The 114483-nt window shown below is 73.3% G+C and carries 98 protein-coding genes and 3 tRNA genes (2 of these 101 cut by a window edge); 42 read left to right on the top strand and 59 right to left on the bottom strand.

Translation table 11 applies throughout. The annotated features are described in order from the left end of the window. The 3 genes from ACQZOG_RS05185 to ACQZOG_RS05195 form a co-directional block, all read left to right on the top strand. Nucleotides 1-465 carry the 3' end of an alpha/beta fold hydrolase gene (locus tag ACQZOG_RS05185; RefSeq protein WP_430741320.1) on the top strand. Its footprint begins 2181 nt before the window's first position, so only the last 465 of its 2646 coding nucleotides appear in the window; its start codon lies off the left edge, out of view; its stop codon occupies nt 463-465. Then, entirely contained in the window at nt 462-1361 is a 900-nt protein-coding gene (locus ACQZOG_RS05190) for an ABC transporter permease (protein ID WP_033274651.1), read from the top strand. Before ACQZOG_RS05185 ends, ACQZOG_RS05190 begins: the two co-directional genes overlap by 4 nt. Nucleotides 1362-1540: 179 nt before the next feature. After that, a complete protein-coding gene (locus tag ACQZOG_RS05195) occupies nt 1541-2452 on the top strand; it encodes a chaplin (RefSeq protein ID WP_354794460.1) in 912 nt (303 codons plus the stop codon). Between the two features lie 103 nt (nt 2453-2555). Here the strand turns inward: ACQZOG_RS05195 and ACQZOG_RS05200 are convergent, their stop codons facing one another. Continuing rightward, nucleotides 2556-3821 (bottom strand): NAD(P)-binding domain-containing protein, encoded by a 1266-nt coding sequence (locus tag ACQZOG_RS05200; RefSeq protein WP_033274765.1) that lies wholly within the window; start codon nt 3819-3821, stop codon nt 2556-2558. Nucleotides 3822-3823: 2 nt separating this feature from the next. Next, nucleotides 3824-5080, bottom strand: coding sequence for an ATP-grasp domain-containing protein (locus tag ACQZOG_RS05205; protein WP_382001915.1), 1257 nt, complete (start codon nt 5078-5080; stop codon nt 3824-3826). Nucleotides 5081-5249: 169 nt separating this feature from the next. Here ACQZOG_RS05205 and ACQZOG_RS05210 point away from each other — a divergent pair, with 169 nt between their 5' ends. After that, nucleotides 5250-6572, top strand: coding sequence for a glycoside hydrolase family 26 protein (locus tag ACQZOG_RS05210; protein ID WP_193455267.1), 1323 nt, complete (start codon nt 5250-5252; stop codon nt 6570-6572). Between the two features lie 32 nt (nt 6573-6604). Here ACQZOG_RS05210 and ACQZOG_RS05215 read toward each other — a convergent pair whose 3' ends face one another. From ACQZOG_RS05215 to ACQZOG_RS05250, 8 genes are read right to left on the bottom strand one after another with little or no spacing between them, the layout of a single operon-like run. Further along, nucleotides 6605-7255 carry a hypothetical protein gene (locus ACQZOG_RS05215; RefSeq protein WP_037639609.1) on the bottom strand — a complete coding sequence of 217 codons (651 nt, stop codon included), beginning with the start codon at nt 7253-7255 and terminating at the stop codon, nt 6605-6607. After that, complete coding sequence (locus tag ACQZOG_RS05220) at nt 7252-8406, bottom strand: glycosyltransferase (RefSeq protein ID WP_401455297.1); 1155 nt, start codon at nt 8404-8406, stop codon at nt 7252-7254. Before ACQZOG_RS05220 ends, ACQZOG_RS05215 begins: the two co-directional genes overlap by 4 nt. Nucleotide 8407: 1 nt before the next feature. Next, nucleotides 8408-9175 carry a polysaccharide deacetylase family protein gene (locus ACQZOG_RS05225; RefSeq protein WP_430741321.1) on the bottom strand — a complete coding sequence of 256 codons (768 nt, stop codon included), beginning with the start codon at nt 9173-9175 and terminating at the stop codon, nt 8408-8410. Next, nucleotides 9159-10907, bottom strand: coding sequence for a murein biosynthesis integral membrane protein MurJ (gene murJ, locus ACQZOG_RS05230; protein ID WP_430741322.1), 1749 nt, complete (start codon nt 10905-10907; stop codon nt 9159-9161). Before murJ ends, ACQZOG_RS05225 begins: the two co-directional genes overlap by 17 nt. Beyond that, nucleotides 10904-12250 (bottom strand): O-antigen ligase family protein, encoded by a 1347-nt coding sequence (locus ACQZOG_RS05235; RefSeq protein WP_430741323.1) that lies wholly within the window; start codon nt 12248-12250, stop codon nt 10904-10906. The genes murJ and ACQZOG_RS05235 overlap by 4 nt, the downstream gene beginning before the upstream one ends. A 6-nt stretch (nt 12251-12256) precedes the next feature. Further along, the gene (locus tag ACQZOG_RS05240) at nt 12257-13681 is read right to left on the bottom strand and encodes an exopolysaccharide biosynthesis polyprenyl glycosylphosphotransferase (protein ID WP_359596596.1); all 1425 of its coding nucleotides are present in this window, start codon (nt 13679-13681) and stop codon (nt 12257-12259) included. Next, nucleotides 13678-14928, bottom strand: coding sequence for a glycosyltransferase family 4 protein (locus tag ACQZOG_RS05245; RefSeq protein WP_033274641.1), 1251 nt, complete (start codon nt 14926-14928; stop codon nt 13678-13680). Before ACQZOG_RS05245 ends, ACQZOG_RS05240 begins: the two co-directional genes overlap by 4 nt. A gap of 44 nt (nt 14929-14972) precedes the next feature. Then, entirely contained in the window at nt 14973-16073 is a 1101-nt protein-coding gene (locus tag ACQZOG_RS05250; RefSeq protein WP_033274640.1) for a hypothetical protein, read from the bottom strand. A 324-nt stretch (nt 16074-16397) separates the two neighbouring features. On the opposite strand from ACQZOG_RS05250, the gene ACQZOG_RS05255 reads away from it, so the two are divergent. Together ACQZOG_RS05255 and ACQZOG_RS05260 are read left to right on the top strand one after the other, a co-directional pair. Continuing rightward, nucleotides 16398-17216, top strand: coding sequence for a hypothetical protein (locus ACQZOG_RS05255; RefSeq protein WP_203550802.1), 819 nt, complete (start codon nt 16398-16400; stop codon nt 17214-17216). Nucleotides 17217-17369: 153 nt separating this feature from the next. After that, on the top strand, nt 17370-17636 hold the full coding sequence (locus ACQZOG_RS05260; RefSeq protein WP_037639595.1) for a hypothetical protein: 267 nt from the start codon (nt 17370-17372) through the stop codon (nt 17634-17636). A gap of 185 nt (nt 17637-17821) precedes the next feature. Here the strand turns inward: ACQZOG_RS05260 and ACQZOG_RS05265 are convergent, their stop codons facing one another. Beyond that, nucleotides 17822-18061, bottom strand: coding sequence for a chaplin (locus ACQZOG_RS05265; protein WP_033274638.1), 240 nt, complete (start codon nt 18059-18061; stop codon nt 17822-17824). A gap of 316 nt (nt 18062-18377) precedes the next feature. Between ACQZOG_RS05265 and ACQZOG_RS05270 the strand changes: the two genes are divergently transcribed. The 4 genes from ACQZOG_RS05270 to ACQZOG_RS05285 all read left to right on the top strand — a co-directional run bounded on the left by ACQZOG_RS05270 (nt 18378) and on the right by ACQZOG_RS05285 (nt 19959). Then, nucleotides 18378-18650 carry a hypothetical protein gene (locus ACQZOG_RS05270; protein ID WP_033274637.1) on the top strand — a complete coding sequence of 91 codons (273 nt, stop codon included), beginning with the start codon at nt 18378-18380 and terminating at the stop codon, nt 18648-18650. Between the two features lie 107 nt (nt 18651-18757). Then, a complete protein-coding gene (locus ACQZOG_RS05275) occupies nt 18758-19021 on the top strand; it encodes a hypothetical protein (RefSeq protein WP_193455262.1) in 264 nt (87 codons plus the stop codon). Between the two features lie 212 nt (nt 19022-19233). Beyond that, on the top strand, nt 19234-19503 hold the full coding sequence (locus ACQZOG_RS05280) for a hypothetical protein (RefSeq protein ID WP_033274635.1): 270 nt from the start codon (nt 19234-19236) through the stop codon (nt 19501-19503). A 177-nt stretch (nt 19504-19680) separates the two neighbouring features. Beyond that, the gene (locus ACQZOG_RS05285) at nt 19681-19959 is read left to right on the top strand and encodes a hypothetical protein (protein WP_203550803.1); all 279 of its coding nucleotides are present in this window, start codon (nt 19681-19683) and stop codon (nt 19957-19959) included. 88 nt (nt 19960-20047) lie between these two features. Here ACQZOG_RS05285 and ACQZOG_RS05290 read toward each other — a convergent pair whose 3' ends face one another. The 4 genes from ACQZOG_RS05290 to ACQZOG_RS05305 form a co-directional block, all read right to left on the bottom strand. Next, nucleotides 20048-21016, bottom strand: coding sequence for an alpha/beta fold hydrolase (locus ACQZOG_RS05290; RefSeq protein ID WP_399607313.1), 969 nt, complete (start codon nt 21014-21016; stop codon nt 20048-20050). A 202-nt stretch (nt 21017-21218) separates the two neighbouring features. After that, complete coding sequence (locus tag ACQZOG_RS05295; protein WP_033274632.1) at nt 21219-21986, bottom strand: hypothetical protein; 768 nt, start codon at nt 21984-21986, stop codon at nt 21219-21221. Nucleotides 21987-22138: 152 nt separating this feature from the next. Next, complete coding sequence (locus ACQZOG_RS05300; RefSeq protein WP_193455260.1) at nt 22139-22285, bottom strand: hypothetical protein; 147 nt, start codon at nt 22283-22285, stop codon at nt 22139-22141. Nucleotides 22286-22442: 157 nt separating this feature from the next. Further along, nucleotides 22443-22515 (bottom strand) — tRNA-Arg (locus tag ACQZOG_RS05305). Between the two features lie 324 nt (nt 22516-22839). Here ACQZOG_RS05305 and ACQZOG_RS05310 point away from each other — a divergent pair. The 4 genes from ACQZOG_RS05310 (at nt 22840) to ACQZOG_RS05325 (ending at nt 28818) form a co-directional block, all read left to right on the top strand. Beyond that, nucleotides 22840-24450 carry a dynamin family protein gene (locus ACQZOG_RS05310; protein ID WP_430741324.1) on the top strand — a complete coding sequence of 537 codons (1611 nt, stop codon included), beginning with the start codon at nt 22840-22842 and terminating at the stop codon, nt 24448-24450. 3 nt (nt 24451-24453) lie between these two features. Then, a complete protein-coding gene (locus tag ACQZOG_RS05315; RefSeq protein WP_430741325.1) occupies nt 24454-26337 on the top strand; it encodes a GTP-binding protein in 1884 nt (627 codons plus the stop codon). A 260-nt stretch (nt 26338-26597) separates the two neighbouring features. Next, on the top strand, nt 26598-27116 hold the full coding sequence (locus ACQZOG_RS05320; RefSeq protein ID WP_230228003.1) for a single-stranded DNA-binding protein: 519 nt from the start codon (nt 26598-26600) through the stop codon (nt 27114-27116). Between the two features lie 280 nt (nt 27117-27396). Then, nucleotides 27397-28818, top strand: coding sequence for a Cys-Gln thioester bond-forming surface protein (locus tag ACQZOG_RS05325; protein ID WP_261675051.1), 1422 nt, complete (start codon nt 27397-27399; stop codon nt 28816-28818). A gap of 35 nt (nt 28819-28853) precedes the next feature. On the opposite strand, the gene ACQZOG_RS05330 is transcribed toward ACQZOG_RS05325, so the two are convergent. The 3 genes from ACQZOG_RS05330 to ACQZOG_RS05340 form a co-directional block, all read right to left on the bottom strand. After that, entirely contained in the window at nt 28854-29360 is a 507-nt protein-coding gene (locus ACQZOG_RS05330) for an HAD domain-containing protein (protein WP_261675050.1), read from the bottom strand. 211 nt (nt 29361-29571) lie between these two features. Next, entirely contained in the window at nt 29572-30465 is an 894-nt protein-coding gene (locus ACQZOG_RS05335) for an aminoglycoside phosphotransferase family protein (protein ID WP_193455257.1), read from the bottom strand. A gap of 101 nt (nt 30466-30566) precedes the next feature. Further along, a complete protein-coding gene (locus ACQZOG_RS05340) occupies nt 30567-31325 on the bottom strand; it encodes a DUF6928 family protein (RefSeq protein WP_430741326.1) in 759 nt (252 codons plus the stop codon). A 691-nt stretch (nt 31326-32016) separates the two neighbouring features. Here ACQZOG_RS05340 and ACQZOG_RS05345 point away from each other — a divergent pair. After that, a complete protein-coding gene (locus ACQZOG_RS05345) occupies nt 32017-32163 on the top strand; it encodes a hypothetical protein (RefSeq protein WP_430741327.1) in 147 nt (48 codons plus the stop codon). A gap of 71 nt (nt 32164-32234) precedes the next feature. Here ACQZOG_RS05345 and ACQZOG_RS05350 read toward each other — a convergent pair whose 3' ends face one another. Then, complete coding sequence (locus ACQZOG_RS05350) at nt 32235-32981, bottom strand: phosphotransferase family protein (protein ID WP_430741328.1); 747 nt, start codon at nt 32979-32981, stop codon at nt 32235-32237. A gap of 315 nt (nt 32982-33296) precedes the next feature. On the opposite strand from ACQZOG_RS05350, the gene ettA reads away from it, so the two are divergent. Genes ettA through ACQZOG_RS05365 form a run of 3 tightly spaced genes read left to right on the top strand, consistent with a single transcriptional unit; the run spans nt 33297 to nt 36053 of the window. Further along, entirely contained in the window at nt 33297-34961 is a 1665-nt protein-coding gene (gene ettA, locus ACQZOG_RS05355) for an energy-dependent translational throttle protein EttA (protein WP_033274623.1), read from the top strand. A 4-nt stretch (nt 34962-34965) separates the two neighbouring features. After that, nucleotides 34966-35391: an acyl-CoA thioesterase gene (locus tag ACQZOG_RS05360; protein WP_033274622.1), complete on the top strand. Its 426-nt coding sequence runs from the start codon at nt 34966-34968 to the stop codon at nt 35389-35391. Beyond that, complete coding sequence (locus ACQZOG_RS05365) at nt 35388-36053, top strand: hypothetical protein (protein WP_193455253.1); 666 nt, start codon at nt 35388-35390, stop codon at nt 36051-36053. Before ACQZOG_RS05360 ends, ACQZOG_RS05365 begins: the two co-directional genes overlap by 4 nt. A gap of 580 nt (nt 36054-36633) precedes the next feature. On the opposite strand, the gene ACQZOG_RS05370 is transcribed toward ACQZOG_RS05365, so the two are convergent. From ACQZOG_RS05370 to ACQZOG_RS05440, 15 genes are all read right to left on the bottom strand, one after another. Continuing rightward, a complete protein-coding gene (locus tag ACQZOG_RS05370) occupies nt 36634-37611 on the bottom strand; it encodes an ABC transporter ATP-binding protein (RefSeq protein WP_230227993.1) in 978 nt (325 codons plus the stop codon). A gap of 43 nt (nt 37612-37654) precedes the next feature. Then, nucleotides 37655-40423 carry an ABC transporter permease gene (locus tag ACQZOG_RS05375; RefSeq protein WP_203550833.1) on the bottom strand — a complete coding sequence of 923 codons (2769 nt, stop codon included), beginning with the start codon at nt 40421-40423 and terminating at the stop codon, nt 37655-37657. 1 nt (nt 40424) lies between these two features. Next, on the bottom strand, nt 40425-43670 hold the full coding sequence (locus ACQZOG_RS05380; protein ID WP_079031455.1) for an ABC transporter permease: 3246 nt from the start codon (nt 43668-43670) through the stop codon (nt 40425-40427). Nucleotides 43671-43858: 188 nt separating this feature from the next. Beyond that, complete coding sequence (locus ACQZOG_RS05385) at nt 43859-44272, bottom strand: globin (RefSeq protein WP_033274617.1); 414 nt, start codon at nt 44270-44272, stop codon at nt 43859-43861. Nucleotides 44273-44383: 111 nt separating this feature from the next. Further along, complete coding sequence (locus ACQZOG_RS05390) at nt 44384-45718, bottom strand: FHA domain-containing protein (RefSeq protein WP_359495474.1); 1335 nt, start codon at nt 45716-45718, stop codon at nt 44384-44386. 83 nt (nt 45719-45801) lie between these two features. Then, nucleotides 45802-47148, bottom strand: coding sequence for a vWA domain-containing protein (locus tag ACQZOG_RS05395; RefSeq protein ID WP_037639563.1), 1347 nt, complete (start codon nt 47146-47148; stop codon nt 45802-45804). Nucleotides 47149-47318: 170 nt separating this feature from the next. Continuing rightward, a complete protein-coding gene (locus tag ACQZOG_RS05400) occupies nt 47319-48707 on the bottom strand; it encodes a PP2C family protein-serine/threonine phosphatase (protein ID WP_430741329.1) in 1389 nt (462 codons plus the stop codon). A gap of 357 nt (nt 48708-49064) precedes the next feature. Continuing rightward, nucleotides 49065-51614, bottom strand: a complete 2550-nt coding sequence (locus ACQZOG_RS05405; protein ID WP_430741330.1) for a tetratricopeptide repeat protein — start codon at nt 51612-51614, stop codon at nt 49065-49067. Then, nucleotides 51611-52957: a hypothetical protein gene (locus tag ACQZOG_RS05410; protein ID WP_193455246.1), complete on the bottom strand. Its 1347-nt coding sequence runs from the start codon at nt 52955-52957 to the stop codon at nt 51611-51613. Before ACQZOG_RS05410 ends, ACQZOG_RS05405 begins: the two co-directional genes overlap by 4 nt. Before the next feature lie 120 nt (nt 52958-53077). Continuing rightward, nucleotides 53078-54133 carry a glutamate ABC transporter substrate-binding protein gene (locus ACQZOG_RS05415; protein WP_051724497.1) on the bottom strand — a complete coding sequence of 352 codons (1056 nt, stop codon included), beginning with the start codon at nt 54131-54133 and terminating at the stop codon, nt 53078-53080. Between the two features lie 56 nt (nt 54134-54189). Next, a complete protein-coding gene (locus tag ACQZOG_RS05420) occupies nt 54190-55650 on the bottom strand; it encodes a hypothetical protein (protein ID WP_430741331.1) in 1461 nt (486 codons plus the stop codon). A gap of 420 nt (nt 55651-56070) precedes the next feature. Next, complete coding sequence (locus tag ACQZOG_RS05425) at nt 56071-57039, bottom strand: N-acetylglucosamine kinase (RefSeq protein WP_430741332.1); 969 nt, start codon at nt 57037-57039, stop codon at nt 56071-56073. Beyond that, on the bottom strand, nt 57030-58286 hold the full coding sequence (locus ACQZOG_RS05430; protein WP_058916149.1) for a 6-phospho-beta-glucosidase: 1257 nt from the start codon (nt 58284-58286) through the stop codon (nt 57030-57032). The genes ACQZOG_RS05425 and ACQZOG_RS05430 overlap by 10 nt, the downstream gene beginning before the upstream one ends. Nucleotides 58287-58346: 60 nt before the next feature. Continuing rightward, nucleotides 58347-59567, bottom strand: a complete 1221-nt coding sequence (locus ACQZOG_RS05435) for an ROK family transcriptional regulator (RefSeq protein WP_037643837.1) — start codon at nt 59565-59567, stop codon at nt 58347-58349. 123 nt (nt 59568-59690) lie between these two features. Further along, nucleotides 59691-60776, bottom strand: a complete 1086-nt coding sequence (locus tag ACQZOG_RS05440; RefSeq protein ID WP_163086798.1) for a mechanosensitive ion channel domain-containing protein — start codon at nt 60774-60776, stop codon at nt 59691-59693. 314 nt (nt 60777-61090) lie between these two features. On the opposite strand from ACQZOG_RS05440, the gene ACQZOG_RS05445 reads away from it, so the two are divergent. Continuing rightward, on the top strand, nt 61091-61627 hold the full coding sequence (locus tag ACQZOG_RS05445) for an HNH endonuclease (RefSeq protein WP_033276828.1): 537 nt from the start codon (nt 61091-61093) through the stop codon (nt 61625-61627). A 369-nt stretch (nt 61628-61996) separates the two neighbouring features. Here ACQZOG_RS05445 and ACQZOG_RS05450 read toward each other — a convergent pair whose 3' ends face one another. From ACQZOG_RS05450 to ACQZOG_RS05465, 4 genes are all read right to left on the bottom strand, one after another. After that, complete coding sequence (locus ACQZOG_RS05450; protein ID WP_430741333.1) at nt 61997-63340, bottom strand: FtsX-like permease family protein; 1344 nt, start codon at nt 63338-63340, stop codon at nt 61997-61999. Next, on the bottom strand, nt 63337-64044 hold the full coding sequence (locus tag ACQZOG_RS05455) for an ABC transporter ATP-binding protein (protein WP_037639546.1): 708 nt from the start codon (nt 64042-64044) through the stop codon (nt 63337-63339). The genes ACQZOG_RS05450 and ACQZOG_RS05455 overlap by 4 nt, the downstream gene beginning before the upstream one ends. Continuing rightward, nucleotides 64041-64574, bottom strand: coding sequence for a PadR family transcriptional regulator (locus ACQZOG_RS05460; protein ID WP_033276831.1), 534 nt, complete (start codon nt 64572-64574; stop codon nt 64041-64043). Before ACQZOG_RS05460 ends, ACQZOG_RS05455 begins: the two co-directional genes overlap by 4 nt. A gap of 113 nt (nt 64575-64687) precedes the next feature. After that, nucleotides 64688-67564 carry a beta-N-acetylglucosaminidase domain-containing protein gene (locus ACQZOG_RS05465; protein WP_399607282.1) on the bottom strand — a complete coding sequence of 959 codons (2877 nt, stop codon included), beginning with the start codon at nt 67562-67564 and terminating at the stop codon, nt 64688-64690. Nucleotides 67565-67830: 266 nt separating this feature from the next. Between ACQZOG_RS05465 and ACQZOG_RS05470 the strand changes: the two genes are divergently transcribed. The 3 genes from ACQZOG_RS05470 to ACQZOG_RS05480 all read left to right on the top strand — a co-directional run bounded on the left by ACQZOG_RS05470 (nt 67831) and on the right by ACQZOG_RS05480 (nt 70568). After that, on the top strand, nt 67831-68127 hold the full coding sequence (locus tag ACQZOG_RS05470) for a hypothetical protein (RefSeq protein WP_033276832.1): 297 nt from the start codon (nt 67831-67833) through the stop codon (nt 68125-68127). Nucleotide 68128: 1 nt separating this feature from the next. Next, nucleotides 68129-70225 (top strand): 4-alpha-glucanotransferase, encoded by a 2097-nt coding sequence (malQ, locus tag ACQZOG_RS05475; RefSeq protein WP_037639542.1) that lies wholly within the window; start codon nt 68129-68131, stop codon nt 70223-70225. A gap of 67 nt (nt 70226-70292) precedes the next feature. Beyond that, nucleotides 70293-70568: a hypothetical protein gene (locus tag ACQZOG_RS05480; RefSeq protein ID WP_033276834.1), complete on the top strand. Its 276-nt coding sequence runs from the start codon at nt 70293-70295 to the stop codon at nt 70566-70568. 85 nt (nt 70569-70653) lie between these two features. Here ACQZOG_RS05480 and ACQZOG_RS05485 read toward each other — a convergent pair whose 3' ends face one another. Next, complete coding sequence (locus tag ACQZOG_RS05485) at nt 70654-71166, bottom strand: MarR family winged helix-turn-helix transcriptional regulator (RefSeq protein ID WP_033276835.1); 513 nt, start codon at nt 71164-71166, stop codon at nt 70654-70656. Between the two features lie 105 nt (nt 71167-71271). Here ACQZOG_RS05485 and ACQZOG_RS05490 point away from each other — a divergent pair, with 105 nt between their 5' ends. After that, nucleotides 71272-72225, top strand: coding sequence for an EamA family transporter (locus tag ACQZOG_RS05490; RefSeq protein ID WP_058916143.1), 954 nt, complete (start codon nt 71272-71274; stop codon nt 72223-72225). On the opposite strand, the gene ACQZOG_RS05495 is transcribed toward ACQZOG_RS05490, so the two are convergent. Beyond that, a complete protein-coding gene (locus tag ACQZOG_RS05495; RefSeq protein WP_193455240.1) occupies nt 72162-72548 on the bottom strand; it encodes a hypothetical protein in 387 nt (128 codons plus the stop codon). The genes ACQZOG_RS05490 and ACQZOG_RS05495 overlap by 64 nt on opposite strands. A gap of 345 nt (nt 72549-72893) precedes the next feature. Between ACQZOG_RS05495 and ACQZOG_RS05500 the strand changes: the two genes are divergently transcribed. After that, nucleotides 72894-73133 (top strand): DUF397 domain-containing protein, encoded by a 240-nt coding sequence (locus tag ACQZOG_RS05500; RefSeq protein WP_203550842.1) that lies wholly within the window; start codon nt 72894-72896, stop codon nt 73131-73133. On the opposite strand, the gene ACQZOG_RS05505 is transcribed toward ACQZOG_RS05500, so the two are convergent. Beyond that, on the bottom strand, nt 73052-73945 hold the full coding sequence (locus tag ACQZOG_RS05505) for an NADP-dependent oxidoreductase (protein ID WP_430741334.1): 894 nt from the start codon (nt 73943-73945) through the stop codon (nt 73052-73054). The two genes, ACQZOG_RS05500 and ACQZOG_RS05505, sit on opposite strands and share 82 nt — an antisense overlap. Nucleotides 73946-74016: 71 nt before the next feature. On the opposite strand from ACQZOG_RS05505, the gene ACQZOG_RS05510 reads away from it, so the two are divergent. Then, on the top strand, nt 74017-74622 hold the full coding sequence (locus tag ACQZOG_RS05510) for a TetR/AcrR family transcriptional regulator (RefSeq protein WP_351036692.1): 606 nt from the start codon (nt 74017-74019) through the stop codon (nt 74620-74622). A gap of 55 nt (nt 74623-74677) precedes the next feature. On the opposite strand, the gene pepN (ACQZOG_RS05515) is transcribed toward ACQZOG_RS05510, so the two are convergent. Continuing rightward, the gene (pepN, locus tag ACQZOG_RS05515) at nt 74678-77257 is read right to left on the bottom strand and encodes an aminopeptidase N (RefSeq protein ID WP_365165284.1); all 2580 of its coding nucleotides are present in this window, start codon (nt 77255-77257) and stop codon (nt 74678-74680) included. A gap of 224 nt (nt 77258-77481) precedes the next feature. Continuing rightward, nucleotides 77482-78498 carry an aspartate-semialdehyde dehydrogenase gene (locus tag ACQZOG_RS05520; RefSeq protein WP_033276843.1) on the bottom strand — a complete coding sequence of 339 codons (1017 nt, stop codon included), beginning with the start codon at nt 78496-78498 and terminating at the stop codon, nt 77482-77484. 333 nt (nt 78499-78831) lie between these two features. On the opposite strand from ACQZOG_RS05520, the gene ACQZOG_RS05525 reads away from it, so the two are divergent. Further along, a complete protein-coding gene (locus ACQZOG_RS05525; protein ID WP_037639533.1) occupies nt 78832-79365 on the top strand; it encodes an RNA polymerase sigma factor in 534 nt (177 codons plus the stop codon). Nucleotides 79366-79639: 274 nt separating this feature from the next. Then, nucleotides 79640-80401 (top strand): hypothetical protein, encoded by a 762-nt coding sequence (locus tag ACQZOG_RS05530; RefSeq protein ID WP_430741335.1) that lies wholly within the window; start codon nt 79640-79642, stop codon nt 80399-80401. Nucleotides 80402-80477: 76 nt separating this feature from the next. Here ACQZOG_RS05530 and ACQZOG_RS05535 read toward each other — a convergent pair whose 3' ends face one another. Then, nucleotides 80478-83795 carry a S8 family serine peptidase gene (locus ACQZOG_RS05535; RefSeq protein ID WP_430741336.1) on the bottom strand — a complete coding sequence of 1106 codons (3318 nt, stop codon included), beginning with the start codon at nt 83793-83795 and terminating at the stop codon, nt 80478-80480. A 313-nt stretch (nt 83796-84108) separates the two neighbouring features. Here ACQZOG_RS05535 and ACQZOG_RS05540 point away from each other — a divergent pair, with 313 nt between their 5' ends. Together ACQZOG_RS05540 and ACQZOG_RS05545 are read left to right on the top strand one after the other, a co-directional pair. Continuing rightward, nucleotides 84109-84546: an NUDIX hydrolase gene (locus tag ACQZOG_RS05540; RefSeq protein ID WP_191881478.1), complete on the top strand. Its 438-nt coding sequence runs from the start codon at nt 84109-84111 to the stop codon at nt 84544-84546. A gap of 124 nt (nt 84547-84670) precedes the next feature. Next, nucleotides 84671-85828 (top strand): serine hydrolase domain-containing protein, encoded by a 1158-nt coding sequence (locus ACQZOG_RS05545; protein ID WP_354794514.1) that lies wholly within the window; start codon nt 84671-84673, stop codon nt 85826-85828. Between the two features lie 72 nt (nt 85829-85900). Here the strand turns inward: ACQZOG_RS05545 and ACQZOG_RS05550 are convergent, their stop codons facing one another. Together ACQZOG_RS05550 and pepN (ACQZOG_RS05555) are read right to left on the bottom strand one after the other, a co-directional pair. Then, nucleotides 85901-86953: a hypothetical protein gene (locus ACQZOG_RS05550; RefSeq protein ID WP_230227955.1), complete on the bottom strand. Its 1053-nt coding sequence runs from the start codon at nt 86951-86953 to the stop codon at nt 85901-85903. Nucleotides 86954-87198: 245 nt separating this feature from the next. Further along, a complete protein-coding gene (gene pepN, locus ACQZOG_RS05555; protein WP_037639520.1) occupies nt 87199-89775 on the bottom strand; it encodes an aminopeptidase N in 2577 nt (858 codons plus the stop codon). A 137-nt stretch (nt 89776-89912) separates the two neighbouring features. Between pepN (ACQZOG_RS05555) and ACQZOG_RS05560 the strand changes: the two genes are divergently transcribed. Beyond that, a complete protein-coding gene (locus tag ACQZOG_RS05560) occupies nt 89913-90560 on the top strand; it encodes a DsbA family protein (RefSeq protein WP_033276850.1) in 648 nt (215 codons plus the stop codon). Between the two features lie 332 nt (nt 90561-90892). Here the strand turns inward: ACQZOG_RS05560 and ACQZOG_RS05565 are convergent, their stop codons facing one another. From ACQZOG_RS05565 to ACQZOG_RS05600, 8 genes are all read right to left on the bottom strand, one after another. Beyond that, on the bottom strand, nt 90893-92272 hold the full coding sequence (locus ACQZOG_RS05565; protein ID WP_033276851.1) for an amino acid permease: 1380 nt from the start codon (nt 92270-92272) through the stop codon (nt 90893-90895). Nucleotides 92273-92412: 140 nt separating this feature from the next. Further along, nucleotides 92413-93324 (bottom strand): TauD/TfdA dioxygenase family protein, encoded by a 912-nt coding sequence (locus ACQZOG_RS05570; RefSeq protein ID WP_365165269.1) that lies wholly within the window; start codon nt 93322-93324, stop codon nt 92413-92415. Between the two features lie 26 nt (nt 93325-93350). Beyond that, nucleotides 93351-94712, bottom strand: coding sequence for an LLM class flavin-dependent oxidoreductase (locus tag ACQZOG_RS05575; protein WP_365165267.1), 1362 nt, complete (start codon nt 94710-94712; stop codon nt 93351-93353). 66 nt (nt 94713-94778) lie between these two features. After that, a complete protein-coding gene (locus ACQZOG_RS05580; protein ID WP_430741337.1) occupies nt 94779-95498 on the bottom strand; it encodes an ABC transporter ATP-binding protein in 720 nt (239 codons plus the stop codon). Next, nucleotides 95474-96343: an ABC transporter permease gene (locus tag ACQZOG_RS05585; protein ID WP_359569287.1), complete on the bottom strand. Its 870-nt coding sequence runs from the start codon at nt 96341-96343 to the stop codon at nt 95474-95476. The genes ACQZOG_RS05580 and ACQZOG_RS05585 overlap by 25 nt, the downstream gene beginning before the upstream one ends. Then, nucleotides 96340-97404, bottom strand: coding sequence for an ABC transporter substrate-binding protein (locus ACQZOG_RS05590; protein ID WP_037639507.1), 1065 nt, complete (start codon nt 97402-97404; stop codon nt 96340-96342). The genes ACQZOG_RS05585 and ACQZOG_RS05590 overlap by 4 nt, the downstream gene beginning before the upstream one ends. A gap of 222 nt (nt 97405-97626) precedes the next feature. Next, nucleotides 97627-98826 carry an ROK family transcriptional regulator gene (locus tag ACQZOG_RS05595; protein WP_033276857.1) on the bottom strand — a complete coding sequence of 400 codons (1200 nt, stop codon included), beginning with the start codon at nt 98824-98826 and terminating at the stop codon, nt 97627-97629. A gap of 81 nt (nt 98827-98907) precedes the next feature. Next, nucleotides 98908-98991: a putative leader peptide gene (locus ACQZOG_RS05600; RefSeq protein ID WP_350328531.1), complete on the bottom strand. Its 84-nt coding sequence runs from the start codon at nt 98989-98991 to the stop codon at nt 98908-98910. A 302-nt stretch (nt 98992-99293) separates the two neighbouring features. On the opposite strand from ACQZOG_RS05600, the gene ACQZOG_RS05605 reads away from it, so the two are divergent. After that, a complete protein-coding gene (locus tag ACQZOG_RS05605) occupies nt 99294-99878 on the top strand; it encodes a biotin transporter BioY (RefSeq protein WP_430741338.1) in 585 nt (194 codons plus the stop codon). A gap of 79 nt (nt 99879-99957) precedes the next feature. On the opposite strand, the gene ACQZOG_RS05610 is transcribed toward ACQZOG_RS05605, so the two are convergent. Next, nucleotides 99958-101427: an amino acid permease gene (locus ACQZOG_RS05610; RefSeq protein WP_033276859.1), complete on the bottom strand. Its 1470-nt coding sequence runs from the start codon at nt 101425-101427 to the stop codon at nt 99958-99960. Between the two features lie 205 nt (nt 101428-101632). On the opposite strand from ACQZOG_RS05610, the gene ACQZOG_RS05615 reads away from it, so the two are divergent. Then, nucleotides 101633-102118, top strand: a complete 486-nt coding sequence (locus ACQZOG_RS05615) for a ribose-5-phosphate isomerase (RefSeq protein WP_033276860.1) — start codon at nt 101633-101635, stop codon at nt 102116-102118. Nucleotides 102119-102155: 37 nt separating this feature from the next. Further along, nucleotides 102156-102977, top strand: a complete 822-nt coding sequence (locus ACQZOG_RS05620; RefSeq protein ID WP_033276861.1) for an Fpg/Nei family DNA glycosylase — start codon at nt 102156-102158, stop codon at nt 102975-102977. Between the two features lie 13 nt (nt 102978-102990). Here the strand turns inward: ACQZOG_RS05620 and ACQZOG_RS05625 are convergent, their stop codons facing one another. Next, nucleotides 102991-104241, bottom strand: coding sequence for a GNAT family N-acetyltransferase (locus ACQZOG_RS05625; RefSeq protein ID WP_230227936.1), 1251 nt, complete (start codon nt 104239-104241; stop codon nt 102991-102993). A gap of 165 nt (nt 104242-104406) precedes the next feature. Here ACQZOG_RS05625 and ACQZOG_RS05630 point away from each other — a divergent pair, with 165 nt between their 5' ends. Both ACQZOG_RS05630 and ACQZOG_RS05635 read left to right on the top strand, forming a co-directional pair. Then, the gene (locus ACQZOG_RS05630; RefSeq protein WP_033276863.1) at nt 104407-105585 is read left to right on the top strand and encodes a PP2C family protein-serine/threonine phosphatase; all 1179 of its coding nucleotides are present in this window, start codon (nt 104407-104409) and stop codon (nt 105583-105585) included. Nucleotides 105586-105626: 41 nt separating this feature from the next. Further along, nucleotides 105627-106061: an HD domain-containing protein gene (locus ACQZOG_RS05635; RefSeq protein WP_033276864.1), complete on the top strand. Its 435-nt coding sequence runs from the start codon at nt 105627-105629 to the stop codon at nt 106059-106061. Here ACQZOG_RS05635 and ACQZOG_RS05640 read toward each other — a convergent pair. After that, on the bottom strand, nt 106058-107251 hold the full coding sequence (locus tag ACQZOG_RS05640) for an acyltransferase family protein (protein WP_037639497.1): 1194 nt from the start codon (nt 107249-107251) through the stop codon (nt 106058-106060). The two genes, ACQZOG_RS05635 and ACQZOG_RS05640, sit on opposite strands and share 4 nt — an antisense overlap. A 624-nt stretch (nt 107252-107875) precedes the next feature. Between ACQZOG_RS05640 and ACQZOG_RS05645 the strand changes: the two genes are divergently transcribed. Next, nucleotides 107876-108070, top strand: coding sequence for a hypothetical protein (locus tag ACQZOG_RS05645; protein ID WP_024887528.1), 195 nt, complete (start codon nt 107876-107878; stop codon nt 108068-108070). 138 nt (nt 108071-108208) lie between these two features. Then, nucleotides 108209-108730, top strand: coding sequence for a hypothetical protein (locus tag ACQZOG_RS05650; RefSeq protein ID WP_261675016.1), 522 nt, complete (start codon nt 108209-108211; stop codon nt 108728-108730). Nucleotides 108731-108806: 76 nt separating this feature from the next. On the opposite strand, the gene ACQZOG_RS05655 is transcribed toward ACQZOG_RS05650, so the two are convergent. Further along, nucleotides 108807-108877, bottom strand: a tRNA-Gly gene (locus tag ACQZOG_RS05655). Nucleotides 108878-109041: 164 nt separating this feature from the next. Here ACQZOG_RS05655 and ACQZOG_RS05660 point away from each other — a divergent pair. The 5 genes from ACQZOG_RS05660 to clpX all read left to right on the top strand — a co-directional run bounded on the left by ACQZOG_RS05660 (nt 109042) and on the right by clpX (nt 113965). Beyond that, nucleotides 109042-109118: transfer RNA gene (locus tag ACQZOG_RS05660), tRNA-Pro, on the top strand. A gap of 164 nt (nt 109119-109282) precedes the next feature. Beyond that, a complete protein-coding gene (tig, locus tag ACQZOG_RS05665; RefSeq protein WP_033276866.1) occupies nt 109283-110668 on the top strand; it encodes a trigger factor in 1386 nt (461 codons plus the stop codon). A gap of 405 nt (nt 110669-111073) precedes the next feature. Further along, complete coding sequence (locus ACQZOG_RS05670; protein WP_006133589.1) at nt 111074-111679, top strand: ATP-dependent Clp protease proteolytic subunit; 606 nt, start codon at nt 111074-111076, stop codon at nt 111677-111679. 109 nt (nt 111680-111788) lie between these two features. Further along, nucleotides 111789-112496 (top strand): ATP-dependent Clp protease proteolytic subunit, encoded by a 708-nt coding sequence (locus ACQZOG_RS05675; RefSeq protein WP_033276868.1) that lies wholly within the window; start codon nt 111789-111791, stop codon nt 112494-112496. Between the two features lie 182 nt (nt 112497-112678). Continuing rightward, nucleotides 112679-113965: an ATP-dependent Clp protease ATP-binding subunit ClpX gene (gene clpX, locus ACQZOG_RS05680; protein WP_019527658.1), complete on the top strand. Its 1287-nt coding sequence runs from the start codon at nt 112679-112681 to the stop codon at nt 113963-113965. Between the two features lie 68 nt (nt 113966-114033). On the opposite strand, the gene ACQZOG_RS05685 is transcribed toward clpX, so the two are convergent. Next, a protein-coding gene (locus ACQZOG_RS05685; RefSeq protein ID WP_359519574.1) for a hypothetical protein crosses the window boundary here: on the bottom strand, nt 114034-114483 show its 3' end. Its footprint extends 507 nt past the window's final position; 450 of the gene's 957 nt are visible here — the last part of the coding sequence; the start codon falls outside the window, past its right edge; it ends in the stop codon at nt 114034-114036.

Below are 114483 nucleotides of genomic sequence, written 5' to 3' on the forward strand. Positions count from 1 at the left end.
CTGCCCGACCTGCTGATCCTCGACGAACCGACCAACGGCCTCGACCCGCCGCAGATCCGCGAGATGCGCGAGGTGATGATCCGGTACGCGGCCGCCGGACGCACGGTGATCGTCTCCAGCCACCTGCTGGCGGAGGTCGAGCAGTCCTGCACCCACCTCGTCGTCATGGACCGCGGCCGGCTGGTCCAGGCCGGACCGGTGCACGACATCGTCGGCTCCGGCGACACCCTCCTGGTCGGCACCGTCACGCCCGTCGAGGAGCCCCTCGCCGAGAAGGTCGCCGCGCTGCCCGGCGTGGAGTCCGCCGTCCGCACCGACGAGGGCCTGCTGGTCCGGCTCGGCGCCGACGGCACCGCCCCCCGGCTGATCGCGGAACTGGTCCGGCTGGAGGTGCCCGTGACGTCCGTGGGCCCCCACCGCCGCCTCGAGGACGCCTTCCTCACCCTGATCGGAGGATCCGCATGAGCGCGCTCACCGAGCGGGCCGAGGAGTCCACGGCTCCCGGGCCGGCCGCCCCCGGGGAGACCGCCGCCGGCTACCGCGCCGGCCGCACCCTGCCGCTGCGGGTCGAGCTGGTCCGCCAGCTCAAGCGGCGGCGCACCCTCGTCATGGGCGCGGTCCTCGCGCTGCTGCCGTTCGTGCTGGTGGCCGCCTTCGCGATCGGCGGCGAACCCGAGGGCCGCAACACCCGCGTCAACCTGATGGACACGGCCACCGCGTCCGGCGCCAACTTCGCCGCCGTCAGTCTCTTCGTGTCGGCGGGCTTCCTGCTGGTCATCCCGGTCGCCCTGTTCTGCGGGGACACCGTCGCCTCCGAGGCCGGCTGGTCGTCCCTGCGCTACCTGCTCGCCGCGCCCGTGCCCCGTATGCGGCTGCTGTGGTCCAAGCTGATCGTCGGACTGGGCCTGAGCCTCGCCGCGATGGTGCTGCTGCCGGTGGTGGCGCTCGCCGTCGGCACCGTCGCCTACGGCTGGGGCCCGCTGCACATCCCCACCGGCGGCACGCTCGACCCGGGCACCGCGGCCGGGCGGCTCACGGTGATCGTCGCCTATCTGTTCGTGTCGCAACTGGTCACCGCAGCCCTGGCGTTCTGGCTGTCCACCCGCACCGACGCCCCGCTGGGCGCGGTCGGCGGAGCCGTCGGCCTGACCATCGTCGGCAACGTCCTGGACGCCGTCACCGCCCTCGGCGACTGGCGGCACTTCCTGCCCGCCCACTGGCAGTTCGCCTGGGCGGACGCCGTCCAGCCCACCCCCGAGTGGTCCGGCATGATCCAGGGCGCGTCGGTGTCCGTGACCTACGCGCTGGTGCTGTTCGCCCTGGCGTTCCGCGGGTTCGCGCGCAAGGACGTGGTGTCCTGACCCCCCGGGCCGTGTGACGAGCACGCGGCCGACCGGGTGAACCTGCGCAACCGATCCCGCGCAGCAGGGTTGGAGAGGGAGACAGGCCACAGGGCAGCCGGAGCCGTGACGCGCGGCCTCGGCCGCCTCTCTCCATGCCGGGGCCGGCCTCCCAATCTTCAAGCAGGAAGACAACCACATTGCGACAGACCCTGAGCAGGGGAGTGTTCGCGGCGGCCGCTGCCGCCACGGGCATTCTGTCCCTGTACGGAACCCCCGCCCTCGCCGACTCGTTCGCGGGGGGCGGTGCCGAGGATTCTCCCGGTGTGCTGTCCGGGAACAACGTGCAGGCGCCGGTCCACGTGCCGGTGAACGCGTGCGGCAACACCGCCACCGGCGTGGGCGCCTTCAACAGCGCGTCCGACAACACGTGCGTCAACGAGTCCGGCGGCCACGGTGAGAAGGCCGGCGGCGCCACCGCGGTCGGCGGCGCCGAGGACTCGCCCGGCGTGCTCTCCGGGAACAACGTGCAGGCGCCCGTCCACGTCCCCGTGAACGCGTGCGGCAACGACGTCACCGTCGGCGGCGGCTTCAACAGCGCCTCCGACAACACCTGCGCCAACGTCTCCGGGGGCTCGCACGGCGAGAAGAAGTCCTCGGACCGCTCGGCCCACTCCCACCACGAGGCCTCCTCGGGCGCCTCGCACTCCGAGAGCGGCGGGGCCCACGCGGTCGGCGCCGCCAAGGGCTCGCCCGGCCTGCTGTCCGGCAACCTCATCCAGGCGCCGGTCCACGTGCCGGTGAACGCCTGCGGCAACAGCGTCAACCTCGTGGGGCTGTTCAACGAGGCGAGCGACAACACCTGCGTCAACGAGTCCGGCCACGAGGAGAAGGAGCCGGAGAAGACGCCCGAGAAGGACAAGCCCGAGCCGCCCACGGTCAAGACGCCGCCGACCCCGGTCGAGCCGCCCGCCGTCCACACCCCGGACGGTCCGCCGCACCTCGCCGAGACCGGCACCGACGGCCTGATGGCCGCCTCCGCCGCCGGCGCCGTGCTGCTCACCGGCGGGGCCATGCTGTACCGCCGCGGCCGCGTCGGCGCCCGCCGCTGACGGTCCCGCGGACACCGGGCCCACCTCACCCGGAGCCCGCGCCCCCGGCACGAAGCGTCCCCCGGACCACCCGGTCCGGGGGACGCTTCGTCGTGGGCCGCCGTCAGCCGCGCACCGGAGCCGGCGTGCCGCCGCGGCCCGCGCCCGCCGGCACCGGCACGCTCCCGCGCACCGGGGCCGCGCGCAGCCGCCTGCGCACCCCCTGCACCAGCGTCGACGCCGTGAACGTCGCGCCGTGCACGAACCGCATCGCCGGACCGAACCCGGACGCCGTCACCAGACCCGCCAGGAACAGCCCGGGGTAGGACGACTCGAAGCCCCGGTCCAGCACGGGCGAACCGTCGGGCAGCGCCGTCATCGCACCGCGCAGCTCCGTCGACAGCAGCCCCAGCCGGTCACGGTGCGCCTTGAACCCGGTGGCGGCGATGACGTGCTCCGTCTCCATCGTGCGCCGCGCGCCCGACAGGTCGGCCAGCTCCAGCCGCAGTCCGCCCGGCACCGCGGCCGCCGCCGTCACCTCGTGCCCCGGCAGCAGGTCCACCCCGCGCTCCACCCGCTCCCGCACCCACCAGGCGCCCGCGGGCCCCAGCGCCGTCGCCGCGATCCGCGTCCGGTTCGCCTCCGGCAGCCGCCGGAAAAGCCCCGGCCGCTCCGAGTAGAACCAGTTCCGCCAGCCCGGACCCAGACCGCTGTGCGGCGAGCGCAGCGACTGCCACCACGGGCGCTCCCACGGCGGCGGCACGTCGTTCCAGCGCAGCCGCTCCGCCCGCGCCAGCACCCGCACCCGCGTGCCCTGCTCGGCGAGCAGCGCCGCCGTCTCCAGCGCCGCCTGCCCCCCGCCGATCACGGTGACGTCCTTGCCCTGGAAGGGGCCCAGGTCGCTGTGGTGGCTGCTGTGCGTGACCAGCGTCGGGTGCAGCCCGCGCAGCGCCGACGGCACCTCGATGAACGGCATCACGCCGACCGCGAGCGCCACCGTCCGCGCGTGCAGCACCTCCCCGTCCTCGGCGACCGCGCTGAAGCCCTCGGGACCCGACGACACCCGCGCGATCATCCGCTCGTCCACCTCGGGCACGGCGTTGCGCGCGAACCACAGCCCGTACGAGGCGAAGTCCTCCACCGGGATCGGGTGCGCGTGACGGGCGGTCAGGCCCCGCTCGGTGCAGTACGCGTCGAGCCGCCAGCGTCCCGCCGGGTCGGACAGGTTGGACGCCCACGGCTCCGACTTCAGGAACATCCCGGCCGGCATGTGGTCCCGCCAGGACGCCATCGGCCGGCCGAAGACACGCAGGTTCAGTCCGGCGGCCGCCGCGTGCGACGCGATCGACAGACCGTACGGACCCGCGCCCACCACCAGAAGGTCGTACATCATCAGCTGCTCGCTTTCTCGTTGTCGGTCGTCAGGGAGGGCGTGACCGCCCGGGGCGCCGGGCGCTGCGCCGGCACCTCGGCCGCGGCGCCCAGCCGCCGGCGCAGCCGGCCGGACACATGACGGGCCCACAGGGCCCACATCGCGAGGCCCGGAACGCGGTCGTCGCCCGCCCACCAGGCCAGTTCGCGCCCGCCGGGCGCGGGACGCAGCGCGGCCAGGGGCGCGTAGTTCTCCACCACGAACGCCCTGCCGGTCACCGGATCCCCGTCCGGCAGCGGACGCCCCGTCAGGTCCGCGTGCAGCGCCCGTACGACGTCCAGGCCGGCGCTGTCGGTGAACAGCCGGAACTGGGCGCCGGGGCGCGGGTTGAAGTCGAGGAGGTGGTAGCGGCCGGTGGCGCCGCAGCGGCGGAAGTCCAGGTCGAGGATCCCGCGGTAGCCCAGCTCGCCGGTGACGCGCTCGGCCAGCGCGGTCACCTCCGAGTTGGGCGTCCAGCGGCCCACCGCGGTCAGTCCCGCGCCGCGCGGCCAGGACAGGTGCTTGCGGCCCGGCCCGCCCGCCCGCACGGTGCCCGTGCGGTCGGCGTAACCGTGGAAGAACCAGTCCCGGTCGGCGCCGGGCGGCAGAAACGCCTGGAGCAGCAGCGGACTGCCCGCCTCCGCGGTGCGCGCGTGCAGCTCACGCGCCTCCCGGGCGGTGTTCAGCACCTGGGTGCTGCGCAGCCCGGAGCCCGCCGGGAGCAGCCAGGGGCGGCTCCACTTGGCGACCACCGGCAGCCCGAGCCGCAGCGCGTCCTCGGCGGCCCGCGCCGGGGTGTCCGGGACCTCCGTGCGCGGGTGCGGCAGGCCCGCCGAGGCGCACACGGCGGCCAGTTCGGCCTTGTCCGCGACGCGTTCGGGCAGCGCGGACGGCATCACCGGCAGCAGGTAGGAGCCGGTGAGCTCCTCGCGCAGCCGGGCCGTCGCGATCGCGGTGGCGTCGTCCATCGGCACCAGCACCGCCGGACGCCCCACCTGGGCGGCGACCCGGCGCAGCACGGCGAGGACCTCGTCCGCGGACGCGTCCGGGGACGGCGGGGCGTGCAGCCGGCGCACAAAGCGCGAACGGGCCACGGGACTTCCCGCGCAGTCGGCGACGACATGCACGTCCACCCCCGCCCGGCCGAGCGACCGGACGGCGCCCAGGGTGCCGTGGTGAAAGGGATTCCGGTCGATCCGCAGCACGACCGCGGGAACCCGGGTGTCAAGCAGGGACACGCATTCTCACTTTCTTCTGGCGGCCTCTCACCCACACGGGCGAGAACGGCACTCGAAAGCCGCAGTGACAGTGGCACTGTCGTATTTCGTATGGCTGACTTCATATGACTGTTCGTCAACAGCGAGGCATCAGGCAGCAGGCGGACGCGAGCGAGAAGAGGAGCAGCCAATGGCCCCACAGCACAGGCGGGTCCGGGCCCGCGCCCTGGCCGTGGGCGCGGCGGCGGTCGCCGTGTCGGCCGCCCTGGCGGCGGGCCCCGTGGCCGGCGCGGCGCCCATGGACGACGCGAGGGCCGCGCTGCCGGGCCCCACCGAGCGCCCCACACCCGCCGCGGGAGCCCAGCCCGCGCCGGGCGCCGAACCCGCCGCGTCGGCCTTCCCCACACCCGACATCGACATCCCCGCCGTGTCCGTGCCCGAGCTTCCGTCCGTCCCGGAGCCGCGGCCGCCGTCCGTGCCCACCCCGGTGAAGGGCGTGCCGCCGTTCGGCGCCTTCCTGGCCTCCGACGCGCGCGGCGTGGAGCGGATGGAGCAGCTCAGCCGCTGGCTCGGCGGCGCCGAACTGCGCGTCGGCCACACCTACCTGCCCGGCAACCACTGGAAGGACATCGAGGGCGACGTCGGCTTCCTCGAGGCGTGGGCGCGCTGGCGCAACGCCGACGACAAACGGATGCTCGTCCTCAACGTCCCGCTCCAGGAGCGCAACGAGGCGGGCGTGCCCGACGGGGAGGTCCGCGAGCTGCTGCGGCGCGGCGCGGCCGGCGAGTTCGACCGCCACTTCCGCACCCTCGCCGAGCGGCTCGTCGAGCTGAAGATCCCCGACACCGTCCTGGTCCTCGGCTGGGAGATGAACGGCATCACCTACACCCACCGCTGCGGACCCGACCCGGAGAACTGGAAGAAGTACTGGAACCGCATCGTCACCACGATGCGATCCGTCCCCGGCCAGCAATTCCGGTTCGAGTTCACGCCCAACCGGGGCCGCGACGCCGTGCCGTGGACCGAGTGCTATCCCGGCGACGACACCGTCGACATCATCGGAATGGACTCCTACGACCAGCCGCGCGGAATGTCCTTCGACGAACAGGTGAAGGAACCGTACGGACTTCAGGCGCACGTCGATTTCGCCAAGGCGCACGGAAAGCCCATCGCCTATCCGGAGTGGGGGCTTTTCCGCAACGGCGACAACCCCGAGTACATGCGCCGCATGCTCGCCTGGATGCAGCAGCACCGGCCGCTCTACCACACGCTGACCGACTACTGCCCGCACGGCGTCTGGCAGTGCGACGACAACCCGGACGCCTCCCGCGTCTTCCGCAACGCCCTCTGGGGCCGCACCCCCGAGGACCCGCAGACACCGACGCCCACCGAGCCGCCCGCGGGACCGGAGCTGCCGGACCACTGCGCGCCGCTGGACCTCGGACGCTGGGTGGAGCACTGGCTCGGCGGCAAGCTGTGCCTGCGCCTCGACTGGTGGTCGCGTTCCGGGTGACGCCGGGGCCGACCCGGCCCGGCCCACCGCCGTCACCGCGGCACGTCGGCGGCGGAGGCCGGACCGGGCACGGAGGCGCTGGGCGCCGGCTCCCCGTCGCGGCCGCCGCGGCGGGGCCGGGCCAGCAGCGCCAGACCGCCCAGCAGCCCGCCCGCGCTCGCACCGACCAGGGCGGTCACCGCGGGCGACGCGCCCGCGGGCGCGGACGGCTTCACCGCGCGGGAGAACTGCACCAGCCGCACCCGGGTGCTGTCCTTGGTGTCCTCCGCGTGCCGGGTCAGCGCCCGCGCCACCGCGTTCGCCATGTCGACCGCCGTACCGGGACGCTCGGAGACGGCCGTGACGGACACCATCGGCGCGTCCGGCGAGGTCGCCGTGCGCACGCTGTCCCGCAGGGTGCGCACCGGCACGCCGGCCCACACCTGCGCGTCCCCGAGCACCGCGAGCTGGGTGGCCACCCGCCCGTACGCCTGCGCGAAACCGCGCGCGGACTCCGGGCCCGCCTGGTCGGTGGGGACGGCGACGACGTAACTCGTCGCCGTGTACTCGGCCGGGGTGAGCAGGCCGTACGCGCCGCCGGACAGACCGCCGAGCAGCGTGCCCGCCACCAGCGCGGACCAGGCGGGCAGTCTTCTGACACGGTCCAGGGACGGAAGACGCAGACGGGTCGGGGTGTCGGTCATGAGGACGGTGCTTCCTTGACGTGGAGGGACGGGGACGGGCCGGCCACGGCGGCCGCGTACACGTCCATGAGGCGGGCCGAGCTGCGGGTGATGCTGTAGTGGCGGGCGGCCTCGGCGGCGGTGCGCGGCGCCGGGCCCGCCGCGCGGACCTCGGCGATCGCGCGGGCGTACTCCTCCGGGCCGCCGCGCACCCGCCGCGCGCCGGCCGAGGCGTCCGGCGGCAGGTCCTCGATCGCCGGGCACGACCCGTGCAGCACGGGCAGCCCGGCGGCCAGGGCCTCCACCGCCGCCAGACCGAACGCCTCCTCCGTGGACGGGGAGGCGAACACGTCCATCGCCGAGGTGAGCGAGGGCAGGTCGGGGCCGGGGGAGCCGTCGGGTACGGCCGGCCGCTCCCCGGTGAGCAGCACCCGCCCGGACACCCCGGCCTCGTGGGCGGTGCGGCGCAGCAGGTGCTCCTCGGGGCCGCCGCCCACCAGCAGCAGCCAGCAGTCCTCCGGGAGCCGCGCCAGCGCCCGCACCAGCACCTCGAACCGCTTGCCGGGGGCGAGCCGGCCCACCCCGCCGACGACGAACGCGCCCTCGGGCAGCCCGAGCCGCCTGCGGGTGCGCTCCCGCCGCTCCGGGTCGAAGCGGAAGCGGTCCAGTTCGATGCCGTTCGGCACGACCTCGATCCGGGGCGCGGGCACCCCCCACCGCTTCAGCCGGTCCGCCACCGTCGGGGAGACGGCGACCGTCGCCGAGCCGAGCCGTTCGCTCGCCAGGTACAGCGCCCGCACGCCCTGCGTGAGCGCGCGGCCCTCCATCTGGGAGTCGCCCAGCGAGTGCTCGGTCGCCACGACCGCCCGCACCCCCGCCACGCGCGCGGCGAGGCGGCCGTACACGCAGGCCCGGTAGAGGTGGGTGTGGACCAGGTCGTAGCCGCCGGAGCGGATCACCCGGACCAGGCGCGGCAGCACGCCCACGTCACGGTTGCCCGCCATGCCCAGGTGCAGGACCCGCACCCCGTCGGCGCGCAGGCCCTCGGCGACCGGGCCCGGGTTGGTGAGCGTCACCACGTCGCAGTCGACGGGCAGATGACGCAGCAGCAGCCGCAGCTGCTGTTCGGCACCGCCCACGCCGAGCCCGGTGATGATGTGCAGCGCCCTCATCTCACACGCCCTCCACCGGACGGCGGCGCCAGCGGTGCAGCCGCAGCTTCAGGTGCAGCCGCCACGCCGTGTCGTTCTGCCCGACGTGCGCCCGCGGCAGGGCGTACGGGCCGGTCAGCGGGCCCGGGTCGATGGCGCAGGCGTACCGGTAACCGGCCTTCCGCACGGCCTCCACGGCCCGCGCGTCGACCGTCCCGTACGGGTAGCAGAAGCCGTCCGCCTCGGCGCCGGTGAGCGCGGCGATCCGGGCGCGGCTCTCCGTCACCTCGGCGGCGAGCACCGTGTCGTCGGCGCGGGTCAGGTCGACGTGCGTCAGCCCGTGCGAGCCGATCTCCACGCCCTCCCCGGCGGCGCGCCGGATGCCCTCCGCGTCCAGCAGCGGCTTGCGCGGCCCCAGCGGGTCCCAGGCGTTGTCGCCGCCGAGCCGCCCCGGCAGCACGAACAGCGTCGCGTTGCACCGGAACCGCCGCAGCAGCGGCAGGGCGCCGGTGAGGAAGTCGGTGTAACCGTCGTCGAAGGTCAGGCCGACCAGGTCCCCGCCCTCACCGCGGGCGCGCGCGTCCAGCAGCTCCGCCACGGACACGCCCCGCAGCCCGCGCCGGCGCAGCCAGGTCAGCTGGTGCTCCAGCCGGTCGGGCGTGACGGTGACGCGGTACGGGTCGTCGGAGCAGTCGCCCACCGAGTGGTACATCGCCACCCAGGGGACGGGCGCCGGGCGGCGCCCCGCCGGGTGCCGGTCGATGAGCGGGGATTCAACGGGTGCGGCCATGTGTGAGCCTTCGTGTGACGGTACGGACGCAGCGCCGCACGGTGGCGGCGCCCACGCCCAGGGCGGACAGGGCGATCGGGACGAAGACGGCGGTGACGGCGAGGCAGCCGGCCGCGAGCGCCGTCACGGGCGCGTCGAAGCGGCCGGCGGCGAACACCCCGGCGGCGACGGCCAGGACGGAGGCGAGGACGGGCCGGCCCAGGTCGGCGAGGACCCGGCGGACGCCGACGGTGACCCCGGCCGGGGTGCCCGGCGCGTCGTCGGAGGGGGCGGCGCGCAGGCCGGTCAGCAGCAGGACGGCGGTGACGGTGATGCCGGCGGCGTTGGCCGCGGCGATCCCCGCGACCCCCCAGCGGCCCACGGCGAGCGCGCCGGTCAGGGACGTGGCGACGATGCCCACGCCCATCACGCCCAGCGGGTACCAGCGGGCGCGGCCCGCCGAGAAGTAGCAGCGGACCAGCGCGCCCACCAGGGTCTGGCCGAGCAGCCCGAGCGCGTACACCCGCATCACGTCCGCCGTCGCGGCGGTGTCGGACGCGGTGAACGCGCCACGCTGGAAGAGCAGTCCGATCATCTGCGGGGCGCAGGCGACCACCGCGCACATCCCCAGCAGCACCACGCAGGAGGCCAGCAGCAGGTCCCGCTGCACCCGGGCCCGTGCCCGCGCGGTGTCCCCGTCGGCGAGCGCCCGCGCCACCACCGGGAAGGTCACCGTGCACACCATCAGCGACAGCGTCATCGGGATCTGCGCGACCTTCTGCGCGTAGTTGAGGTGCGAGATCGCTCCCGCGGGCAGCGACGACGCCAGGAACCGCTCGACCAGCACCTGCGACTGCCGGCACAGCGCGAACAGCAGCACGGCGGCGATCAGCGCCAGTCGCACCGGCCGCTCCTGGTCCGCCGGACCGTCGACGACGGCGGCCGGCGCGGGCGCACGGGAGGTGAGCTGCCGCCACAGCGACGGCAGTTGCACCGCCACCATCAGACAGCCGCCCACCGCGACCCCGGCCGCCGCCGCCCGCACCCCCCACTCGCCGCCGAAGGCGAACATCGTCGCGATGATCCCGGTGTTGTACGCGACGTAGATCGCGGCCGGTGCGAGGAAGCGGCGGTGCGCCCGCAGCGCGGCGCTGCAGTACCCGGCGAGCCCGAAAGCCAGCAGGCTGAGCGCGGTGAGCCGGGTGCAGTCCACGGCGAGCCGCGGGTCCGGCAGCCCTGGCGCCAGCACGGCCACCAGGTACGGCGCCCCGGCCGCGGCCAGCGCGGCCACCGCGGCGAACGCCAGGCACAGCCGGGGCAGCGTGGCCCGCACCAGCTCGCGTACCGGGTCGCCGGGGACGCCCCGCGCGCGCCGGGCGAGCGCCATGCTGAACGCCGGGATCAGCGCGATCGCCAGCCCGTCCTCGATCAGGAGGGTCGCCGCCATCTCCGGCACGGTCCACGCCACGAGGAACGCGTCGGTGTCACTTCCGGCGCCGAACAGCCGCGCCAGCGACTGGTCCCGGACCAGCCCGAGCAGCGACCCGGCGATGGACAGCGCGGCGGTGACCAGCGCGGCACGGGCGAGGAATCGCCGGGAGGGGTTCGGCTCGCCCTGGCCCTGCGCACCGGGGGAGGGGAGGTCGCCCCGAGGGCGGGGCGCGTCGGCCGTGCGGGCCTTCGCCCGTGACGGGACGCTCTCCGCGCGCGGGCCGGGCGCGGTGCCCGTGGCCTGGGAGGGGGAGGACGTCATCGGGCCACCGCCTCTTCCACCCGGCCGGGAAGCGTGTCCCGGCGGGTCGTGTCCGCGGCGGCCCGTTCCGTCAGCCCCCACCACGCCGTCAGGCCGAGGGCGACGCCGGTCAGGACGGTCGACGGACCGCCGATGTCGCCGTACACGTAGTCGACGAGCTGCCACAGCAGTAGGCCGCAGGCGATCAGCGCGCAGTCGAGGCCGGCCCCGTCCCGCCGGGCCCGTCCGAGCGCGCGCACCGCGCACACCAGCAGCGCCAGCCAGCTCCCCACGAGCGTGCAGAAGCCGAGCAGCCCCTGCTCGCTGAGCACCAGCAGGTACATGCTGTGCGGGGAGAGCAGCGCCTGCTTGTGGTAGGTCTCGCCGGCGCCCTCGATGTCGCTGCCGGAGGACAGCGCGAGCGTGGCGTGCCCGTCGCGGTACTCGGGGAAGTTCTTCAGACCCACCCCGGTCAGCGGCTGTTCGCGCCACATCCCGACGGCGGACGCCCACAGCGTGTACCGGTCGACCACGGACTGGTCGGGCGCGTCGGCGACCTGTGTGATGCTGTCGATCCGCTCCTGCAGCATCGCCGTACCCACCCCGAAGCCGCCCACGAGGATCACTCCCGCCGCCACCACGGCCGCCCCCGCCTTCAGTGCCCGCCGCAGTCCCGCCAGCGTGAGCTGCACCGCGCAGGTCAGGACGGTCGCGATCCAGGCGCCCCGGCTGAAGGACACCGCCAGCGGCACCAGCAGCACCACCGCGCACCCGGCCGCCGCCGCCCGCTGCCACGACGGGGTGCGGCCCAGCGCGAGACCGGTCGCGCAGACCACGCCGAGCGCGACCGCCGTGGCCATGCCCATCACGTCCTGCGCCCCGAAGGTGCCCACCGCGCGGACCGTCTCGCCCTGGTAGGAGGCGCCGGTCCCGGTGACGTACTGGTGCACGCCGACGGCCCCCTGCCACAGCGCGAGACCCACGAACGACCAGGCCAGCACACGGAAGTCGGCCCGCCCGCGCAGCAGCACCAGCACGGCCGCCGGGACCAGTACGAACACCTGCAGATAGCGGGCCATCCCGCCGAGCCCCGCCGCCGGCGAGGCCGCCCCCATGGCGGCGACCGCGAGCCCCGCCACGGGCAGCCCCAGCAGCACCGCCGCGCGCGGCGACAGCGGACGCCGCCGCTCCCGCAGCAGCACGATCACGCAGTACCCCACCACCAGCGCGGACACCGCGTCGGCGGGCTGCGCGCCGTCACCCGCCGCCGGCAGGCCCAGCAGCGCGACCACCGCCACCAGGGGCAGCACCGGCGCGAACCGGGCCGCCCGGCGGGGCAGAGGCAGCGGGGGGACGTGGCTCACCTGACGTCAGCTCCCCGTCGGACGGACCAGCGTGGCCGCCGTGCGCAGCAGGATGCAGACGTCCTGCCACAGCGACCAGTCGTCGATGTAGGCGTTGTCGAAACGGGCGCGGTCCTCGATCGAGGTGTCCCCGCGCAGCCCGTGGATCTGCGCGAGCCCGGTGATGCCGGTCCGCATCCGGTGCCGGGCCGCGTAGCCCGGGTACGTCTCGCTGAACTGGGCGACGAAGAAGGGCCGTTCGGGACGAGGGCCGACCAGGCTCATGTCGCCGCGCAGCACGTTCCACAGCTGGAGCAGCTCGTCCAGCGAGGTGCGGCGCAGCATCCGGCAGAAGCGGCGCATCTCGTGCTCGTTGGCCACGCTCCACCGGGTCGCCGACTCGTGCTCGTCCACCGGCCGGTGCGTGCGGAACTTCAGCAGCGTGAACGGCCTGCCGTCCCGCCCGATGCGCTCCTGACGGAACACCACCCCGGGCCCGTCGGCGAGCCGCAGCGTCACCGCGCACACCAGCAGCAGCGGGCTGACCACCAGCAGCAGCGCCCCCGACACCAGGATGTCGAGCAGCCGCTTGCCCGCGCCGCCGGCCCGCACCGGTGCGAGGTCCAGCCGCCGGCAGGCGAACCCGGCCACCCGCTCCCGCGCCGGGTACGGCGCCACGTCGGCGTCGACCTCCCACACCACGCACCCCGACGCGGCCAACGACCTCAGGAGCGCCGCCTGTTCGGTCCGCACCGACGGTCCGACGGCGAGCACCGCCCGCACCCCGTTCTGGATGACCGCCCGCTCGACCTCCTGGTCGGTCCGCAGCACGGGAACGCCCCCCTCCGCCCCGTCCCCCTGCGTGGCGACGACCCCCACCGGCCGCACCCCGCCCCGCGGATGGCGCAGCACGGCGGCGGCCACGCGCTGCGCGGTCGCCGCCGGACCGACGACGAGGGCCGCCCGCGGGTGGCGCAGCAGCGCGGCGCGCCGCCGCCCGTGCACCAGCGCGCGCAGCCCGCCGGCCGCCGTCACCTGCACGGCGAACCCGGTCAGCACGGCGGCCACGGACAGCACGTCCCGCGGATGCAGCGCCGCCCACAGCGCGGCGGCGGCCAGCCAGGCCACCGCCACCAGCCCGCACACGGCGGGCAGTTCCTCCAGCACCGCGGGCACCGGCGCCCGCCCGCCGCGCGGACGCAGCAGCAGCGACGCCCCGGCCAGCAGGGCGAGGAACGACGAGGAGTGCCCGGCGGCCGCCCACCAGGCGAGCAGGGCCGCCGCACCGTCGGCGAGGAGCAGCGGGACGGGGGAGGCGGGACGGTCGGGCGGCCGGGCGGCGGGCAGCCGGGAAGCGGTGCCGGAGCCGCGCGGGGGCATGACGGACACGGGGGAGGATCCGTGCTCCCGCGGTGCGACACCGGGGGAGGTCACGGTACGTTCGGCGGTCACGAGTGGATGGACTCCCTGTGCTCTGAGTGCTCGACGCGCTGTGTCGTCCGGTCGGCCTCGGCGCCGCCGGCGGCCGGCCGGAGCGCGTGCGCCCCGGAACCGGCCGGCCGGGTGCCGAGCAGATCGCGGTAGACGCCGGCGACCGCCCTCGCGGTGTGCCGCACGTCGTGGAGGGACAGCACATGGCGGCGGGCCCGGTCGCCGAGGGAGGCGCGCAGCGGCGGGTCGAGCAGCAGCGCGGTCACGGTCCGGGCCAGCGCCCGCGGGTCCTCCGGCGGCACCAGGCACGGGCCGGCCAGCGACGGCGGCAGGCTCTCGCGGGCCCCGTCGACGTCCGTGACCACCACGGGCCGCTCACAGGCCATCGCCTCCAGCGGGGCCAGCGCCATCCCCTCCCAGCGGGACGGCAGCACGACGAGATCGGCGGCCTGGTACCAGGGCGCCGCGTCCGCCACGGCCCCCGCGAACACCACGGAGCGCGGCGCGCCGGCCCGCAGCCGTCCCTCGTCGGGACCGTCGCCGACCAGCACGAGCCGCGCCCCGGGCACCCGTTGCCGTACGGCGTCCCAGGCGCGCAGCAGGACGTCCTGCCCCTTCTGCCGGCACAGCCGCCCCACGCACACGACGAGCGGCGCGTCCGCGTCCATGCCGTGCCGGGCGGCCAGTCGCGCCCTGACCCGGCCCGTGTCGTCGGCGGGCCGGAAGCGCTCGGGGTCGATGCCGTTGGGCACGACGGTCCACCGGCCGCGGATCCCGGCGTCCACCCCGGTGTCCCGCTCCGCCTCGCTCACGCAGATCACCCGGGAGGCCCAGCGCGCCGCCCACCGCTCCCAGCGCAGGGCGAGCGCGGCCGTGCTCCCGCCGACCGCCTCGAAGGACCAGGCGTGCGGCTGGAACACGGTCGGGATGCGGCCGCGCACGGCGAGCCGCCCGGCCAGCCCCGCCTTCGCGCTGTGCGCGTGCACCAGGTCGGGCCGCAGATGCCCGAGGGTGTCGGCGAGTTGCCGTACCTCCCGCACCAGCGAGGGTCCCGGCGAGCGGGTCGCCTCCCAGGTGCGGACGTGCGCGCCGAGGGAGCGCAGCCCGGCGGCGAGTGGGCTGTCCGGGCAGACGGCGGCGACGTCCATGCCGTCCGCCAGCTGCGCCCGCACGAGGTCGGTCACGACCCGGGCGACGCCTCCGTCCACGGGCTGGGTGAGGTGCACGACCCGCGGCCGGCGGCCGGGCGGTGTCAGATCCGTGGACACGGCTTCCTCGCTGACGCAGGTGGTCGGAAGGTGGGGCGGCGGGGTCACGGCCGGGCGTCGACGGCGGCGAAGAGCACGCCGGCCCAGGCGGCGTCCCGCTGGGCGGTGAGGCGGAAGGACGCCTGGTCGCCGGCGCGCGTGAGGAGACCGCCGAGGTCGAACACGTCGGAGTCGTAGCCGAGGGTGTTGGCGTACGCGGGCACGCGCGAGGAGGGCGCGCTCGCCGGGTTGGAGATGGTGGAGTTCAGCACGTCGTCGGCCGGGTTGGCGCCGTTGCCGAGCGCGGTGGCGGTGTCGCCCGCGGCCAGGACGAGGGAGTCGCCGGTGGTGCCGCGGTCGCCGTTGTAGGCCACCATGCCCACCCGGCCCCCGGCGGCGGCCGGGTACGGCAGGTTCCGCAGCGCGAAGGTCGCGCCGGAGTCGCCGCTCAGCGGGGCGAAGCCGTCCCACACGGACAGGTGCCGCAGCGGCTCGGCGGCGTTCTCGTACGCCACCACCAGCGTCCAGCCGCCCCAGGCGCCGGCCGTCGAGCGTCCGCCGGCCACGTTGATCTGTGCGACCGTGTAGAGCCCCGACCCGCTGTCCCGCACCAGCCGCGTCACGTCGGCGGAGGCCTGGAAGGCGTCCGTGCCGCCCGCCACGCGGTGCCCGACGACGGTGTCGGCGAGCAGCTCCTTGTAGTTGCCGCCGGGTTCGGCGATCAGCACGCGCTCGTTGTCCTCGGCCGGCTTCTGCTCGCCCACGAGCAGGTTGCCGCCCCAGTACAGCCGCGCGTAGGTCACCCGCGACCCCTTGGGCAGCCGCACCTCTCCCTGCGAGGAGTTGTACGTGTTGGGGTCGTCGTCGACGTCGATGTAATGCATGTCGAAGTCGCCGTTCACCCCCGGCCGCGTGCCGTTCTGCACCGAGCGGCAGGAGGACGCCGAGGCCCGGCAGGTGGCGGAGGAGTTGGCCGCGCGCACGATGTTGCCGTGCTGAAGGGCCCGGTAGCGCTCGCCGAAGGGAAGTACCTCCGCCTCCGGGGCCGGCGCGGAGGGCGCGGCGGTCGCGGCGACGGCGGTGGGGCCGCAGGGCGCCCAGAGCGCGGTCAGGGCGAGGACGCCCACCGTGGCACGGCGAAGCAGCTGACCCAGGGTTTGGCGCATGACCGTTCGGAGCCTTTCGCAAAAGGATGGCGGCGGCAGGGCAGCGGGGACGAGTGCGATGCGGCCGCCCGAGGAAGGTGCGTCGGAGCACCGCAACTCTAGTCACGAAACGGACAAACACGGTGAAATTCGCCTAAGGGTGGCAAGTGTGTTGGAATCGTGAAGCCGGGTTTGCCGCGCCCGTGCCCCCGCACCCCGGCTCACCTGCCGGAACGCGCAGCAGGGTGACGGCGGCCCGGACCGAAAGGCGTACGCCCGGTTGCGGGGCGTCGCGGGCGCTTCGACGGTGGGTCCAAGATCCGAAGCCCCGCGAAAGGACTCTCCATGCGCGCTCTGCCGGCCCGGCGCATCGCACTCGGCGCCCTGTGCGCCGCCCTCCTGGTCACCACCACAGGCCCGGCCGCCCTCGCGGCCGGCTCCCACCCCGGACAGGACCCGGCGGCATCGCTCGTCGCACGGCTGCCGCAGACCGGAACGACCCGGACCGACCTGACCCCGGTCACCGACCTGGTCCACGCGGTCCTGACCGCTCCCGCCGCCCAACTCCCCCTGGCGGAGGTCCAGCGGCTCGCGGAGGCGGCACGGGAGGCGGTCACCGGGGCGGCGGCCGACGACCCGTCGTCCGCCGACACCTCCGTGGCTCCCGCCGCGCCGGCCCTCCCCGGCGCCACGACCCCGGCCACGGGCGTCCTGCTGCCCACGGCCGAGGAGGCCGACGGCACCACGGCGGAGGACCTGAGCGAGGTACGGGAGGCCCTGGACGCACTCCTGGACCTGCTGCTGCCGCAGTCGGACACGGCCGACGCGGGCAGCGCGTCGACCGGGACCGCCGAGTCCACCGGTACGGCGACGACGGAGACGGGCGACGCGAGCGCTGCCACGAGCACCACGGACACCACGGAGTCGGCGGACGGCGTCACGGCCGACGAGTCGGTCGACGCGGCGCTGACGTCGGCCGACGCGCTGCTGGCGCGGGTGGACGAGCTCCTCGCCGCGCTGGCCGGCACCGACGAGCCGACCGTCACGACACTGCCCGCTCCCGCGGCCCCGGCGGCCTCCACGGGGACGGCGACCCCCGCCGAACCCGCCGCGGCACCGGGCCTGCTGCCCGCGCTCACCTCACTCCTGACACCGAATTCCTGACATACGACCGGAGCGTCGGACACTCCATCAGTTCATAGAATTCGTATGAGGACTCGGCAATCTTCGATTTCCCGGTTTCCGCTCCGGCCGGGAATCGTTGTGCACGGCGACAGAACCACTCCGGCGACTCGCGTTGCCGAAGAAAGGAACACGATGAAGTCCCTGAAGGCTGCCGCCGTCCTTGCCGGGTCCCTGATCGCCGCCGGTGTCGCCGCGCCCGCGTACGCCGACTCCACCGACCTGGCGTCCACCGGCCTCGACACGGGCCTGCGCACCGCGGTTCCCTTCGAGCTGATGCCGCTGCAGGACTCGAAGACGCTCGAGACCGACCAGGAATCGGTGATGGGCACGGCGAAGGAGGCGGCCGGCCTCGTGGACGAGATCAAGCCGGTCCGCGGCGACGTGGGACTGCGCGCCTGACGCCACGCAGGAGAAAGCGGCCCCCGGTGCTGAGCACCGGGGGCCGCTTTCTTTCCCGCGCATCCGTGGCCGACGTTCCGCACGCGTACGCCGGAACGGGAACGCGCAGGAGCCCCGGGGCTCGCGGCCTCCGGGGCTCCTGGGTGCTACGGCGGGCGTCCGTGGAATCGTGGACCGCCGCGACGTTACTTGTTGACGCAGTAGTTGCCGAAGGCGGGGTTCAGGGCGCCGATCACGTTCACGGTGTTCCCGCAGACGTTCACGGGGATGTGGATCGGAGCCTGAATCACGTTGCCCGACACGACACCGGGCGAGTGGACCGCCGCACCCTCGGCGCCCGAGTGGGCCGAGGCCAGACCGGCACTGCCCAGAACAACGGCACCGGTGCCGAGAGCGATTGCGCCGACCTTCGCGATGTGAGACATCACGTTCTCCTTACTGACTGGTTAAGCGCGGCAGCACGACTAGCGCCGCACGTCCCGCTCAACGCGGGACGGCGACCTGGGTCACGGGGAATGTCCAGAGATCACTCTTTGATGAGTGTTTGTTCCTGATAGCGAGTCGGACGCACCGAGCCGTTCGCCCGTCTGATGTCATCGAGCACCTCTCTGACCTGCATGTTTGCGGAAAAAGTGCGCATCTGGGCGTTTCGGCTATCAAAAGTCGCAAACGTCGCTTACGTTAACAGCGTTCGGTGACCAGTCCGCTACGGACTGTGTCCGCTCGAGAAACGGAGAGGTAATGCGCAAGTTCCAGAAGGCCGCGGTCGTCGTGGCCATGCTCGGCACCGTCGGGTTCGCCGGTTCCGGCGTCAGCTACGCCGGTGAGGGCCCGGAGTTCGAGTTCAACAACGAGCAGACGACGGCCTGCCCCCAGGACAACTCGCAGCTGGGTCTGGTCGCTGTCGACGACGTCAACGCCGGCGTCGGCGCCCTCCTCGGCCTCGGCATCGCGAAGAACAACGAGACCAACTCGATCGCGTGTGCCTCCAGCGTGGCTCTGGGCGGTCGCTGACCACCGTCGGGTGGCTGAGGGCAGGTCCCGAGTCCCGCTCCGTCATGGATCGAGACCCGGGCCTGCCCGGCCCGGCCGTTGTTTCGGGACCGTCGAAGAAAAGGTACATGGTGAAGTCGAAGAAGATCGCGACGGCGGTGACGGGTGTTCTGGGCGGCCTCGCTCTGCTCGCATTCGGCGCGGTGCAGGCCGTGGGTGCTGAGAACCCGGGGAAGTGCGCGGAGGACGAGAACGGAAAAGTTCGTTGCGTCCAGGTGGATGAATACCGCGTCACGGAGACGGAGAGCGGCGTCCGTGTCGACAACAGGACGGCACAGACCTGCTCCGGCACGGGTGAGCTCACCTGCGCCAGCAACCTCGTCGTGGGCTGAACGCCCGACCGGAACGCCGTGCCGGTGAAGCCGCGGTCGGTTCACGGATTCGGCGGTCGGATTTTCTGAGCGGGCGACAGTGCCATAAAGCGAGTTTTTCTTTACAAGACGCCATTCGGTGTTTCGCTATCAATTTCCGCAAGGGTCGTTCTAGTTTGGCGGCCGTCACTGGCCGGTCCATCCGGGCCGCGCCATCGAAGAATGGAGAGGTAATGCGCAAGTTCCAGAAGGCTGCGGTCGTTGTGGCCATGCTCGGCAGCGTCGGCTTCCTCGGTGCGGGCGTCAGCTACGCCGGCGACCACCCGGACGTGGAGCTGAACAACAAGCAGGCGACCGCTTGCCCCCAGGACAACTCGGCCAAGGGCCTCATCGTGATCGATGACATCAACCTGGCCGTCGGCATCCTGGGTCTGGGCGTCGCCGAGAACAGCGAGACGAACTCCATCGAGTGCGCCAGCAGCTTCGCCGTCGGCGGCGAGTGATCACTGCAAGGTGATCCGGGCAGGCTCCGGGGTCCTGTCGCCCACCGGGCGACACGGACTCCGGAGCCTGCCCGATTCGTTGCTTGGACCGGATATTCAAGGTCGAGCCAGGAATTCGAGTTGTCGACAAGCGGTGTCGCCGTCGGTCGGGGCGGCGCCGAGTTGAGGAACAGGCAGATGTTCAGTTCGAAGAAGATGTCAGTGGTGGCCGCGGCTCTCGGAGGGGTCGTCCTCCTCGGCCTCGGAGGCGGCCAGGCCGTCGCCGCCGAAAGCCCGGCCACATGCTCCGACGACGGCCAGGGCACCGTCCTGTGCAGGGACACCGGTGAGCGCGAGTTCACCAGCAAGACCTACGGGAAGGTCCGGATGGTCAACGACGTGCGGCAGAGCTGCTCCGGTGAGCGCGCCGACGTCTCCTGCGGGACCAGCCTCACCGTCGACGGGCAGAAGCTCTGACGTTCGTCGCCAGGTGCCAGGAAGGGCCGGGACCCTACGGGGGGTCCCGGCCCTTCCTGGTGCGTTGAGCGCTCGGAGCGTCCGGCGGTCACATCTGCGCGAGACTGTGCTCGGGGCAGGGCGCCTCGACGTCGGTGCAGTACGGCAGTCCCTCGACGGAACGGTCCGTGCAGAAGCGGGCGATCAGGTCCGCCGACTCCTCCCTGCGCTCCACCGTGACCAAGTGGTCTGCCTCCTTCACGGTGGTGAAGAGCGCCCCCGGCATCGTCGCCGCGAACTCCCGCCCCATGTCCGGGGTGCACAGGGTGTCGTACTCCCCGGTGAACACCAGCGTCGGCACCCGCGGTACCGGCAGCGGCTCGTAGCACCCGTGCGTCACCAGCCGGATGTTGTGCTCCACGGCCTTCCTGATCTCGTCCTGCGTCTGGTTCACGAACTGCCGCTGGAGCAGCCGCGCCACAGCCGCGTGCCGGCGGACCTTCCCGGCCTCGGGGTTCGACATGAACAGCCGCACCAGCCCTTCCGCGGCCCCCTCGATGTCACCCCGCTCCAGCGTCTGCGTCAGCCGCGGCACGGCCTCGCTGTAGAGCTCGGGCAGCCGGTTCGCCGCGGCACCGAAAACGATGCGCCGGACCGACTCCGGATTGCGCTGCGCGAACCGTAGCCCCACGACCTCCCCGAAGCAGCCGCCGAAGAGATTCACCGAGGGCACGCCGATCTCCGTCAGCATGTGCTGCACGGCGTCCCCGAGGAAGTCGATGTCGTAGGAGGCCGGCAGGAAGTCCGAATCGCCGTAGCCGGGAAGGTCCACCGTGATCAGCGTGCACAGCGGCGCCAGCCACCTTTCGTGACTCTGCCAGGAGTACCGGTCCTGCGACGAGCCGCCCAGCAGCAGCAACGGCTCCGTCTGCGGCGCGCCCTGCCGGACGATCCGGCAGGTGTACCGGAACCCCCCGAACACCAGCTCGCGCTCCTCCGCCTGCTCGGGCACTGAGGGGGCGGGCCGGGAACTCTCCGCACGGGGTGGGGCCTGGGCGGCGATGACGGCAGTGCGCATGAGCGGCTCCGGGGAAGGCGGCGCGGGACGGTGGTGAACCGCTCCATCCTTACCAGTGAACTCACCATTCAGGCGTAACCACCCAATTGTGGGCGATCCTGGCTAAAAGGTCAGCTGGGTGCGCGTGTTCGCCCGCCGGAGCAGGGTGACGGGTGCCCGCGTGGGGGAGCGCATCCGCGCGCGAGCGCCCCCCCGGCGGCGCCTAACGGACGACCACGTAGTCCCCGGCCGACGCCTTCGCGCCGGAGGTGGTGTTGCCGTAGTACACCCAGCGCCAGGTGCCGGACCTGGTGGCCTTCACCGTGGTCCTGAGCACGCCGGTCTTGTTGGACTTCACCTTCCTGACCGTGGTGTAGGCCTTGGCGCCCGCCGCCTTGAACTGGAGGCTCACGGTGCGGCCCGCGTATGCCTGGTACGTGTGCGTGTCCCAGTTGGCCCGGGTGACCTTCCCGGTCACGGTGAGCGTCCTGCCCTTGCGGACCGGTTCCGGCGAGGCGTTGACGGTGACACGGGTGGCCCGCTTGACCTGGAGCGGGACCTTCACGTCGTCGATGTCGTGCTTGTCGCCGGCGAGCCAGACGCGCCCGGCGGTCTTCCACGCGCCGGCGTCCTCGTTGCCGAAGTCGTAGTGGCGCGGGTCGATGTACAGCCACTCCTCGTAGTCGCAGATCCCCTTGGCCCGGTTCACCACCTTGCAGTCGGAGTTCTCGATCGTGTTCCACAGCTGGTCGCCGGACTCCAGGCTGCCGCGGTAGGGGAACACGACCACCCCCGGGTCGTGCTTGAGCTTGGTCGTCATCCGGTAGGTCGCGTGCACCACGACCTCCTCCTTGACCCCGATCACGATCGGCTTCCCGCCGTTCACCTTGACGTTGCTGAAGGAGACCCCTCCCTCGGCCGCGCCCGCCGGCACCGCGGAGACCGCCGTGAACGCGATCGCGGCCCCGCCGGCCACCAACGCGCTCCCCATGGCCCTTCTCGTCCTCAAGTGCCCCTCCCTTTCCCCTGTGGGCCGCTGATGTTCAGCGGCTGACCAGGGGACACGTGAGCGCGGTGGGAGGTTGCGGGCGCTGCGGCAACGATTCGATCACCGGGCACGCTTTCGACAGGGCCGCAGGCGGACTACTCGCTCAGGCCCACGAGGCACCAGCCGCGCCGGGCCGCCTCGGTCAGGACGTGTCCCCACTGCGTCAGCAGGTCCACGAACGCGTCGACGTCAGGGACCCATCCGTCGGGGGCGGCGGCATTCTCGGCGAACGGCTCCCGCATCCGGTCGAGGTGCGGGTGTGCGCGGTCGGTGTTTCTGGCGGCTCAGCTCGACCAGTGACCGCGCCCTCCGGCCGCCCGTCGGGGCCGTGGCCGTCGCCACCACGAAACGCCCTGGAGGGGAGATCCCCTCTGGGGCGTTCTGGCTGGTGGCGGGTTGCGCCCCCGGCAGGACTCGAACCTGCGGCCAAGCGCTTAGAAGGCGCCTGCTCTATCCACTGAGCTACGGGGGCCGGGTGTGGTGGCCTGTCGTCGGGGTGCCCTGGTGGGGGCCTGTCCGTGACGTTTGCCGGAGACAAGGATAGGGCTCCCGCATCCTTGTCCCTGTCGCCTCGCCTCCGTGGCTCGATGTGGAGGTTCGGTGAAGCGGTCCTGATAATCGCAGGCAGGTACGAATCGTGCACTCGTTTTGGCCTCTGGCGCATCGGGTGTTGTGCACTCGTTATGCCTCGGCTGTGCACGCGTCGCAGACGCCCCTTCCATCCGCTTGTGTCCTGTCGGCGCGCAGACGTGCTCATATGCTTCAGAATTACCCTGAAATTGGGCATTCTTCGCATGTGGTGACCTTGGACGTACGGCCTCAGCTGCTCGACGCACTCTCCGCCCTGCGCGACCGTGTCGCCGCCGCACGCTTCCCGCTGCCCCTCGCCGGGGCCGCCCGCGCGCGTGCCAACCGCGACGAACTGCTCGCCCAGCTGGACGACTACCTGGTGCCGCGGCTGAGAGACCCCGGCGCGCCGCTGCTGGCCGTCGTCGGGGGATCCACCGGAGCGGGGAAGTCCACGCTGGTGAACTCGCTCGTAGGCCGGCGCGTCAGCGAGGCGGGGGTGCTGCGGCCGACGACACGGACGCCGGTGCTCGTCTGCCATTCGGAGGACCACCACTGGTTCAGCGGCATGCGCGTACTGCCCGACCTCACCCGCGTCTGGGTGCCCCACCACCAGGATCCCGCCGACGACCTCCTGCTGCCCGGCGAGGACCCCGCGCGCGTCCTGCGCGTCGAGACCGCCGACACCCTGCCGCCCGGCCTCGCCCTCCTCGACGCGCCCGACATCGACTCCCTGGTCTCCGACAACCGGGTCCTCGCCGCCGAGCTGATCAACGCCGCCGACATCTGGATCATGGTCACCACCGCCGCCCGCTACGCCGACGCCGTCCCCTGGCACATGCTGCGCACCGCCAAGGAGTACGACGTCAGCCTGGTCACGGTGCTCGACCGGGTGCCGCACCAGGTGGTCTCCGAGGTGTCACGCCAGTACGGCGCCCTCCTCACCAAGGCCGGGCTCGGCGACGTGCCCCGGTTCACCGTGCCCGAGCTGCCCGAGTCCGCCTGGGGCGGCGGGCTGCTGCCCGGCACCGCCGTCGCCGCGCTGCGCACCTGGCTCGTCCACCAGACGCTCGACCCGGCCGCCCGCCAGCACGTCATGGCCCGCACCGCGTACGGCATCCTCGACTCGCTCAACTCCCGGCTCCCCGAGCTGGCCGGCGCCGCCGCCGCCCAGTACGCCGCCGCGCTGCGCCTCACCTCCGCCGTGGAGACCGCGTACGACAGCGAGCACTCGCGGGTGCGGGGGCGGCTGCAGGCCGGGGCCGTGCTCGCCGGGGACGCCCTCAAGCGGTGGCGCGCCTTCCCCCTCGACTGCACCCCCGGCGAGCTGCTCGACACGCTCGTGGAGAGCCTCAGCGCGCTCCTGCTGTGCGCCGTCGCCGCCGCCGACGAACGCGTCGACGAGACCTGGCGGCGCGAGCCCGCCGCCGAGGCGCCCGAGCTCACCGCCCGCGACAGCGCCTCCGAGAGCGTCGAGCACCGCATCGGCCTCGCCGTACGGCGCTGGCGGCGCGAGCTGGAGGAACTCGCCGAGGAGGAGGTGCGCGAACTGGAACGCGGCGTCGCGCCCGAGCCCGAGACGGTCACCGCCCTCGTCGCCACGGTCCTGCTCGGCGGCCGCCGCGCCCGGACCGCCGGGGAGACCCTCGCCGAGCGGATCGGCGCCCACGGCGCGCTGCGCCTGCGCGACCGCGGCGGACGGCTCCTCGTCGCCCACGTGGACCGGATCATGCACGCCGAACGCGAACGCCGGCTCGCCCCGATCGACACGCTCGAGGTGCACGCGGAACCCCAGCCGGAACTCATCGCCGCGTTGTCCGTACTGCAGAAGGAGAGGTGACCGGTGACCGCCGTCACTGACCAGGACCACACCGAGCACCCCGAGCACCCCGAGCACCCCGAGCACCCCGAGCACCCCGAGCACCCCGAGCACTCCGAGCCCGGCGAACCTGCCGAGCGCCCCGAGCGCCCCGCCCGCGCGGACGGTGCCCGCGCGGACGGGGCCGGCGCCTGGGACGACGGGCTGATCGCCCGCCGGGTGAACGGCACCGCCGCCGGGAGTTCGTCGGAGGAACAGCCCGCCGTCGTGGAACCCCGCGCCTCCACACCGCAGAAGGTGGTCCCCCTGTCGTACGACCCGCAGCTCGCCTCCCGTCTCGACGCGCTGCGCGAGCTGGTGGGGCTGAGCCGCGCACGCCTCGACAACCGCACCCTCTCCCAGGCGGGACGCGTGCTCGACGAGGCCGCCGCGCGACGCCGGCTCTCCGGGCAGCACACCGTCGTCGCCATCGCGGGCGCCACCGGCAGCGGCAAGTCGCAGCTGTTCAACACGCTGGCCGGGGTGCCGATCTCGGAGACCGGCGTACGGCGCCCCACCACCGCCGCCCCCATCGCGTGCAGCTGGAGCGACGGCGCGGCGAGCCTCATCGAACGCCTCGGCATCCCGCCCCGGCTGCGCCGCCGCCCCCTCCAGGCCATGACCGACGCCGACGAACGGCTGCGCGGGCTCGTCCTCGTCGACCTGCCCGACCACGACTCGGCGGCCGTGGAGCACCGCGAGCAGGTCGACCGGGTGCTGGGGCTGGTCGACGCGGTGATCTGGGTCGTCGACCCGGAGAAGTACGCCGACGCCATGCTGCACGAGCGCTACCTGCGGCCCATGGCGGCACACGCCGAGGTCATGTTCGTCGTCCTCAACCAGGTCGACCGGCTGCCCGGCGACGCAGCCGAACAGGTCCTCGACGACCTGCGGCGGCTCCTGGACGAGGACGGCATCGTCCTGGGGGAGTACGGCGAGCCCGGCACGACCGTGCTCGCCCTGTCGGCACTCACCGGGGACGGCGTGGGCGACCTGCGCGAGGCGCTCGCCCGGTTCGTGGCCGAGCGCGGGGCGCCCGCCCGCCGGATCTCCGCCGACGTCGACATCACCGCCGCCCGCCTGTGGCCCGCGTACGCGACGCGCCGGCGCACCGGGCTGAGCGAGGAGGCACGGGAGGAGTTCTCCGACCGGCTCGCGGACGCCGTGGGCGCCACCGCGGCGGGCGAGGCGGCCGAACGCGCCTGGCTGCGCAACGCCAACCGCGCCTGCGGGACCCCCTGGCTGCGGCTGTGGCGCTGGTGCCAGGCGCGGCGCGAGCCGACCACCGGCAGGGTTCCCCTGGGCGGCCGGCCCGACGAGGAGGTCACCGCGCGGCAGCGCGTGGAACAGGCGGTCCGCACGGTCGCCGACCGTGCCTCCACCGGACTGCCCACGCCCTGGGCGCAGGCGGTGCGCGAGGCGGCGGTGCGCGGGTCGCAGGGACTGCCCGAGGCACTCGACGAACTGGCCGTGCGGGCCGGGCTGCCGCCGGGGCGGCCGCCGCGGCCCGGATGGTGGCCGGTCGCCGTGCTCGCGCAGGCGTCCATGACGATCCTGCAGTTCGTGGGCGGGCTGTGGCTGCTCGGGCAGATCATCGGCGTCATGGCGCCGAACCTGGGCGTGCCGGTGCTGCTGATGGTCATCGGGATCGTGGGCGGGCCGCTCGTCGAGTGGAGCTGCCGGATGGCCGCGCGGGGGCCGGCCCGGCGGTACGGGCTGGAGGCGGAGAGACGGCTGCGTGAGGCGGCGGCCGGGTGCGGGCGCGCCCGCGTGCTCGATCCGGTGGCGGCGGAGCTGCTGCGGTACCGGGAAGTGCGTGAGCAGTACGGGCGTGTGGCCGGGGTGGGGGCGGGGAGCGGGGGGCGTTGAGGCGGTCGCGTTTTCGCGGTGTGGCCGTCGCGCCGTAACGCCACTCGTCCGGATGGCGGGGTTTTCCACAGGGTGGGGGCGGTCCACAGGGCTCGGCGGGGTCCGGCCCGGCGGAGGCAGTCTGACTGCGCGGTGACCACGGAGCGCGAGGTGCTCCGGAATCACCGCGCCAGACGGCAGCCGTACGGGACGGACCCGTACGCGTATCCGCCCGGCGCCGGTGAGGGAGCCGGCGGGTCCGGGCCAGGGAGGGAAACGCGATGAACGAGACGATGGTGTGCGTGGTGGGCAACGTGGCGACGCGGCCCGTGTACCGGGAGACGGTCTCCGGGCCCTCGGCGCGGTTCCGTATCGCGGTCACCGCGCGCTACTGGGACCGGGAGAAGAACAGCTGGGCCGACGGACACACCAACTTCTTCACGGTGTGGGCCAACCGGCAGCTCGCCACCAACACGGCGGCGTCCCTGTCGGTGGGTGAACCGGTGATCGTGCAGGGCCGCTTGAAAGTGCGTACGGAGACGCGGGAGGGTCAGCCGGACTGGATGTCGGCGGACATCGACGCGGTGACCGTCGGGCACGACCTCGCCCGCGGCACGACCGCCTTCCGCCGCACCCCGCGCCCGGAGTTGACGCCGCCGTCGGACCGCGCGGAACCCGCCTGGGAGACGGACCCGGCACCGTCACCGCCGGCCGACGGGACGGCGGCGGACGGGGCCCCGGATGCCGGCAGCGGTGAGGCGGCGGGTGAACTCCGGCCGGAAGCAGCCATGGTGACGTGAAATCAGCGGTGACGTGCTTCGTCACGGCAGCTGTCCGAACCGAGGCTTATCGACGGATCGATGCTGAACCGTCCTGCGGGGATTTGTCGATAAGCCCTGTTCAGCGGCGTCCCGGCGATAACGATTCCGATTCGGATCATCGCTCCGACGCGATCACCGGCAAGCGCTGTCCGACGGCTCCTTAGGATGCCGGGCATGGCTCCGGGGGGTCCTTGGGGCCGGAGATTCTGCTGGTGGGACCGTCCCCCCACGTCACGGGTCCTGCTCGGAAGGGAATTCGGTGTCTGTTTCGTTCTCCGCGCGGCGCCTGCGCGGACGTGGGTCGGCCCGCCTCACGGCGGGGACGCTGGTGACGGGGATCGTCGCCGCCACCGTGCTCGCCGGTGCCGGACCGGCCTCCGCGGGCGACCCCGGGACGATGCCGCGGCACAACGGAGCAGCCGCGACGATCGACGGGCTCAAGACGTACGGCACGGCCGTCATCCACGGGGCCGCCGGTGACACGCAGGTGTCGGCGGGGCTGTTCGAGATGTCCGTCGAGGGCGGCGGCATGCTGCACACCTACTGCGTCGACATCCACACCCCCACCCAGCAGGACGCCAAGTACCACGAGACCGCCTGGAGCGGCACCTCGCTCGGCACCAACAAGGACGCCGGCCGGATCCTGTGGATCCTCGAGCACTCCTACCCGCAGGTGAACGACCTGGCGGCGCTCGCGAAGAAGGCGGGCGTCCGGGGCCAGCTCACCGAGCAGGACGCCGCGGCCGGCACCCAGGTGGCGATATGGCGCTACTCCGACGGCGTGGACGTCGACGCCCTCGACCCGCAGGCCGAGCAGCTCGCCGACTACCTGGAGAAGAAGGCGCGGAAGGCGGCGGAGCCGCCGGCGTCGCTGACCCTGGACCCGCCGGTCGTCGCCGGCCGTCCGGGCGAGCGGCTCGGCCCGGTCACCGTCCGCACCGATGCGCGGAGCGTCACGGTCTCCCCGCCCGCGGACGCGGCCACCTCCGGCATACGCGTCGTGGACGCCGAGGGCGAGCCCGTGACCACCGCCGGCAACGGCAGCAAGCTGTACGTCGAGGTCCCGGAGGACGCGGAGACGGGCACCGCCCAGCTGACCGTGCAGGCGGCGACGAGCGTGCCGGTCGGCCGTGCCCTCGTCTCCGAGAGCCGCAGCCAGACGCAGATCCTGGCCGGGTCCAGCGAGTCGACCGTCTCCGCGACGGCGAGCGCCGGCTGGTCCGCGGAGGGCGCGATACCCGCCGTGTCGGCCCGCGAGAACTGCGCCGCGGGCGCGGTGGACGTCACGGTCGCCAACCACGGTGACGCCGCGTTCGCCTTCGAGCTGGCGGGCGCCGAGTACACCGTGGAGGCCGGCAGCTCCCACACGGTGACGGTCCCGCTGAACGAGGACCAGCCGTACGACTTCACCGTCGAGGGGCCGGACGGCTTCCAGCAGCGCTTCACCGGGATGCTCGACTGCCGTACGCGGGCCGCCGAGGTGGGGACGACGACCCAGACCCTCTCGGGTCCGACGCCGACCCCGGTCGCCGCCCCGGACACGGACACCAACCTCGCCGAGACCGGCGCGTCCAGCATCACTCCGTGGATCACCGGCACCGCCATCGCACTGGTCGTCCTCGGCGGTGCGGGCCTGGTCCTCACCCGCCAGCGGCAGGGCGCCTCCGGCGACAACGGCTGACGGAGGACGGACGCGGGGCCGTGCCCCGCGGTGCCTCACGACGGGTGGTCGAGGGCGGCGAGCCAGTCGCCGAGGGCACGGAAATCGGCGTCCTGGAGGCCGCGGGCCGGGTCGACGCGGTGGAGGAGCGCCGGCCCGGGATGGGCGGCGGCGACCCACTGACGGTCGACGGCGCCGATCTCGTCGTCGACCCAGACGAACGGCCGGCCGCCGGCCCACTCGACGAGCGGGCGGGTCTTCCAGTGCAGGCCGCGAAGGCCCGGCCCGTCGGCCTCGGGCAGGTCCAGCACGGGCAGCCTCGGCAGCCCGAGAGGCGGCGCGACGACCTCGTTCGCCTCCTCCATCCACGTGGTGGCCCACACGAGCGAGCAGCCCAGGGCCAGCAGGCGGGCGCCGAGGGTGGGGTCGAGGCGGGCGAGCAGGGGGTTGCCGTGGTCGGCGGGGGCCGTCGGGGGAGGTGGGTGCGGCGACCCGAAGGGGATCAGCGGGCCGTCGACGTCGAGGAAGAGGAGGGGGCGCTCCGCTGCGGCACTCCCGCACATGACCATGGGGTGATCCTGGCACGCATCCGGCCGCCCCTGTGCGCCGACCGGTCGTGGCCGTGATGTGCGTGCGGCTTTCCGTCCATGCGGCACACCGTGGTACACCGTGGCAGAAGGAGCGCGTTGCGGCTACAGCCGTCGTACACCGTCCTACCAGGCGCGACGTGCTCGCAACAGGCCCAGGCGCGCAGCTGCCGTCAGCCCGCCCGCCTCAACCCTTCAGCACGCGATCGAGCGCCGCCCGGCCTGCCGGTCCCCACGCCGGCTTGCCGCCGGGAAGGCCCAGGTCCCCGTTCCTGCCCATCAGCATGAGGAACAGGCTCTTCAACGCGGCCAGCCCACGGGCGCGCCGGATCGTCCCCGCGTCCGCTCGCTCGTACGCGTCGAAGAAGCGGGAGACCGCGCCCGCGGGAAGGATGACCCAGGCGGCCGCGAGATCCCACGCCGGGTCGCCGGCGCAGATGTCGCCGAAGTCGATCACGCCCGAGAGCGTCCCGTCCGAGACGACCACGTTGGCCGGATGGAGGTCGCCGTGCAGCCAGAGCGGCGGTCCCTCCCACTCGGGCGCCGCGACGGCGTCGTCCCAGACGGCGCGGACGTCGTCGGCGAGGTCGTCGGGGACGACGGCGTCGAAGAACCGGTCGAAGCCGTCCGCGCACTCCTTGGGACGGCCACCGCGGTCCCCGCTGACCGGGGCGCCGGCGGGTGCCTCCACATGCAGCGCTCTGAGGAAACCCGCCAGGGCGTCGGCCGCGTGGTCGCCGCGACTGATCGAGGAGCAGTCCAGCGGATCGCCGGGCACCCACGTCATCACGGTCCAGTGCTTGGGGAAGCGCGGGGACGGCTCGCCGGACCGTACCGGGGTGGGCACCGGAAGCGGCAGGCGCGGGGCCAGCACGGGCAGCCACCGCCGCTCGTTGAGCTGGAGCTCCGGAGTGGGGTCCATGCGCTGCATGCGCACGGCCAGCTCGTCCCCGAGACGCCACATCTGGTTGCCCCATCCGCCCGCCACCTCACGGATGTCGAGTCCCGCCAGGTCCGGATGCTGCTCCCGCAACAGGTCGCGGACCAGGTCCGCGGTGATCTCGATCTCGGTGTCGGTCATGCGCACGCACAGTACGGGAGTGACGGGGGAGTTGACCGCCGTGATGGGACGCCCCGCCCGGCTGTGTTCCTCGACCTACTTCGGGAGGGAGAGGTCGTGAGTTACAGGCCGTTTCGCTCGATCAGGGAGCCGTCGGGTCCGAGCGTGTACGCGCGTGGCGGTCCCATGGCTTCCACCGCCCTGCGCAACTGCGCCTCCCGCTCCGCGAGGTCAGGATCGTGCGGGTCCCGCACCTTGAAGCCGTGCAGGCGGATGGTGTCCGCGTCGACGTCGTCCGGCTCGGGGCGGCCCTCCTGGACGAAGCCGCAGAGCGCACGCAGGGCGTCTTCTCCCAGGTCCAAGGGGTGGAACGGCAGGGGGTATGTCTTTTCGTCCTCGTCCGGCCAGGGGATGACGTCGGCCGGGCGGTTTCCGGCCCAGTAGGGCCGTTCGAAGGGGAGCGGTTCGCCGAAGTCCTCGATGATGCCGCTGTCCGGAGACAGGCTCAGGGAACGGATGAGACGTCCGTCCTCCCACACGGCGAAGGCCAGCCAGTCGACGACGCTGTGCATGGCGTGGAGGACGAGCCGTCGGCCGGCACTCGCGGCCACGAGGTGTCCGGGAAGCTGGGACGGGGCATCGATCATCACCCTCTGGTCACCGATGACGTCCACGCCGGGCCAGCTGGCCGCGTACGTCGTCCCCTCCGGGGGGTACACGCCGTCCCAGAGAGTCGACCCCTCGCACTCCTCGAACTGTCGGCCCGGGTGGAGCCGCCGCAGCATGCCGAGGGTCCGGTCAAGATCCGCTGCCCCCACCCGTCGCAGCGCCCCAGGCGCGTCGCCGTCGGCGTACACCAGCAGTCCCGTCTTGGCTCCCACGCCAGCCCCCCATTTGTTGCTCTTGATGGCGGACGCACCGTAGCGCCACGCACTGACAACGAAGGCGACACGTTCCGCCCTGGGCCCACTGGGCCCACTGGGCCCACTGGGCGCCGGAGTCGCTATCCGTGAGCTGAGAGGTCCACGCTTCCCAGCGCATGGCCTTTCCGTTCGTGGTGGCGTAACGGCACCACGAGTGGGCAGCCCACCAGCGGCTTGTCACCGATGGGGGAGGTGTCAGGCAGCCTGGCCGTCGTGGGCCTGACCGGCGCCCCGGTACGCGGAGACGGCCTCCCTCGGACGTTCAATGGGACATCCGAACTGGAAGCAGTACGGCGGCACCACCGCACAGCAACCCCTGCGACACCTCCGGCCGCTGGCTCCGTCCAAGCCCCGTAGCGGCCGGAATGGCCGTTGCCGGCTCCAGTTGCGCTGGAACGGTCGCAAGCCGCTGGTGCCGAGGCGGCTGCCCGTCGGCGACGGCCGGAGCGGGTTCGGATCGAATGCCTTGAAGCTGGTGTCTCAGGTTCTGATCTTGCCGGGGCAGCATGGCGGAGGAAGCCGCGAAAAGTGGCCGCCGGCACCCTGGACCTCAAGTGCGCTGGCATGGCTGGGCTGTTCCCCGAGGAACTGCTCACGGCGACCGATACGGTCCTCGACACCTTCGAGGACCAGCTTGCCGAACAGGGGCGTGGAAGGAGTGACCGCGCTGCTGCACCGGTTCCGCCGCCTGCGTATCCGCTTGGAGATCCGCGACGGCATCCACCACGCGTTCGTCACCCTCGGCGGCGCTGTCATCTGCTGGCAACGACTGCGCACCGCACTCTGTCGAGAGTAAGGGCGGGCGATCGCCCCGGGGGCCCACGCGATGCGTCACAACGCATACGTGGCAGTCGGGCCCGCGCAGCCTCACATCCGGGATCTCAGAACGTCGACCTCACAACCCGGCGCGAAGGGGTCGAATCCGTGCTCGATCAGCCAGCGAACTGCCAGAAGGCTCCGCAACGACCACCACGCGTGGATCACGTCGAGGTCGACGTCGGTGCCGTAGCCGGCGACGACGTCGTTGAGGTGCTCCTCGTTTCCGAGCGTGAAGGTGGCAAGGTCGTACAGGGCATCACCCCGGCCCGCCTCCGACCAATCGATGATGCCGGTGACCTCGTCGCCCTCGACGAAGACGTGCGCGACCTGCAGGTCGCCGTGCGTGAACGCCGGAGTCCACGGCCGGAGCGCGGCCTCGGCGACCTGGCGGTTGCGGATGACCAGGTCGGCGGGCAGGACGTCGTTCGTCACGAGCGACTCGCACTCGGCGTCGAGTTCCGCCGCCAGCGCGACGCTGCTCCGGCCGGCCTGGCCCGGCCGGGGCGGCAGGGGTGCTTCGTGCAGTTCTCGGATGGCGGCGCCCGCTGCGGCCCACGCCGCCGGCGACCCGGTCGACGGCCTGCCGAGGCGCCCAAGCGTCGTCCCCGGGAGTGCGGCGATCGCGAGCACGGGCGGCTTGCGCCACAAGACCTCCGGGGTCGGGACCGGCGCGAGGGACATCATCTCGACTTCGACGTCGATGCGCGCCTGATCGGCGTCCACCTTCAAGAACACATCGCCGACGCGCAGAGTCGCGCGCTCGGAATGGGCGACGACGACTTCGACCTCGTTCATGGGCGACCACTATCCAGGGGGTGATCGCCGTGCACCAGCGGTCCCGTTTTGGATCCCCCAGCAGCAGCCCTCCCCGTGCCGTGTCGCCCTCGTGGCGGGCGGACCATAGCGCCACGCACCGACAGCGCAGGCGGCCGTCCGAGGCTCCCCGAGCCGACCGGCGGTGACCGACAGTGACAGGTGAGCCGCGCGCCGCAACCGTGAACCCGCAGGTCAGGGCGGTCCGGCGGAACGGGTTTCCCCCGAGGGGTGGCGGTCGGGCAAGATGGGGTGTATCTGCCCACTGCCTGATTTCAAGTTGCCGGACGGTTTCTCTTGGCTGAGTACATCTACACCATGCGCAAGGCGCGCAAAGCGCACGGCGACAAGGTGATCCTCGACGACGTCACCCTGAGCTTCCTGCCGGGGGCGAAGATCGGTGTCGTCGGGCCGAACGGCGCCGGTAAGTCGACGGTTCTGAAGATCATGGCGGGTCTGGAGCAGCCGTCGAACGGTGACGCCTTCCTCACTCCCGGTTACACCGTGGGCATCCTGCTCCAGGAGCCCCCGCTGAACGAGGACAAGACCGTCCTGGAGAACGTCCAGGAGGGTGTCGCCGAGGTCAAGGGCAAGCTCGACCGGTTCAACGAGATCGCCGAGCAGATGGCGACCGACTACTCCGACGCGCTGCTCGAAGAGATGGGCAAGCTGCAGGAGGAGCTGGACCACGCCAACGCCTGGGACCTCGACGCCCAGCTCGAGCAGGCCATGGACGCCCTGGGCTGCCCGCCCGGCGACTGGCCGGTCGCCAACCTCTCCGGTGGCGAGAAGCGCCGCGTGGCGCTGTGCAAGCTGCTGCTCGAGGCGCCCGACCTGCTGCTCCTCGACGAGCCCACCAACCACCTCGACGCCGAGTCGGTGAACTGGCTGGAGCAGCACCTCGCCAAGTACGAGGGCACCGTCGTGGCCGTCACCCACGACCGGTACTTCCTGGACAACGTCGCCGGGTGGATCTGCGAGGTCGACCGCGGCCGGCTGCACGGCTACGAGGGCAACTACTCCAAGTACCTCGAGACCAAGGCCGCCCGCCTCAAGGTCGAGGGCCAGAAGGACGCCAAGCGGCAGAAGCGCCTCAAGGACGAGCTCGAGTGGGTGCGCTCCAACGCCAAGGGGCGCCAGGCCAAGTCCAAGGCGCGTCTGGCCCGCTACGAGGAGATGGCCGCCGAGGCCGACAAGATGCGGAAGCTGGACTTCGAGGAGATCCAGATCCCGCCGGGCCCGCGTCTGGGCAACGTCGTGGTCGAGGTCAACAACCTCACCAAGGGCTTCGGCGAGAAGCTCCTCATCGACGACCTCAGCTTCACCCTCCCGCGCAACGGCATCGTCGGCATCATCGGTCCGAACGGCGCCGGCAAGACCACGCTGTTCAAGATGATCCAGGGGATCGAGCAGCCCGACTCCGGCTCCATCAAGGTCGGCGACACCGTCAAGATCTCCTACGTCGACCAGAGCCGCGAGAACATCGACCCGAAGAAGACGCTGTGGGCGGTCGTCTCCGACGAGCTCGACTACATCAACGTCGGACAGGTCGAGATGCCGTCGCGGGCGTACGTCTCCGCGTTCGGCTTCAAGGGCCCGGACCAGCAGAAGCCGGCCGGTGTGCTCTCCGGCGGTGAGCGCAACCGCCTGAACCTCGCGCTCACCCTCAAGCAGGGCGGCAACCTGCTGCTCCTCGACGAGCCGACCAACGACCTCGACGTCGAGACGCTCTCCTCCCTGGAGAACGCGCTGCTGGAGTTCCCCGGCTGCGCCGTGGTCGTCTCCCACGACCGGTGGTTCCTCGACCGCGTGGCCACGCACATCCTGGCCTACGAGGGCGACTCCAAGTGGTTCTGGTTCGAGGGCAACTTCGAGTCGTACGAGAAGAACAAGGTCGAGCGGCTCGGCCCGGACGCGGCCCGTCCGCACCGTGCCACCTACAAGAAGCTGACGCGGGGCTGATCTCTTGCGGCACATCTACCGCTGCCCGCTGCGCTGGGCGGACATGGACGCGTACGGCCACGTCAACAACGTGGTGTTCCTCCGTTACCTGGAGGAGGCCCGTATCGACTTCCTGTTCCGCCCGGAGAAGGACTTCAAGCAGGGGTCCGTGGTGGCGCGCCACGAGATCGACTACAAGCGGCAGCTCGTGCACCGGCACCACCCGGTCGACATCGAGCTGTGGGTCACGGAGATCAGGGCGGCGTCCTTCACCCTCACCTACGAGGTGAAGGACGACGACCTGGTCTACGTCCGCGCGTCGACGGTGATCGTGCCGTTCGACTTCGAGGCGCAGCGTCCCCGGCGGCTCACCGCGGAGGAGCGCGAGTTCCTCCAGGAGTACACGGACGACGCCGTCGCCGGTGACAAGGAGGAGGCCGTCGCCGCATGACGGTCCTCCACCTCGCCGACGAGGGGGAGGCCGCGGATCTCGCGGCCTTCCTGTCCCGGCTGCTGCACTACGACCGCGGCGCCGCCGTCCGCCTCCAGGCGGCCGGCACGGCGCTCGCGGTCTTCGGCCGTCCCCCCTCGTTCGAGGTGCTGGCGATCCGCGCGGTGCGGCTGGCCAAGCCGTACGAGAACGGGCTCGACGTCACCCTGGACGTGACGGTGTCCGCCGGTGAGCTGCTGGAGACGGTGGACGAGTCCGCCGCCACCGCGGCCGTGCCGGCGGCGGTCACCGGGCCGCCGTGGGCCGGGGTGCTCCCGCCGCGCGGCGGCTGGAAGCCCGAGCCCGGCCTTCCCGAGCCCGAGCGGCTGCGCCGGCTCGTCGCCGCCTCGGTCGCGGAGTTCCGCTCCCGCACCGAGCAGTTGGCGCCGGAGCAGCGCACGCGCGCCGAACTCGACCGCGTCGGGCGGGAGATATGGTCCCGCACGGTCGCGGACACCGGCCTGCCGGTGCGCGCCGTGCACGCCGCCCAGTCGCTCCGCTTCCTGCGCGGCGACGACCAGGCCCTGTTCTCGTCCGGGTCGTGGCTGCGGCTGCGGACGCCCTACGGTTCCGTCGCGGTGCGGCGGTCGGGCGTGGGCACCCTGGGACTGAGCGTCCGCTGACCCTCACCGCGCCTGTCCCCGCGTCCCTCGCGGCTGCTGTCGGCCGGGTGGACGGTGATGTAGTCCCGGTTCCGGCATGCGGGCCCAGCGGTGGCGCGGCCGGCTCAGCGTTCGCTGACGGTCGGTGCGCGTGGCTGGGCGTGGCTCGCGGCCGCTGTGGTGCGGGCGGACGGTGACGTGGTCCGGTTCCGGTGCGTGGCCTCGCGTGCCGGCTCGGCGTCCGCTGACCCTCACCGCGCCTGTCCCCGCGTCCCTCGCGGCTGCTGTCGGCCGGGTGGACGGTGATGTAGTCCCGGTTCCGGCATGCGGGCCCAGCGGTGGCGCGGCCGGCTCAGCGTTCGCTGACGGTCGGTGCGCGTGGCTGGGCGTGGCTCGCGGCCGCTGTGGTGCGGGCGGACGGTGACGTGGTCCGGTTCCGGTGCGTGGCCTCGCGTGCCGGCTCAGCGTCCGCTGACGCCCGCCGCGTCTGTCCCCGCGTCCCTGGCTGCCGGTTGTCGTCCGTTTTCGGTTCCGTGTTCGGCGGGACTGCGTGGGTGCCCGCGGGGCCGGGATCGGTGGGCGTCGGCGGTCGGCGTCCGGCTCACCGGTCTTCGCGGCCGCTGTCGTCCGGGCGGACCGCGATGTGGTCCGGTTCCAGTTCCAGGGCCACGCGGTCGCGCATGCCGAGTGCGGTGGTGTACTCGGCCGGGAGCTGGAGACGGCCCGCCCGGTCCAGCATCGCGTACTCGCGGGCGACCACCTTCTCGTCGCCGGTGGCCGCGTCCACCTCGCTGCGGCGCAGCACCTCCGTCGAGGTGCGGCCGTCGCGGATGGCGACCGTGCGGCTGACCTCGTTCGCCACCGCCTGGTCGTGGGTGACGATCACGACGGTCGTGCCGAGCCGCTCGTTGGCCGTGCGGAACGCGGCGAAGATCTGCTCGCCGGTGTGCGAGTCGAGCTCGCCGGTCGGTTCGTCCGCGAGCAGCACCGCCGGGTCGCCCGCGAGGGCCACCGCGATGGCGACCCGCTGCTGCTGGCCGCCGGACATCTCGTCCGGGCGACGGTCACGGCAGTCCGCCACCTCCAGCAGCTCCAGCAGCTCCAGGGCGCGTTCGGCGCGGGCCCGGCGCGCGGAACGGGAGCGTCCGCCGGGGCGGCCGGAGAGCTGCATCGGCAGCGCCACGTTCTGCGCCGACGTCAGATACGGCAGCAGATTGCGGGACGTCTGCTGCCACACGAAGCCGACGACCTCGCGGCGGTAGGCGAGCCGGTCCCGCGCGGACATCGTCAGCAGGTCGCGGCCCGCCACCCGGGCCGCGCCGGCCGTGGGGGTGTCCAGGCCGGCCAGGATGTTCATCAGGGTCGACTTGCCGCTGCCGGACGCCCCCACCAGCGCCATCAGCTCGCCTCCCCGCACCAGCAGGTCGAGCCCCTGGAGCGCCTGGACCTCCACACCGTCCGCGGTGAACACGCGGACCAGACGGTCGCAGGTGATGAGCGCGTCATGGCCGTACGCGGGCCGGTCGCGGCGGGCCGCGACGCGCTCGGTGAGGTCGGCGAGGGTCGGGTCCGAGGTCATCGGGAGCCTCCTGCGGGGAGAGACACGGAGTCGGGCGGGGACGTCATCGCGCGTCACCCGCCCGGAGTTCGCGGACCGCGCCCCTGCGCCCCGACCACCAGGCCTGGGCCGCCGCGACGCCGACGGTCAGGGCGACCACCGCCAGCGCCGGCACCAGCAGGGCCAGCTGGTCGGCGCGCAGCAGGGCGCGGCCCGCGGCGGGGGCGCCGGTGGAGACGGCGACGGTCGTCAGGTCGATGCCCGGCGCCAGCAGCCGGATCGCCGCCCACGCGGTGAGGGCGCCGCCCACCGCGGCGAGCACCGCCTGCGGCAGCGACTCCAGGATCAGCAGCCGCCTGCCCTGGGCGCGGGTGAGGCCCATGGTGCGCAGCCGGGCCAGCAGGGCGGCCCGTTCCGGTGCGGCGCGCAGCAGGGTCAGCAGCAGGGCGAGCGCGGCGTAGGCCGCTCCCGCCGCCACCGCGGCCGCGTAGACGCGCTCGGCGCCGGTCTGCAGGGGCGACTCGACGGTGGCGGCGACCACGTCCGACCGGAGCTGGACCTGCGCGTCGTCGCCGGCGGCCTTCCGCAGCGCCGCCGCGTCCGGGGGGTCGCCGATGACCAGCAGGCCGGTGGGCGGTTCGAGGCCGGCGCGCAGGGCGGAGCCGTCCACGACGAGGAAGTCGTCCGCGCCGAGCGCCGGCGTCCAGGTGCGGACCGCCACCACCCGCGCGGTGAACGAGTCGCCGTCTTCCAGGATCACCGGGAACGGGTCGTCGCCGAACCGCTCCGCCAGGGCGGGGGAGCCCAGCGCGGGCACCGTGTCCTCACCGTCCGCCTTCAGCGTGTCCGCGTCGAAGGCGCCGTCGTCCAGGCGGCTGCTCAGCGCCGCGTACGCGTCCGGTTCGACCCCGGCCAGCGACACCCGCTGGTTCCCGGCGAGCGCGCTGTAGGAGACCTTCACGGGGGTGACGTCGTCGACGCCCGGGGCGCGCCGTACCCGTTCCTCGACACCCTTCGCCGCCTCGGTGAGGTCGAAGACGCGGGCGTCGGCGCCGACGGCGAACACGGCGGCGCGCTCCCGGGCGTCGGTCACCCCGGTCAGGACGGAGCCGCCGAACGCGGCGGTGGTCAGCGCGGTCAGCAGCGCGAGCAGCGGCAGCACGGTGGAACCGCCCGCGCGTCCCGCGCGCGCCAGCGACAGCGGGCCGACGACCCCCCGCATCCGCCGCGCCGGGCGGGCCAGACCGCGCAGCGGCAGCGGGTACAGGCGCACCAGCACCAGGGCGGCGATCACCGCCACCAGCACGGGGGCCAACGACACCAGTTCGTCGCCGGTGGGGTCGCCGTCGGCGGACGTGCCGCGCGTCCGCAGCGTCAGGACCGCGCCCGCCGCCACGGCCAGCAGCGTCACCTCGGCGACCAGGCGCCGCTTCGACGGGCGGGCCCGGACCACGTCCTCGCGGCCGGTGTGCACCCCCACCGCGCGGTGGGCGGCCACGGCGCGCAGCGGCAGCGCGAGGGCGGCGACCAGGGCGACGGCGCCCGCCGCGACCGCGGACTGAGCGGGCCGGCCGGTGCCGACGGCGAGCCGGGCGGCCAGCAGACCGAGAGCGGCGGCGGGCACGGCGACCACGACGGTCTCCGCGAGCAGCCGGCCCGCCAGACCGCGGAGCGAGGCGCCGCGGGCGCGCAGCAGGGTGAGTTCGGCGCGACGTCGCGCGGCGGCGAGTCCGCCCGCCATGCACAGGACCACGGCCGCGACCGTGCCGGTGCCGAAGGCGGCGACCGCGACGAGGGGACCGATGGCCGACCACAGCCCCTTGTAGCCGCCGAGCACGTCGTCGAGGTCGGTGGACACGTCCAGGTTCGGCGAGACGGTCGCGGTGATCCGCTCCAGCAGCGGACCGCCCTCCAAGGAGGCGACGGCCGACGTCAGAGCTTCCAGGTCGCGGCCGTGGAGGGCCGAGAGGTCCGGGGCCAGCGTCCAGTACCGCGCGGGCGCTCCGGGCGTCGCCAGCAGCGCCGGGCCCGCGTCGGGCGCCAGCAGCAGGGCGCCGGCCCAGTACTGGCTGGGCACGGGGCCCTGGGTGATCATGCGGTGCGGCCGGCCCAGCTCGGGCAGCGCCGACCAGTAGGCCCCGTCCGGTTCACGGGGAGCGACGAGGCCGGTGACGCGCACGGCGAGCGGATCGCCCTCCGCCCGGGGGAAGTGGACGACCGACCCCACCCGGATGTTCAGCTTCTTCGCCGTCTCGGTGGTGACGGCGGCTTCCAGGGAGTCGGCTTCCAGGGAGCCGGCGCCGGGACCGGGGTCCTCCGGGGCCTTCGGCAGCCGGCCCTGCGTGAGCCGGGAGTGCTCGGCGACGCCGCCCTGGGCGACGAGGTGGAACACCGGGGCGACGCCGTCCGGCTGGGACAGGTACGGGTCCGGGGCTTTCATGGCCCGGGTGGTGCGCACCCCGGCCGACGACTGGTCCTCGTCCAGCGGCAGCGCGCGTCCCGGCAGCGCGAGCAGCTTCGCGAACGGGCCCTCCACCTGCTCCCGGCGAAACAGGTCCTCCCAGGGCCCGTCGCTGAGATACATGTCGGCGTCCGAGACCTGGATCTGGACGCTGGTACGGGTGGGCCCCGCGGCCTCCAGCGCGCGGCGCATGCCCTCCTCGTCGTACCGGTCCAGCGCGGGCGGCAGCGCGGCGGCGAGGAACGCGGTCACCGCGACCAGCAGCGCGAGCGCCGCCGCGGCGCCCGGCGCGGTCCGCAGCCGGGTGCGCACCCAGGGCACGGTCACCCGTGAGGCGGCCGTCCGCGGCCGTCCCGAGGGCCGTTCGGTCACCTCACTCACCTCCCCGGTCGCGCAGCGAGGACACCGCGTCGACCCTGCGCAGGGCCAGGACGGCCGTGATCACGAGCGGGACGGCCGCCACGGCGGCCAGCAGCGCCGTCACCCGCAGCGGCGGCAGCACGACCAGCACCCCGGGCAGCGGGCGGGTGGCCTCGGCGGTCAGCATGACCAGCGGGATCACCGCGCGGGCCAGCACCGCCCCGAGCAGCACACCCACCGCGAGCGCCGTCCCCACCAGCACCGCGTGCTCGACGAGCACCACCCGGGCCAGCCGGCGCCGGGAGGCGCCGAGGGCGCGGAGCACCCCGAACTCGGCGGACCGCTCCCGCAGCGAGCCGGCCGCGCTCACCGCGAACCCGACCGCCGTCAGGGCCGCCGCGGCGAAGGCAGCCGCCGCGAAGGCGTTGCCGGGGCCGGCGCCGAACGGGTCGTCGCGCAGCCGCTCCGCGATCTCGTCGCGCACCACCACCCTGGACGGGTCGATGTCGGGCCGCTGCCGCAGTGCCGCCGCCGCGACCTGTGAGGACGCGTCCGGTTCGGTGGCGAGCCACCACTCGTTCGGCAGCACGGCCCCGCCCTTGGCGGCCTGGAGCGCGCGGTTGACGGAGGCCAGGTCGAGCAGCAGGGCGCCGCCGTCGTCGTCCGCCCCGTCCGACGGGGTGGTGGGCAGCGCCCGCACCGCGCGGGCGATCCGCACCGGGACGCTGCCGCCGCCGAGCTGCACGCTCAGCCGCTGCCCGATCCGGGCGCCGGTCGACTCCAGGTACCGGTCGGTGGCCACGCCCTCGACCACGGGCACCGGCGGCTGCGGGACGCGCAGGTCGAGCGTGAGGGCCGCCGTGGGCAGCCAGGCCATGTCGGGCGGGAGGGGGGTCGCGGTGAAGTCGACGGTGGCGGGGGCGCCGGCGGCCATCCGCGGCCGGGCGGCCGCGGCGCCGTCGGCGGTGTCCGGGCCGTCACCGACGAGCGACGGCCGCCAGCGGGCCGACAGCGGCAGCGCGCGGTCGCGGCCCGCGGTGTCCGTGGCGGTCAGCGCGGTGAGGGCGAGCCGGCACCGCTCGGGCGGCCCCACCGGCTGCGGCAGATCCAGGCGGAACCCGGTCAGGGTCAGCGGTCCCGCGGGGCCCCCGGCGACGGCATCCAGGTCGACCACGAGGTCGTGCGGCCGTCCGTCCTGGAGCAGCTCGCCGAACGTGAGCGAATACGGGGTGCCGTGGGCGTCCTCCACGGTGGCGGTCACGGTGGCGGCGTCCGTGCCGCGCAGGGACGCGCTCAGCGCCAGCCGCGCTGTGCCCGCCGGTATGCGCACGCCCGCCGTGGCGCCCTTCGGCGCGAGCCCGGACAGCGCCGTGCGCACCGGCACGTCCGCCAGGTCGGGGCGCATCAGCAGGGTGCCCGCAGCGCCCTCGGTGTCCAGCGCCAGCACCGTGGCCTGCCGTCCGGCGGACAGCGACACGGTCGTACGGGACGCGGGGGAGGCCGAGCGGACGCCGGGGACGGCCGCGTAGGCGGCGCCGCGTCCCGGGCCCTCGGTGCCGTTGGACAGCACACGCAGCTGCGCGCCGGCCCGGAAGTCCGCCTGGTCGTCCTGCGAGCGCTCCCACGAGGAGCCCTGGCCGACCGCGAGCATGCCCAGCGCCACGGCGAGCACCAGCAGCAGCACCGGGCCGGCCCCGCGCATCGGGCGGCGGGCGAGCTGCCACCCGGCGAGCGCCCCCGACAGCCCCCGGCTGCGGGAGGCCCGCAGTTCGGCGAGCCGGGCCGGCAGGGGCAGCAGCCGCAGCGTCAGCACCGTGCCGGCGAGCAGCGCCAGCGCCGGCGCGGCCACCAGCAGCGGATCGACGCCGAGGTCCTCGCCGACGGCCCCGGCCGGGCGGCGGCTCAGCTGCCAGTACGCCACCCCGGCCACCGCCAGCAGCCCCAGGTCCCCGCCCGCGCGCACCGCTCCCGGCAGTGGCTTGGCGCGTCCGGGGGCGTACGGGGTGGCGAGCGCGGGGAGGGTGACGGCCAGCGCGCAGCCCAGCGCCACGCCCACCGACACCAGCCACACCGTGCCCTGCGAGGCGACCGACGTGACGGAGGCGTCCAGGTGGAGCCCGATGCGGGCCAGCGCGCCCCGTCCGGCGAGCAGCCGGGTGAGCGGGCCCGCCAGCAGCGGCGCGCACAGTGCCGCGGGCACGGCCAGCAGCAGCGCCTCCAGGGCGGCGAGCCGTGCCACCCGGGGGCGGGAGGCGCCGCGGGCCCGCAGCAGCCGGGTCTCCGCCGCGCGGTCCGCGGTCAGCAGCCGGGCCACCAGCAGCAGGGCGCACCCGGCGAGCAGGGCGAGCTGGAGGACGACGACCAGCAGCGTGGAGCGGGAGACGAACAGGGCCCGCTCGACGCGGTCGAGGGTGGCGGGCAGGTCTCCGGCGACGGTCGCCGAACCGTGCAGGGCGGGCGCGGAGGGCAGCGTGGCCACGCCTTCCTTCATGGCGGTGCGCAGCGCGTCGATCCGGCCGGTGGTCATCCCGGAGAAGTCGGCCGACGCCAGCCAGCCCACAGGCCCCGTGCTCACCCGGCCCCCGGTGAGCACGGCGGGGTCGGTGAGCAGCGGGCCGTAGGTGGTGAAGTGGACGGTGACGATGCCGCGGCCGGCGAGCTCGTCGAGCTGCCAGTAGGGCGCGGAGGTGTCGGCGGGGCGGTAGAGGCCGGTGACGAGCACCCGTGCCGCGGGGCCCTTCAACCGGTTGTCCAGGGTGAACCGGGCGCCCGGCCGCAGGCCCAGCTCACGTGCGGCGACGACGGGGAGGGCGACCTCGATCTCCGGCCCCGCGGGGCGCGCGGAGGGCATCCGGCCCTCGGTGAGACGCACCTGCGTCCGGTCGAGCGCCGCGAAGTGCGTGAGGTCCGGCTCCTCGCTTCCCGCGCGCCGGTCGGCCGGGCGCAGGGAGGGCGGCAGGCCGTACGGGCCGGACCGGGCCAGGGTGCGCAGTGTCACCGGCAGGCCGTTGTAGGCCTGTTCGGCCCCGCGGCGCACGGCGGTGTCGGCGGCGGTCCTGCCGCCCTCGGGCAGCGACTCGGCCTTGACGAGCAGCGTGGTCCCGGCGGCGTCGCGGGGGTTCGCCAGCGCGTGCCGCAGGGACGCGTCGCCGATGGTCGTGGAGTAGGCGGTCAGGGTGGCCAGGACGGCCGTCGTCAGCAGGACGGTGAGCAGCGCGGCGGCGAGCAGCGGACGGTGCGCCCGAGCGCGCGCGAGCACGAATCTCGCCGATCCCCCAGCGGCATCCACCGCGACCCCCCGTGTTGTCCAGACCTGTCCGGGATGGTGTCAGAGGGGCAGAGCGGGAGGCATCCGTTCGAGACAGCTTTTGACCTGATCGTGACCGGAATGCGGAGTCGCATGTTCGGTATGTGACGGCCGCGTAACCACGGCTGGTCAGGGGTTTTTCAGTCCGGGGAATTGATCATGGAGGCGGCCGCGTAGGTCAGGTACTTCCACAGGGTCTGCTCGTGCTCCTCGGACAGGCCCAGCTCGTCCACGGCGTCGCGCATGTGCTTCAGCCACGCGTCGTGCGCCGCACGGTCGACCTTGAACGGTACGTGCCGCATCCGCAGCCGCGGATGGCCGCGGTTCTGGCTGTAGGTGGTCGGACCGCCCCAGTACTGCATGAGGAACAGCGCGAGGCGCTCCTCCGCCGGGCCCAGGTCCTCCTCCGGGTACATGGGCCGCAGCAGCGGGTCCTCGGCCACCCCCTGGTAGAAACGGTGGACGAGCCGGCGGAAGGTCTCCTCCCCGCCGACCTGCTCGTAGAAGGTCTGCTCCTGAAGCGTGCCGCGCCGAATCTCTGTCACGCCGTCCATGGTCTCAGACACCGCGGCATAGGACTCAAGGCCTAGGACCGCCCCCCGTGCGGGGGCGGCCGGGCCCGGCCGGACGGCCTCGCGGGGAGGTACGTCCGGCCGCCGCGGGGCTCAGCCCCGGCGGATGGTGATCGTCGTCCAGGCGCCCACGTGGACCCGGTCGCCGTCCTGCAGCGGGACCGGGACGAACGGCTGGATGGGCTCCTCGGAGCCGTTGACCGTCGTGCCGTTCGTCGAGTTCTGGTCGACGACCGCCCAGCTGCCGTCCGGCTGCTGCACCAGCACCGCGTGCTGGTGCGAGACGCCCGGGTCCTCCGGCGGGGTGGACAGATCGATGTCGGGGGTGTCGCCGGTGGAGTGCCGGCGGCGGCCGATCGTGATCTGGTTGCCGGTGAGCGTGCGCTGCTGCTCGGGCGAGTACGCGGGCAGGTTCAGACCCGCGGCCTCGGGGCCCGAGCGCTGCATCATCGCCATGAAGTAGTCACGGTCGGGACCGATGGTCGCCGTCCAGGTGACCGGGCCCTGCTGCTGCCGCGGCTGCTGCGGGAAGCCGCCCGGGCCGGGAGGCGCCTGGGTGCCGCCCTGCTGCGGATAGCCGTAACCGCCGTGCCCGCCGGGACCGTTCGGACCGCCGGGACCGCCGGGACCGTGCGGGCCGCCGTGCCCACCGGGGCCGCCCGGGCCGCCGTGCCCGCCACCGGGGCCGCCGGTCGGCGGGGAGATCACCCAGTCGTCGTCACCGCCGCCGTACGACGGGCCGCCGCCCTGCGGCGGACGGCCGGTCTCCTGCGGGAAGCCGGGAGGGGCCGGGGGACCGGAGTGGAACGCCTGCGGGGCGCCGGGGCCGTTCGGGCCCCCAGGGCCGCCGGGGCCGCCGTGCCCACCGGGACCGCCCGGGTTGCCGCGGCCGGGGCCGGGCGGGGGCGGGACCGGGCGCGAGGGGTCGCCGCCGGAGCCGGGCGGGCCCGGCGGGATCGGCTCGGCGGGCCGGTTCACCTGCGAGGGGCGCGAGGTCTGGTAGTCGAACCCGTCACCGCCCCCGTACGAGGGAGGGGGCGGCTGCTGCCCGAAGGGGCCGCCGGGACCGCCCTGGCCGCCGGGGCCCCCCGGACCGGGGGCCGGCGGGCGCGGGGCGGCGGGGGTGTAGGAGGTCGCCGTGTTGGTGAGGAAGTTCCACCGGCACTCCTCGCAGAACGGCGCGCCGCCCTCACGGGGCGTGCGGCACTGCGGGCACAGCTCCGGCTGCGCGCCGGGGCCGCCGTAGCCGCCCGGGCCGCCGGGGCCACCCGGAGCACCGCCGGGGCCGCCGGGCGGCGGGAAGCCGTAGCCGCCACCGGGCGCCGGCGGCGGAGGAGGGGGTGGGGGCACGGCACCCGCCATGCGGTGACCGCACACCTCGCACCAGTCGTCGGAACCCGACTGGTGTCCGTTCGGGCAGGTCGGCATGTCGGCGCTTCCCCCTCTCCTTTTCCGGTCGTTTCCGACCGGGTTTCTCCAACCCCGAGGGGTCAGGCTCGCTTACTTGCAGATCATTTCTTTACACGAACAGTCTTGGTCGACCGTGTTTCGAGTGTCATCTCGTCGGCCTCCTCGACCTTCGTCTTCAGTCGCACAGTACCGGTCGCGGCGTCGACGACGTCCACCACCTTCGCAAGCAGTTTCGCAGTATCGGCGTTGCCGGAGGCGCTCGCGAGCTGAACGGCACGGCCCAGCTTGGCCGTTGCTCCGTCCATATCGCCCACTTTGCGTAGATCCAGCCCCTCCTGGATGACTTCGGCCAGTTCGGCCTGACCCGTGTAGTGGGCGACTTGAGGGTTGATCGACGTCGACGCGGCCAGGTCGTCCGTCCACACGGCCCGCACCAGCCCCTGCGCGCCCAGGCTCTGCACGCTGCCCCCGGGCTGCGGGATGACCAGCGAGACGCGCGCCGCGAGCATCTCCCGGCCCACGGCGCCGGGCGGAACCGCCACGCAGAGGTGGTAGTCACGGGACTCGTCGCCCCAGGAACCGAGCGGGTAATCGCCCGTGCGGGGGCCCGCCTCGGTGCGCCGGCCGGTCAGCTCCTCCACCGTCGGCGCGACCTGCTTGACGAACGTGACGGTGGCGCCGGCCGGGGTCCACAGACGCAGCGAGACGTCCGCGACCTCCTTGCCCATCGCCGTCTCCATCATCCGCGTGAAGTCCGCGGCGAGGCCGGCCGGGTCGGCGACGATGTCGGCGGTGCCGAGCAGGGCCGAGGCGATGCCTGTGACTTCTTTCACTTCCCAGTCGGTGCCCACGCCACGGGCGTCACAGGTGAACCGGCCGGCGCAGGCGTCCAGCGCCGCCCTCAGGTCCTCCGGCGACTCGTGCTCGTTGCGGCCGTCGGTGAGCAGGATGCCGTGCCGGATCGCCACGTCCGCCGACGCCAGCAGCCGGTCGGCGCGGCGCAGCCACGTCCCGATCGCCGTGCCGCCGCCCGCGCTCAGCTTCCGCAGCGCCTGCTTGGCCTGCTCGCGGGTGTCCGGTCCGGCCACCGCGAGCCGGCCGTCGCCCGGGTACACCTCCCGCGCGAGGTGGGTGCCGGCGACCACCGCGAAGTGCACGCCGTCGCGCAGGGTGTCGATCGCGGCGCCCGTGGCGTCCCGCGCGTTGCGCATCTTCGTGGGCGGGTGGTCCATCGAGCCCGAGCAGTCGACCATCAGCACCACCGCCGCCGACGGGCCCTCGCCGGGCGCGTACAGGTGCGGCGCCGCCACCGCGCTGCCGATGGTGCCGCCGCCGGTCGCCGTGACCGTCACCACCGCGTTGACCTCGCGGCCGCCCTCCGGCAGGTACTCGTTCTGGTACACGTCCACCGAGAACTGCGGCACGTTCGATTTCGCGAAAATGGCCATGCCTGGTTCGCTCCCCCTCCGGTGCCCCGACGGCGCGGGGCGACGACGTCCTCACGGACCGGTCCCCTCCGGTCCGTTGAAGCTTCCCCGTGCGAGGCCGGCCGTACGCGGCACGCGGGTGCGGCACACGCGTGCGTGCGTGTGCCGCGTACGGCGCGCGGTGCGCGGCCTCAGGCCGATCCTGCCCCCTGCGGGACGGCCGGGAACGGCACCAGGGCCACTGTTACGTTGTCGTGGCCGCCGCCGTCGAGGGCGTGACCGACCAGCACGCGGGCGGCGTGCAGGGGGCGCGCGGCGGCGTCGGCGGGCACCGCCTCGGCCATGTCGTCCGCGGACTCGGCGTAGTTCCACAGGCCGTCCGTGCAGACCACGACCACACCCGGGCGGTCCGGCTTGAACGCCGCGGTGTGCGGCTCCAGTTCGTACGCGTCCGCGCCCAGCCAGCCCGTGATCGCGTGCGCGCGGTGGTCGGCGTACGCCTCGGCCTCGCCCATCAGCCCGGCGGCGACCATCTGCGCGGCCCACGAGTCGTCCTCGGTCAGCCGCGCCGCCGGTGCGGAACGGTCCACCGGGATCCAGTACACCCGGCTGTCGCCGACCCAGCCCACGACCAGCAGACCCGCGGTCACCACCGCGCCGACGATCGTGCACGCGGGCGCGTTCTGCTGCGGGGCGTGCTCGCGTGCCTCCGTGGGCTGTTCGCCCGCCAGCGCGTTGACCGCCTCGGAGGCGGCGAGGATCGCCTCGTGCATCGCCTGCTGCGGGTGCGTGCCGCGCGGCAGGGCGTCGAGCAGGGACGCGTTCGCCGCGCGTGAGGCGGCGAGTGACGCCTCGTCGGGGCGGGTGGCCGAGGAGACGCCGTCGCAGACGACCGCCACGGACACGGGGGCGCCGTCGGGCAGCGTGGTCGTGCCGACGGCGAAGGCGTCCTCGTTGCGGTGGTGCCGCAGGCCGCGGTCGCTGACCGCGGCGACGGGGCCGCATTCCTGTTCCATGTGGTCCCGTTCGCGCGGCTGGGCGTGGCCGCAGTTCTCGCAGTATCCGTCGTCGTCGACCCGGCCCGCCCGGCACGCCACACACACGGCGGCGTGCGGCTCGGGCGCGACGCGGGGGTCGGGCGCCTGAAGGGTGTAGTCGTCGCCACCGGCGACACCCTCGTCGGACGCCCGCCGGTCGAGCCTCACCCCGGTGCCGGACGCGGGGGGCCGTCCTTGGACGGGAGGTCCCTGAACGGGCGCGGCCGGGGCGCCGTTCGGCGCGGTGTCGCTCGCGGACGCGGGCTGGGCGGCGGGCGCCGCGGGGTGCGGGCCGGGCGCCGCCGGGACGCCGGTCCCGTACGAGCTCGGGACCGCGGCCTGCGGGTCGGCTCCCGCCGGGTTCCGGCCGGGTGCTGCCTGGTGGGCGGAAGAGGCCGGCGCCGGTGCGCCGGACGCCGAGGCGCGCGGGGTTCCGGCGTGCGGGACGGGGCCGGCAGGGCTCGCGCCGGGCTGCGCGGGTGCGCCCGGGGACGGGGCGGCCGGGGCGGCCGGCGTCGGGTGGCGGCGGGCGTCGGCGGACACGGCGTCACCTGCCGCATCGGCGCGGGCGTTGGTTGCCGCAATACCCTGGACCGGTGACGCCGGGTGTGCGGACGCGGCGTGCGGCGGGGCGTCCGCCGCGGGGCCGCCCGCGGCCGGGACGTGCGCGCCGGGCGGGGTCGCCGGGCGCGGGGGGATCTCGCCCGGCGTGGGGGCGGGCCAGGGCGACTGGGGCGGCACCGCGCCGTTCAGTGCGATCGTCGGGTCGTCCGACGGCCGGGCCGGCACGGCCGACAAGTCGTATCCGCATGCGCCGCAGAAACGATCACCCGACTCGAGGGGTTCCTCGCAGCTCGGGCATTTCGACAGCGCGGCCTGCTGGGGCATCTGCGACATCAACTACACCCACGTCCGGGGGCGGTAACGATTGGCACGTTCCACCAGGTCGATCCTTTCCTCGCCGCTGCGCGCCAGCCGGGCCAGCGTGCGGTACGAGCGCTCCAGGCCGAAGCGCAGGCCACGCTCGTCCAGGCCGCTGCCGAGCAGCGTCCGCCCCCCGGCGGCGGGAGGAGCGGAACCCTGGCCCCCGGAGAGTACCCAGTCCAGTCCGCAACCGAGGACCTCCGCCGCCAACAGCTCGCGGCGCGCCGGATCCAGACCGTACGACTCCAGGGCCTTCACCTGCCCCGCGGCGGCGGTCAGGTCGTCCAGGAACGGCGCGTCGGCCGCGGTGGCCGTGCGCCCCCGCAGCCGCGCCCGGACCGCCGCGACCCGGGCGGCGGTGTAGTGGATGGAGGACTCCGGCACCGACTCCAGCGTCCGCACGGCGCCGTGCCGGTCGCCGGCCGCCAGCCGCACCCGGGCCAGCCCGAACGCGGCGCTCACGTAACTCGGGTCGGTGGACCACACCAGCCGGTAGTACTCGGCCGCGTTGTCCAGCTGCCCCAGCACCTCCGCGCACAGCCCCAGCGCCAGCTTCGGCGCGATCTCGCCCGGGAAGGCGTCGTAGATCGCGTCGAAGGCGAGCGCCGCGCCCTCGTGGTCGCCGGTGACCAGCGCGGCCACGCCCCGGTACCAGACCACCCTCCAGTCGTCGGGGTCCTCCGCCTCCAGCGCGCCCAGCGCCTCCAGGGCGGTCGCCCACTCGCCCGTCTCCAACCGGGCCCGCACCACGCGCAGCCGGGTCTCGGCCGACGGATCGGGCGCGGCGGACAGCGCGTGGATCAGCTCACCGGGCGCGGACGCCAGCAGACCGGCGAGGAAACCGGCGTTGGGGTCGGCGGGCTGGACGTGCGGCACGGGCAACGCGAGGGCGGCCGCGGGACAGTCCACGGGCCGCACCAGGGAGGCGGGGGACGGCGGCAGCGCGGGCGCCGGGACGGGCGGGCCCTTACGGGGCCGGGCGCGGCGGGCGCCCAGCCGCGACACGTCCCCGTCCGGCGGCGGGAACAACTCCGTGTCCGTGACCCGCAGTTCAGGGCCGAACAGCGTCGACAGCGCCGGGCGCGCCTCCCCCGACTGGAGCGAGACGACCTCCCGCAGCACGCCCGTCAACTGCTCCGCCATCTCCTGCGCGGAGGCGAACCGGCGCGCCGGGTCCGGGTCCGTGGCCCGCACGAGCAGCCGGTAGAAGGACTCGTACTGACGGAACACCTCGATGGTGTCCGGGTCCGGCAGGGAGTCCGCGTAGACGTTGGTGTAGCCCTGGAAGTCGAAGGTGAGAACGGCCAGCGTGCGGGCGACCGTGTACAGGTCGGACGCCACCGACGGGCCCACCTCGGCGACCTCCGGCGCCTGGTAGCCGACGGTGCCGTAGATGGCCGACTCGTCGTCGTCCGTCCGCCGTACCGCGCCCATGTCGATCAGCTTCAGCTGGTCCTCGGTCTGGATCGCGTTGTCGACCTTGAAGTCGCAGTACAGCAGGTTGCGGCTGTGCAGATGCCCGAGCGCCTCCAGCGCCTCGATGCCGTACGCGCACGCCTGTTCCACCGGCAGCGGGTCGCGTCTGCCCTCCGGGGTGCGGCGGGCGTTGGCGATCTCCTTCAGCGACTTGCCGCCGACGTACTCCATGACGATGTAGCCGTCGAGGGAGCCGGTGCGCTGGTCGAGGTGCTCGACGAAGTTGTAGATCCGGACGATGTTGGCGTGCTCGATCTCCGCGAGGAAGCGGCGCTCGGAGATGGCCGCCGCCATCGCGTCCTGGTCGCCCGTGTCCAGCAGGCCCTTCAGCACCACCCAGCGGTCGGCCACGGCACGGTCCACGGCCAGATAGATCCAGCCGAGCCCGCCGTGCGCCAGACAGCCGACGACCTCGTACTGGCCGTGCACCACGTCGCCGGGACGCAGCTTCGGCACGAACGAGTACGGGTGGCCGCACTTGGTGCAGAAGCCCTCCGTACGGCCCGGCCGGCCGTTCCGGGCGCGGCCGACCGGCGCCCCGCAGTCCGACCGCGAGCAGAACCGCTTCCGCTCCGGCACCTCCGGGTCGTCCAGCACCATCCGCCGCGGATCGGGCCGCGGGATCGGCGGCACCTGCACCAGCCCCGCGCCCAGCCGGCCCCGGCCCGAACTGCCCCCGCCCGAGCCGGAACTGCGCACCGACACCGAGCGGCCCGCCGCCGTCCGGCCGGACAGCGAACGGGACAGCCGCCCGGAGACGGACCGGCGGGACTTCGACGACTGCGAGGACGTGCGCGAGCTGCGGCCGCTGACCGCGCGCCCGCTCCCGCTCCCCGAGCGCGCCCCCTGCGAGTCGCGCCCGCCCGCCGTGATGCCGGTCGGGGGTGAGGCCACCAGACCCGTCGGCGACACCACGGGTGCCAGCCCGCACGTGTCGCAGTACAGCTCGCCCCCGCCGACGTCGTCGTACGTGCCGTCGCACTCGGGGCGCCCGCAGGCGGACCGCTCCTCGGCGGGCGCCGCGGGTCCCTGCGCTCCCGGTTCGCTCATGTGCCCGGCCCCCTCCGCCCGTCCGGTCCTGCCCCCTGCCCCGGCACCCCGGGCGCGGCGCCCAGCAGCTCCGCCACCGCCTGCTGGTAGCGCAGCACCGCCTGCTCCGCCGCGCGCAGGTCGCACGGCGCGCTCCACAGCATGCGGCGCGCCTTCTCGTACCGCTCCACCAGCAGCGGGTCCTCGGCCAGACCGTGCCGGGACACCTTCGCCCTGTACGCGTCCAGCCGTCCGCGCAGTTCCGCGCGCACCGCGAGCGGCGCCGTGACGGCCGTCAACGACTCGCGGGCGCGCAGCAGTTCGTCCTCCGCCTTCTGCTCCAGCGCCTCCAGCAGCGGGGACAGCCGGTGCCACTGGGCGTGCCGGCGGTACTCGGCGGCCGTCGACAGCTGCTCCTGGAGCGCCGTCGGCGGGCCGCTCACCACCGGCACCTCCGTCGCCGCGATCTTCGCCAGCACCTCGCCGCGCGCGGTCCGCGCCTCGGCGAGGGTGCGGTCGGCGCGGGAGAGGACGTCGCGGAGGCGGACGATGCGCTTCTCGGCGTCCTGGCGGACCGCCAGCACCGCGTCGATCTCGCGGCGCACGTCCTCCAGGGCGCGGGCCTCACGGTCGTAGACGGTGGTGTCGGGCTTTCCGCCGCCCGGGGCGGAACTGCCCTCGGCCGGCTTCCAGAACGCCAGCGGGTCCGACACCACCTGCTCGCGCAGTTTCTTCAGCGTGCGGGTGATCCGCTCCAGGTCGTCGCCCGCCGGGTGCTCACCCGGGCGCACGCCCACCGAGTGCGCGAGTCTGCTCGTGCGGTGCAGCTCCGCCGACAGTAGATCGATCCGGGCGGGCAGGGCCGACCAGACCGCGTCCGCGGCGACCACCATGTCCAGCGAGGACGCGTACAGCTCGTTCATGCGGTCGACGAGGGCGGACAGGGAATACCGCTCGCTGAGCACGCCCGGACCGGCCTGACCGCCGTGCGGCGTCGGCGCGCCGGCCGTCGCGGCGGCGCTCCCCGCCACCGTCACGGGCTCGCCGCGCAGCAGCTCCGTCAGCTCCACCAGGTCCTCGCGGCTGGACCAGCGGCGCCGGGCGCGGATGTCCCGGGCCGTGCGCAACACGTCCGTGTACGCGTCGAAGTACGTCCACAGCAGCGTGATCGCCGCCTCCGTGGACGTCCACCGCTCGGCGGTGACGCCCGTCAGGCGGGCGCCCTCCAGCAGTCGTCGGCCCGCGTGGTCCTGCAGGGCGAGGAGCGAGGTCTCGATCGCCTCGTGCTCCTGGCCGAGCCGCGCCAGCGCACGGTCCACCTCGTCCCGGTCCATCACCGGCCCGGCGGGATCCGTGTCGGCCATCGATCACCTCTCGCTGCGGGGGAATTCGGGGAATCGGTTCGGAGTCGGGTCGGTGTCGGTGTCGGTGTCGGTGTCGGTGTCGAGTTCGGGTCCGGACCGCTCACGGGCCGGCGCGGATGGTCAGCTGCGGCGCAGGTACTCCGGGGCCGGGGGCCTCGACGCGGACGGGTCGTCGTCCATCGTGGCGGACAGCCACTTCGTGTACGACGCCTGCCAGCCGGTCGCGGTGTCCTGCCGGAAGTCCACCAGGATCTGGTTGACCCGGCGCACCAGGTCGTCCGCGTCCTTCTTCATCGCCACGCCGTAGTACTCGGTCGTGAACGCCTCGCCCTTGAGCTCCACGGTCGGATCCTGCGCGGCCTGACTCGCCGCGAGCGCGCCGTCGTTGACGACCGCGTCCACCTCGCCGAGCTGGAGCCGCACCAGGCAGTCGAGCTGGTTCGGCACGGTCGTGGAGATGTCCGTCGACGCCGGCAGGTCGCCGCTCTCGCGGTCCTCCTCCAGCTTCGCGTACGCCGTCGAGCCCTTCGCCGTGCATATCCTGCGGTTCGCGAGGGTCTCGTCGTAGCCCTCGACCGGGGAGGACTTCGGCGCCAGCACCTGCTGTCCCGTCCGGAAGTACGGCGCGGAGAACGCCACGTCCTTCAGGCGCGAGCAGTTGATCGTCATCGTGCGGACCACCAGGTCCACCCGGCCGTCCTGGATCGCCGGTATGCGCTGGTCGGTCGGGATCGCCTTGAACTGCACCGCGTCCGGGTCGCCGAGGATGTCCTCCGCGATGCGGTGCACCAGGTCGATGTCGAAGCCCTCGAGGCGGCCGTACTCGCCGCTGTTCGGGTCGCGGTAGCCCCAGCGGTAGCTGTTCTGGTCCACGCCGACGACCAGCTTCCGCTTCTCGCCCGGGCGGTTCTTGATCGCCGTGATGGCCGGGCCGTCGGCGCGGGACGGGGGCAGGGTCTGCTTCTCGGGGGCCTCGCAGTCGTCGGCCGCGCGGGCGGCGTCGACGGTGAGGGCCTTCGTCGTGCGGTGACCCGTCGGCTGTGTCCCCGCCTGGGAGGCGACCGAGCCCGTGCAGGTCACGGCGAGGGCGAACACGACGGCGAGGGCGCAGGCCGCCGCCATCGCACCCACCCCGCCCCAGCCTTTCAGGCGGGCCCGCAGGTGTCGTACGCGCATCGTCATCGCCCCCTTCGGCTCCGTCCTCCGCCGCGTCCGTGCTGTCCGCCGGCCCGTCATCGGTACTCCGAGAGCCTGCGTCCGATGCCCAGCACCGCGCCGGTCGCGCCCAGCACGGCGAGGACCGCCGCGCCCGTCGGCAGGCCCGTCAGCGCGTCCCGGCCGTCGCCGGCCGCCGTCGCGAACTCGGCCTCCTCGTGCTTCAGTGCCGTCGCCAGGTTCTTGTCGACGGCGTCGAAGCACTCGCCCGTCGCGCCCTTCGCGCCGATCACCATGTCCAGCGCCTGCTGGTAGTTGCCGTTCTCGTCCTGCTCGCGGGCGGCCGCGTGGCGCTTCTTCCACTCCGTCATGTTGCCCATGGCCGCGGTCACCGGCCGCGCGCCCGTGTCGTCGTCCGCGAGGCGCCGGGCGTGGGCCAGGCCCTCGGCGAGGGTGTCGATGTCACGGGTGAAGTCGTGGTCGTACGCGTCGAGGGTGGTGTCGCCGACCTTCACCGTCTCCGCGCCGCGGGCGACGAGGGTCAGGTTCTCGTTGCCGCGGGCCTTGAGGGAGGCGATGCGGGCGTCGTGGAGGACGGCGAGGGACCGGACGCCGTGGTCGTAGGAGTCGTCGAGATGACTGCGGGCCAGGGCGTGGCCGGCGGTGAGCCAGAGGAGCACGACCGTGGACGCCGCCGTCGCCGCCACGAGGCCGTGGTTGAGGACGCGGTTCGTGCGGAGGTACGTGCGGCGCTGCACCCAGGCGAGGGCGGCGAGGGCGGCCAGGCCCAGGGCGATCGCCGGCCAGGGGTACGGGGTCGCGTCCGCGTAGTCCGCGCGGAGGCGTTCGTTCTCCATGGTGTAGAGGTCCTGGGCGGCCGGGAGCATCTCCTGCTGCATCTTCTCGTTCGCGTAGCGCAGGTAGGCGCCGCCCACGGGATAGCCCTGGCGGTTGTACGTGCGGGCGCGTTCGACCAGGCCCTTGTACTCGGGGAGCAGGCGGTTGAGCTTGGTGATGGTGGCCGTGGAGGGGGAGCCCGGGGCCGCGTTGGCCGCCGCGTTCACCAGTTTCGAGGCGGCCGTCGCGATGTCGCGTTCGTAGCGGTCGCGGGTGGCCGCGGACTCCTGGCCGCCCGCGAGGAAGCCGCTGCTCGCCGCGGTGTTCGCGTCCGCGAGGGAGCGGTAGATGTCGGCGGCGTCGGAGGTGAGGGGCTGGCTGCTGGTGAGGACGGCGTCGGCGGCCGCCGCCCGGTCGGTCATCTGCCAGGCCGTGACCGCGCCGAACGCGACGACCAGGGCGGCCAGGACCGCGCCGATGATGCGGAGGCGGCCGGGTTCCGTGGTGGCGGCGTGGCGGAGCTGGTCGACGCCCTCGGCGAAGGCCGTGCGGCGGCGGGCGGGGGGTGCGGGGGGAGAGGCGGGCGCGGGGGGTGGGGCGGCGGTGCTGGTGCCGGGGGGCGTGGGGGGCGTGGGGGACGACGGCTGGGGCGGGATCGCGGGCAGCGTCGGTGGTGCGCCCGCGTTCGGTGTGTGTGTCATCTGACCTCCCCCATGGTCATCCTCCGCGGCAAGTATCGCCGTCGGGCGCGACATCCGCACCGGCCTTGGCCCGATCTTGATCCAAATGCAGCGTGATGGCCGGAAGTTCCGGCCGCCGCACCCCACCCTGCCCAGGAACACGCCCGGGAAATCCGTTCGGTTCCGGGACGTTGTGCCCGGGGGGTGGGGTTGTGTCGGGCCTGTGGGAGGGGGCTGGGGTTCGAGGCCTGCGGCGCATCGTTCCGTGCGGTGGGGGTGCTGTCGCGCCTGCGGTGGGTGGGGGGTCGGGGCCGCGGTGGGGGTGCCCGTCCTCGGTCCGGCGCGACTGCGCTTCTCGGACAGCTCAGGGCGCGGACGCGCCGGCCGCTGCGGGCGGGCACCCCCACCCCGTCCCCTTCCCGCCGTACGCGGCCGACGCGTTCACGTGTACTGCGCGCGCAGGCGGTCGTGTGCCTCCCGGGGGGCTCCCACGTCGTCCAGGCCGAGGAGCGCTGCCCCCAGGACCGGGCGCGCCGTCACCACGTGCGGTACGGCTTTGGGGGCTGCGACGGAGAGGCGGGTGCGGATGCCCTCCGTGAGGAGGGGGTGGTTCGCCGCCAGGACGCTGCCTCCCAGGAGGACCGGGGTCGCTTCGGTGAGGAGGTCGAGGCGGGTCAAGGCCACCGTCGCCATCGTGACTATCTCGGCGGCCTGGTGGTCGATGATGCCGCGGGCCGTCGGGTCGCCGTGCGATGCGGTGGCGAAGAGGACCGGAGTTGCCTCGTGACGGCGGTGGTGCGGGATGCGGTTGAGGTGCAGGGCCTCGATCAGGGTGGGCATGTCGGGGACGCCGTAGTGGGCGGGGAGGGTGGTGGAGAGGGCCGTTGGCTCGCCTCGGCCGTCCGCCGCGCGGGCCGCGTGGTACAACGCCTCCTCGGCCAGGGCCCAGCCGCCGCCCCAGTCGCCCGAGAAGCGGCCCAGGGCGGGGAAGCGGGCCGTGCGGCCGTCGGGGCGCATGCCGACGCAGTTGATGCCCGCTCCGCAGACGACGGCGACGCCGCGGGGTTCCGGGACGCCCGCGCGGAGGATGGCGAACGTGTCGTTGCGGACGGTGGTGGTGGCGGACCAGTCGCGGGATGCGATGGCCTCGGTGAGTTCCTCCTCCTCGATCGGGAGGTCCGCGTTCGCCAGGCAGGCCGATATGTGGGCGACCTTGGGGTTGCCTGCCGTGTGCAGGGCCTCTGTGACGGCTGCGGTGAGGGTTTCCATCGCCTTGTCCAGGCCGTCCGCCGGGGGGCGGAAGCCGCCTCCCCTGGCCGTGGACAGCACCGTGCCGTCGGGAGCGACCACCGCCACGTCCGTCTTGCTGTTGCCCGCGTCGACGGCGAGGACGGCTGCGGTCAGGCCCACGTGAGGTGCTCCCGGTTGTGCGCGATCAGGTCGTCGGTCAGGCGGTCGGCGTGCGCGTACTGGCCGATCAGGGGGTGGGCGAGCAGGGCGCGGAAGACGCGGTCCCGGCCGCCGTGCAGGGCAGCCTCCAGGGCCAGGTCCTCGTACGCCGTCACGTTCGCCATCAGGCCCGTGAGGAGGGGGTCGAGGGGTCCCACGGGGAGGGGGGCCGCGCCCTTCGTGGTGACCGCTGCCGGGACTTCGATCACCGCGTCGTCGGGCAGGAAGGGGAGCGTGCCGTTGTTGAGGGTGTTGACCACCTGGTGCCGCGAGCCCGCGTCGCGGAGGAGCGCCGCCGCCAGGTCCACCGCCGCCTCCGAGTAGTACGCGCCGCCCCGCTCGGCGAGGAGGGCCGGCTTCTCGTCGAGGGCCGGGTCCGCGTAGAGGGTGAGCAACTCCTTCTCCATGCGGGCCACTTCGGCCGCGCGGGAGGGCTTGGTGCGCATGTCCCGCACCACTTGGTCGTGCGCGTAGAAGTAGCGGAGGTAGTAGGAGGGGATCACGCCCAGCGTGGTGAGGAGGGGGAGGGGGAGGCGGAGGTCGGCGGCGATCTTCTCGCCGTGGTCAGAGAGGAGGCGCGGGAGGACGTTCTCACCGGCCACGTGGACCGCTGTTTCCCACGTGAGGTGGTTGAGGCCCACGTGGTCCAGGTGGACCTCGGAGGGGGCCACGTCCAGGAGTGCCGCGAACTTGCGCTGGAGGCCGATCGCCACGTTGCACAGGCCCAGCGCCTTGTGGCCCTCCCGGAGCAGGGCGCGGGTCACGATGCCCACCGGGTTGGTGAAGTCGATGATCCACGCGTCCGGGTTGGCGCGGCGGACCCGGTCGGCGATGTCCAGCACGACCGGGACCGTGCGCAGGGCCTTGGCCAGGCCGCCCGCGCCGGTCGTCTCCTGGCCCACGCAGCCGCATTCGAGGGGCCACGTCTCGTCCTGGAGTCGTGCCGCCTGGCCGCCCACGCGCAGTTGGAGGAGGACCGCGTCGGCGCCCTCGACCGCCGCGTCCAGGTCGGTGGTCGTGGTGATGCGGCCCGGGTGGCCCAGGCGGGCGAAGATGCGGCGGGAGAGCGGGCCGATCAGGTCCAGGCGGTCCGTCGCCGGGTCGGTGAGGACCAGCTCCGTGACGGGAAGGACGTCCCTCAGCCGTGCGAAACCGTCGATGAGTTCGGGGGTGTAGGTCGAGCCTCCGCCGACCACGGTGAGTTTCATGCGGTGTCCCTTGTCTCCGGTGAGGGCGGCGCCCTCGGCGAACGCCTGCTGGATGCGTGGTCAGGGGCGGCGCGAGGTGTCGAAGACCTCGTCGCGGGTGGCCGCGAGGGCGCTCTCCAGCGCGCCGCGCAGCACGGGGTGTTCACGGACGCCGGCGAGGACGAGCCGTGGGCGGGAGGCGGCCAGTTCCGCCAGCTCGGCCCGGACCAGGTCGCGCAGCGGCTCGCCGCCCGCGGTCAGGGCGGTGCCGCTCAGCACGACGAGCGCGGGGTCGAGGACGGAGACCAGGGAGGCCAGGCCGGTCGCCAGACGGGTGGCATAGGTGTGGAGGAGCGCACGGTGCGGTTCCTCGTCGGGGCGGGCCGCGGCGCGCTCCAGCAGCGTCGCCGCCACCTCGGCGTACGGGCCGCCGGGGATGTTCTCGACGCCCAGCTCGCGGGCGAGGCGGGGCACGGCCTGGGCGCCGGCCAGCTCCTGGAAGCCGCCGCTGTTGGCCTCGGCGACCTGGCGGACCAGCGGTGTGCCGGGCACCGGCAGGAAGCCGACCTCGCCGGCGCCACCGGTGAAGCCGCGGTGCAGCCGGCCGCCCAGGACCAGGGCGGCGCCCAGGCCCTCCTGGTTCCACAGCAGGACGAAGTCGCCGTGGTCGCGGGCGGCGCCCAGCCGCTGTTCGGCCAGGGCGACCAGGTTGACGTCGTTCTCGTAGTCGCACGGCGTCGGCAGGGCGGCCGCCAGCTCGTCCAGCAGCGTGGGGGAGTGCCAGCCCGGCAGATGGGAGGCGTAGCGGAGGCGGCCGGTGTTCGGGTCGAACGCGCCCGGGGTGGCTATCACCGTCCGGTGGAGGTCCCCGCGGGTCAGTCCCGCCGCCTTCACCGCCCCGTCCAGGGCGTCGGTGACCTGCTGGACGACGGGCACGGCGGGGCGGCGGGCCGGGGTGGGCAGTTCGTGACGGCCGACGGTGCGGCCGGTGACGTCGGCGACGGCCGCGCGGATCCGGTGCGGGTTCACGTCCAGCGCGGCGGCGTACGCGGCGGCCGGGTTCACGGCGTAGAGCTGGGCGCCCGGGCCCGGGCGGCCCTCCGTGGTGCCGGTGGCGAGGACCAGCCCGGCCGCCTCCAGACGGGCCAGGAGCTGGGAGGCGGTCGGCTTGGACAGGCCGGTGAGCTCGCCGATCCGGGTACGCGACAGCGGGCCGTGCTCCAGCAGGAGGTCCAGGGCGGCACGGTCGTTCATGGCGCGCAGGACGCGCGGGGTGCCCGGCGTGCCGGCTGTTCCCGTCATGCGGTGCGCCACCTGCCCTCCGCCAGAAACTGTTAGGAAGGTTTCCTGTTGCGGGAGGACGGTAGGCCGGTGTGGAGCGGGCGTCAAGGGCCCCACCGCGGTGGGGCCCTTGACGCCCGTCGGCTACTTCGTGGTGTTCGGGCCCGGCAGCGGGGACGCGGCCATCGACTGCGGGGAGATGGAGCTGGCGTACGCGGACGGCGCGGCCATCCCGGCCGTCGGGTCGGCGGCCGGGGCGTCCTCCGTGGCCGTGGCGCCGCCGACGATGCGGATGTCGTTGGCGTCGAAGGCGCGCTTGATGCGCCAGCGCAGCTCCCGCTCCACGGTGAGCGACTTGCCGGGCATGGTCTTCGCGGAGACCCGGACCACCATCGAGTCCAGCAGCACCGAGTCCAGGCCGAGGACCTCGACCGGGCTCCACAGGAGCTCGTTCCAGGGCTCCTCCTTGCTGGTCCGCTCGGCGACGTCGCTCAGCACGGCCTTCACCCGGTCCAGGTCCTCGTCGGCGCGGACCGTGACGTCCACGTTGGCGGTCGCCCAGCCCTGCGAGAGGTTCCCTATCCGCTTGACCTCACCGTTGCGCACGTACCAGATCTCGCCGTCGGCGCCGCGCAGCTTCGTCACGCGCAGGCCGACCTCGATCACCTCGCCGGTGGCCACGCCCGCGTCGACGGTGTCGCCGACGCCGTACTGGTCCTCCAGGATCATGAAGACGCCGGAGAGGAAGTCCGTGACCAGGTTGCGGGCGCCGAAACCGATCGCCACACCGGCCACACCGGCCGACGCCAGCAGCGGCGCGAGGTTGATCTGGAAGGTGCCCAGCACCATCAGCGCGGCCGTGCCCATGATCAGGAACGACGCCACGGAACGCAGCACCGAGCCGATCGCCATGGAGCGCTGGCGGCGCCGCTCGGCGTTGACCAGGAGGCCCCCGAGGCCGCCGCCCTCCAGCGTCTGGCCGGAGCGGGACATGCGGTCGACCAGCTTGGTGATGGCCCGCCGTACGAGCACGCGCAGCACCGCCGCGATCACCACGATGAGCAGCACCCGCAGCCCGATGGCGAGCCACGTCGACCAATTCTCCTCGACCCAGCCGGCCGCGCTCGTGGCGCTCTCCTGGGCGTCCTGCAGCGAGGGGACCCGTGGGGTCTCCGTCTCCGCGGGGGTCGGTGAGGGGTCGGCTGCCGACAGGGCGGCTGACAAGGACACGGCGGGTACCTCCTGGTGCACGACCGTCCCCGGTGCGGGCGTCAAGACCGGCCGGATCACGAACAGGTCACCGGTGGGGACAGAACCACCACACTAACGGGGCATTGTGAGCGGATCGGCGGGATGTGTGAAGAAGAGACCGCGCTCACCTGCGCTTGAACAGGCCATGATCCTGGGGATGTATCCGGGTGTGGTCGAAAACACTCCCAGCCCGTTACCGGGACATGGTGGCGCGTTCACCAGGCATGAGGGGAAACTGACTACGGATCGTCCCGGCGCGAGCCACGCGCCGCCGGCGTACAAGGAGGCCGTCCGTGCCGCATGTCCTGGTCCTCAACGCGTCGTACGAGCCGCTCGGCGTCGTACCGCTCCGCCGCGCGCTCGTGCTCGTCCTCGAGAACAAGGCAGTCTGCCTCGAGGAGACCGGCGCCTATCTGCACAGCGCGACCGTCACCGTCCCCGCACCCAGCGTGGTCCGGCTCAAGCGTTTCGTGCGGGTTCCCTACCGGGGGCCCGTCCCACTCACCCGCAGGGCGCTGTTCGCCCGTGACGGGGGCCGGTGCATGTACTGCGGTGGCGTCGCCACCAGCGTCGACCATGTCGTCCCGCGCAGCCGCGGGGGCAAGCACGTCTGGGACAACGTGGTGGCGTCCTGCCGCCGCTGCAACCACGTGAAGGCCGACCGCCACCTCTTCGAACTGGGCTGGCGCCTGCGCCACAAGCCCGCCCCGCCGACCGGCCTGGCCTGGCGCATCATCGGCACGGGCCACCGCGACCCGCGCTGGCTGCCGTACCTCCAGCCGTACGGCGCGGACGACGCGCTGGCACGGATCGACGGGATCTCGGCCTGAGGACGCGCCCGCGGGTGAGGGGTGCCGTCGGGGGCGTCCCCGGTTTCCGCCCCGGCTGGTAGCAGCCCGCGCCGTGCGGCGCGCCCCGCGTTCCCGGCGGACGGCCGGCCGATCAGGCTCGGCGCCGGCGTGGTGGCCTCCGGCGGCAGGATTCCCCGCCGACGACGGTCGGCGTCATCGGAGTGCCCGCACCTCGGGCGGGACGGGCGGAAGAACAGCACGGTCCGGCGGCGGCCCGGTCGGGCCTCACCGAGGGCGCTACGCCCCGCCCCGGTCGCGGCCCCGGGGCAGTACATCGCCCCCTGCCGCAACGCCCCGCCCCGGTCCGGAAAGCCCCCCGCGCCTCCCGGACCGGGTGATCGTCGCCGGTCAGGCGTACCGCAGCTCCGACGGCCGGAGCGTGCGGTGGAGCAGGGGGAGGGCGGTGGCCGCCGCCAGGAGGGACGCCGTGTAGACGGCGGCCGGTACCAGCAGGGGCGTCCAGGACGTCGACCAGCCGCCGCCCTCGGCGAGCGCGGCGTACCAGAGGCCGATCGCGCCTCCGCCGACGCCCGCGAGCAGCATGCCCGGCGCCAGTGGCAGAGCCGTCTCCAGCAGCAGCGCCCGGCCGAGGACCGCGCGCGGCACGCCCGCCGCGGCCTGTGCCGCGAGGGTGCGGCGGCGGGTGGCGACGGACTCGGCGGTGCCGACGGCCAGTCCGGCCAAGGTGATCACGAGGCCGACGCCGATGGCCGCTGCCGTCAGGTCGATCCCGGTCGTGTAGAAGTCCAGGTCCTCCGCCACGTCCTTGCCGGAGCCCAGCACCTCCAGCAGGGTCCCCCGGACTCCGGTGTAGGCCGTGCCCACCACCGTCACCAGCAGCACCACCGTGTGCGTGCGGGCCGCCGCCCACGGGTCGTCGCGAAGGCGTTCCGCCGCGATGAGGACTGCCGGGCTCCCCGTGCGGGCGGCCAGCAGCCGGCCGGTGAACCGGGCCGACGCGCCCACCAGCCACACCGCGCCCGCCCCGGTCAGGGCGAGGACGCAGACGATGAGCGCCGGCGCGGCGGAGAAGCCGCCACGCCCCGCGTCCACGCCCACGTACGACAGGAACAGGACGACCAGGAACAGCGCCACCAGCCCGAACGCCGCCGATTCGGGACGCGGGGCCGCCCGCACCCGCCGGACCGTGCCGAGCGGCGAGGCCACCACCCGGCGCAGGACGAGCACGGCGGTCAGCGCGCCCAACGCGGGCATCCCCAGCACGACGGCCGCGACCCCCGCCCAGGTCCACGCCGAGGTGTGCCCGTCCATGCGGGCCACCACCACGGCGGCGAGCAGGCCGGCCGCCACCGATCCGGCCAGACAGGCCAGGCCGGTCTCCGCCGCCGCGATCCGCCGCACCTGCCACGGCGTGGCGCCCGCCAGCCGCAGCCCCGCCAGCCGCCGGTCCCGGTGGACCGCGCCGAGCCGGGCGCTCTGCCCGACGAACCCGAGCACGGGGATCAACAGGAGCAGCAGCGCGGCGATCACCCCCGACCGCTCCCCGGGGGCGTCCAGCAGCCCGTGCGCGACGGGGAAGTCGTGGTGGCCGCGCACCGACGCCAGTACCGCCGCGCCCTGAGCGAGCGCCGCGGCGAGCAGCGCGCCGACGCCGGTCAGCGCGATCCGCCACCACTCGTGCCGGTCGGAGCCGCGCACCAGGTGCCAGGCCAGTCGCAGGTCCGCGGTCACGGGGCCACCTCCAGTGCGGGGTCCTCCGCCACGACCACGCCGTCGAGCAGGGACACCTCCCGGTCCGCGTACGCGGCGGTCCGGGCGTCGTGCGTGACCAGCAGGACCGCGGTGCCCGCCTCGCGGGCCGTGCGCGCCAGCGCCGTCATCACCTGCTCGGCCGCCAGCGAGTCCAGCGCCCCGGTCGGCTCGTCGGCGAACACCACCTTCGGACCGGTGATCAGCGCCCGCGCGAGCGCGGTCCGCTGGGCCTGACCGCCGCTCATCTGTCCGGGCCGCAGGGCTGCCAGGTCGTGCGCCCCGAACCGCTCCAGCCAGTCACGGGCCTGCTCGTGGGCCCGCGGCCGGGAGGTGCCCGCCAGCAACAGCGGCAGCGCCACGTTGTCCAGCGCCGTGAGCTCCGGGACGAGCTGCCCGAACTGGAAGACCACGCCGAAGCCGGTGCGGCGCAACTCGCTCAGCCGCTTCTCCGGCAGCCGGTCGAGCCGCCGCCCGTCGTACGTCACCGAGCCCTCGTCCGGGCGGACGATGCCGGCCATGCAGTGCAGCAGGGTCGATTTGCCGCTGCCGCTCGCGCCGGTGACCGCGAGGATCTCGCCGGGTCCCAGGCTCAGGGACGCGCCGCGCAGGGCGGGTGTCGCGCCGTGCGTCTTCACCAGGGCGTGGGCCGAAAGGAGCGGCCCGGGCGTGCCCGTGTTCTTCATGCTGCGTCGACCTCCGCGGTCAGGGTGGTGAGCCGGGCCGCCGTGGTGGTCATCCAGCGGAGGTCGGCGTCCAGGTGGTTGAGGGCGAAGTCCGCCGAGAGCACGGTGGCCAGATCGGAGCCCGGGTCCGACGTCACGGCGGTCAGTTCGCGCATGCGCCGCATGTGGGCGGCGCGCTGGGCCCGCAGGTACGCGGCAGGGTCGCCGCCGGACAGGATGGCCACGACGACCTTCGCGAAGATCTCGTTCGTCACGAACGGCGCGGGCGGCGCGATCTCCGCCGCCCAGCGGGACAGTTCGCGCGCCCCCGCCTCCGTGACGTGGTACAGGGTGCGCTCCGGCCCGCCGTCCGAGTCGGTGCCCTCGACCTCGGCGAGACCGTCCCGGACCAGACGCTGGAGCGTCGTGTAGACCTGCCCGTAGGCCAGCGGGCGGGCCTGCGGGAAGCGTTCGTCGTGGCGCCGCTTCAGGTCGTAGCCGTGGCTCGGTCCCGTGGCCAGCAGGCCCAGCAGGATGTGACGGGTGCTCATGTCCTCAGTATGTACTGAGTACATGTACTGAGTGAATAGTGGAGCGTGGAGAAAAGACGGACGGACGGAAGTGAAAAACGAGCCGGGGCGCCCCCGCCCCGGCTCCCGCGCGCTCAGTCCGCGACGGCGTACGCCTCCACCGACCACAGCGAGTACCCGTACCGCGTGGCCCGCTCCTCGCCCTGGACGCGGATGTGGCGGACGTCCGGCTCGTCCATGCGGACCGTCTCGTGGCCGCCACGGCTGTCGCGGACCTCCGCGGCCGTGCGCCAGGCGCGGCCGTCCCGGGAGACCTCCACGCGGTACGCCGAGGCGTGGGCGTCCTGCCAGTGCAGGTCGACCTTGCCCAGCCGGACCGGGCGGTCCAGCTCCACCTGCCACCACGCGTCGTCCTCGGCCGGCGACGACCACCGGGTGCCGGAGTCCCCGTCGTTGGCCGCCGACGCCGGGAAGTCGGGCGTCTCGTCGGCCGAGGACTCCGCGCGGCCGGTACGGGCCACGTCGGGGCCGTCGACCGGCGGCACCGCGTCCACGGTCAGCGTGCGGGCCGCGCCGCCGAAGCCGAGGCGGACGTCGTAGGACCGGGTCGGCGTGCCCGGCTTCACGGTCACCTCGACCGGCACCCGCACCTCCGTCCCGCGCGGCACGGACAGCGGCGCCTTCGGGACCCGCACCTCGACACCCTCCGGCGCGTCCGCGGTCAGCCGGTCCCGTACGTCCTCGGGGCGGGCGGAGCCGAGGGTGACCGTCACCGTGCGGGTGCGGCCGATGTCGGCGTCGGCGCGGTCGCCGGGCAGGCCCACCACGGCGTCCGGCACGTCGGCGAACCACGGCACCACGTGCCGCACCCGCTCCGGGTCCGCGTCCACCACGCGCACGGCGTCCACCGGCCGCCCGCCGGCGGGTAGTTCGGTCGCGCCCCGCGCCGCCAGCGCGCCGATCCGCCGCCAGGTCCCGTCCTGCGTACGCACCTCGACGGAGCCGGTGGTGCCCGGTTCGGCCAGCACCGTCACGGTGTCCAGCACCCGGGCGCGCTCCAGCCGCAGCGTGCCGCCGTCGCTCCCGCCGGGCGCCCGGGTGACGCCCGCCCAGCTCTCGTACGCGGTGCGCGCCCGGTTCAGGAACGGGGCCAGCACGCCCTCGGCGACCGTGACCCGCGCCGACTCCAGTTCCGTGCGCAGCGCCTCCAGCCGCCGGTACGCGGCCCAGGCGTCCCCCGCGTCGCCCGCCTGCTGGGCACGCAGCATGTCCAGCGCGGCCGTGCCCGCCTCGCCGTAGCGGGCGAGGTGCCCGGTCCAGGGGGTGATCTCGTCGGAGAGGGAGGTGCCCGACAGCCGGCCGGGCAGCTCGCGCAGCTCGGTGAAGGCGGCGCGCAGCCGTCCGGCCGCCGTGTCGCCCTGGTCGCGCGCGGCGGGCCGGGTGCGCCAGAACTCCTCGATGAGCGGCCGCAGATACGCCGCGTCCGTCCCGCCCAGCACCGAGGAGGCGGTGTTGCGGGCGAGCGCGGTCAGCGCCTTCCCGCGCCGGGCGTCGCCGCCGGCCAGGTCGGCGATCGCGGCCCGCCAGGACTCCTGCGGGCGGTACTCGCGCGGGTTCCAGGCGAAGTCGGCGGCCGTGAAGAGGGGGATGCGCGACGCCTCGGGCTGTTCCATCGCGTTGGGGAGCAGCGCGGCCGACCCGGCGGCCACGGCGGGCTCCCGGCCCTGGTAGGGGCCGAGGAAGAGCCGCCCGGGGGCGTAGTCGTTGACCGGGTAGTTGTCCATCGTCACCAGCGGGTGCGCGAACACCTCGCGGGCCTCGGAGAGCTGACGGCCCGTGATGGTGCGGGGCACCACGCCGACGCCGGTCCACGCCACCTCGACACCGTCGTCCAGCTCCCGCGCGAGCGCCCGCCGGTACGCGGTCGAGCCGTCCTCGTAGTACTCGGTGGGCATCAGGGACAGCGCGGGCGCGTCCGGGTGGCGCCGCTCCAGGTGCCGGGCGACCGCGTTGGCGACGTGCGCGTGGGCGCGGGCGGCCGCCTCGGGCCCGGAGCCGAACCGTTCGGCGTCCGCCCCGCAGTGCCACTCGCTGTAGCTGACGTCCTGGAACTGCACCTGGAAGGCGCGGAAGCCCAGCGCCCACATCGCGTCCAGCTTGCGGGTCAGCGCCCGCAGGTCGTCGTCGGAGGAGAGGCACATCGCCTGCCCGGGCGCGACGGCCCAGCCGAGGGTGACGTGGTTGCGGGCGGCCCGCCCGGCCAGCTCACGGAACTCCGCGCGCCGCTCGGCCGGGTAGGGCTCGCGCCAGCGGGCCTGCCGGTACGGGTCGTCGCCGGGCGCGTACAGGTACCGGTTCAGCTTGGCGCGGCCCATGAAGTCGAGCTGGCCGAGCCGCTGCCGGTGCGTCCAGGGGGTGCCGTAGAAGCCCTCGGTGACGCCGCGCACGGCGGTGGCGGGCCAGTCCCGTACGACGGCGGCGGCGAGCGTGCCGTCCGGGCGGACCAGGCGGCGCAGCGTCTGCACGGCGTGGAAGAGGCCCTCGCCGTCCGCGCCGGTCAGCGTCACGGAGCCGTCACCGGAGGTGAGGGTGTAGCCGCCCGCCGGAAGGGCGTGACGGGGGTCGGCGGAGGCGCGTTCGCTGCCCGCGCGCACCACGAGCGCCCCCTCGGGCACCGATGCGCCGGGGTCGGTGAACCGGCGGGCGCCGGCCTCCCGCAGCACGTCCTTCAGCGCCTCCACGGCGTACGGGTCCGCTCCCCGCTCGGCGGCCAGGGTGACCTCCTCGGTCACCCGGACCGGGGCGCCGTTCGCGCGCAGGGAGTGCGGGCGAGGCCACACCGAGGGGACGTCCGCGGCGGCCTTCCCGGCCGGGTCGGCGGCGGGCGACCGGGCGGGGTCCGGCGCGGGCGCGGCCGTCGCGGCGGGGGCGACGCCCAGGGATCCGGCGAGCACGGCGAGTGCGAGTGCGGTCCTCCGCGCGGACGCCGTTCTGCCACGCCACAGCTGCACGAGGCCCCTCCTGATCCCCCGGGACCGGCCGGCCTACGACCGGCGGCCGTGTCCATTCCGTTACCGAGACGCCCCGAGCCCACCACTCCTGGAGTGAACGTGTCAATCAGAGGGGGTGTTGTGGCGCATTTGTCCCCCTGTGGAGTGAGAGTGAAGGGAGAGAATGTGACCAGGTTCACGTTCAACGACTTTGTGCGTCTGCGCTCGCGTCCACTGGGTAGGGCTGCGAGATGACCCGCACGTCCGGCTCGACGAGGAGGCCCTTGGTGGCTACAGCGGCATACGTCTTTCCCCCGGTCCTGTCCAAACCCGTGGCGGAGCCCTCCGCTTCCGAGGCGGAGCACTCCGCCTGCGACCCGCACGACTGCTTCCTCGGCGGCGAGGGCGCCGGCGCCGAAGCGCCCCTGACCAGCGAACCCCCGCTGCCCGACGCGGAACCCCTCACCAGCGAACCGCCGCTCGCCGACGCCACCCCGCTGACCAGCGAGTCCGACGTCTTCTCCGACCCCTCGGACTCCGCGGGACTCGACTCCTTCCCGGCCCAGTACCGCCCGGAGCCCTAGCGTGACCGCGCCACGGCCGGACGGGACCCCCTCCGAGGCGCTGTCCCGGCTCGCCGCACTGCACGGTGTCGCCACCTCCTACCGCCCCTCCCCGGACACGACGGTCCCGGCCTCGGCCGCCGCCGTCACGCACGCCCTGGCCGCCCTCGGCGTCGACGCGTCCACCGAGGAGGCCGTCCGCGCCGCCCTGGCCGTGCGCGAACAGGAGATCGCCGAGCGGCTGCTGCCGCCCACCGTCGTCGGCCGGGGCGCCCGCCCGCCCGAGGCGCTCGCCGCGCTGCCGGAGGGCACCCGGCTGGAGATCCGCACCGAGGACGGCGGCCTGCGCGCGTCCGCCGAGGACCTCCCGCCCGGCGTGCACCTGCTGACCGCCACCGCCCCCGACGGCCGCACCGCCCGCTCCCACCTGATCGTCGCGCCGCCGCGGCTGCCCGCGGTCGAGGGCCGCTCGTACGGGCTGCTGGTGCAGCTGTACTCGCTGCTCTCCCGCCGCTCCTGGGGCATGGGCGACCTCGCCGACCTCGGTGAGCTGGCCGGGTGGGCGGGCCGCGCGCTGGGCGCCGGGTTCGTGCAGGTGAACCCGTTGCACGCGGCCGTGCCCGGCCCCCCGACCGACCCCTCCCCGTACCGCCCCTCCTCGCGCCGCTTCCCCGACCCCGTGCACCTGCGGGTCGAGGCCGTGCCCGAGTTCGCGCACGTCGAGGACCGCGAGCGGCTGGGCGCCCTGCTGGAGCGGGCGGCGCGGCTGCGCGAGGCGGTGCTCGGCAAGGGGGAGCTGATCGACCGGGACGCCGTCTGGGAGGCCAAGCGGGAAGCCCTCGAACTGGTGCGGACGGTTCCGCTCGGCCCCGGCCGTGCCGCCGCCCTGCGCGCCTTCCGCGCCGAGCAGGGCCAGGCCCTGGAGGACCACGCCACCTGGTACGCGCTCGCCGAGACGCACGGCCCCGACTGGCGCCGCTGGCCCGCCGCCCTGCGCGACCCCCGCTCGGCGGAGACCGCCCGCGCCCGCGAGGAACTGCGGGACCGCGTCGACTTCCACTCCTGGCTCGTCTGGCTCACCGACGACCAGCTCACGGCCGCCCAGCGGGCCGCGCGGGAGGCCGGGATGGGCGTGGGGATCGTGCACGACCTGGCCGTCGGCGTGCATCCCACCGGCGCGGACGCCTGGGCGCAGCAGGACCACTTCGCGCCCGGCATGTCCGTCGGCGCGCCCCCGGACGCCTTCAACGCGCGCGGCCAGGACTGGGGACTGCCGCCCTGGCGGCCCGACCGCCTCGCCGAGAGCGGGTACGCGCCGTTCCGTGACCTGCTGCGGGGCCTCTTCCGGTACGCGGGCGCCTTGCGCATCGACCATGTGATGGGCCTGTTCCGGCTCTGGTGGGTGCCGGAGGGCCGCCCGCCCACCGAGGGGACGTACGTCCGCTACGACGCCGAGGCCATGCTCGCCGTGCTGGTCCTGGAGGCGTCCCGCGCCGGGTCCCTGGTGATCGGCGAGGACCTCGGGACGGTCGAGCCCGGGGTGCGCGAGGCGCTGCGCGACCGGGGCGTGTACGGGACGTCGGTGCTGTGGTTCGAGCGGGACTGGGAGGGCGACCGCCGCCCGCTGCCGCCGGAACGCTGGCGCGCCGACTGCCTGGCCACGGCCACCACCCATGACCTGCCGTCCACCGCCGCCCGCCTCACCGGGGAGCACGTGGAGCTGCGCGACCGGCTGGGCCTGCTCACCCGGCCGCTCGCCGAGGAGCGGGCGGAGGCGGAGGCGGACGTGGGCGAGTGGCTGGAACGGCTGGAGGAGCTGGGGCTGCTGCCCGCGACGGCGGAAGGCGGCTCCTACGCCTCCCGGGAGGAGGCCGGGATCCAGGCGGTGTACCGCTACCTGCTGCGCACCCCCGCGCGCATGGTCGGCGTGTGGCTGCCGGACGGCGTCGGGGACCGGCGGCCGCAGAACCTGCCCGGCACCTGGGACCAGTACCCGAACTGGCGGCTGCCCGTCGCCGACGCGGAGGGGCGCCCGGTGACCCTGGAGGACCTGGCCGCGTCCCCCCGGCTGCGGGCCCTGGTCGACGTGCTGCGCGCCGACGCCCCGCCCGGCGGCTGACCCGCCCGCGCGCCCGTACGGCACCCCGGGCGCGCGGCCCCCGACCGCGTTCGATACTTTGGGGACCGTGGACAAGAAGAACGCCCTGCGCGCCGGCGCCCTGGCAGCCGGTACGACGCTGATGATGCTGCTCATGTCGTCCCCCGCGCTCGCCCTGACCCGCGACGACGGCGACGACCCCGGCACGGGCCTGAGCGTCATCGAGACGCTGGGTCTCTACGTCCTGCTCCCGATCGGGCTCTTCGCGGTCATCGCCGGTCTGGTGATGGCACTCGACAAGTCCCACCAGAAGAAGGACCCGACGAGCTCCAACGTCCGGACCAAGGCGGACGCCAAGGCCTGACCCGGCCCGCTCGCCCGAGCGGTCCGCACGCGCTTTCCCGAAGGGCGCCGGCACCTCGCCGGCGCCCTTCGGCGTATGTGGAGGTCTATCGCTCGGTGGCGAGCAGCAGGTCCCGCAGCAGGTCCGAGAGGAGCGCCGACCGCTCCGGGCCCAGCGCGGCCAGCGCCCGCGACTGCTCGGCGGCGCCCACGGTCACCGCCTCGTCGATCAGCCGCAGCCCCTCCTCGGTCAGCGTCACCTGGAGCCCGCGCCGGTCGTGCGGGTCGGGGGAGCGGCGCAGCAGGCCCGCGCGCTCCAGCTTGTCCAGACGGCCCGTCATCCCGCCGGTGGTGAGCATCAGCGTGGCCGAGAGCTGCCGGGGCGAGAGGGTGTACGGCTCCCCGGCGCGGCGCAGGGTGGCGAGGACGTCGAACTCGCCCCGGGAGATCCCGAACGGCGCGTACACCTGCTCGTGCCGGTCGCCCATGGCGCGCGCGATGCGGTAGACGCGGCCGAAGACCTCCATCCCGGCGGTGTCCAGGTCGGGCCGTACCCGGGCCCACTGCTCGATGATCGCGTCGACGGGGTCCGCGTGGCGCGGCTCGGGGCGTGCACTCATAGCCGGGAGTATCCGCGCGGCGGGGGTTGCCCGCAAGAAAGTAGCTTGCGGATAAGTAGCTCAGAGCTAAGCTACTTGTCGCCAACCCGTCGGAAGGGGTGCCCCATGACCGCGCACCAACGCGCCGCCGTCGCCGCGCTCACCGCCCTCGCCCCCGTCTCCTGGGGCACCACCTACGTCGTCACCACCGAGTTCCTGCCGCCGGAGCGCCCCCTGTTCACGGCCCTGGTCCGCGCCCTGCCCGCCGGGCTGCTGCTGCTCGCGGTCGCCCGGGTGCTGCCGCGCGGCGCCTGGTGGTGGAAGGCGGCGGTGCTCGGCGCGCTGAACATCGGCGCCTTCTTCCCGCTGCTGTTCCTCTCCGCGTACCGGCTGCCGGGCGGGCTGGCGGCGGTCGTCGGCTCGGCGGGCCCGCTGCTGGTGCTGGGGCTGTCGGCGCTGCTGCTGGGGCGGCGGCCCGCGCTCCGTGACGTCCTGGCCGGCGCGGTCGCCGCGTTCGGCGTGAGCATGGTGGTGCTGAAGGCGGCGGGGGCGCTGGACGCGCTGGGTGTGACGGCGGCGTTCACCGCCACGGCATCGATGTCCGCGGGCACGGTGCTGACGCAGAAGTGGGGCCGGCCCGAGGGCGTCGGCCCTCTCGCCCTCACCGGCTGGCAACTGACCGCGGGCGGCCTGACGATCGCCCCGCTCGCCTTCCTGCTGGAGGGCGCCCCGCCCACCCTGGACGCCGGTGCGGCCGGAGGGTACGCCTACCTGGCCCTGGTCAACACGGCGATCGCGTACTGCCTGTGGTTCCGGGGCATCGGCCGCCTCACCGCGACCCAGGCCACCCTCCTCGGCCCGCTGTCGCCCCTGACGGCGGCGGTGCTCGGCTGGGCGGTCCTGGGGGAGAGTCTGACGGCTCTCCAACTCCTAGGCATGGCTCTGGCCTTCGGGGCGACGGTGGCGGGCCAGCTGCCTCGGCGCACCGAGCCGACGGCGCGGCTCCGGGCCGGGAGTCAGCCCTCGGGGTCGACCTCGGGGTGCGTGAACCGCACGGGCCTGCCCAGGGAGCGGGCGTAGGCGATCTCGGCACGCGTGCTGTCCCCGACGTAGTCGCCGACCACGAGCACCTCGTCGGCGAGCCGGATCTTCGCCCGGTGCAGTGCGTCGAGCCGGACCTTCAGCGCCTCGGCCTCGCCGGGGTCCGCCCACAGTCCGTGCGGCGACTTCATGTCGCACCCCGGCTTGACGACGATCCGCCCGGCCGCGGTCTCCCGCAGGTCGGCCTCGGCCATCTCGGCCATGAATCGGGTGGATCCGCAGATGGCGACGATGCGGGGGAGGTCCAACCCCGCCTTGGCGGCGGTGAGCTGGTCCTCGGGGGTGAGGGGCTGGTGCGACACGGTTCCTCCTGGCAGGCGACAGGACGTCTGTATCAGATCGCGCCGACACCTCCCTGGCCCGAACCCAGCTCGCGCCGGACGGCCTTGCCCCGGTCACCCTCCCCGGTGAGCGGCTGCCGGCCCCCTCACGTCGGCGCAGGCCCGCACCAGCGCCGGCCCTCTTCGGTCCTCGCGGTCGGGGTCCGGCGTGGAGGGCCGGGGCGGCTCGGGAGGCGAGGGGCTCGGGAGGCGAGAGGGCGGCGTCCCAGGCCCCGATCCGCAGCACACCCGTCCGCGACCGACGTACGCGCAGCGCTGCGGGGCGGTCGTCCTGCTCCGGGGGCGGAAGGCAACGCCTGCGGGGAAGTGGCGGCCGGCCCTGCGTGCACAGCCGTACGCGACTCCACGGCGCCGTCCCACGGCACCCTCACCGTGCCCGCCCCGGCGTTCGCCGCGTTCGTGAACGCCCTGACGCGGCCGGGCGGGCCGGTGCGGCGCCGCCCGGCCCACCGCGCCGCGTGCGGTCAGATCACGATCACCCGCCGCCCCCTCGTGTGCCCCGCCCGGCTGTCGGCGTGGGCGGCGGCCGCCTCCGCGAGGGAGTAGGCCTTCTCCACCGGGATGTGGAGCGCGCCCTGTTCGAGGAGACGGACCGTCTCCTTCAGGGCGTCCGGGACGCTGCCCGCGACGCCGGAGAAGCGGACGCCCAGCTCGGGGGCGGCGCGGTCCGCGATGGAGACCACCGTGGCCGGGTCCCCGGTCAGCTCCACGAGCTCGCGCAGGACGCCCGCGCCGGCCAGGTCGAGGGCCGCGTCGACCGAGGTGAACGCCCGCACCCGCTCCGGCCAGCCCTCGACGTACGTCGTGGCGTGCGCGCCCAGGCTGCGCAGGTACTCCAGGTTGGCGGCCCCGGCCGTGCCGACCACCGTGATGCCGCGGTCCCGGGCGGTCTGCAGCACCGCCGAGCCGACCCCGCCCGACGCGCCGCTGACCAGCAGCGTCTGTCCGGGGCGGACACCGCACTCGCCCAGGATGCGCAGGGCCGTCTCCATGACGGACGGATAGCCGGCCGCCTCCTCGAAGGAGAGGCCTTCGGGCGTCCGGGCCCAGGCGTGCAGCACCGCGAACTCCGCGTAGGTGTCGGACCCTTCGCCGAAGACCCGGTCACCGACCGCCACATCCGTGACGCCCTCGCCGACCTCGTCCACCACCCCCGCCGCGTCCAGCCCGACGCCCGCGGGCAGTGACGCCGGGAGGGCCGGACGCATCTGGCCCTCCCGGATCCTCCAGTCGACGGGGTTCACCCCGGCCGCGCGCACGGCGATGCGTATCTCTCCCGGGCCCGCGTGGGGCTCGTCCGCGTCGACGAGGTGAAGGACGTCGGGGCCGCCGAACTCGGCGTAGCTCACTTTCTTCATGCCGCCGACCGTAACACTAACCGTTAGTTCATTGAAGTCGTTAGGGTTTCGTATCTGCTAGCGTTCGGGTCATGCCCGAGCAGCCGCCGTCCGGACGTCGAGAGCGCAAGAAGGCCGCCACACGTCAGAAGATCGCCGACACCGCCCTGCGGCTCTTCCTGGAGCGCGGGTACGACGCGGTGGGCATCCGGGACGTGGCCGCCGAGGCCGACGTGGCCGTCACCACCGTCTTCTCCCACTTCGCCTCCAAGGAGGCTCTGGTGTTCGAGCGGGACGCGGACTTCGAGCGGCGTCTCGCCCGCGCGGTGACCGACCGCGCTCCCGGCGCGCCGCTCGTGCCCGCCCTGCGCGAGGAGACGCTCGCGCTGGTGCGCCACTGCCTGGCCGACGAGGCCGCCCCCGTGTGGCGGATGATCGACGCCTCGCCCGCGCTGCGGGAGTACGAGAGCTCCATGCGGCTGCGGCACGCGGAGACCCTGGCGGCCGCCCTCGCGGCGGAACCGGGCGCGCCGGGCGGCGCCACCGCGTGCCGGGCCGTCGCCCGGTTCGTCGTGGACGCCTTCGCGCTGGCCCGGGAGGCGGACGACCCGGAGACCGCGGTGGACGAGATCTTCCGGATGGTGGACGCGGCCTGGGAGGCCGCCGGGGCGGGCGTGCCGTCCGGGCCCGCCACATGACGGAAGGGGCGCCCGGCCGGGAAGCCGGGCGCCCCTTCTCGGTGTCAGGGCCGGGTTACGCCGACGTCGCCGCCGCGTCCGCCGCCTGGGCACGCAGGGCGCGTTCCACGCCCGCGCGGGACTCCGAGACCAGGCGGCGCAGGGCCGCGTTGGGCTCGGCGGAGGCCAGCCAGGCGTCCGTCCTGTCGAGGGTCTCGCCGGTGACCTGGATGCCCGGGTAGAGGCCGACCGCGATCTGCTGGGCCATCTCGTGCGAGCGGGACGCCCACACGTCGGCCAGCGCCTCGAAGTACTTGTCCGTGTACGGGGCCAGCAGCTCGCGCTGGTCGGTCTGCACGAAGCCGGCGATGACGGCCTCCTGGACCGCGTTCGGCAGCTTGTCGGACTCGACGACCGAGGCCCATGCCTCCGCCTTGGCCTCCTCCGTCGGGCGGGCCGCCCGCGCGGTGGCCGCGTGCCGCTCGCCCGCGGCCGTCCTGTCCCGCTCGTACTCGGCGGCGATCTCCGCCTCGTCGAACCGGCCCACCGCCGCCAGCCGCTGCACGAACGTCCAGCGCAGCTCGGTGTCGACGGCCAGGCCCTCCACGGTCTGCGTGCCGGCGAGCAGCGCCTCCAGCAGGTCCAGCTGCTCCGGGGTGCGGGCGGTCGCCGCGAACGCGCGCGCCCACGCCAGCTGGTGGTCGCTGCCCGGCTCGGCGGACCGCAGGTGGGCCAGCGTGGCGTCGGTCCAGCGGGTCAGCAGCGCCTCGCGGGCGGCCGGGTCGGCGTACAGGTCGAGGGCCAGCTTCACCTGCCGGTGCAGCGACTGCACGACACCGATGTCGGACTCCTTGCCGACGCCCGACAGCACCAGCGACAGGTAGTCCCGCACGGGCAGCTCCGCGTCGCGGGTCATGTCCCAGGCGGAGGCCCAGCACAGCGCCCGCGGCAGCGACGACTCGAAGTCGCCCAGGTGCCCGGTGACGACGGCGAGGGACTGCTCGTCCAGGCGGACCTTGGCGTACGACAGGTCGTCGTCGTTGAGCAGGATCACCGCCGGGCGGGGCTTGCCCGCGAGCTGCGGCACGGCGGTCAGCTCGCCGTCGACGTCCAGCTCGACCCTGTCCCCGCGGACCAGCTTGCCGGTCGCCTCGTCCAGGTCGTACAGGCCGATCGCGATGCGGTGCGGGCGCAGGGTCGGCTCGCCCTTCGCGCCGGCGGGGAGCGCCGGGGCCTCCTGGCGGACGGCGAAGGAGGTGATGACGCCGGCGTCGTCCGTCTCGATCTCGGGACGCAGGACGTTGATGCCGGCCGTCTCCAGCCACTTCTTCGACCAGGTCTTCAGATCGCGGCCGGAGGTCTCCTCCAGGGCGCCCAGCAGGTCGGACAGGCGCGTGTTGCCGTACGCGTGGCGCTTGAAGTACGCCTGCACGCCCCGGAAGAACTCGTCCTCGCCGACGTAGGCGACGAGCTGCTTCAGCACCGAGGCGCCCTTGGCGTACGTGATGCCGTCGAAGTTGACGAGGACGTCGTCCAGGTCGCGGATGTCCGCCATGATCGGGTGCGTGGACGGCAGCTGGTCCTGGCGGTAGGCCCAGGTCTTCATCTGGTTCGCGAACGTCGTCCACGAGTGCGGCCACTTGGAGCCGGGCGCGTCGGCCTGGCAGGCGGCCTCCGCGAAGGTGGCGAACGACTCGTTCAGCCACAGGTCGTTCCACCACTCCATGGTGACCAGGTCGCCGAACCACATGTGCGCCAGCTCGTGCAGGATCGTGGCCGCGCGCACCTCGTACGCCGCGTCCGTCACCTTCGAGCGGAAGACGTACTGGTCGCGGATGGTGACCGCGCCCGCGTTCTCCATCGCGCCCGCGTTGAACTCGGGCACGAACAGCTGGTCGTACTTCTCGAACGGGTAGGCGTAGTCGAACTTCTCCTGGAACCAGTCGAAGCCCTGCCGGGTCACCTCGAAGATGGCGTCCGCGTCGAGGTACTCGGCGAGCGAGGGCCGGCAGTAGATGCCGAGCGGCACCGACCGGCCGTCCTTCTCGTACACGCTGTGCACCGAGTGGTACGGGCCGGCGATCAGCGCCGTGACGTACGTCGACAGACGCGGGGTGGGCGCGAAGACCCACACGTTGTCCTTGGGTTCCGGCGTGGGCGAGTTGGAGATGACCGTCCAGCCCTCCGGCGCCTTCACCGTGAACTGGAACGTCGCCTTGAGGTCCGGCTGCTCGAAGCTCGCGAACACCCGGCGGGCGTCCGGCACCTCGAACTGCGTGTACAGGTACGCCTGGTCGTCCACCGGGTCGACGAAGCGGTGCAGGCCCTCACCCGTGTTGGTGTACGCGCAGTCGGCGCTCACCCGCAGCACGTTGCGGCCCTTGAGCAGGCCGGGCAGGGCGATGCGGGAGTCGGCGAAGGACTCGGCGGGGTCCAGCGCGTCACCGTTCAGGGTGATCTCGTGGACGGACGGGGCCACCAGGTCGATGAAGGACTCCGCGCCGTCCTCGGCGACGTCGAAGCGCACCGTGGTCACGGACCGGTACGTGCCCCCCTCCTGCGCGCCGGAGAGATCGAGATCGATCTCGTACGAGTCAACGGTCAGCAGCTTCGCCCGCTGCTGCGCCTCTTCGCGGGTCAGGTTTGTGCCAGGCACGCGGTCATCTCCTCGATATGTGTGGGTTGCGTCATCCTTCCACGCGAGATCGCCCTCACGCGATGACGAAACCGCAGGCATGGGGATACCCCTGTGTCGGAGCCGCCCGGACGGCTCCGGCCGGCGGTTCCACCACGTCGAGAAAGCGGTAGGCAAGGTGTTCCTGAACGCGTCGAGGGGGCGGACCCGCCTGCGGGCCCGCCCCCTCGGTCATGCCTGAGGCGTCAGGCGCTCAGTTCCTGCGCCACCAGCTCCGCGATCTGGACCGCGTTCAGGGCCGCGCCCTTGCGGAGGTTGTCGTTGGAGACGAACAGCGCCAGGCCGTTCTCCACGGTCTCGTCGCTCCGGATGCGGCCGACGTACGACGGGTCCTGGCCGGCGGCCTGCAGCGGGGTCGGGATGTCCGTGAGGACCACGCCGGGCGCCTCGGCCAGCAGCTCCGTCGCGCGCTCCGGGCTGATCGGGCGGGCGAACCGGGCGTTGATCTGGAGCGAGTGGCCGGAGAAGACCGGGACGCGCACGCAGGTGCCCGAGACCTTCAGCTCCGGGATGTCCAGGATCTTGCGGGACTCGTTGCGCAGCTTCTGCTCCTCGTCGGTCTCGTTCAGACCGTCGTCGACGAGGTTGCCCGCGAAGGGCAGCACGTTGAAGGCGATGGGGCGCTTGTAGACGCCGGGCTCGGGGAAGTCGGCCGCCGCGCCGTCGTGCGTCAGCTTGTCGGCCTCGTCGATCACCTTCTGCGTCTGGCCGTGCAGCTCCGCGACGCCCGCGAGACCGGAACCGGACACCGCCTGGTACGTGGCGACGACCAGCGCCTCCAGGCCCGCCTCCGCGTGCAGCGGACGCAGCACCGGCATCGCGGCCATCGTCGTGCAGTTCGGGTTCGCGATGATGCCCTTGGGGCGGTTCGCGATCGCGTGCGGGTTGACCTCGGAGACGACGAGGGGGACCTCGGGGTCCTTGCGCCAGGCGGACGAGTTGTCGATCACCACGGCGCCCTGCGAGGCGACCTTCTCGGCCAGCGCCTTGGAGGTCGCGCCGCCCGCGGAGAACAGGACGATGTCCAGGCCGCTGTAGTCGGCGGCGGAGGCGTCCTCCACCGTCACGCCGTCCAGCTCCGTACCCGCGGAACGGGCCGAGGCGAACAGGCGCAGCTCCGTGACCGGGAAGTTCCGCTCCTTGAGGATCCTGCGCATGACCGTGCCCACCTGACCGGTGGCTCCGACGATTCCGACCCTCACGGCGACTCCCTACTGCGTCTCTCGCGTACCTGATGTGCCTGGACGGGGCGCTTCCATCATGCGGCCGACCACGCCCCGGCTGTCCAATTCTTTGCCACGACCGCCCGCACAGTGGGACGAACCGGCTGGGGGCGCCGGTTGCGGACCTTCGGCTCCAACCCCCCTGAGCTGCAGAAATTCCCCCCACGGGGGCCGTCGGCCGCAAGGACCCCTGCCCAGGCCGACCCTGTCCACACGAAGGTGTGACGTACGCCTCTACGCGCCCTCCGGATCCGTCCGAACGTTCCGGGCGCCCGTCGCGTCGTAGGAGAAACAGCGTGAGGGGGGTGAGCGGTGCTGCGCGGAAGAACCCGGCGCGGCCGCGGGCCGTACGTCGCCGACGACGACCCGCTGGACGCGGCGCAGGAGCGCCGGGTGCGGGCGGTGCTCGCACTGGGCGGAGTACCGCAGGCGGACCTGCCGGACGGGGTGCAGCAGGTCCGCCTGCGGCTGCTGGAACGCGCCGCGAGCGGCAGGGAGGCGCCCCGGGACGTCTCGGCGTGGGCGGCGGTCGTCGCCTCCAACCTCGCCATGGACTGGCACCGGGCGAAGCGGCGGCAGGAACGGCTGGGGGAGCGGCTGGCCGCGCTGCGGCCCGCCGAGGCGCCCTCGGGGGAGGAGAGCAGCGTGCTGTCGCTGGCCGTCGCCCGGGGCCTGGACCGGCTGCCCGACGCGCAGCGCCAGGTCGTCGTGCTGCGTTTCTACGCCGATCTGCCGGTGCGCTCCATAGCCGAGCAGCTCGGCGTGCCGGAGGGCACGGTCAAGAGCAGGCTGCACAGCGCCGTACGGACCCTGCGGGCCCGCCTGCACGAGGACGAGGTGGTGTGACGTGACCGCCCACGACAACAACGGCGACCGCGACCCGGCCCGTGCGGACGACGGGCACGAGAATCTCCGGCCCGACGCACCGGAGCCCTCAGGAACCGCCCAGGCCGATCGGGGGTGCCCGGCGCCGGGGCCCGGCGGACGTGGGGACGACGGCGAGCGCGGAGGCCGGGGGCGCGGTACGCCGGGGTCCGGCGGACGCCGGGGCAGTGGCGTGCTGCCTGGTGGCTCGGTGAACGGAGGGGCGGGGAACGGATCGTCCGAGCGGGACGCGTCCGTGCCGGACGGGAGCGAGCGGTACCCGGCGGACGCCCTCGCGGTGGCCCTGTTCGGGGAGGAGCTCCCCGAGGGCGTGCGGGAGGACGCCGCGTTCCGCGCGGAACGGGACGCCGCCCTCGCGGACCTCGCGGTGCTGGGCGAACAGCTCACGCTGATCGGGGACGTGCTGGCGGGGCGAGAAGAGGCCGCTCCGGCCGGGGAGCGGCCGGCCGAGGACGCCGGGGCGGCCTGGCCGCTCCCCGCACCGGCCACGCCCGCCACGCCGCTCCGGCGACGGCCCCGGTACCGGCCGCTGAGGCTCGCGCTCGGCGGGCTCGCCGCCGCGGCCGCGGCGAGTCTCGTCCTCGGCCTGGGCTGGCTCGTGGCCCAGGGCGGCTCGGCGGTCGACTCGGCGGTCCCCGGGGCCGCCTCGGACGCCAAGGAGGACACCGGCTCCACCCCCTTCGGCCCCCGCTACCTGGCGTGCGCCCGCCTCGTCGCCGAGGGCAGGGTCACGGCACTGGAGGAGGTGCCGGGCACCGGCGGCGTCCAGCGGGTCACCCTGGCGGCGAGCCGGTACTACAAGGGGGACGGCCCGGTGACCTTCCTCCGGGACGACGCCGCGGAGGTTCCCCTGCGCCTGGGCGACCAGGTGCTGGTCGGTCTGTCCCCCGGCCTCGCCCATCCGGACCGGACGGTCGTCGGCGAGGCGGAGATCGCCCCCGTCCGGGCCGGGATCGTCGCCGCTCTCCCCGCCTCGCGCACCGCGGGCTGCGACTGAGCGGGGCGGACACGGCGGAGGGGCGGGCGCCCGTACGGACGCCCGCCCCTCCTGTTCGATCCGGTGCGCAGCCCGACTACTCGACGACCTTCTCGATCGCCACGTTGCCGATGCCCGCGACCGTGCCGCGCGCGTTCACCAGCTGCACGCGGCCGAAGAACGCGCGTCCCTCGGGAGCCGCGGCGGCGACGGTGACCTCGCCGGAGACGGCGGCCTCGGCGCCCGTGCCCAGCTTCACCGGCGCGGACTCGTCGACGGTGACGGTGCCGAGCGTGGCGGAGAAGAACACGTCCAGGTAGTCGTACTCCGTCGTGCCGGCCGGGACCGAGTAGCCGTCCACCTCGATGGTGTACGTGCCGGCCTTCGGGGAGGCGATGGAGACGGACTCCTCCGAGTCGCCGTCCGCGGACTGGGCGACCCGGTTGCCGGCCTCGTCGTACACGGCCAGGTCCAGGTCGGCGGCGGTGTCGGAGACGTTGCCGATGGAGACGTCCAGCGACGCGGCGCCCTCGGGCACCTCGACCGTGGTGGTGTGGACGTCACCCGTGGAGATCGACGGGCGGGCCGTCTTCGACGAGCCGAGCGGACCGCCGACCAGCTTGCCGTCGATCGCGGCGGCCTCGTTGGTCACCGTCCAGTCGACGGCGGCCGGGGTGCCGACCTTCGCCTCGGGCACCGTGACGGTCTCCGGGTCGAAGGCCGCGCCGAGCACCGCGACATCCAGCTTGTACGGGTTGTCGAGCAGCGGCGAGGTACGGCGCGCCTCGACTTCGATCTCCCACACGCCCGGCTGCGGGGCCGCGTACGACCGCACGTCGGGGCGGCAGGTGTTCGCCGGGTTGCTGTAGTTCGGGTAGCAGTTGACCGTCGAGGTCGGGTCGGACGGCACACCGTACGGGTGGATGGAGATGAACCGGGTCTGGCTCGTCGCCTTCAGCCCGCTCATCGCGACCTCCAGCGTCTTCGCGCCCTCCGGCACGGTGACGAAGTAGGAGGTGGTGCTGTTGCGCTGGACCGTGCCCTTCGCCGAGTAGGTGTACTTCACCGGCGCGGAGACGACCACGGTGGTGAGGATCTGCCGGTCCACGCCCTCGGTGCGCGGGTCGTCGACCTCGAGGATCGCGCTCTTGATGCCGGCCGTGCGGGACTTGGCCTCGACCTTGACGGTCACCGGCTTGTTCAGCGGCAGCGAGACCTTCTTGCCGCCGACGACGCGGAAGGTGTTGTCCGCGTTGTTCGCCAGGTCCAGCTTGTGGCTCACGGCGCGGTCCGGGCCGGACGTACGGGTGATCGTGACGTCGTACGTCTTCTTCTGGCCGGCCTTCAGGCCGCCCTCACGGTCGTACAGACCCGTGCCGAAGCCGGGGGTCTTCAGGAACTGGTCGATCGCGGTGTCGACCGGCGCCTTCACCGTGTACTCGTGCGCGGTGGCGCCCTTGCGGATCGCCTTCCAGGCGTCCACGACGTCGATCAGGCCCGCGCCCTCCTCGTAGGCCTGCACACCCTTGATGTGCTTGGCGGTGGAGGTGAGGGCGGTGCGCAGCGTCGCCGGGGTGAGGCCGATGCGCTGCTGCTTCGCGGCGGACAGCAGCAGGGCGGAGGCGCCGGCGGCCTGCGGGGAAGCCATCGAGGTGCCCTGGAGCATGCCGTAGCCGGCCGGCAGGGAGTAGCCCGCCTCGGCGACCGGGGCGCCCGGCAGCCAGGTCTGGATGGTGTTGATGGCCGCGCCGGGCGCGGTCAGGGTCGGCGTGAAGCCGCCGTCCTCACGCGGACCGCGCGAGGAGAACGGCATCATCGCGTACTTGGTCTTCACCTCGGAGCCGTAGTTGGCGGCCCAGGTCTCCTTGGAGACGGACGCGCCGACCGAGATGACCTTGTCGGCCAGGGCGGGGTCGCCGATGGTGTTGGCGCCGGGGCCGGAGTTGCCCGCGGAGATCACCAGCTGGACGCCGTAGGTGTCGATCAGTCGGTTGTACAGCTCGGCGCGGGCGTTGTTGCCGTCGTTCAGCGCCGGCAGACCGCCGATCGACATGTTGACGATGTCGACGCCGCGCTTGGTGACGAGGTCGATCATGCCCTCGGTGAGCGCGACGCTGGTGCAGCCGCCGGACCAGGTGCAGGCGCGCGAGGACACCAGCTTGGCGCCGGGCGCCGCGCCGTTCATCTTGCCGCCGAACAGGCCGTTGGCAGCGGTGATGCCGGCCACGTGGGTGCCGTGCTCGGACTCGATGACGCCGATGTTGACGAAGTCGGCCTTCTGGCCGATCCAGTCGCCGCCGTAGGGGTCCATCGGGACGTCCTTGCGGATCTCCACGACGAACGGCTGCCGCTCGGCGACGTCGGTCTTCGGGTCGTCGGTGCCGAACCACCCGATCTGGAAACCGTCCTTGTACGGCTTCATCGGGGTGTCGTCCGAGAAGTCCTGGTTGTTGTTCAGGTCGACGCGGACGGTGCCCTTGGCCGGGTCGTAGAGCACGCCCCAGACGTCGGTGGTGTCGCCGTCGCGGTTGGCGTCGCCGGCCGCGTCACCGCCCGCGGTGTAGGACTCGCGGAAGAGGCTGACCTGGTAGGAGCCCTGCGGGGCCTTCCAGGTGGCGCCGCCGTAGGTGAAGGTCGGGCCGGAGACCGCGTTGACCATGGGGCGCCACGTCTGGTCGCCGTCCACGATCGGGTCGGTCGCCGTCACCCAGTCGACGATCTTGCGCTCGCCGGTCGTGGTCTTCTGCAGCGCGGGGTGGGAGAGGTCGACGCCGGAGTCGAGGATGCCGATGGTGACGCCGCGGCCGTCCGCCTTGGGGTTCTTCTTCACGAAGTCCACGGCGCCGGTCTCGAAGGACGGGTTGTACGGGTTCTTCGCGGGGGTCTTCTTGTCCGGGGCCGCGTAGCCCTTGGCGCTCTTGCCCTTGCCCTTGGCGGCCTTCGTGGTGTCGGCGGCCGGGGTCGGGTCGTCGAGCAGGATCTCCTCGCGCAGGTCGACGCCGTGCACGGTGGAGAGCTTGGTGGCGGCCGCGATGGCCGCGTCGGCCTTGCCCGTGGGCACGGTGGCGCGGACGTACCCGAGCTTGTTGTCCGAGCGGCCGACGGAGGCGCCCTTGACGGACTCGATCTCCTCGGTGACCTGAGCGGTCTTGCCGGGAGTCGTGGCGATCATCATCGTGACGTGCTTGGCGCCCTCGGCCTTGGCCTCGGCGAGCAGTTCCGCGTCGTGCGAGCCGAGTTTGTCGTGGGCGGACTTGACGCCCGCGTCGGCCGGGGCGGCGGCCGGGCTGTCGGCGGCGAGCGCCAGCGGGACCGGCCCGGCCGCGGAGAGCGCGGCGACGAGACCGGCGGCGACGGCTATGCGGGCCGCACGTCTGGTGCCCGATATGGGGGCGCGCTGCGGGGAGTTGGTCATCGGCATCCCTTGCAAGGAGCGAACGATCGGGAGCGGCCAGGAGTGATCGGTCCTGGTCGCGGGGGTCCGGAAGTGCACTACCGGACGATCGATGAGCTTCGCGTAAAGGGCGGATGTTTGGCGAGGGTTGGCCGGAAGGCCGATGGAGGTGTGGGGAAAACCCCCGGTACGCGTAAGGGGAGTTCGCGTCGGAAGCGGACAAGTCCGTCATGGTCGTGCAGGGTGGGTGTCCACAGTGCGGACCTGCCCGAATACGCCCCTGCGCGCCCCGGGCGGCGCGGGGTACCGTCCGGCGGTGCGAAGGACATCGAGGGTGGCGGCCTACGCCGTGGTGGTGCGCGACGGACAGATCCTGCTCGCCCGCTCACGGGGTGAGAGCGGCGTCCTGGAGTGGGTGCTGCCGGGCGGTGGCACGGAACACGGCGAGGACCCCTACGACACCGTGCGGCGCGAGGTCGAGGAGGAGACCGGCTACCTCGTGGAGGTCACCGCACTGCTGGGTGTGGTGTCCCGCAGCCGAGCGCTGCAAGGACGCTTCCGCCGCCCGGTCGACCACCACAGCCTGCGGTTCGTCTACGAGGGCCGGATCACCGGCGGAGAGCTGCGCGACGAGATCGGCGGCTCCACCGAGCACGCCGCCTGGCAGCCCCTCGAAGCGCTCCCCGGCCTGGTCCGCATCGACCTGCTCGACATCGCCCTGCGTCTGTGGCGCGAACGTCCCGCGGGCGGACACCTGGAGCCCGAAGGGTAGACCGCGCGACGCGCTCGCGCGGAACGTCCGAAACATGGTCAACCACCGCGGGCCCCGGCAACCTCGCCGCCCCGGACGCGGTTTCCCCCTGCGACCACATGAGACGAAGCGGGGAGGAACAGGCATGCGGAAGCGGATGCGGACGACGGCGGTGGCAGCGGTGGCGGTGGCCCTCTCGGCGGCCCTCGCGGCCCCGGCGGTCGCGGCGGGACCCGGCGGCGGCCGTGCAGGGGACACCGGCGACCACAGGGCGACCGCCCGGGCCGTGCGGGCCGCGGTCCAGGACGGGGTGCCCGGCGTGACACTGCGCGCGCAGGACCGGCGCGGCGTGTGGACCACCACCGCCGGGGTGGGCGACCTGCGCACGGAGCGCCCGCGCTCCCCGCGCGACCGCTACCGGGTCGGCAGCATCACCAAGACCTTCGTGGCGACGGTGCTGCTCCAGCTGGAGGCCGAGGGCAGGCTGTCGCTGGACGACACCGTCGACTCCTGGCTGCCCGGCCTCGTCACCGGCAACGGCCACGACGGCACCCGGATCACCCTGCGGCAGCTGCTCAACCACACCAGCGGGATCTTCAACTACACGGCCGACGAGGACTTCGCCCGCACCTACTTCCTCAAGGACGGCTTCTTCGAGCACCGCTACGACACCGTCGAGCCCGAGGAACTGGTGCGCGTCGCGACGTCCCACGAGCCGGACTTCGCGCCCGGCGCCGGATGGAACTACTCCAACACCAACTACGTGCTGGCGGGCCTCGTGATCGAGAAGGCCACCGGCCGCCCCTACGGCGAGGAGATCCGCCGCCGCGTCCTCGCGCCGCTGCACCTCACCGGCACCTCGGTCCCGGGCACCCGCACCGGTGTACCCGGACCCAGCAGCCGCGCCTACGGCAAGCTCACCCTGGACGGCGGCGGACCCGTCCACGACGTCACCCGGCTCAACCCGTCCATGGCCTTCTCGGCGGGCGAGATGATCTCCGACTCGAAGGACCTGGGCCGCTTCTACCGCGCCTTGCTCACCGGACGGCTGCTGCCGAAGAAGCAGCTGAACGAGATGACCGACACGGTGACCGTGGACGACACCCACGGCTACGGACTGGGCCTGATGAGCACCGAGCTGAGCTGCGGGGTGACCGTCTGGGGCCACGGCGGCGGCATCCACGGCTCCACCTCCGACGCCGTCACCACCCGCGACGGGCGCCACTCGCTGGCGTTCAACTTCAACGGCGACTGGAGCGGGGACACCGAGGCGGTGATCGAGGGGGAGTACTGCGGCGACTGATCCGCGGGCGGCCGCCGGGGCACACCTCGGTCCGGCGGCCGCCGTCCCCTCCGACGCGAGTGGGCGGCCGCACTAGCGGGGCAGCACCACGACGTACGCGGCCGGTTCGCGGTCCGCCGACGCCATCAGGGCAGTGCGGACCACCGCCGCCTGCTGCTCCGCCGCGTCCCGCAGCTTGCGCGGGGTGATGTGCACGACCGTGATGCCCAGACGCTCCAGGTGCTCGCGCTTGCGGGCCTGCTCCGCCCACTCGGCGTCGTCCTCCGGCCGCCCGCCCGGCCGGGGCGCGCGGGTGTCCAGCTCCACCGCCACCGCCTGCTCCGGCCAGTAGGCGTCCAGGCCGCCCAGGTGCGGGCCGCCGGGCAGCCGCAGATCCACGTTCCAGCACGGGTCCGGCAGGCCGTACTCGCGGACCATCCGGTACAGCCGTGACTCCGCGAGCGCCCGCCCCTCTGCCAGCAGCGAGTCCACCGCGTCCACCACGTGCGGGCGGTGCAGCAGCTTCGCCGCCGTCAGCTCCCGTACCACCACGGCCGGTTCGCAGTGCCCGCCGCGCACGGCCTCCGTCAGCAGCCGGCGCACCACGACCGCGTCCTTCAGACCCGCCACCGCGTCGGCCAGCGCGCGCGGCACCGGGGCCACCGGCAGGCCCGTGACCTGCTCCGGGACCGGCAGCGCGGCGGCCCGCACGATGCGGGCGCAGCCCGTCGACCGCAGCCTGCGCAGGCGCGGCACCAGCACGTCGAACGTCTCCTGGGACGGCAGCGGGGGAGCGGACGTGAAGCCGTGCAGGGTCAGCGCGGCCAGACCGGTGATCATCGCCTCGCCGTAGGGGGAGGCCGGCGGCTCGTCCCGACCCGGCTGCACGGGCACGCTCACGGTCCGCTCCCGGGCCGCGTACAGCAGCACCGCGTGCAGCCGCTCCTCGCTGGTCGGCGGCCCCGGGTGCAGCAGGACGACGCCGGGCAGCAGCTGCTGCCAGGGCCCGCCGGGACGGCACTGCTCTCCGGCCTCCGCGGCGGAGACGCCGTGTGCCCGCAGTTGCGTGTGGGTCAGCACACGGCGTCCGGTGCCGGTGGCGAGGTGGTGCAAGGGGCGCGGGGAGAGGGGGGTGTTGTGGTTCATGACCGGCAATTTCCCGCCTCCGGCCGCCCCTCGAACCCCTGTTACACGCCCGTCGACGAACCCGGACAAGCCCGCACTAAAGGACGCCTGTTCGGATACCGAAAGCCGCTGGTCCGTTCGGGTGAGGAGGCGGGGTTACGGGGGCGAATGCCCCCGTTCGGTAACGGGGGTCGCACACGCCGGAGGGGCTGTCGGCAGCCCCTCCGGCGTATGAGGAGCGGGGTCCGTGGCGGAGCCCCGGGGGATCAGCCCGCAGCCGCGTCACACGCCTGCCCCCGCAGCGCCCGCGCCAGATCGTCCCGCGCCTCCAGCACGAGCCGCCGCAGCGCCGGCGCCGCGTCCTCGTGGGAGGCGAGCCACGCGTCGGTCGCGTCCAGCGTGCCCCGCGAGTCCTCGTAGGACGGGAACAGACCCCGGACCACGTCCATGCCGATCTGGATCGACCGCTCCGTCCACACCCGCTCGATCACCGCGAAGTACTTCTCCGCGTACGGCGCGAGCAGCTCGCGCTGGGACGGCTGCGCGAAGCCCGCGATCGTCGCCTCCACCAGCGCGTTGGACAGCGCGTCCGACTCCACGACCTGCGCCCAGCACTGCGCCTTGACCGCCTCCGACGGGCGGGCCGCGAGACAGCGGACGTGGTGACGGCGGCCGGACGCGGTGTCGTCCCGCGCGAGCTCCTCGTCCAGCCGCTTCTCGTCGGCCGCCCCGTGCGCGGCCAGCGGCTCCAGGAACGCCCAGCGCAGCTCCTGGTCCACCTCCAGACCCGGCAGGGTCACCGTGCCGTCCAGCAGCGACGCCAGCAGCTCGAAGTCGGCCTCGGTGCACGCCACGCGGGCGGTGAACCGCGCCCACGCCAGCTGCTGCTCGCTGCCCTCGCCGGCCGCCCGCAGCTGCTCCGCCGCACCCTCGGCGAGCCGCCGCCCCGTCTCCTCGCGGCGCTCGGGCGCGGTGTAGTGCACGGCCGCCGACTCCGCCCAGGCGTGCAGCATCTGCAGCACGCCGATGTCGGTCTCGCGGCCCGCGAACCGCAGCACCAGGGCGATGAAGTCCCGGGCCGGCAGCAGCGCGTCGCGCGTCATGTTCCACAGGGCGGACCAGCACAGCGCGCGGGCCAGCGGGTCGGTGAGGTCGCCGAGCGCCTCCCGGAGCGTGGCCAGCGAGGTGTCGTCGAAACGCGTCTTGCAGTACGTCAGGTCCTCGTCGTTGACCAGCACCAGCTCCGGCGCGTCCGCGCCCGCCAGCTCCGCCACGACCGTGCGCGGGCCCTCGACGTCCGTCTCGGCCTGGGCGTACCGCTCCAGGGTGCCCGAGTCCGTGCGCCGGTACAGGCCCACCGCGACCCGGTGGGGACGCAGTTCGGGGTGCGACTCCGCGGCCTCCTGCACGACGGCCAGTTCGTCCACGGTGCCGTCCTCACGCAGCAGCACCTGCGGGGTGAGGGAGTTGACCCCGGCCGTCTCCAGCCACGCCCGGGACCAGGCGGCCATGTCCCGGCCGCTGGTCTCCTCCAGCACGGACAGCAGGTCGCCGAGGCGCGTGTTGCCGTAGGCGTGCCGCTTGAAGTAGCGGCGGGCGCCCTCCAGGAACGCGTCCTGCCCGACGTACGCCACGAGCTGCTTGAGCACGGAGGCGCCCTTGGCGTAGGTGATGCCGTCGAAGTTGAGCTTGGCGTCCTGGAGGTCGCGGATGTCGGCGGTGATGGGGTGGGTGGAGGGCAGCTGGTCCGCGCGGTAGGCCCACGCCTTGCGGCGGTTGGCGAAGGTGATCCAGCCGTCGGTGAAGCGGGTCGCGCCGACCAGGGAGAACGCGCCCATGAAGTCCGCGAAGGACTCCTTCAGCCACAGGTCGTCCCACCACTCCATGGTGACCAGGTCGCCGAACCACATGTGGGCCATCTCGTGCAGGATCACGTTGGCCCGGCCCTCGTAGGAGGCCCGCGTCACCTTGCCGCGGAAGATGAACTCCTCGCGGAAGGTCACCATCCCCGGGTTCTCCATCGCGCCCAGGTTGTACTCCGGCACGAACGCCTGGTCGTACTTCCCGAACGGGTACGGGTGGTCGAAGTGGTCGTGGAAGAAGTCCAGGCCCTGCTTGGTGACCAGGAAGACGTCGTCGGCGTCGAAGTGCGGGGCGAGGCCCTTGCGGCACATCGCGCCGAGCGGGATCTCCAGCCGGGTGCCGTCCTCGAAGACCCGCTCGTAGCGGTCGGTCACATAGTGGTACGGACCCGCGACGACACACGTGATGTACGTCGAGATCGGCTTGGTCTCCGCGAACCGCCAGACCCCGTCCGTCAGTTCGCCCGCGCCGTTGCTCCACACCGTCCAGCCCTCGGGGGCCCGCACCTCGAAGCGGTACGGGGCCTTCAGGTCCGGCTGCTCGAAGTTCGCGTAGACCCGGCGGGCGTCGGCCGGCTCGTACTGGGTGTACAGGTACACCTCGCCGTCCTCGGGGTCGACGAAGCGGTGCATGCCCTCGCCGGTGCGGGAGTAGGCGCACTGTGCGTCCACCACGAGCTCGTTCTCGGCGGCCAGGTCCTCCAGGAGGATGCGGCTGCCGTCGAAGACCTGGCCGGGGTCCAGGTCGCGGCCGTTCAGGGACACCGCCGTCACGCTCGGGGCGATCAGGTCGGCGAAGCTGCTCGCGCCCGGCTCGGCGCAGCGGAACCGCACGGTGGTGACCGACCGGAAGGTGCGCGGTCCTTCGCCCTCGTGCCCGCCCACCGCGGACCTCAGGTCCAGGGACACCTCGTACCCGTCGACGGACAGCAGCGCTGCCCGCTCCCGGGCCTCGTCACGGGTCAGGTTCTCACCGGGCACGGGCGGACTCCTCATGCGTCGTCGACAGGGATGGACAGGACCGATCCTGCCATGCGCCCCTGACGCGGGTCAGCCGGGAATGGCCAGGGCGAGCCACGGCGTTGCCACGGGGAAACACTGCCTTCACGAGGAGCGACATGTCGGACAAGTCTCCCGCCACGCCCGTCGACTTCTGGTTCGACCCGCTGTGCCCCTGGGCCTGGATGACCTCCCGGTGGGTGCTGGAGGTGCAGAAGCAGCGGGACCTGGACGTCCGCTGGCACCTGATGAGCCTGGCCGTCCTCAACGAGGACAAGCTGGACGAGCTGCCCGCGGAGTACCGCGAGATGCTCGAGGTGAAGGCCTGGGGGCCGGTGCGCGTGGTGATCGCGGCGCAGGAGGAGCACGGCCCGCAGGTGCTCGGCGACCTCTACACCGCGCTCGGCACCCGCATCCACAACCAGGACGAGGGTCCCGGCAAGGAGACGGTCGCGGCGGCGCTGAAGGACGTCGGGCTGCCCGAGTCGCTCATGGACCACTGGGACTCCACCCCGTACGAGCCGCAGCTGCGCGCCTCCCACAAGGAGGGCATCGACAAGGTCGGCCAGGAGGTCGGCACCCCGGTGATCGCGGTCCCCGGACCCGACGGCGAGGAGATCGCCTTCTTCGGCCCGGTCGTCACCCCCGCTCCCCAGGGCGAGGAAGCCGTCCGCCTCTGGGACGGCACCCTCGCGGTCGCCTCGGTCCCCGGCTTCTACGAGATCAAGCGCACGCGTACGAAGGGGCCGGACTTCAGCAACCTGTGACGGGGCTCAGTCCGGAGGCAGCAGCTTGACCGGCTTGGGGAACGGTCTGGTCGCGGCCCATCGGCGCAGTGTGCGGCACTGCGCACCGGTGTCCGTGTCCACCACGTTCTCGCAGATCCAGAAGTCGTAAGTGGCCCGGAGCCCCAGCTGTCGCTTGGCCGCAGCCTCCTCCTCCCGGTTCAGCAGACGGTGAGGATGCGGGCCGCCGCACGTCGAGCATTCCAGCGTCAGTCTCCTGGGTGTCGCCATTGCGCAACGATGACCCGGAATGCCGCATACCGGAAGCCCCCGCGAGTGGGACCTCGCGGGGGCTTCCGGGTGGGGCAAGGGCGTCAGCGGCGCTCGCGTGCCCGCTGCCAGGCGTAGCCGACCGCCGCCAGCGCCAGCGTCATCGCGCCCGTCGAGTACAGCTGCACCCGGGTGTCCGGTTCGCGGGCCATGAGGACGAAGACCGTCGCCATGCCGGCCAGGGCCACCCAGGTCAGCCATGGGAACGCCCACATGCGTACGGCGAGCCGCTCCGGCGTCTCGCGCTCCAGGCGGCGGCGCAGCCTGAGCTGGGAGACGGCGATGAAGATCCAGACGACCAGGATCACCGCGCCGATCATGTTCAGCAGCCAGGCGAAGACGTCGTCGGGACGCCAGTAGCTCAGCAGCACGCACAGGAAGCCGAACACGGACGACGCCAGCACGGCGACGCGCGGCACCCCGCCCGACACCCGGCCCAGCCACGTCGGGCCCTGGCCGCGTTCCACCAGCGAGTAGCCGATGCGGGAGGCGCCGTAGATGTTGGCGTTCATCGCGGACAGCAGCGCCACCAGCACGACCACGTTCATCAGCTGGCCGGCGCCGGGGATGCCGAGCCGGTCGAGGGCGGCGACGTAGGGGCCGTTCTCCACCACCTCGGGGGAGTCCCAGGGGACGAGCGCGACGATGACGGCCATCGAGCCGACGTAGAAGACCGCGATCCGCCACATCGCGGTGCGCACCGCGCGCGCCACACCACGGACCGGGTCCTGCGACTCCGCGGCCGCGATGGTCACCGTCTCCAGGCCGCCGTAGGCGAAGACGGACGCGAGCAGGCCGATGACCAGGCCCTCGCCGCCGTTGGGCATCAGCTCGCTGAGGTTCGATCCGCCCGGTGAGTCGGTGCCCGGCAGCACACCGGCCAGCGCCAGCGCGCCCAGCACCAGGAACAGGGTGATCGCGCCGACCTTCAGCGCGGCGAACCAGAACTCGAACTCGCCGAAGTTCTTCACCGCCGCGAGGTTGGTCCCGCAGAAGACCACCATGAACAGCGCGACCCACGCCCACTCGGGTGTGCCCGGCAGCCAGCCGTGGACGATCTGCGCGGCGCCGATGCCCTCCAGGCCGACCGCGGTGCACAGCAGCACCCAGAACGCCCATCCTGCGGTGAACCCGGCCCAGGGGCCGATGGCCCGCTCGGCGTGCGAGGAGAAGGACCCGGAGGAGGGATACGCGGCCGACATCTCGCCCAGCATCCGCATCACCAGCATGACCAGCAGGCCGGAGAGGGCGTAGGCGATCACGATGGAGGGGCCCGCGGCGGCGATGCCGGCGCCGGAGCCGACGAACAGGCCGGCGCCGATGACCCCGCCGAGGGCGATCATCGACAGGTGGCGCTGCTTGAGTCCGTGCGAGAGGGCGACGCCGTCGGTCTCGGCGGGCGTCTCGACCTTGGTGAGGGGCATGGGCGCGGCTCGTCCAATGTGGGGGGAGACGACAAAAACGCCCCCAGTCTGGGCGGCCGCCCGGCGGTCCCGGGGCAGCCGCCCAGCATGTGGACGCCGGTCAAGCGGAGGGTTACAGTCCGCTCACTGCGGGGTGGCCGTCACGCGGCGGCCGGCACCTTCGCCACGCTCGTGTAGTGCGACGCGTCCCCCTCGATCGCGTAGGACTCCTTGCCGTCGATGCCGACCGGCACGTCACCGGCGACCGTCACCCGGTGCAGGCGGCGGGGCAGGCCGTCGTAGTTGTCGATCGCGTAGTGCTGGGTGATGCGGTTGTCGAACAGCACCAACTGGTTCGGCTCCCAGCGCCAGCGCACCACGTTCTCCGGACGGGTGACGTACGCCTGGAGCAGGTCCAGCACCTTGCGCGACTCGCCCTTCGACAGGCCCACGATCCGCTGCGCGAACCCGCCGATGAACAGCCCGCGCTCACCGGTGAGGGGGTGCACCCGCACCACCGGGTGGACGCTGCGGTACTTCACGGAGGTGAACTGGGCGCGCCGGGCCGCCTCGTCCTCGTCGACCGCCTCCTCCGGCACGGCGTAGTCGTAGTCGTTGGTGTGCTCGGCCCAGAGCGTGTCGGCCAGCCGGCGCAGCGGTTCGGGCAGGTCGCGGTAGGCGGCGGCCGAGCTGGCGATCAGCGTCTCGCCCCCGTACGGCGGGATCGTGACGCTGCGCAGGGAGGTCGCCTGCGGCGGGTTGAGGACGAAGGTGACGTCCGTGTGCCAGTTGTTCGCGGCCCGCCCGCGCCCGCTGTCGACGGGCAGAACGCCGGGCGCGCCCTCGACGGCGGGCACGGTCGGGTGGGCGCCGGTGATCTCGCCGAAGTGCCGCACGAACGCCTGCTGCCCGGCGTCGTCCAGGTGCACGTCGTCGAAGAGCAGCGTCTTGTGCTCGTTCAGGGCGTCCCGCAGCGCGGTGACGGTGGCGTCGTCCAGCGGGCGGGAGAGGTCGACGCCGGCGACCCGGGCGCCGATGTTCGCGGTGACCTTGGTGATCCGGAGGTCGGACATGAGGGGTGTTCCTCTCTGCGGGGCGGTCAGACGAGCGCGGCCGCGGGGGCCGGCTCCTGGGCGTGCGGGGTGACGTGCTGGTTGGCGGGCCGCGGCAGGCCGTAGCGCTCGCGCAGGGTGCGCCGGGGGCCGTACTCGGTGCGGAACAGGCCGCGGGCGCGCAGGATCGGGACGACCTGGTCGACGAACGTCTCCAGACCGGACGGCAGCACCGCGGGCATGATGTTGAAACCGTCGGCGGCGCCCTCGGCGAACCACCGGCCGATGGTGTCGGCGACCTGCTCGGGCGTGCCGGCGAAGGTCAGGTGCCCGCGCCCGCCGCCCAGCCGCCCGATGAGCTGCCGCACGGTGAGCCGCTCGCGCCGGGCCAGCTCCACGATCAGCGTGTAGCGGCTCTTGGCGCCCTCGATCTCGTCCTCCGGGGGAAGGCCGTCGGGCAGCGGGCCGTCCAGGTCGAGCGTCCCGGGGGCGAGCCGCAGCAGCTCCTCCAGGCGGCGCACCCCGTGCTCGTGCACGATGTGCTCCTCCAGCACCCGCTCCAGGCGCCGTGCCTCGGCCTCGGTGGAGCCGACCACGGGCACGATGCCGGGCAGCACCTTGACGTGGTCCGGGTCGCGCCCGGCCGCGGCCGTACGGGCCTTGAGGTCGGCGTAGAAGGACTGAGCGTCGGCCAGGGTCTGCTGGGCCGTGAACACGGCCTCCGCGTGCCGCGCCGCGAACCGCTTGCCGTCCTCCGACGACCCGGCCTGCACCAGCAGCGGATACCCCTGCGGGGTGCGCGGCACGTTGAGCGCGCCCTCCACCCGGAAGTACGTCCCCTGGTGGCGCGGCGGGTGGATCCTGGCGTCGTCGCCCCACACCCCGGCCGCCTTGTCGGCGACGACCGTGTCGTCCTCCCAGCTGTCCCACAGCAGCCGGGCGACGTCCAGGAACTCGGCGGCGCGCGCGTACCGCTCGGCGTGCGCGGGCTCGGCGTCGAGACCGAAGTTGCGGGCCGCCTCGGCGCCGGCGGTGGTGACGATGTTCCAGCCGGCCCGCCCCTTGCTGACGATGTCGAGCGAGGCGAACTTGCGCGCCAGGTTGTAGGGCGAGTTGTACGACGTGGACGCCGTCGCGATCAGCCCGATGTGCTCGGTCGCGGTCGCCAGGGCGGTGAGCAGGGTGAGCGGCTCCAGCGCCCCGGCGGGACGCTGCGCCACGGAGCTCCACAGCTGGGGACCGTCGGCGAGGAACAACGAGTCGAACGTGCCCCGTTCGGCGGTCCGGGCCAGGCGCACGTAGTGGTCCAGGTCGACGTGGGCGTGCGGATCGCTCTCGGGCAGCCGCCAGGACGCCTCGTGGTGCCCGGTATTCATGAGGAAGGCGTTCAGATGGAGCTGTCTGGGCATGGGTGATCCCTTCGCGGTGCGGGGGTGGTGCGGACCGGGTGGTTCAGGTGCGGCGCGGGCGGGCGGTCACGGGGCGTCCTCGGAGACGCCGAGCGCCTTCAGCAGCCGGCCGCGGTACGCGCGGTGGGCGTCCGGGCCGTCACGGTCGACCGTCAGGTCGAGCCCGATCCGGCCGTCCTCCAGCACCAGCACCCGGTCCGCGAGGACGATCGCCTCGTCCACGTCGTGCGTGACCAGCAGCACCGACGGCCGGTGCCGCTCCCACAGCTGCCGCAGCAGCGCGTGCATCTTGATCCGGGTCAGCGCGTCCAGCGCCCCGAACGGCTCGTCCGCCAGCAGCAGTTCCGGCTCGCGCACCAGGGACCGGGCCAGGGCGGCCCGCTGCTGCTCACCGCCCGACAGCTCGCTCGCCCAGGCGCGTTCCCGGCCGCCGAGACCGACCTCGGCGAGCGCGGCCCGGCCGCGTTCCCCGGCGTCCTTGCCGTCCAGCCCGAGGAGCACGTTGGGCAGGATCCGGCGCCAGGGCAGCAGCCGGGAGTCCTGGAAGACCACCGACACCCGCTCGGGCGCGGTCAGCGTGCCGCTGCCCGCCACCCCGTGGTCGATGCCCGCGATCGCCCGCAGCAGCGTGCTCTTGCCGGAGCCGCTGTGCCCGAGCAGCGCGGTGAACTGCCCGGCGGGCAGGTCCAGGTCGACGCCGTCGAGGACCGTGCGTCCCTCGAAGGACCGGGTCAGGCCGCGCAGGCGCACGGCCGGCCGGGTCAGCTGCTCAGTGTGCGGCGCCATGACAGCACCCTCCGTTCGATCGCGCGGACGGCGGTGTCGGAGACCAGGCCGAAGAGGCCGTAGACGACGAGACCGACGAGGATGACGTCCGTCTGGCCGTAGTTCTGCGCCTGGAACATCAGGTAGCCGAGTCCGCTGGTGGCGTTGATCTGCTCGAGGACGACCAGGCCCAGCCAGGACCCGGTGACGCCGAGCCGCAGCCCGACGAAGAAGCCGGGCAGCGCGCCCGGCACGACGACCTGCCGGACGAAGGCGAACCGGGACAGGCCCTGCACCTCCGCCAGTTCCACGAAGCGGTGGTCGATGCCCGACAACGCGGCGTGGGTGTTCAGGTAGATCGGGATGTAGACGACGATGGCGATGATCGCGATCTTGAAGGTCTCGCCGATGCCCAGCCAGAGGATGAACAGCGGGATCAGGCCCAGCGTGGGCACCGCGCGGTTGAGCTGCACGCTGCCGTCGATCAACGCCTCGCCGATCCGGCTCAGCCCGGAGGCCAGGGCGAGCACGACGCCGGCGGTCAGGCCGATCGCGAACCCGGCCCCCGCGCGCCGCAAAGAGGTGAGGACGTCGTCGGTCAGCGTGCCCTCGGTCCACAGCCGGATTCCCGTCTCCACCACCGTCCAGGGCGCGGGGATCGCGCCGGGGTCCAGCTGTCCGGCGGCGGAGGCGGCGGCCCACAGCGTCAGCACGAGCAGGGGGCCGGTGATCCGGGTGGCGGGGAGCCGTTTGCCGGGCGACAGCCGTCGTCGTCGCCGTACCTGGTGCTCCTCCTCGACGGTGGCGGGCGGTGCGGGAGCGGTCGTGGTCGTTGTCGTGGTCGTTGTCGTGGTCACGGCGGTCACCTCCGGTACTCCGCGGGAACGGCCCGCGCGGCGAGCGACTCGAACCGCCGGTCGAAGAGGGCGTCGACCGAGAACTTCTTCACGTAGCCGCCCTCCGCGAGCAGATCGGCGGTCTCCTGCTCCCACGCGATCGCCTCGTCCCAACGCGGCGGGAAGTAGGGCTTGTTGGCGAGGGCCGTGATGGACTCGGCCTGGGAGAGCGTGAGGTTCTGCGTCTTGACGTAGTACTCCCTGTTCCACACGTCCGGGTGCTCGTACTGCCACACCGCGCCCTTGGCCCAGTACGGGATGTACGCGGCGACCGCGGCGGCCTTGTCCCGGTCCGCGAGCACCTCGGCCGGCGCCCACAGCAGGTTGAGCAGGTCCACCACGTCGGTGGGGATGGTGCGGGCGCCCTTCGGCCCGTACTGCTTCAGATAGGACGGGGCCTGGCTGATGCCCAGCGGGGCGATGTCCACCTGCCCGGACTGCAGGGCGGTGAGGAACTGGTTGCTGGTCAGCGGGACCAGTTCGGCGTCGTCGTACCGCAGGCCGGCCTCCTTGAGAGCCCGCAGCAGCACCACGCCCTGCGCCTGGCCCTGCGAGAACGCCAGCCGTTCGCCCCGGAAATCGGCGACCGTCCGGATGTCGCTGCCGGGCCTGGTGGCGAAGAGGTAGTTGGGCTTGCGGGTGACGTTGATGGCGACGATCCGCGCGTCGAAGCCCTGGTAGAAGGCCTGGATGGGCGGGATCCCCGCGTTGTTGGCGAGGTCCAGGGACTTGGCGCGGAAGGCGTTGATGACGTCGGGACCGGCCCCGATGTTCAGCCACTCCGCCACCTCGAACGGCAGGTCGTCGAGGCCGGCGAGCTTCAGCTGGATCTGCTGGAAGTTCTCGAACGAGGAGATCTTCAGACGCGTGCCGGGCGGAACCTTGTCGGCCAGCGGTGCCTTCAGGGCGGCCTCGTCGGCCGCGGCCCCGGCCTCCGCGCAGCCGCTCAGTCCGGCAGCGGCGGCGGTGACGCCGAGCAGGGAGGTGAGGAAGAGACGCCGGTCGAGGCCGGCCGCCGGTGGTGCGGGCATGAGGAAACTCCCGGGGATGGGGAAATACGCACAGGGATGTGCGCGGAACGGAAAGGCAGGCGGAATCAACGGGCGGAAAACGCCCGTGGGGAAAAGCGCGCGAAAAAGGGAGGACGCCGCGGGAGATCGCGCGTCAACGTGTCAGCAACAGAGGGTGCGACAGCTCATGACCAGCATGTTCCTTGTTCCTGAAGGGGGCTGTCAATATTCGGAGTTTCTGAATTAAATACGCTCTGGTGACGCGCTCAGCGGATCCCGGTAGAGCACGTCGAGAGCGACCGCCCCACCCGCGACGGCCAGCACGGATTCCGGGAAACTCGTCGGCGTCACCGTGGCCGCGCGCGCCGGATCCAGCTCGCCACGCAGCGCCGCGAGACAGTCCGGCCGGTGGATGACGCCGATCTCCGTGACGATGACGCTCTCCGGATTGAGGACGTCCGTCAGCAGTCCGACCGCGCGCCCCACCATGCGGGCACGCTCCCGCAGCAGCCGCGCCGCCACCGGATGCCCGGCCGCCGCCGCGTCGACCACGTGCAGCGGGTCGCGCCCGTCGCACACGCCCGCCTCCCGGGCCCGCCGGCACAGGGTGCGCTCGCTCAACTCGGCCTGGAGACACCCGGTCCGGCCGCACGGGCAGCGCTCGGTGCCGCCCACCAGCGGGAGATGGGCGATCGCGCCCGCCTGGGACCGCGGCCCGTGGTGCACCTCGTCACGGGTGGCGAAGGCCGCGTCGACGATGTTCCCGGCGAACAGGTGCAGCGCACTCCCGCCGGCCCGGCCGAACAGCCGCTCCGCGTCCGCCAACGCCCGTGCGTGCCCGTCCACATGGACCGGCAGCCCGGTACGGGCGCGCAGCACCTCCCGCGCCGGGACCTCCCGCCAGCCCAGCAGCGGATGGTCGACGACGGTGCCGGCCGCGCGGTCCACCCAGCCGCCGGAGGCGAAGCCGACCCCGAGCGGCCGCCGCTCCGGCACCCGCTCCAGCAGGTCCGCCAGACCGCCGGCGGCCCGCTCCAGCACCCGCACCGGGTCGGTGTCCGGGTGCGGCAGCCTCCGCTCGGCCACCACCCGGCCGCGCAGGTCCAGCAGCGCCACCGTGGTGTACGGCACCGCCACATGGACCCCGCCGACCACCAGGCCCGACCCGTCCAGGTCGAGGGGCAGGTGCGGGCGCCCCACCCCGCCCGAGCGACGCGGGGCCGTCGCCTCACGGACCAGGCCGAGCTCCGTCAGACGGGCGCAGTGGTCGGTCACGGAGGCCGGCGACAGGCCGGTGAGCCGCGCGATGGTGGAGCGTGCCACCGGACCGTGCTCCAGCACGCACCGCAGCACGGTGCGGGCACTGGTGCGCCGCCGGTCGGGGTCGGCGGCACGCGCCGGACGGGCGGGGGAGCGGGGCGGGGGTGCCACGGTACGAAGCATGGGGAACTTCCTCGGGAACGGGTCCGAATCTGCGCCGTCGTGGATGAGCCGAGGCGCGTCGGATCCGCTCCGCCCGCCTCGTCAGAGGAGGCGACAGGCGGCCGCGCCCACGCGTCGCAGATCGACGTGGCGACGCGAGGTGAAGTTCCGGGACTGGGCGACCATGGCCCGAAGCTAGCAAACGGCCCGACCCGCTGCCCAGACCGTGACCGACGGGCGAGACGGCCCGCCCGCCCGCACCGGTCCGCGTTGGTGGATCCCTACAGCCGCCGCCGCGCGGGCCCGTGTCGGCGACACCACGTCACCTCAGTGACCCGTGTCACCTCTCACGGGGTGTGGGCCCTGTCCTTTGTCCGGAGCCCACCAAGTCCCTGATCGAGCCTTTGTCGAGCGCTGCTGGTGATCGGCGCGGGGGCGCCGGTATAGCGTCGCCGTGTTCCCACTTGCCCTCACCCCGGGGAGTCCCCATGAGCACCGCCACCGTCACCTCCGCCCGGCCCGGACAGGTCCTCGCCGACCTCGTCCCCGCCTCCCGCGTCCGGGACGCGGCCCTCGTGCTCGGCGGCGCCGCGCTCACCGGTCTCGCCGCCCAGATCGCGGTGCCCGTGCCCGGCTCCCCGGTGCCGGTGACCGGCCAGACCTTCGCGGCGCTCCTCGTCGGCACCACCCTCGGCGCCCGCCGCGGCTTCGCCTCGCTCGCGGTGTACGCGCTGGTGGGCACGGCGGGCGTGCCGTGGTTCGCGGAGGGCAAGTCCGGGATGGGCATGCCGTCGTTCGGCTACATCCTAGGCATGCTGCTGGCGTCCGTCGTCGTGGGCGCGCTCGCCCGCCGCGGCGCCGACCGCTCCGCCTGGCGCACGGCCGGCACGATGCTGCTCGGCTCGGCGGTCATCTACGCCGTCGGCGTGCCGTACCTGGCCCTGGCCACCGGGATGTCCGCCTCCGCCGCGATCGCGGCCGGCCTGACCCCGTTCCTCATCGGTGACGCGCTGAAGGCGGCGCTCGCCATGGGTCTGCTGCCGACCGCCTGGAAGCTCGTCGACAAGCGCTGACGCCTCCCCTCCACGCCGAAGGGCCCGGCGGACGCTGTGCGAGCGTCCGCCGGGCCCTTCGGCGTGCGTGGGGTACGGGTCAGCCCGCCCGCGCCTCGTCCCGTTCCGGGGCGGTGGCGGCCTTCCGTCCGGCCGGCCGCTGCCTGACCAGCGAGATCGCCAGCACCACGGCCGCGACCAGCATCGTCAGCAGCATCGTGGACCGGCCGTCGTGCTCGGTGTCGGTGAGCATGTAGATCAGCACGAACACGATGAACGCGATGCTCAGCCAGGTCAGGTACGGGTACAGCCACATCCGCACGACCAGCTTCTCCGGCGCCTCCGCCTGGATGATCTTCCGCATCCGCAGCTGCGAGAAGCAGATCACCAGCCACACGAACAGCGCGACCGCGCCGGAGGAGTTGACCAGGAAGAGGAACACGGAGTCGGGGAACTTGTAGTTGAAGAAGACCGCGACGAAGCCGAACACGACCGACACGAGGATCGCGGCGCGCGGCACGCCCCGGTGGCTGGTCCGGGCGAACGCCTTCGGCGCGTCCCCGCGCTCGCCGAGCGAGAAGGCCATCCGGGAGGCCGTGTAGAGCCCGGAGTTGAGGCAGGAGAGCACGGACGTCAGCACGATGAAGTTCATGATCTGACCCGCGTGCGCGATGCCGAGGGAGTCCAGCGCGGCGACGTACGAGCCGTCCTCGGCGATGGCCTCGCTGTCCCAGGGGAGCAGGCAGACCACGACGAGGATCGAGCCGAGGTAGAAGACGCCGATCCGCCAGATGATGCTGTTGGTCGCCTTGGTGACGGCCCGCTGCGGGTCCTCCGACTCGCCGGCCGCCAGAGTGGCGATCTCGCTGCCCATGAAGGAGAACACCACGAGCAGGATGCCGGTGAGGATGGCGCCCGCGCCGTTCGGCAGGAAGCCGCCGTGGCCGGTCAGGTTGGACAGGCCCGCCTGGTCGCTGTCGACGCCGGGCAGCACGCCGAAGACGGCCAGCCCGCCGACGACGATGAACGCGCCGATGGCGACGACCTTGATGCCGGCGAACCAGAACTCGAACTCGCCGTAGGAGCCGACCGAGGCCAGGTTGGTCGCGGTGAGCACCACCATCACGATGAGCGCCCAGCCCCACTGCGGGACGGCGGGTATCCACCCTTCGAGGATGGCGGCGCCCGCGGTCGCCTCCACGGCGAGCACCACGACCCAGAAGAACCAGTACAGCCAGCCGATGGTGAAGCCGGCCCAGGGGCCGAGGGCACGGTCGGCGTGCGCGGAGAAGGAGCCGGAGGTCGGGTTCGCCGCGGACATCTCGCCGAGCATCCGCATCACCAGCACCACGAGCGTGCCGACGAGCGCGTACGACAGGAGGATGCCGGGACCGGTGGTGGCGATGCCGGTGCTGGATCCGACGAAGAGTCCGGCGCCGATGACACCGCCGATGGCGATCATCGACAGGTGCCGGTTCTTGAGACCGGCCTGGAGTCCGGAGCCCTGGGGCGGGCCTCCGGAGCCCTCGGGGCCGTCACCGGCCTTGGTGAGGGTCGGCTGCGAAGTCATGTGGGGGTCTTCCTTTGCGCCGGTTGAGCGGTACCCGTACGAGCGGTGTACGAGCTGAACCAGTGAAACGGAGGCGTACTTTCACAGGAACCTTTGATTTCCAATCTTTACCCGAGCTTTTCCTGAGGTCCTGTGGATTGGCTCACACTTTTCACACCGCCCACCCCGCGCCGCTTCCCCGCGGCGGCCGTGTCACACTCGACGCATGCGCGTGTATCTCGGCTCCGACCATGCGGGCTACGAACTGAAGAACCACCTCGTCGAGTGGCTCAAGGAGGCGGGGCACGAACCCGTCGACTGCGGCCCGCACATCTACGACGCCCAGGACGACTACCCGCCGTTCTGCCTCCGCGCCGCGGAGCGGACCGCCGCGGACCCCGGCTCCCTCGGCATCGTGATCGGCGGCTCCGGCAACGGCGAGCAGATCGCCGCGAACAAGGTCAAGGGCGTACGGGCCGCCCTGGCGTGGAGCGAGCAGACCGCCGCGCTGGGACGCGAGCACAACGACGCCAACGTGGTCGCCGTCGGCGCGCGCATGCACAGCCAGGAGGAGGCGACGAAGTTCGTCGAGATCTTCCTCAACACCCCGTTCTCGGGTGACGAGCGCCACATCCGCCGGATCGACATGCTCGCCGGCTACGAGACCACCGGCGACCTCCCGCCGATCCCGGCGCACCACCCGCAGCAGTAACGACCCGACACGGACAGCGGAGCGAGCGAGGGGGACCGTGCCCGAGGGACACACCATCCACCGGCTGGCCGAGGACTACGCCAAGGCCTTCCGGGCGGACTCCTCCCTGCGCGTCACCAGCCCCCAGGGCAAGTTCAGCGACGCCGCGGCCCTCCTCGACCGCACCCCGCTGCGCACCACCGACGCCCACGGCAAGCACCTCTTCCTGGGCTTCGGCGACCCCGGCCACCCGGAGTGGGTGCACATCCACCTCGGCCTGTTCGGCAAGGTCACCTTCGGCCCCGCCCCGGCGCCGCCGCCCACCGACACCGTGCGGCTGCGCCTGGCCGGCGCCACCGCCCACGTGGACCTGCGCGGCCCCACCACCTGCGCCCTGATCACGGAGCCCGAGAAGCGGGCGATACACGACCGGCTCGGCCCGGACCCGCTCCGGCCCGACGCCGACCCCGGGCAGGCCTGGCGCAGGATCAGCCGCAGCCGCACGACCATCGCCGCGCTCCTCATGGACCAGAAGGCCGTCGCGGGCGTCGGCAACGTCTACCGCGCCGAGGTGCTCTTCCGGCACGGCATCGACCCCTACCGGGCCGGCAGGGACCTCACCCGCGCGGAGTGGGACGCGATCTGGGACGACCTGGTGGTCCTGATGCGCGAGGGCGTCCGGAACAACCGCATCGACACCGTCCGCCCCGAGCACACCCCCGAGGCCATGGGCCGCCCGCCGCGCGTCGACGACCACGGCGGCGAGGTGTACGTCTACCGCCGGGCGAACCTGCCCTGCCACATCTGCGGCGGCGAGATCCGCACCGCCGATCTCGCCGCGCGCAACCTCTTCTGGTGCCCCGGCTGCCAGCGGGCCTGACCTCCTCAGCGGGTCAGAAGCCGTGCGGCAGCCACGGCGCCGGATCGCTGCCGAACGCCGCCGACGCCTCGGCCAGCGCACCCTCCCGCAGCTCCCGCACCCGCCCGGCCGCCGCCAGCGCGGTCAGGCTCACCCCGCCCAGGTAGGCGGCGCCCAGCTCCCGCACCGACAGGGCCAGATCGGCCGCGTCCCGGGTGGGCTCGCAGACCGCCCCCTTGGCGTCCCCGCTCAGCCGCCACCGCCCCGTGTTCCACGGGCAGAAGGTGTCCTCCACCTCCAGCACCACGTCCACCGGCGTGCGGTACGTGCGCGCCGCGAGCGCCGCACCCACCTCCACCGGACGCACGTACAGCGCGTCCCGCAGCGCCGGACGACAGCGCCGTACGTCCTTCACCAGGTACTGCCAGGCGTCGTCCACCGGCCGGCCCCGCATCCGCAGTGTCGACGTCAGGTCCAGGTCGAACAGGAACCGCCACAGCGCCGCTCCCGCCGCCGGGTCCAGTGCGTCCAGGGCGCTCAGCACCACCTCGCCCTCGGGCCCGCCCTGCCCCCAGGACGGCTTCACCCGGAACCGCGCGTACCCGACCGTCGCGCCGTCGCGCTCGGCGACCACGCACTGCAGCGGCGACGCCCCGCCCCGCTCGCTCTCCGGGTCCAGCACCCCCACCTTCTCCCAGCCGGGCCGCCGCGCCAGCATCCCGGGCCGCCCCGGCACCAGCCGTGCGTAGACCGCCTCGCACGCGTCCAGCACCTCGGCCGGGTCGGCGTAGCGCAGCCGTACGTCATCCGTACCGTCCGGCACCGACAGACCGGCGCGCAGGGTGTCGATCTCCGCGTCCAGCTGGAAGGTGGCCGCTCCGTAGCCGAACCGGCCGTAGATCGCCGGCTCCGACGCCGTCAGCACCGCCAGCGACTCGCCCCAGGAGCGGACGTCGTCCAGCTGCCGGCGCATCATGGCGGTCAGCAGCCCGCGACGCCGGTGGGTGGCGGCCACGCTCACCATCGTCACGCCCGCGGCCGGCACCGACGCCCCGCCGGGCACGGTCAGCCGGAAGGAGAAGGCACCCCCGGACGCCACGCACCGGTCACCGTCCCAGGCCGCCAGGAAACGGCCGAACTCGGTGAGCTCGCGCCACAGTCGGCGCTCCTCGTCGGCCTCGGGCAGCCCGCCGAAGGCCCGCAGCAGGTTCCCGTAGGCGCTGTCCCACTCGTCCGGCCGGAGGCTGCGCAGTTCGGGCGCCGGGCCCGTGTGATCGTCCACCATGGCGCCATGCCTACCAGGGCCGCGGAATCGGAGCGAGGCAATTTCCGCCGCCCGGGCCCCGGAACGGCCTCCGGTGAAGTTCACTGTGATTCCGACCCCCGTCAGGGGGGACAAGCTGGACCTCCCGTGCCAAGCGGCCGGTTGGATGGATAGGGTCCCGAACTGATGGCAGCAGGACGAGAGCGGCGCGCGGCGGCCGAGACGTTCACGGCCCGGTTGAAGAAGCAGTGGCACCGGGCCCGCGTCGGCGTGCGCCGGGCCGCCGTCGACTACTTCCGCGGTGACGGCTCGGACTGGATCGCGCTCGCCGGACTGCTCCTCACGGTCCCGCTGATCGCCGCCGGCACCCTCGCCAACTCCGTGTGGTGCTCGCCGGCCGCCCTGTGCATCCCGATCGTCGCGGGCGGCCTGCTGCTGCGCCCGGCCAGTCTGCTCGGGCTCTACGCGGCGGCGGCCACCGCGCTGATCGTGGAGGCCGTGCAACTCGGCCCCTACACCGAGGGCGTGGCACGGGTCACACCCGGCGTGGTGCTGGTCGTCGCGGCCTGCGGCTTCTTCGGGCTGCTCGTCGCCCAGTTCCGCAGCCGGGTCGGCGTTCCCTGGCGGCGCGGCGGCACCATGCTGTTCGACCTGCGCGAGCGCATCCGGGTGCAGAGCAAGCTGCCCAAGCTGCCGACGGGCTGGCACCGGGAGATGGCGCTCCGTCCCGCGGGCGGCCAGTCCTTCTCCGGCGACTTCGTGGTCGCGGCCCGCACCAACGGCGGACGCACCCTGGAGGTCGTCCTCACCGACGTCTCCGGCAAGGGCATGGACGCCGGCTCGCGCGCCCTGCTGCTGTCCGGCGCCTTCGGCGGCCTGCTCGGCAGCCTGCCCCCGCACGACTTCCTGCCCGCCGCCAACGGCTATCTGCTCCGCCAGGACTGGGACGAGGGCTTCGCCACCTCCATCCACCTGGTCCTCGACCTCGACTCCGGCGACTACGAGCTCTACTCCGCGGGACACCCGCCGGGCCTCCAGCTCAGCGCGGGCAGCGGCCGGTGGGAGGAGAAGGCCGCCGACGGACCCCTGCTCGGCGTGTACGACGGCGCCCAGTTCGACCCGGTGAAGGGCTCGCTGCGCCCCGGCGACGTGCTGATGCTGTTCACCGACGGCCTGGTGGAGACCTCCGACCGGGACATGGTCGAGGGCATCGACCGGCTCACCGGCGAGGCCGACCGCTACGTCGCCGGCGGCTTCCACGGCGCCGCCTGGCACCTCATCGAAGCCGTCGCCAAGGACGTCAACGACGACCGGGCCCTGCTGCTGATCTGCCGCGAGGGACCCACCGCGGCCGCGGCACGCTGAGCCGCGCCGGGCACACTGGTCGTGTGAACCGGACACCGATCATGGACCTGGCCGAGGTGGAGGCCACCGCCCGCGCCGCGCACACCGGCCAGACCGACAAGGCGGGCCGCCCCTACGCCGAGCACCTTCAGGCGGTCGCCGAGGGCGTCCGGCTCCGGGGCGGCGACGACGAACAGATCGCGGCGGCCTGGCTGCACGACGCCGTGGAGGACGACAAGCTCAGCCACGCCTGGCTGGAGGAGGCGGCGCTCACCCGGCGCACCAAGGACATCGTGCTCGCCGTGACCAAGCGGTCCGGCGAGCCGCCCGAGGAGTACGCGGCCCGCATCCTCGCCACCCCGGGCGCCCTGCTGGTGAAGGAGGCGGACCTGGCGCACAACGCCGACCCGGCCCGCCTCGCCGTCCTGGACGACGCCACCCGCACCCGGCTGACCGCCAAGTACGCGCGGATGCGCGCCCTGCTCGGCCTGGCCTAGACGGAGACCTTCTCGCCCGGGGTGCGCACCTCGGCGACCCGGGGCCGCTCACGGACCCGGGCCGCCTCGCCCGCGTCCCGGCGGAACGCCCAGTCCATGCGCGGCTCCACGACGCAGCGCAGCGCCCGCTGCACCGGCCGGGTGCACAGCAGCGTCACGGCGGCGGCCGCGAAGACGGTGAGCCCCAGCACACCGAGCGGCTCGTGCAGCGCGGGCTGGTCGTAGAAGTCCGTGTAGTTGCCCGCGCGCACCAGGAAGGCGTGCAGCAGGTAGCCGTAGATGGTGCCCGCGCCGAGGGACGTGAACCACATGCGGCGGCGCGGCACCCAGGCGAGGAAGCAGACGGTCATCACCAGCGAGCAGCCGAGCGTGGCCCACACCGTGACCGGGCCGGTCCACCAGGCGGTGCCCAACTCCTGGGCGGCGTCGCTGTGGTACAACCAGCCCAGCCTCATGTACGGCATCGTCGCCCAGGCCGTGACCGCCGCCGCGACGAACACCGGCACGGACGCCAGGCGCACCGAGCGGCGCTTGACCATCCGGAAGTGCTCGGGACGCAGCGTCAGACCCAGCACGAAGAAGGGGAGGAACTGCAGTACCCGCTGGAGCTCCAGGTCGTCGCCGATCTGCGGGGACACCGAGCCGAGCGCGGCGAGGACCAGCGACACCGGCAGCGGATGCTTGATCGTCTTCCACACCGGCGTGGTGATCCGCCACACGAACAGCGCGCACAGGAACCACAGGTGGTACGTGGGGTCCAGCAGCGTGATGCCGTGCCCCGGCTCGTCGTTGCCGTAGCGCTGGAAGAGGGAGTACGCGGTCTCGAAGACCACGTAGGGGACGACGACTCCCGTGATCAGCCGCTGGACGTGCTTGGGGCGCAGGTCGAAGCTGCGCGAGAAGTAGCCGGAGATGAGGATGAACGCCGGCATGTGGAAGGTGTAGACGACCCGGTAGGCCGTCTCGACCGCCCCTTCGTCCAGGAGTTGCCCCCAGGCGTGGCCGACGGCCACCAGCACGATCGCCAGGTACTTGGCGTTGTCGAAGAAGGCGTCGCGCTGTCTGCCTCCCGGGGCGGGCCGGGCGCCCTCCGGGGTCCTGGTGCGCGGGGTCGGCACTCCGTCCGCCGGCGTCTGCACCGGAGGGAGCGGCGTCCTGCTGTTGCCGTACGGTCGCTGCGAGTTCGTCACTGGCCCTCCCGGCGGTGGAACGGGGAGGCGATCGGGGAGCTCGCTGCGCTTGCGGGGGACGAGGCAGCGTGGAACATCTCAGGCACCCTAGCGTCGTCTTCGGGAATCCGTAAAACGCCCGACGTCATTCCTGGTTATCGCGTTCGAGTACCCCGGATTCGGCAATGCGCGCATGGTGTGGGCGTGATGGGCAACACAAGTGAAGAGATGCCGTGTTCCAGCTCTCGCACGCCGTTCTTGTCAGGATTGTTCGGGATGATTCCGGTCATGGGGGCGGGTGGCGACTCCGGTGACATGTCCCCTTGCCGGGGTGGAACGGGCGTAATTCGAATCACCTGCGAACACCGTGTGAGGGCACGGAAAAGGTGGAGTTCGTAAGTCCCCTGTAAGCGCCCATGGGGCCGCTCAATTCCCCGTGCGGGTGTTCCCTCGAATTGCCGTGCGACAAACAGGTGTTGTTTCTTGGTGTCCGGTGCGGCGGTGGCGGCGGCGGGACCGCGGTGCGGACGATGTGTCAGCCGCCGGTTAGGGCGGGCCTGTTGGTGGCACGATGGTTCTGGCGGGGTGCGCGGGGATGCGTCGCCCGGGCCGGCGAAGCCGAACCGACCAAGGGTGTGATCAGTTGTGGCCATTTCACTGTCAGTGGTGCTGCTGTTGGCGATCATCCTGGTGGTGCTGCTGAGAGGTGGCTCCATCAAGGCCGGCCCGGCGATCGTCGCCGTCCTCTTCGGCTTCTTCCTCGCCTCGACGGGCATGGCCGACGACATCCAGCGCTTCCTGGACTCGATAGCCGACATGATCAACTCCATCAGCTTCTGACCCCGCCCGCGGCAGGGGTCCCCACCGACACGCCTCAGGGCCGGCCCGGACACCCCGGGGCCGGCCCTGAGGCGCGTCGGACCCTCGCGCCTATGGCCGCCGCCGCAGGCGACGTCGATCACGGAGGGGGCGCGGGACGTGAGTGCGGAGGGGGCACGGGACGTGGAGCGGAAAGGGCGGATGCGGCGCGCGGCGCTGTCCGGTGCGGCCGTGACGGCCGGACCGGCGGTCGCGGCCGTGGCCGCCTTCGGGTACGAGGCCGGCCTGCCGTGGTGGGGCATCGCGGCGGCCGGCGTACTGGTGGCACCGCCGGCGGGCTGGGCCGGGTCGCGGATCGGCCGCCTCCGCGGTCTCCGCGACGAGGTCCTGGAACCCGGGGAGAAGGCACTCGGCGTCTACGCCGTCCAGCCCCCGTACAGGGAGCACCTCCCGCCGGACGCCCATGAGGGTCCGCAGTACGAACTGCGGCTGACCACACGCCACCTGGAGATGTGGGAGCGCGCCGTCCTGCTGTGGCGCCACCCGCTGCCGGAGCTGCGCCTGCTCGCCGAGGGCCCGCGGCTGCGCGTCTTCCACGACGGGCGCGAGGCCGGGACGATGCTCCTGGGACGGAACGCACAGGAGGTGCGGGACCTCGCCCGGCGGCACGGGGCCTCCTGAGGCTTCCAGTCCGAGGTGCGACGAAGGCCCAGGGAGCGGGTTGCATACCCTCTCACCTGGGCCTTCGGCCGTTCAGAGCGGGCGACGGGAATCGAACCCGCGTAGCCAGTTTGGAAGACTGGGGCTCTACCATTGAGCTACGCCCGCACGGTGCGCGCCGCGCGTCGGTGACCGCGGCACTGACAGGCATCGTAGCGGGTCGTACGTCCTCGTCGCACACCCCGTGTCCGGCAGGCCGCCGTACGGACGCGGCGCCCGTAAAGGCGGCGGACCTTTCGCCCGCGTGCATGTACCCTACGGATCGCACCAGACGGGGTGTGGCGCAGCTTGGTAGCGCGTCCGCTTTGGGAGCGGAAGGCCGTGGGTTCAAATCCCGCCACCCCGACCAGCCACCTGCTCACCGATGGTGATCGCCTTTTGGGTGCCGCAGCCGCTGCCGTTACTATGCAAGCTGCACGCCCGTGTGTCTCTGAAAGTCCTCCGGGCGGCGAATCGGCCGGACCGCTCTGGTCCCGGCAGAACCCGAGAAGTCAGCCACAAGGAGACCGAACCGTGAAGAGCGCCGTGGAGACCCTGAACCCGACCCGGGTTCGGCTCACTGTCGAGGTGCCCTTCGAGGAGCTCAAGGACAGCCTCGACGCGGCGTACAAGAAGATCAACCAGCAGGTCACGGTGAAGGGCTTCCGCAAGGGCAAGATCCCGGCCCGGGTCATCGACCAGCGTTTCGGCCGCGGTGCGGTGCTGGAGGAGGCGGTCAACGACGCCCTCCCGAAGTTCTACACCGACGCCGTGAACGAGGCGGAGCTGAGCCCCCTGGGCCAGCCCGAGGTCGACATCACGGAGCTGAAGGACGGCGAGACGCTGAACTTCACCGCCGAGGTCGACATCCGCCCGGCCATCGAGATCCCGGACTACTCCGGCATCGAGGTCGAGGTCGACGCCGTCGAGGTCACCGACGAGGACGTGGAGAAGTCCGTGGAGCAGCTCCGTGAGCGCTTCGCCTCCACGACCCCGGTCGAGCGGGCCGCCGAGGACGGCGACGTGGTCACCATCGACCTCGAGGCCAAGGTCGACGGAGAGGTCCTCGAGGACGGCGTCGCCAGCGGCGTCTCCTACACGATCGGCTCCGGCGAGCTGCTGGACGGGATCGACGACGCCGTGAAGGGCCTGGAGGCCGGTGGCGAGGCCACCTTCACCTCCGAGCTGAAGGGCGGCTCGGCGGCCGGCAAGGAGGCCGAGGTCACCGTCAAGGTCACCCAGGTCGCCAAGCGTGAGCTGCCCGAGCTGGACGACGACTTCGCCCAGCTCGCCTCCGAGTTCGACACCCTCGAGGAGCTGAAGGCGGACAGCCGCAAGCGCCTCGAGAACATGAAGCAGTACGACCAGGCCACGCAGGCCCAGGAGCGCGTCCTGGACAAGCTGCTCGAGCTGGTCGAGGTGCCCGTCCCCGAGAAGCTGCTCGAGGACGAGATCAACACCCGTAAGCACAACCTCGAGCACCACCAGCTGGGCCAGATGGGCCTGGACCTCGCGAAGTACCTGGAGATCCAGGGCAAGACCGAGGAGGAGTTCGAGAACGAGACCCGCGAGGCCGCGGTCAAGGGCATCAAGACCCAGTTCGTTCTCGACGAGCTCGTGAAGCAGGAGAAGCTCAACGTCAACCAGGAGGAGCTCACCGAGCACCTCATGCGGCGTGCGGCCTCCTCCGGCATGTCCCCCGACCAGTTCGCGCAGGCCGTCGTCGAGCAGGGCCAGGTCCCGCTGCTCGTCGGCGAGGTCGCCCGCGGCAAGGCGCTGGCCGTCGTGGTCGAGAAGGCCACGGTCAAGGACACCAACGGCGAGACCGTCGACCTCGAGGACGACGAGGACGAGGCCGCCGAGGCCGAGACCTCCGAGGCCGCGGCCGACGAGAAGGCCGAGGAGAAGACCGAGGGCTGAGCCCCGGCACGGTGATCGACCGAGAAGGCCCCGGGTTGAAACCCGGGGCCTTCTCGCCACCAGGGGCCCGGACAGCCTCAGGGGCGCGGGGAACTGCGCGAGCGACCACGACGCACCCGCGGCCGGCCACCGGGGCGCGCCCCACGACGTGACCGACCGCCCCACGACGTGACCGCACCGCCCCACGACCTGACCGCACGCCCCGCGGCGGGGCCACGCCCGCCCCGCGCCGACTACGCCCCCGGCGAACACTCCCATCTCCGGGATTCCCCGAAGGGACCCGCGCGTTAGGGTCCATGAATACCAGGGCAGTGGAGTCTCCGATACGGCTCCCGCCCCCGCAGGGAACACGTGAGACGGCCCGGCGCCGTCGTAAGACGAGCAGGTGGATACGTGACGAATCTGATGCCTTCAGCCGCCGGCGAGCCTTCCATCGGTGGTGGCCTCGGCGACCAGGTCTACAACCGGCTGCTCGGCGAGCGGATCATCTTCCTCGGCCAGCCGGTCGACGACGACATCGCGAACAAGATCACCGCACAGCTGCTGCTCCTTGCCTCGGACCCCGACAAGGACATCTACCTCTACATCAACAGCCCCGGCGGTTCGATCACGGCCGGCATGGCGATCTACGACACCATGCAGTACATCAAGAACGACGTGGTGACGATCGCCATGGGTCTCGCGGCGTCCATGGGGCAGTTCCTGCTCAGCGCGGGCACGCCCGGCAAGCGCTTCGCGCTGCCGAACGCCGAGATCCTGATCCACCAGCCCTCCGCAGGCCTCGCCGGCTCCGCCTCGGACATCAAGATCCACGCCGAGCGGCTGCTGCACACCAAGCGGCGCATGGCCGAGCTCACCGCCCAGCACACGGGCCAGACGGTCGAGCAGATCACCCGTGACTCGGACCGTGACCGCTGGTTCGACGCCTTCGAGGCCAAGGAGTACGGCCTCATCGACGACGTGATCGCCACGGCCGCCGGCATGCCGGGCGGCGGCGGCACCGGGGCCTGAGCGGTGCTGCGAGGCTCCACGAGCCCCGTAGGACCCCGCCCGGGCCCGTGACAGAGCCCGGGGCCCCAGCAGCCCCAGCCGACCGCCTCAGCCCCTTTCAGGAGACACCGTGAACGCATTCCCCGGCAGCGGGATCTACGACCGTATGCAGGCCGTGCAGGACATGTCCGGCTCGCAGGGCCGCTACACCGGTCCGCAGGCCGAGTCCCGTTACGTCATTCCGCGCTTCGTCGAGCGCACCTCCCAGGGCATCCGCGAGTACGACCCGTACGCGAAGCTCTTCGAGGAGCGTGTGATCTTCCTCGGCGTGCAGATCGACGACGCCTCCGCCAACGACGTCATGGCGCAGCTGCTGTGCCTGGAGTCGATGGACCCCGACCGGGACATCTCGGTCTACATCAACAGCCCCGGCGGCTCCTTCACCGCGCTCACCGCGATCTACGACACGATGCAGTACGTGAAGCCGGACATCCAGACGGTGTGCATGGGCCAGGCGGCCTCCGCCGCCGCCGTCCTGCTCGCCGCCGGCACGCCCGGCAAGCGCATGGCGCTGCCGAACGCCCGGGTGCTGATCCACCAGCCGTACAGCGAGACCGGCCGTGGTCAGGTCTCCGACCTGGAGATCGCCGCCAACGAGATCCTCCGCATGCGCACGCAGCTGGAGGACATGCTGGCCAAGCACTCGACCCGTCCGATCGAGAAGATCCGCGAGGACATCGAGCGCGACAAGATCCTCACGGCCGAGGACGCGCTGGAGTACGGCCTGATCGACCAGATCATCACCACCCGGAAGATGGACAACTCCAGCCTGCGCTGAGGCACGGCTGGGGTGTAACGTCTGCCGCCCCTTGGCACGGTTTGGCACGGTCCACGTCAAAGTGAACCGTGCCAAGGGGGGCCCGAACGGGGGGCCAGGCAAGGTACCGTCGACATAAGGCAGCACCAGGAGCCGCCGGACATGGACGTCCGGTCGTCTCCCAGGCGAAGGGGAAGCACACCGTGGCACGCATCGGTGACGGCGGCGATCTGCTCAAGTGCTCGTTCTGCGGCAAGAGCCAGAAGCAGGTCAAGAAGCTCATCGCAGGGCCCGGTGTGTACATCTGCGACGAGTGCATCGACCTCTGCAACGAGATCATCGAGGAGGAGCTCGCCGAGACCAGCGAGGTCCGGTGGGAGGAGCTCCCCAAGCCCCGCGAGATCTACGAGTTCCTCGAGGGGTACGTGGTGGGCCAGGAGGCGGCCAAGAAGGCGCTCTCCGTCGCGGTCTACAACCACTACAAGCGCGTCCAGGCCGGGGAGAACGGCGGCGCCCAGGGCCGTGACGACGCCATCGAGCTGGCGAAGTCCAACATCCTGCTGCTGGGCCCCACGGGCTCCGGCAAGACCCTGCTGGCGCAGACCCTCGCCCGCATGCTGAACGTCCCGTTCGCGATCGCCGACGCCACGGCGCTCACCGAGGCCGGCTACGTCGGCGAGGACGTCGAGAACATCCTGCTGAAGCTGATCCAGGCGGCCGACTACGACGTCAAGAAGGCGGAGACCGGGATCATCTACATCGACGAGATCGACAAGGTCGCCCGGAAGAGCGAAAACCCGTCGATCACGCGGGACGTGAGCGGCGAGGGCGTGCAGCAGGCGCTGCTGAAGATCCTCGAGGGCACCACCGCCTCCGTGCCGCCGCAGGGTGGACGCAAGCACCCGCACCAGGAGTTCATCCAGATCGACACGACGAACGTGCTGTTCATCGTGGGCGGCGCCTTCGCCGGTCTGGAGAAGATCATCGAGGGCCGGGCGGGCGCCAAGGGCATCGGCTTCGGCGCGACGATCCGCTCCAAGCGGGAGATGGAGTCCAAGGACCAGTTCGAGGAGGTCATGCCGGAGGACCTGGTCAAGTTCGGCATGATCCCCGAGTTCATCGGCCGTCTCCCCGTCATCACCAGCGTGCACAACCTCGACCGCGAGGCCCTGCTGCAGATCCTGGTCGAGCCGCGTAACGCCCTGGTGAAGCAGTACCAGCGCCTGTTCGAACTCGACGGGGTGGAGCTGGACTTCGAGCGTGAGGCGCTGGAGGCCATCGCCGACCAGGCGATCCTGCGCCAGACCGGCGCCCGCGGCCTGCGCGCCATCATGGAGGAGGTCCTCCAGGGCGTGATGTACGAGGTGCCGTCCCGCAAGGACGTGGCCCGCGTGGTCATCACCGCGGACGTGGTCCTCTCCAACGTCAACCCGACGCTCATCCCGCGCGACTCACGCGGCCGCGGCTCGGGCGAGCAGAAGACGGCGTAACCCCCCGGCACACGGAAGGGGCGTCCGGCGCACTGCGCCGGACGCCCCTTCCGTGTGTGCGGAGGCGCCTACTTGGCGACCCGCACGTCCTTGCGCACGTCGGCGGCCATGCTCGCGGACTCGTCGAGCGAGTACGTCTTGCCGGTGGCGGTCGGCTCGACCACGGCGAGCGTGCTGTAGTCGGCCCACACGCACATGAAGGTGGTTTGTTCCTTCTCGGTGACCGGGTGCGTGGTCTCGGCCTCCTGGCACTTCATCAGGGCGCCGTCCAGCCCGTCGGGTGACACCGACCTGGGCTCGCCGACCAGCTTGACCTTCTCGTCGTCGGTGTTCTTGTGCATCTGCGTGAACATCACGTCGAGGGCCTTCTCCGGGTCCTCGACCTTGCCGTAGACGCCGAAGTACGTGATGTTCTCCGCGGTCTGCAGCTTCGCCAGGTCCTCCGGGTCCTCGGGGTCCAGCTTCGTGAGGTCGGTGGTGGAGTAGACGGCGCCGACCGAGGTGGCGTCGCTGACCCC

Source organism: Streptomyces sp. P13-3-3, from assembly GCF_050571355.1.
Lineage (GTDB): Bacteria > Actinomycetota > Actinomycetes > Streptomycetales > Streptomycetaceae > Streptomyces > Streptomyces althioticus.

Excerpts from the sequence above, each read along its gene's own strand:
- ACQZOG_RS05190 (WP_033274651.1), top strand. The coding sequence starts at position 462 with ATGAGCGCGCTCACCGAGCGGGCCGAGGAGTCCACGGCTCCCGGGCCG.
- ACQZOG_RS05200 (WP_033274765.1), bottom strand. The coding sequence starts at position 3,821 with ATGTACGACCTTCTGGTGGTGGGCGCGGGTCCGTACGGTCTGTCGATC.
- ACQZOG_RS05210 (WP_193455267.1), top strand. The coding sequence starts at position 5,250 with ATGGCCCCACAGCACAGGCGGGTCCGGGCCCGCGCCCTGGCCGTGGGC.
- ACQZOG_RS05215 (WP_037639609.1), bottom strand. The coding sequence starts at position 7,255 with ATGACCGACACCCCGACCCGTCTGCGTCTTCCGTCCCTGGACCGTGTC.
- ACQZOG_RS05220 (WP_401455297.1), bottom strand. The coding sequence starts at position 8,406 with ATGAGGGCGCTGCACATCATCACCGGGCTCGGCGTGGGCGGTGCCGAA.
- ACQZOG_RS05225 (WP_430741321.1), bottom strand. The coding sequence starts at position 9,175 with ATGGCCGCACCCGTTGAATCCCCGCTCATCGACCGGCACCCGGCGGGG.
- murJ (WP_430741322.1), bottom strand. The coding sequence starts at position 10,907 with ATGACGTCCTCCCCCTCCCAGGCCACGGGCACCGCGCCCGGCCCGCGC.
- ACQZOG_RS05250 (WP_033274640.1), bottom strand. The coding sequence starts at position 16,073 with ATGCGCCAAACCCTGGGTCAGCTGCTTCGCCGTGCCACGGTGGGCGTC.
- ACQZOG_RS05255 (WP_203550802.1), top strand. The coding sequence starts at position 16,398 with ATGCGCGCTCTGCCGGCCCGGCGCATCGCACTCGGCGCCCTGTGCGCC.
- ACQZOG_RS05260 (WP_037639595.1), top strand. The coding sequence starts at position 17,370 with ATGAAGTCCCTGAAGGCTGCCGCCGTCCTTGCCGGGTCCCTGATCGCC.
- ACQZOG_RS05265 (WP_033274638.1), bottom strand. The coding sequence starts at position 18,061 with ATGTCTCACATCGCGAAGGTCGGCGCAATCGCTCTCGGCACCGGTGCC.
- ACQZOG_RS05270 (WP_033274637.1), top strand. The coding sequence starts at position 18,378 with ATGCGCAAGTTCCAGAAGGCCGCGGTCGTCGTGGCCATGCTCGGCACC.
- ACQZOG_RS05275 (WP_193455262.1), top strand. The coding sequence starts at position 18,758 with ATGGTGAAGTCGAAGAAGATCGCGACGGCGGTGACGGGTGTTCTGGGC.
- ACQZOG_RS05280 (WP_033274635.1), top strand. The coding sequence starts at position 19,234 with ATGCGCAAGTTCCAGAAGGCTGCGGTCGTTGTGGCCATGCTCGGCAGC.
- ACQZOG_RS05285 (WP_203550803.1), top strand. The coding sequence starts at position 19,681 with ATGTTCAGTTCGAAGAAGATGTCAGTGGTGGCCGCGGCTCTCGGAGGG.
- ACQZOG_RS05290 (WP_399607313.1), bottom strand. The coding sequence starts at position 21,016 with ATGCGCACTGCCGTCATCGCCGCCCAGGCCCCACCCCGTGCGGAGAGT.
- ACQZOG_RS05295 (WP_033274632.1), bottom strand. The coding sequence starts at position 21,986 with ATGGGGAGCGCGTTGGTGGCCGGCGGGGCCGCGATCGCGTTCACGGCG.
- ACQZOG_RS05300 (WP_193455260.1), bottom strand. The coding sequence starts at position 22,285 with ATGCGGGAGCCGTTCGCCGAGAATGCCGCCGCCCCCGACGGATGGGTC.
- ACQZOG_RS05320 (WP_230228003.1), top strand. The coding sequence starts at position 26,598 with ATGAACGAGACGATGGTGTGCGTGGTGGGCAACGTGGCGACGCGGCCC.
- ACQZOG_RS05330 (WP_261675050.1), bottom strand. The coding sequence starts at position 29,360 with ATGTGCGGGAGTGCCGCAGCGGAGCGCCCCCTCCTCTTCCTCGACGTC.
- ACQZOG_RS05335 (WP_193455257.1), bottom strand. The coding sequence starts at position 30,465 with ATGACCGACACCGAGATCGAGATCACCGCGGACCTGGTCCGCGACCTG.
- ACQZOG_RS05350 (WP_430741328.1), bottom strand. The coding sequence starts at position 32,981 with ATGAACGAGGTCGAAGTCGTCGTCGCCCATTCCGAGCGCGCGACTCTG.
- ACQZOG_RS05365 (WP_193455253.1), top strand. The coding sequence starts at position 35,388 with ATGACGGTCCTCCACCTCGCCGACGAGGGGGAGGCCGCGGATCTCGCG.
- ACQZOG_RS05370 (WP_230227993.1), bottom strand. The coding sequence starts at position 37,611 with ATGACCTCGGACCCGACCCTCGCCGACCTCACCGAGCGCGTCGCGGCC.
- ACQZOG_RS05385 (WP_033274617.1), bottom strand. The coding sequence starts at position 44,272 with ATGGACGGCGTGACAGAGATTCGGCGCGGCACGCTTCAGGAGCAGACC.
- ACQZOG_RS05390 (WP_359495474.1), bottom strand. The coding sequence starts at position 45,718 with ATGCCGACCTGCCCGAACGGACACCAGTCGGGTTCCGACGACTGGTGC.
- ACQZOG_RS05395 (WP_037639563.1), bottom strand. The coding sequence starts at position 47,148 with ATGGCCATTTTCGCGAAATCGAACGTGCCGCAGTTCTCGGTGGACGTG.
- ACQZOG_RS05405 (WP_430741330.1), bottom strand. The coding sequence starts at position 51,614 with ATGAGCGAACCGGGAGCGCAGGGACCCGCGGCGCCCGCCGAGGAGCGG.
- ACQZOG_RS05410 (WP_193455246.1), bottom strand. The coding sequence starts at position 52,957 with ATGGCCGACACGGATCCCGCCGGGCCGGTGATGGACCGGGACGAGGTG.
- ACQZOG_RS05415 (WP_051724497.1), bottom strand. The coding sequence starts at position 54,133 with ATGCGCGTACGACACCTGCGGGCCCGCCTGAAAGGCTGGGGCGGGGTG.
- ACQZOG_RS05420 (WP_430741331.1), bottom strand. The coding sequence starts at position 55,650 with ATGACACACACACCGAACGCGGGCGCACCACCGACGCTGCCCGCGATC.
- ACQZOG_RS05430 (WP_058916149.1), bottom strand. The coding sequence starts at position 58,286 with ATGAAACTCACCGTGGTCGGCGGAGGCTCGACCTACACCCCCGAACTC.
- ACQZOG_RS05435 (WP_037643837.1), bottom strand. The coding sequence starts at position 59,567 with ATGACGGGAACAGCCGGCACGCCGGGCACCCCGCGCGTCCTGCGCGCC.
- ACQZOG_RS05455 (WP_037639546.1), bottom strand. The coding sequence starts at position 64,044 with ATGAAGAACACGGGCACGCCCGGGCCGCTCCTTTCGGCCCACGCCCTG.
- ACQZOG_RS05460 (WP_033276831.1), bottom strand. The coding sequence starts at position 64,574 with ATGAGCACCCGTCACATCCTGCTGGGCCTGCTGGCCACGGGACCGAGC.
- ACQZOG_RS05485 (WP_033276835.1), bottom strand. The coding sequence starts at position 71,166 with ATGAGTGCACGCCCCGAGCCGCGCCACGCGGACCCCGTCGACGCGATC.
- ACQZOG_RS05490 (WP_058916143.1), top strand. The coding sequence starts at position 71,272 with ATGACCGCGCACCAACGCGCCGCCGTCGCCGCGCTCACCGCCCTCGCC.
- ACQZOG_RS05505 (WP_430741334.1), bottom strand. The coding sequence starts at position 73,945 with ATGAAGAAAGTGAGCTACGCCGAGTTCGGCGGCCCCGACGTCCTTCAC.
- ACQZOG_RS05510 (WP_351036692.1), top strand. The coding sequence starts at position 74,017 with ATGCCCGAGCAGCCGCCGTCCGGACGTCGAGAGCGCAAGAAGGCCGCC.
- ACQZOG_RS05535 (WP_430741336.1), bottom strand. The coding sequence starts at position 83,795 with ATGACCAACTCCCCGCAGCGCGCCCCCATATCGGGCACCAGACGTGCG.
- ACQZOG_RS05545 (WP_354794514.1), top strand. The coding sequence starts at position 84,671 with ATGCGGAAGCGGATGCGGACGACGGCGGTGGCAGCGGTGGCGGTGGCC.
- ACQZOG_RS05550 (WP_230227955.1), bottom strand. The coding sequence starts at position 86,953 with ATGAACCACAACACCCCCCTCTCCCCGCGCCCCTTGCACCACCTCGCC.
- ACQZOG_RS05560 (WP_033276850.1), top strand. The coding sequence starts at position 89,913 with ATGTCGGACAAGTCTCCCGCCACGCCCGTCGACTTCTGGTTCGACCCG.
- ACQZOG_RS05565 (WP_033276851.1), bottom strand. The coding sequence starts at position 92,272 with ATGCCCCTCACCAAGGTCGAGACGCCCGCCGAGACCGACGGCGTCGCC.
- ACQZOG_RS05570 (WP_365165269.1), bottom strand. The coding sequence starts at position 93,324 with ATGTCCGACCTCCGGATCACCAAGGTCACCGCGAACATCGGCGCCCGG.
- ACQZOG_RS05575 (WP_365165267.1), bottom strand. The coding sequence starts at position 94,712 with ATGCCCAGACAGCTCCATCTGAACGCCTTCCTCATGAATACCGGGCAC.
- ACQZOG_RS05580 (WP_430741337.1), bottom strand. The coding sequence starts at position 95,498 with ATGGCGCCGCACACTGAGCAGCTGACCCGGCCGGCCGTGCGCCTGCGC.
- ACQZOG_RS05590 (WP_037639507.1), bottom strand. The coding sequence starts at position 97,404 with ATGCCCGCACCACCGGCGGCCGGCCTCGACCGGCGTCTCTTCCTCACC.
- ACQZOG_RS05595 (WP_033276857.1), bottom strand. The coding sequence starts at position 98,826 with ATGCTTCGTACCGTGGCACCCCCGCCCCGCTCCCCCGCCCGTCCGGCG.
- ACQZOG_RS05600 (WP_350328531.1), bottom strand. The coding sequence starts at position 98,991 with ATGGTCGCCCAGTCCCGGAACTTCACCTCGCGTCGCCACGTCGATCTG.
- ACQZOG_RS05605 (WP_430741338.1), top strand. The coding sequence starts at position 99,294 with ATGAGCACCGCCACCGTCACCTCCGCCCGGCCCGGACAGGTCCTCGCC.
- ACQZOG_RS05610 (WP_033276859.1), bottom strand. The coding sequence starts at position 101,427 with ATGACTTCGCAGCCGACCCTCACCAAGGCCGGTGACGGCCCCGAGGGC.
- ACQZOG_RS05615 (WP_033276860.1), top strand. The coding sequence starts at position 101,633 with ATGCGCGTGTATCTCGGCTCCGACCATGCGGGCTACGAACTGAAGAAC.
- ACQZOG_RS05625 (WP_230227936.1), bottom strand. The coding sequence starts at position 104,241 with ATGGTGGACGATCACACGGGCCCGGCGCCCGAACTGCGCAGCCTCCGG.
- ACQZOG_RS05630 (WP_033276863.1), top strand. The coding sequence starts at position 104,407 with ATGGCAGCAGGACGAGAGCGGCGCGCGGCGGCCGAGACGTTCACGGCC.
- ACQZOG_RS05635 (WP_033276864.1), top strand. The coding sequence starts at position 105,627 with ATGGACCTGGCCGAGGTGGAGGCCACCGCCCGCGCCGCGCACACCGGC.
- ACQZOG_RS05670 (WP_006133589.1), top strand. The coding sequence starts at position 111,074 with ATGCCTTCAGCCGCCGGCGAGCCTTCCATCGGTGGTGGCCTCGGCGAC.